This is a genomic window from Pseudomonas sp. EB271-G4-1 (assembly GCF_058791355.1).
The window spans coordinates 57,672-148,373 of the sequence record NZ_JBYTEO010000007.1; the positions used below are offsets into that span (position 1 = coordinate 57,672).

General features: G+C 59.2%; 70 protein-coding genes and 7 pseudogenes (1 of these 77 cut by a window edge). 46 read left to right on the forward strand and 31 right to left on the reverse strand.

Annotation, left to right across the window (positions count from 1 at the left end; genetic code table 11):
- Both AC3WWR_RS05560 and AC3WWR_RS05565 read left to right on the forward strand, forming a co-directional pair.
- Positions 1 to 36, forward strand: a pseudogene (locus AC3WWR_RS05560) (oxidoreductase); its annotated part reaches 336 nt to the left of the window's first position; the annotation flags it as partial.
- Position 37: 1 nt separating this feature from the next.
- A complete protein-coding gene (locus AC3WWR_RS05565) occupies positions 38 to 1,021 on the forward strand; it encodes an LLM class oxidoreductase (protein ID WP_020800177.1) in 984 nt (327 codons plus the stop codon).
- Positions 1,022 to 1,075: 54 nt separating this feature from the next.
- Here the strand turns inward: AC3WWR_RS05565 and AC3WWR_RS05570 are convergent, their stop codons facing one another.
- Together AC3WWR_RS05570 and AC3WWR_RS05575 are read right to left on the reverse strand one after the other, a co-directional pair.
- On the reverse strand, positions 1,076 to 1,384 hold the full coding sequence (locus AC3WWR_RS05570; protein WP_033040698.1) for a putative quinol monooxygenase: 309 nt from the start codon (positions 1,382 to 1,384) through the stop codon (positions 1,076 to 1,078).
- A 90-nt stretch (positions 1,385 to 1,474) separates the two neighbouring features.
- The gene (locus AC3WWR_RS05575; RefSeq protein WP_492598550.1) at positions 1,475 to 2,482 is read right to left on the reverse strand and encodes a zinc-binding alcohol dehydrogenase family protein; all 1,008 of its coding nucleotides are present in this window, start codon (positions 2,480 to 2,482) and stop codon (positions 1,475 to 1,477) included.
- A gap of 110 nt (positions 2,483 to 2,592) precedes the next feature.
- Between AC3WWR_RS05575 and AC3WWR_RS05580 the strand changes: the two genes are divergently transcribed.
- Complete coding sequence (locus tag AC3WWR_RS05580) at positions 2,593 to 3,483, forward strand: LysR family transcriptional regulator (protein ID WP_033040702.1); 891 nt, start codon at positions 2,593 to 2,595, stop codon at positions 3,481 to 3,483.
- 147 nt (positions 3,484 to 3,630) lie between these two features.
- Here AC3WWR_RS05580 and AC3WWR_RS05585 read toward each other — a convergent pair whose 3' ends face one another.
- The 8 genes from AC3WWR_RS05585 to AC3WWR_RS05620 form a co-directional block, all read right to left on the reverse strand.
- Entirely contained in the window at positions 3,631 to 4,452 is an 822-nt protein-coding gene (locus AC3WWR_RS05585) for a CmcJ/NvfI family oxidoreductase (protein ID WP_033040705.1), read from the reverse strand.
- Between the two features lie 261 nt (positions 4,453 to 4,713).
- Entirely contained in the window at positions 4,714 to 6,021 is a 1,308-nt protein-coding gene (locus AC3WWR_RS05590) for an OprD family porin (RefSeq protein ID WP_033040707.1), read from the reverse strand.
- A 599-nt stretch (positions 6,022 to 6,620) separates the two neighbouring features.
- Positions 6,621 to 7,028, reverse strand: a complete 408-nt coding sequence (locus AC3WWR_RS05595; RefSeq protein ID WP_432669311.1) for a sensor histidine kinase — start codon at positions 7,026 to 7,028, stop codon at positions 6,621 to 6,623.
- On the reverse strand, positions 6,988 to 7,647 hold the full coding sequence (locus AC3WWR_RS05600; protein ID WP_432669310.1) for a sensor histidine kinase: 660 nt from the start codon (positions 7,645 to 7,647) through the stop codon (positions 6,988 to 6,990). The genes AC3WWR_RS05595 and AC3WWR_RS05600 overlap by 41 nt, the downstream gene beginning before the upstream one ends.
- A 10-nt stretch (positions 7,648 to 7,657) precedes the next feature.
- Positions 7,658 to 9,118 (reverse strand): ATPase domain-containing protein, encoded by a 1,461-nt coding sequence (locus AC3WWR_RS05605; protein WP_492598551.1) that lies wholly within the window; start codon positions 9,116 to 9,118, stop codon positions 7,658 to 7,660.
- Positions 9,115 to 9,675 (reverse strand): hypothetical protein, encoded by a 561-nt coding sequence (locus tag AC3WWR_RS05610; protein ID WP_237749928.1) that lies wholly within the window; start codon positions 9,673 to 9,675, stop codon positions 9,115 to 9,117. Before AC3WWR_RS05610 ends, AC3WWR_RS05605 begins: the two co-directional genes overlap by 4 nt.
- 23 nt (positions 9,676 to 9,698) lie before the next feature.
- Entirely contained in the window at positions 9,699 to 9,932 is a 234-nt protein-coding gene (locus AC3WWR_RS05615) for a hypothetical protein (protein WP_020800166.1), read from the reverse strand.
- 90 nt (positions 9,933 to 10,022) lie between these two features.
- Positions 10,023 to 11,669, reverse strand: a complete 1,647-nt coding sequence (locus tag AC3WWR_RS05620) for a phosphoethanolamine transferase (protein ID WP_042955766.1) — start codon at positions 11,667 to 11,669, stop codon at positions 10,023 to 10,025.
- A 428-nt stretch (positions 11,670 to 12,097) separates the two neighbouring features.
- On the opposite strand from AC3WWR_RS05620, the pseudogene AC3WWR_RS05625 reads away from it, so the two are divergent.
- Positions 12,098 to 12,263 (forward strand): annotated as a pseudogene (locus AC3WWR_RS05625) (phenylacetate--CoA ligase); the annotation flags it as partial.
- A 59-nt stretch (positions 12,264 to 12,322) separates the two neighbouring features.
- Here the strand turns inward: AC3WWR_RS05625 and AC3WWR_RS05630 are convergent.
- Complete coding sequence (locus AC3WWR_RS05630) at positions 12,323 to 12,535, reverse strand: phage integrase family protein (RefSeq protein WP_020800164.1); 213 nt, start codon at positions 12,533 to 12,535, stop codon at positions 12,323 to 12,325.
- Between the two features lie 107 nt (positions 12,536 to 12,642).
- Between AC3WWR_RS05630 and AC3WWR_RS05635 the strand changes: the two are divergent.
- Positions 12,643 to 12,759 (forward strand): annotated as a pseudogene (locus AC3WWR_RS05635) (VOC family protein); the annotation flags it as partial.
- Positions 12,760 to 13,016: 257 nt separating this feature from the next.
- The gene (locus AC3WWR_RS05640; RefSeq protein WP_020800162.1) at positions 13,017 to 13,205 is read left to right on the forward strand and encodes a ribbon-helix-helix protein, CopG family; all 189 of its coding nucleotides are present in this window, start codon (positions 13,017 to 13,019) and stop codon (positions 13,203 to 13,205) included.
- 19 nt (positions 13,206 to 13,224) lie between these two features.
- Here AC3WWR_RS05640 and AC3WWR_RS05645 read toward each other — a convergent pair whose 3' ends face one another.
- Complete coding sequence (locus AC3WWR_RS05645; protein WP_432669309.1) at positions 13,225 to 14,886, reverse strand: SulP family inorganic anion transporter; 1,662 nt, start codon at positions 14,884 to 14,886, stop codon at positions 13,225 to 13,227.
- A 175-nt stretch (positions 14,887 to 15,061) separates the two neighbouring features.
- Between AC3WWR_RS05645 and AC3WWR_RS05650 the strand changes: the two genes are divergently transcribed.
- Together AC3WWR_RS05650 and AC3WWR_RS05655 are read left to right on the forward strand one after the other, a co-directional pair.
- Complete coding sequence (locus tag AC3WWR_RS05650; protein ID WP_033039294.1) at positions 15,062 to 15,292, forward strand: hypothetical protein; 231 nt, start codon at positions 15,062 to 15,064, stop codon at positions 15,290 to 15,292.
- A 925-nt stretch (positions 15,293 to 16,217) separates the two neighbouring features.
- Positions 16,218 to 17,275 (forward strand): annotated as a pseudogene (locus AC3WWR_RS05655) (diguanylate cyclase).
- Between the two features lie 295 nt (positions 17,276 to 17,570).
- Here the strand turns inward: AC3WWR_RS05655 and AC3WWR_RS05660 are convergent.
- The 6 genes and pseudogenes from AC3WWR_RS05660 to AC3WWR_RS05685 form a co-directional block, all read right to left on the reverse strand.
- On the reverse strand, positions 17,571 to 17,891 hold the full coding sequence (locus AC3WWR_RS05660; protein ID WP_141195528.1) for a DUF2513 domain-containing protein: 321 nt from the start codon (positions 17,889 to 17,891) through the stop codon (positions 17,571 to 17,573).
- A gap of 171 nt (positions 17,892 to 18,062) precedes the next feature.
- Positions 18,063 to 19,559: a DUF1254 domain-containing protein gene (locus AC3WWR_RS05665; RefSeq protein ID WP_020800158.1), complete on the reverse strand. Its 1,497-nt coding sequence runs from the start codon at positions 19,557 to 19,559 to the stop codon at positions 18,063 to 18,065.
- A gap of 334 nt (positions 19,560 to 19,893) precedes the next feature.
- Positions 19,894 to 21,102 (reverse strand): MFS transporter, encoded by a 1,209-nt coding sequence (locus AC3WWR_RS05670; RefSeq protein WP_492598552.1) that lies wholly within the window; start codon positions 21,100 to 21,102, stop codon positions 19,894 to 19,896.
- Between the two features lie 97 nt (positions 21,103 to 21,199).
- Positions 21,200 to 21,313, reverse strand: a pseudogene (locus AC3WWR_RS05675) (SCO family protein); the annotation flags it as partial.
- Positions 21,314 to 21,337: 24 nt separating this feature from the next.
- Positions 21,338 to 24,145: a multicopper oxidase domain-containing protein gene (locus tag AC3WWR_RS05680; protein WP_492598553.1), complete on the reverse strand. Its 2,808-nt coding sequence runs from the start codon at positions 24,143 to 24,145 to the stop codon at positions 21,338 to 21,340.
- Between the two features lie 748 nt (positions 24,146 to 24,893).
- Complete coding sequence (locus AC3WWR_RS05685; protein WP_492598554.1) at positions 24,894 to 35,789, reverse strand: peroxidase family protein; 10,896 nt, start codon at positions 35,787 to 35,789, stop codon at positions 24,894 to 24,896.
- A gap of 681 nt (positions 35,790 to 36,470) precedes the next feature.
- On the opposite strand from AC3WWR_RS05685, the gene AC3WWR_RS05690 reads away from it, so the two are divergent.
- The 5 genes and pseudogenes from AC3WWR_RS05690 to AC3WWR_RS05710 all read left to right on the forward strand — a co-directional run.
- The gene (locus AC3WWR_RS05690) at positions 36,471 to 38,207 is read left to right on the forward strand and encodes a type I secretion system permease/ATPase (protein ID WP_033042800.1); all 1,737 of its coding nucleotides are present in this window, start codon (positions 36,471 to 36,473) and stop codon (positions 38,205 to 38,207) included.
- Between the two features lie 6 nt (positions 38,208 to 38,213).
- The gene (locus AC3WWR_RS05695; protein WP_033042801.1) at positions 38,214 to 39,554 is read left to right on the forward strand and encodes an HlyD family type I secretion periplasmic adaptor subunit; all 1,341 of its coding nucleotides are present in this window, start codon (positions 38,214 to 38,216) and stop codon (positions 39,552 to 39,554) included.
- Position 39,555: 1 nt separating this feature from the next.
- A complete protein-coding gene (locus AC3WWR_RS05700; RefSeq protein WP_033042802.1) occupies positions 39,556 to 40,884 on the forward strand; it encodes a TolC family outer membrane protein in 1,329 nt (442 codons plus the stop codon).
- A 195-nt stretch (positions 40,885 to 41,079) separates the two neighbouring features.
- The gene (locus AC3WWR_RS05705; RefSeq protein ID WP_033042803.1) at positions 41,080 to 41,529 is read left to right on the forward strand and encodes a hypothetical protein; all 450 of its coding nucleotides are present in this window, start codon (positions 41,080 to 41,082) and stop codon (positions 41,527 to 41,529) included.
- Between the two features lie 77 nt (positions 41,530 to 41,606).
- Positions 41,607 to 41,891 (forward strand): annotated as a pseudogene (locus tag AC3WWR_RS05710) (arylsulfatase); the annotation flags it as partial.
- 63 nt (positions 41,892 to 41,954) lie between these two features.
- Here AC3WWR_RS05710 and AC3WWR_RS05715 read toward each other — a convergent pair.
- Both AC3WWR_RS05715 and AC3WWR_RS05720 read right to left on the reverse strand, forming a co-directional pair.
- Positions 41,955 to 42,767, reverse strand: a complete 813-nt coding sequence (locus AC3WWR_RS05715) for a hypothetical protein (protein ID WP_033042805.1) — start codon at positions 42,765 to 42,767, stop codon at positions 41,955 to 41,957.
- Positions 42,768 to 42,903: 136 nt separating this feature from the next.
- Positions 42,904 to 43,818 carry a LysR substrate-binding domain-containing protein gene (locus AC3WWR_RS05720; protein ID WP_033042806.1) on the reverse strand — a complete coding sequence of 305 codons (915 nt, stop codon included), beginning with the start codon at positions 43,816 to 43,818 and terminating at the stop codon, positions 42,904 to 42,906.
- 198 nt (positions 43,819 to 44,016) lie between these two features.
- Here AC3WWR_RS05720 and AC3WWR_RS05725 point away from each other — a divergent pair, with 198 nt between their 5' ends.
- From AC3WWR_RS05725 to AC3WWR_RS05745, 5 genes are all read left to right on the forward strand, one after another.
- Positions 44,017 to 44,766, forward strand: coding sequence for an SDR family NAD(P)-dependent oxidoreductase (locus AC3WWR_RS05725; protein WP_033042819.1), 750 nt, complete (start codon positions 44,017 to 44,019; stop codon positions 44,764 to 44,766).
- Between the two features lie 100 nt (positions 44,767 to 44,866).
- Positions 44,867 to 46,165, forward strand: a complete 1,299-nt coding sequence (locus AC3WWR_RS05730) for an MFS transporter (RefSeq protein ID WP_033042808.1) — start codon at positions 44,867 to 44,869, stop codon at positions 46,163 to 46,165.
- Between the two features lie 17 nt (positions 46,166 to 46,182).
- Complete coding sequence (locus tag AC3WWR_RS05735) at positions 46,183 to 47,031, forward strand: transketolase (RefSeq protein WP_033042810.1); 849 nt, start codon at positions 46,183 to 46,185, stop codon at positions 47,029 to 47,031.
- A complete protein-coding gene (locus tag AC3WWR_RS05740) occupies positions 47,028 to 48,050 on the forward strand; it encodes a transketolase family protein (protein ID WP_033042811.1) in 1,023 nt (340 codons plus the stop codon). The genes AC3WWR_RS05735 and AC3WWR_RS05740 overlap by 4 nt, the downstream gene beginning before the upstream one ends.
- Positions 48,051 to 48,111: 61 nt before the next feature.
- Entirely contained in the window at positions 48,112 to 48,348 is a 237-nt protein-coding gene (locus AC3WWR_RS05745; protein WP_225441889.1) for an alpha/beta hydrolase family protein, read from the forward strand.
- Between the two features lie 12 nt (positions 48,349 to 48,360).
- On the opposite strand, the gene AC3WWR_RS05750 is transcribed toward AC3WWR_RS05745, so the two are convergent.
- Positions 48,361 to 49,248 carry a LysR substrate-binding domain-containing protein gene (locus tag AC3WWR_RS05750; protein ID WP_237749993.1) on the reverse strand — a complete coding sequence of 296 codons (888 nt, stop codon included), beginning with the start codon at positions 49,246 to 49,248 and terminating at the stop codon, positions 48,361 to 48,363.
- A 137-nt stretch (positions 49,249 to 49,385) separates the two neighbouring features.
- Between AC3WWR_RS05750 and AC3WWR_RS05755 the strand changes: the two genes are divergently transcribed.
- Positions 49,386 to 50,330: a DMT family transporter gene (locus AC3WWR_RS05755; RefSeq protein ID WP_050511612.1), complete on the forward strand. Its 945-nt coding sequence runs from the start codon at positions 49,386 to 49,388 to the stop codon at positions 50,328 to 50,330.
- A gap of 83 nt (positions 50,331 to 50,413) precedes the next feature.
- On the opposite strand, the gene phnX (AC3WWR_RS05760) is transcribed toward AC3WWR_RS05755, so the two are convergent.
- The 4 genes from phnX (AC3WWR_RS05760) to psrA form a co-directional block, all read right to left on the reverse strand.
- A complete protein-coding gene (phnX, locus tag AC3WWR_RS05760; protein WP_454866512.1) occupies positions 50,414 to 51,241 on the reverse strand; it encodes a phosphonoacetaldehyde hydrolase in 828 nt (275 codons plus the stop codon).
- Between the two features lie 86 nt (positions 51,242 to 51,327).
- Positions 51,328 to 52,200 carry a LysR substrate-binding domain-containing protein gene (locus AC3WWR_RS05765; RefSeq protein ID WP_454866511.1) on the reverse strand — a complete coding sequence of 291 codons (873 nt, stop codon included), beginning with the start codon at positions 52,198 to 52,200 and terminating at the stop codon, positions 51,328 to 51,330.
- Between the two features lie 54 nt (positions 52,201 to 52,254).
- On the reverse strand, positions 52,255 to 53,550 hold the full coding sequence (locus tag AC3WWR_RS05770) for an MFS transporter (RefSeq protein ID WP_179054498.1): 1,296 nt from the start codon (positions 53,548 to 53,550) through the stop codon (positions 52,255 to 52,257).
- A gap of 183 nt (positions 53,551 to 53,733) precedes the next feature.
- Positions 53,734 to 54,825 (reverse strand): iron-containing alcohol dehydrogenase PsrA, encoded by a 1,092-nt coding sequence (psrA, locus tag AC3WWR_RS05775; RefSeq protein ID WP_492598555.1) that lies wholly within the window; start codon positions 54,823 to 54,825, stop codon positions 53,734 to 53,736.
- A 379-nt stretch (positions 54,826 to 55,204) separates the two neighbouring features.
- Between psrA and AC3WWR_RS05780 the strand changes: the two genes are divergently transcribed.
- The 6 genes from AC3WWR_RS05780 to AC3WWR_RS05805 are packed head-to-tail and all read left to right on the forward strand — an operon-like array spanning position 55,205 to position 60,169.
- On the forward strand, positions 55,205 to 55,627 hold the full coding sequence (locus tag AC3WWR_RS05780) for a nuclear transport factor 2 family protein (RefSeq protein ID WP_083348619.1): 423 nt from the start codon (positions 55,205 to 55,207) through the stop codon (positions 55,625 to 55,627).
- The gene (locus AC3WWR_RS05785) at positions 55,624 to 56,385 is read left to right on the forward strand and encodes an SDR family NAD(P)-dependent oxidoreductase (RefSeq protein ID WP_492598556.1); all 762 of its coding nucleotides are present in this window, start codon (positions 55,624 to 55,626) and stop codon (positions 56,383 to 56,385) included. The genes AC3WWR_RS05780 and AC3WWR_RS05785 overlap by 4 nt, the downstream gene beginning before the upstream one ends.
- Positions 56,382 to 57,629, forward strand: coding sequence for an NAD(P)/FAD-dependent oxidoreductase (locus AC3WWR_RS05790; RefSeq protein WP_020800147.1), 1,248 nt, complete (start codon positions 56,382 to 56,384; stop codon positions 57,627 to 57,629). The genes AC3WWR_RS05785 and AC3WWR_RS05790 overlap by 4 nt, the downstream gene beginning before the upstream one ends.
- On the forward strand, positions 57,626 to 58,417 hold the full coding sequence (locus AC3WWR_RS05795; protein ID WP_168757598.1) for a DUF1365 domain-containing protein: 792 nt from the start codon (positions 57,626 to 57,628) through the stop codon (positions 58,415 to 58,417). Before AC3WWR_RS05790 ends, AC3WWR_RS05795 begins: the two co-directional genes overlap by 4 nt.
- Positions 58,404 to 59,669, forward strand: coding sequence for an SAM-dependent methyltransferase (locus AC3WWR_RS05800; RefSeq protein ID WP_151141352.1), 1,266 nt, complete (start codon positions 58,404 to 58,406; stop codon positions 59,667 to 59,669). The genes AC3WWR_RS05795 and AC3WWR_RS05800 overlap by 14 nt, the downstream gene beginning before the upstream one ends.
- Before the next feature lie 2 nt (positions 59,670 to 59,671).
- Positions 59,672 to 60,169, forward strand: a complete 498-nt coding sequence (locus AC3WWR_RS05805; protein WP_151141350.1) for a DUF2878 domain-containing protein — start codon at positions 59,672 to 59,674, stop codon at positions 60,167 to 60,169.
- A 1-nt stretch (position 60,170) separates the two neighbouring features.
- Here the strand turns inward: AC3WWR_RS05805 and AC3WWR_RS05810 are convergent, their stop codons facing one another.
- The 3 genes from AC3WWR_RS05810 to AC3WWR_RS05820 form a co-directional block, all read right to left on the reverse strand.
- Positions 60,171 to 60,695: a DUF3833 domain-containing protein gene (locus tag AC3WWR_RS05810; protein WP_151141348.1), complete on the reverse strand. Its 525-nt coding sequence runs from the start codon at positions 60,693 to 60,695 to the stop codon at positions 60,171 to 60,173.
- A gap of 19 nt (positions 60,696 to 60,714) precedes the next feature.
- The gene (locus tag AC3WWR_RS05815; protein WP_033042024.1) at positions 60,715 to 61,260 is read right to left on the reverse strand and encodes a chalcone isomerase family protein; all 546 of its coding nucleotides are present in this window, start codon (positions 61,258 to 61,260) and stop codon (positions 60,715 to 60,717) included.
- A 132-nt stretch (positions 61,261 to 61,392) separates the two neighbouring features.
- The gene (locus tag AC3WWR_RS05820; protein ID WP_020800141.1) at positions 61,393 to 62,268 is read right to left on the reverse strand and encodes a LysR substrate-binding domain-containing protein; all 876 of its coding nucleotides are present in this window, start codon (positions 62,266 to 62,268) and stop codon (positions 61,393 to 61,395) included.
- Between the two features lie 134 nt (positions 62,269 to 62,402).
- Between AC3WWR_RS05820 and AC3WWR_RS05825 the strand changes: the two genes are divergently transcribed.
- From AC3WWR_RS05825 to AC3WWR_RS05875, 11 genes and pseudogenes are all read left to right on the forward strand, one after another.
- Positions 62,403 to 62,753: a RidA family protein gene (locus AC3WWR_RS05825; RefSeq protein ID WP_020800140.1), complete on the forward strand. Its 351-nt coding sequence runs from the start codon at positions 62,403 to 62,405 to the stop codon at positions 62,751 to 62,753.
- 46 nt (positions 62,754 to 62,799) lie between these two features.
- Positions 62,800 to 64,191: an FAD-dependent oxidoreductase gene (locus AC3WWR_RS05830; protein ID WP_083348611.1), complete on the forward strand. Its 1,392-nt coding sequence runs from the start codon at positions 62,800 to 62,802 to the stop codon at positions 64,189 to 64,191.
- A 261-nt stretch (positions 64,192 to 64,452) separates the two neighbouring features.
- Positions 64,453 to 65,619: a 2-aminoethylphosphonate--pyruvate transaminase gene (locus tag AC3WWR_RS05835; protein WP_454866503.1), complete on the forward strand. Its 1,167-nt coding sequence runs from the start codon at positions 64,453 to 64,455 to the stop codon at positions 65,617 to 65,619.
- 270 nt (positions 65,620 to 65,889) lie between these two features.
- On the forward strand, positions 65,890 to 67,233 hold the full coding sequence (locus AC3WWR_RS05840) for an MFS transporter (RefSeq protein WP_492598557.1): 1,344 nt from the start codon (positions 65,890 to 65,892) through the stop codon (positions 67,231 to 67,233).
- A gap of 39 nt (positions 67,234 to 67,272) precedes the next feature.
- On the forward strand, positions 67,273 to 68,100 hold the full coding sequence (phnX, locus tag AC3WWR_RS05845; RefSeq protein ID WP_033042030.1) for a phosphonoacetaldehyde hydrolase: 828 nt from the start codon (positions 67,273 to 67,275) through the stop codon (positions 68,098 to 68,100).
- Between the two features lie 73 nt (positions 68,101 to 68,173).
- A complete protein-coding gene (exaC, locus tag AC3WWR_RS05850; RefSeq protein WP_083348609.1) occupies positions 68,174 to 69,694 on the forward strand; it encodes an acetaldehyde dehydrogenase ExaC in 1,521 nt (506 codons plus the stop codon).
- Between the two features lie 169 nt (positions 69,695 to 69,863).
- A pseudogene (locus AC3WWR_RS05855) lies at positions 69,864 to 70,889 on the forward strand (HAMP domain-containing protein); the annotation flags it as partial.
- A gap of 102 nt (positions 70,890 to 70,991) precedes the next feature.
- A complete protein-coding gene (locus AC3WWR_RS05860; RefSeq protein WP_492598560.1) occupies positions 70,992 to 71,747 on the forward strand; it encodes a methyl-accepting chemotaxis protein in 756 nt (251 codons plus the stop codon).
- 58 nt (positions 71,748 to 71,805) lie between these two features.
- Complete coding sequence (gene acs, locus AC3WWR_RS05865) at positions 71,806 to 73,761, forward strand: acetate--CoA ligase (RefSeq protein ID WP_033040724.1); 1,956 nt, start codon at positions 71,806 to 71,808, stop codon at positions 73,759 to 73,761.
- Positions 73,762 to 73,976: 215 nt separating this feature from the next.
- A complete protein-coding gene (locus tag AC3WWR_RS05870) occupies positions 73,977 to 74,348 on the forward strand; it encodes a hypothetical protein (protein WP_033041586.1) in 372 nt (123 codons plus the stop codon).
- Positions 74,349 to 74,350: 2 nt separating this feature from the next.
- Entirely contained in the window at positions 74,351 to 74,542 is a 192-nt protein-coding gene (locus tag AC3WWR_RS05875; protein WP_020795357.1) for a DUF1289 domain-containing protein, read from the forward strand.
- A gap of 76 nt (positions 74,543 to 74,618) precedes the next feature.
- Here the strand turns inward: AC3WWR_RS05875 and AC3WWR_RS05880 are convergent, their stop codons facing one another.
- Positions 74,619 to 76,745: a TonB-dependent siderophore receptor gene (locus AC3WWR_RS05880; protein ID WP_492598558.1), complete on the reverse strand. Its 2,127-nt coding sequence runs from the start codon at positions 76,743 to 76,745 to the stop codon at positions 74,619 to 74,621.
- Between the two features lie 393 nt (positions 76,746 to 77,138).
- Between AC3WWR_RS05880 and AC3WWR_RS05885 the strand changes: the two genes are divergently transcribed.
- From AC3WWR_RS05885 to AC3WWR_RS05905, 5 genes are all read left to right on the forward strand, one after another.
- On the forward strand, positions 77,139 to 77,594 hold the full coding sequence (locus tag AC3WWR_RS05885; protein ID WP_492598559.1) for an eCIS core domain-containing protein: 456 nt from the start codon (positions 77,139 to 77,141) through the stop codon (positions 77,592 to 77,594).
- Between the two features lie 123 nt (positions 77,595 to 77,717).
- Positions 77,718 to 77,999, forward strand: a complete 282-nt coding sequence (locus AC3WWR_RS05890; protein WP_020795360.1) for a hypothetical protein — start codon at positions 77,718 to 77,720, stop codon at positions 77,997 to 77,999.
- Between the two features lie 368 nt (positions 78,000 to 78,367).
- Positions 78,368 to 79,702 carry an MFS transporter gene (locus AC3WWR_RS05895; protein WP_020795361.1) on the forward strand — a complete coding sequence of 445 codons (1,335 nt, stop codon included), beginning with the start codon at positions 78,368 to 78,370 and terminating at the stop codon, positions 79,700 to 79,702.
- A 69-nt stretch (positions 79,703 to 79,771) separates the two neighbouring features.
- Complete coding sequence (locus AC3WWR_RS05900) at positions 79,772 to 81,022, forward strand: OprD family porin (RefSeq protein WP_093935840.1); 1,251 nt, start codon at positions 79,772 to 79,774, stop codon at positions 81,020 to 81,022.
- 84 nt (positions 81,023 to 81,106) lie between these two features.
- Entirely contained in the window at positions 81,107 to 81,820 is a 714-nt protein-coding gene (locus AC3WWR_RS05905) for a GntR family transcriptional regulator (protein WP_008063900.1), read from the forward strand.
- A gap of 9 nt (positions 81,821 to 81,829) precedes the next feature.
- On the opposite strand, the gene AC3WWR_RS05910 is transcribed toward AC3WWR_RS05905, so the two are convergent.
- Together AC3WWR_RS05910 and AC3WWR_RS05915 are read right to left on the reverse strand one after the other, a co-directional pair.
- A complete protein-coding gene (locus tag AC3WWR_RS05910) occupies positions 81,830 to 82,780 on the reverse strand; it encodes a PDR/VanB family oxidoreductase (RefSeq protein WP_020795363.1) in 951 nt (316 codons plus the stop codon).
- Positions 82,781 to 82,868: 88 nt separating this feature from the next.
- Positions 82,869 to 83,927, reverse strand: a complete 1,059-nt coding sequence (locus tag AC3WWR_RS05915; RefSeq protein WP_083348605.1) for an aromatic ring-hydroxylating dioxygenase subunit alpha — start codon at positions 83,925 to 83,927, stop codon at positions 82,869 to 82,871.
- 245 nt (positions 83,928 to 84,172) lie between these two features.
- Here AC3WWR_RS05915 and AC3WWR_RS05920 point away from each other — a divergent pair, with 245 nt between their 5' ends.
- From AC3WWR_RS05920 to AC3WWR_RS05940, 5 genes are all read left to right on the forward strand, one after another.
- The gene (locus AC3WWR_RS05920) at positions 84,173 to 85,510 is read left to right on the forward strand and encodes an MFS transporter (protein ID WP_042955208.1); all 1,338 of its coding nucleotides are present in this window, start codon (positions 84,173 to 84,175) and stop codon (positions 85,508 to 85,510) included.
- Positions 85,511 to 86,063: 553 nt separating this feature from the next.
- Positions 86,064 to 86,993 (forward strand): pca operon transcription factor PcaQ, encoded by a 930-nt coding sequence (gene pcaQ, locus AC3WWR_RS05925; protein WP_020801258.1) that lies wholly within the window; start codon positions 86,064 to 86,066, stop codon positions 86,991 to 86,993.
- 122 nt (positions 86,994 to 87,115) lie between these two features.
- Complete coding sequence (gene pcaH, locus AC3WWR_RS05930) at positions 87,116 to 87,835, forward strand: protocatechuate 3,4-dioxygenase subunit beta (RefSeq protein WP_033043918.1); 720 nt, start codon at positions 87,116 to 87,118, stop codon at positions 87,833 to 87,835.
- Between the two features lie 12 nt (positions 87,836 to 87,847).
- A complete protein-coding gene (pcaG, locus tag AC3WWR_RS05935; protein ID WP_083348604.1) occupies positions 87,848 to 88,450 on the forward strand; it encodes a protocatechuate 3,4-dioxygenase subunit alpha in 603 nt (200 codons plus the stop codon).
- A gap of 255 nt (positions 88,451 to 88,705) precedes the next feature.
- On the forward strand, positions 88,706 to 90,499 hold the full coding sequence (locus tag AC3WWR_RS05940) for an alpha/beta fold hydrolase (protein ID WP_083348603.1): 1,794 nt from the start codon (positions 88,706 to 88,708) through the stop codon (positions 90,497 to 90,499).
- Positions 90,500 to 90,702 lie beyond the last annotated feature (203 nt).

A 90,702-nucleotide genomic window follows, 5' to 3' on the forward strand; every position in this document is an offset into this window, starting at 1 on the left:
GGGCGCTGTCCACGTTCTCCCATTGAGGAAGATTAGTATGTATCGGCCGAGCACGATTCCTTATCAGCAGCATCGAGGGTTCAGCCGAACCTTCACACAGGGTCATTTGAGCCTTGGATTGTTCTTTCCTTTGGAGGCCTTCGATGGGGACACTCCGAGCATGCTCAACCAGGTCGCACTGGCCAAACAAGCAGAGGCGCTGGGCTTCTGCGCGCTCTGGTTCCGCGACGTGCCGCTTCGGGACCCTGGTTTCGGCGATGTTGGCCAACTGTTCGACCCCTGGGTTTACCTGGGATATATGGCCGCTCATACGTCGGAGATAGCGCTTGGCACTGCCTCCATTGCCATCCCTCTACACCATCCTCTGCACACGGCCAAGGCGTCGGCCAGCGTCGATCAGTTGAGCGCAGGTCGCTTGATTCTGGGGGTAGCTTCCGGCGATCGCCCAGTGGAGTTTTCGGCTTTTGGCGTCGATCCCGAAAGACGCGGAGAAATCTTTCGAGAACACTACGAGGTGATTCGCCAAGCCCACAGCACCAGCTTTGAACCCATCCGCTGGAGCAGTGGTGAGATGCGCGGCGCAGACCTGATTCCGAAACCCACAACCCAAGTCATTCCAATGCTCGTGACCGGCAATAGTCGCCAGTCACTGGACTGGATCGCGCGCGAAAGCGTCGGATGGATCAACTATCCACGTATACCGAACATGCAGCGACTGATCGTGGAAGATTGGCGGCTGGAGGTCATGAAGCAATGTGGCTCCGTCTATAAGCCCTTCACTCAGTCGCTTTACATCGACCTCGATGAGAATCCGTCCACGCCACCCACTCGCATTCATTTGGGGTTCAAACTTGGACGCTACCATCTCCGGTTTTTGCTGGAGTCGCTTGAGGAAATCGGAGTGGACCACGTTATCCTGAATCTCAAATACGGAAAGCGCCCTGCTGCGCAAGTCATTGAGGAGCTGGGTACTCACATCGTTCCGCAATTCGGAGTACAGCCGCTTCCTGAAGAGAATTGATAGGCCGGCCGCTTCCTTGCCGGCCGAGGCGGTATGGTTCAACAGGTTGAAACATCAGGCTGATACCTGTTCAAGGAATATCAGTTGCAACGGCTCTTCGAGCAGGTCATCTGCCGTCGCGGCAAAGCGCTGAAAGTACGGCATCGAAAAATGCGCATCCAGCGCCGCCTGATCCCTGAAAGCCTCGCGCATGTAGAACGTGCCCTGCTCGTCACGCAGCTTGAACAACACATAGTCGAGATTGCCCGGCTCTGCGCGAGTCGGTTCGACCAGCGCCAGCAATTCTTGTTTCAATGCCTGTTCTTTGCCTGCCTTGGCCTTGAGCACGGCAATCGATACCAACACGTTACTGGACGTATTCACCGTCAACGCTCCAACAATAAAAAAATGGAAAGTGATGCCGCGGGCAGTTCAGCGGGCCCACAAGCGAGCCCGCCTGATGGATGAGTGAAATCAGAAACCTTCGAGAACGATCTTGCCCCGGGCCTTGCCGCTCTCGACCAGCGCATGGGCACGACGCATGTTTGCCGCATTGATCGCACCGAAGTGCTCGCCCACGGTGGTTTGCAGAACACCTTGGTCAATCAGAGCGCTGACCCGGTTGAGCAGGTGATGCTGGTTGATCATGTCCGGGGTTTCATACAGCGAGCGGGTGAACATCAGCTCCCAATGCAACGACAGCGACTTGCGCTTGAGTGGCATCACGTCGAGGCTTTCGGGATCGTCAATCACACCCAGACGCCCTTGCGGCTTGAGCACGTCGATCAGTTGTGCAAAGTGCTGTTCGGTGTGAGTCAGGCTGGCGACATAGTCGATCTGCGGCACGTCGAGCGCTTGCAACTGTGCGAGCAGTGGCTGGCTGTGATCGATCACGTGATGCGCCCCCAACTGCCGCACCCAATCAGCGGTTTCCTGGCGTGAGGCAGTTCCGATGACGGTCAGGCGGGTCAACTGTCGGGCCAGTTGCACCAGCATCGAACCGACGCCGCCAGCCGCTCCAGTGATCAACAGGCACTTGCCCTCCCCCGAACCCTCGACGACACCAAGCCGGTCAAACAACAATTCCCATGCAGTGATCGAGGTCAACGGCAACGCGGCCGCATCGGCTGCACTCAATGAACGAGGCTTGTGCCCGACGATCCGCTCATCGACCAAATGGAATTCGCTGTAGCTGCCGGTGCGGGCAATCGAGCCGGCATAGAACACTTCATCGCCCGGCTGAAACAGCGTCACTCCAGAGCCGACCTCGCGGACAATGCCTGTGGCATCCCAGCCGAGGATTTTCGGTTCTTTTGTGAAAGTTCCGGCGCGCATCTTGGTGTCGACCGGATTCACTGATACCGCGCGAACTTCAACCAGCAGATCCCGTGGGCCAGGCGTGGGCATCGGGAGGTTGATATCAATCAATGCTTGTGGATTGTCGATGGGCAAGGCGTGTTCGGTAAAGGTGATGGCTTTCATGGACACTCGCTGTCTGAAGGGTTGGTGCATTCACTTGCGGCCATCTTCGACTTCCCATGTACAAAGAAAAACAAGCAGAATGCGCCAACACTTTCACTGCAGGAGTGAAAATGATCCGCATCGATGATCTTGGTTTATTCATCCGCAGCGCCGCGCTGGGCAGTTTCACCGCAGCGGCGCTGGAGGTTGACTTGCTGCCTGGTCAGGTCGCGGCCGCCATCAAACGTCTGGAACGCGAACTGGACGTGCGACTGTTCGCCCGCACCACTCGCAGCCTGCGATTGACTGCCGAGGGCGAGCAATATCTGCCCACCGCCCACGCAGTGCTTGAAACCCTGAAGCAAGGCAAGGAAAACCTGCGCGGTGAGAACGCCACGCTGCGGGGCGTACTGCAAGTGACAGCGCCGTCCGATCTGGGGCGCAACATACTGCTGCCGTGGTTGACGCTGTTCCGCCGTCAGCATCCGGAATTGACGTTGCGTTTTTTCCTGTCGGACCAGATGGCCAATCTGTTTCGCGACCCGGTGGACGTGGCGATTCGATACGGCCCGAATGAAGACGCCAACTATGTGGCACTGCCGCTCGCACCGTGGAACCAGCGGGTGCTGGTTGCCTCGCCGGAGTATGTGCAACGCTGCGGTGCTCCCCAAACGCCGGATGACTTGAGCAAGCATCCCTGCCTGCTCTATTGGCAAAATGGCCGGGTCTACGACAAGTGGAACCTGGGCGGGCAAACCGTGCAGGTTTCAGGACCGTTGTTCAGCGACGACGCCGATGTCGTGCGGCGCTGGTCATTGGAGGGTGAAGGTATCGCCTACAAATCCTGGCTGGATGTCAGTGCAGATATCGCTGCAGAGCGTCTGCTTGTGCTGCTGCCGGATTATCCCGGGGAAGCTTCACCGTTGAGCCTGGTGTGCCCACATCGCAAGCAGATCAGCCCTGCGGTTTCGCAGCTTTATACGTGGTTGAGGGGCCAGTTTTCTGCTCTGGAGCGCAGTTGAACCGAATGACGGCGATTGATGCCAATCCGCAATCCCCCTGCACACCACCAAGGCCGTAACCAGTGTCGATCAGCTCAGTGATGGCCGCCTGTTACTCGGCGTGACGTGCGGTGAGGGTGGATCAGCAATCCGCCAGGTGGCAAAAACTTAATCAAAGAAGGCCAGGGTGCGAACTTCGATACTCTCGCGCGGTGGGGCTCCCGGCGGCGTATTTGGGTCCCGGAAGGCGGTATGGGGCGTGAAGCGGGCTCGGCCGTCGTGACGCGAGTCATACCCCTTGATCAGCAAGACTTCGTCACGGCGCATGTCCGGAAAATAGTACCAGCGCTGGTGCGGATTGTAGGCCAGGTGGTAGATCTCACCGATACGATCCGGATAGACCAAGTCGGTGGCCAGCAGGTCGTCGGGGTCGAGCGTCGAGGCGTCCAGCACGGCCAGCGGCGAGCGCTTGACGGGCCCACTCATCGGACGCCAGAGGTTGATCTGGGCCACCGGGACCGCTGCCAGTGTGACGGCCTGATCCCCGCCCAGCGCGTCGCGGATACGCTCAGGCCCCGAGCGCTCGGTGTAGTCATTATGCACACGGCTGGCTGGGCCGCGAATACCCCGTCGCTCGGCGTCGCTGCGCCTGGTGTGGTCGAAAATGACGACCCGGCTCGCGCCCGTCAACTCCATGATCAAGGCCTTGACCTCGTCATAGTAGACGCTTTCCACTGAGGTATCGTCGTAGAGGTCGTCAACCACCGTATCCCGCCGATGCAGTTCAAACCCCTGTTTGTCCAGAGAAAGGCTGTCTGCCAAGGGACGACCGTTGTGTATGGGGACCTCGCGCTCCTCCTGCTCAGCAAAGTAGTGCGGTTCACTATCACCAGTCAGAGCTTCGGTATGCACGTAGGGCTTTGCATCGTGCTTGACCAGGTAGGTAAGTGTCGTGATGACACTGGCGGGCATATCAGTTGTGCACTTCAAGTAACACCTCCCGGTCTGCTGACCGCATCCGGCGTGGTGTCCCCGTGGCGGCGCTGAAGCTTGCAAGTAGACTCTCGATCGTAAGCCTTCGAACGGACACTTTCAAATGCTCCCCGAGGTGCATGATCCCCGACCGCTAGAAATCTCTCACCTCGGCACCGACGACCAGCTTTTCCAGGACTGGAGCGTCGGACTCCAGGCCCGCGCCCAGGGCGCGAGTTCGTGGCGGCCGGGTCGTCCAGGTGACGAGGGGGACACTCGTTAGAGAAGCGGAATGCTATAGCTTACAAACACTCGATTCTGATCTACGTTACGAGCCGCTTCGCTGTTGGACTTGCCGTTACGCCAGCCGAATCCGACGCCTTTGAGCGCTCCGGACTGAAGGACGTAGTCCAGGCTAATGTCTCTTTCCCATTCCTTTTGGTTGTCGCCTGACGTCGTTTTAATATTATCGCCGGAGAGGTACATGACCGAGCCTTTCAGGCCAGGGACACCCAGAGCGGCGAAGTCGTAAGCGTACTGACCGAAAACTGTGCGCTCGCCTGCGCGGGCGAAACTTTGGATCAGGCGGTCTGTATACAGATACATGCTTGCTCCACCGGCGCCCTTGTCTACCAGGCTACCCTGACTGAGTTGAGTGAAGTTGCTGCCATCCGACACACTTTGGTACCCCGCAGTAATCGCGTGGCCACCCAGTGTGTAAATCAACGCGGCACTCCAGGTACGGTTGTCGATCTCTCCATCACCGTTTTTGGTGAAGCCACTCATTCTGTAGCCTGACGTACCGGCGCTATTTGCACCTGAGGAGTCAGTGTTGAAGTAGCGCAGGTCGGTTTTAAGGGACTGATTGTCCGAGAGCGCCAGGGTGTGAATTAATCCCAAAAAATGCTGTTTATAGTAGTTATCGAGGTTGGCGTAGTAGTACTGGGCTGTCAGATTCTTGGTGACGTTCCAATCGCCCCCGGCGAAGTCAAACTGATTGCTTTCACGCGTACCACCAGCAACGGCCAACCCCGTCTGATCGGTCGAACCCCGTCCTGTTGCATGTTCGATCCGACCTCCAGTCAAGGTCAGCCCCTTGAACTCGCTCGAAGTGATTTGACCGCCCTCGAAAGTTTGTGGAAGCACGCGCCCATCGTTGGCGACCAGAATTGGGAGTTTCGGAATCAAAGTGCCGTAGCGAAATTCAGTTTTCGACATTTTGACTTTGCCGGTCAGCCCCAGCCGGCTCCACTCGTCGACGGCACGGTTGTCACTGTCAGAAGGCATCATGGTGCTGCCGACATGCCGTCCTTTGCCGCTGTCCAGGGTAACCCCCAGCAACCCCAGGCCATCGACACCAAAACCAACTATTCCATCGGTATAGCCCGATTTGAAGTCCAACATGAAACCCTGCGCCCATTCTTCGGTTTTGGAAGGGGCGGCAATGCCATCGCGGTTGTCGTTATTGAAATAGAAGTTTCTCATTCCCAGGGTGGCTTTGCTATCACTTAGGAAGTCAGCATGCGCCTGGGCACTCAGGGTGACACTAAGAAACAACGAACTTGCAGCAATTTTTTTTCTGCTCACTTATATAGCGCTCCATTTGTTATTTTAAAGTAATAGAAGCAACGCAAAATCTTTCAGCTCAACGCAACGCATACAAGGGAACGGTATTAAATTAATTTAACCAGACCGATAAATGGCGCGCGATTTTATTATGCTGAACACTCATGGCACATTTAGATAAATGAGCCAGTGGCCTGAGCGATTAGTTCGTTAATCAAAAACAGCCAGAAACAGGCATTTAAACAATTTAAATGGATAAACGAATTGACGCCTGTCCAGGAGGGATCGCAGCGTCGTCGGCGTAGCAGTCAAGGCCGCGCAACAATGCGGTGTCCTCGACGCGGGTCTGACGGGCGCCGATAGGCCGATCTGGCTTTCGGTAGCAGATGGGAAACTAGTCATTTTTCCGCGGCTCTTGTTGTTATACAGCGCGATAGCGTTAGAGCCGAGTGTGTGAGAAAGGCACAGGAAGCGCCTTGCCTGGGGAGATGGAGTTCTGCGCTGGGGTCGGAAAATTTGCCCTAGCGTCTGATTTTCGAGGCTGGGCCCCGACAGCATTGCCGGTCAGGGATAGGTGGAGATCTCCAAATGCCAAACCTCCAGATGGCGTCAATAAGAAGTTAATGGTTGAGCAACGGTAATGTCACCACAAACTCGCTCCCCTCCCCATCTCCTGCACTGTGGCCAGTCACTGTGCCACCGTGAGCTTCGACCAACTCTCGCACCACCGTCAAACCAATGCCCAGGCCCGCCCCGTTAAACCCCACCGCGTGAACGTCCTGCACAAAGGGCTCAAAAACGAACGGCAATGCCTTGGCGGTAATCCCAATGCCGGTATCGCGGACGCTTATCTTCACCACGCCGTCCTCGGCGGTCACCGAAAGGCAGACGGTGCCGCCCGCCGGCGTGTATTTGGCGGCATTGCCCAGCAAATTGCCAAGAACTTGAATCAGCCGCAGAGGGTCACCCTTCACCATCAACGCGCATTCAGGCAGATCTGAGTTGAACTGCAACTGGTGAGAGATCATGACGGGTGTGCAGATGTCTTTCGGCTTCGTGGATGATCTGCGTCATATCGACAACGCTGCAATCGAGATGAAACTTGCCGGAGCTGGCGCGGGCGACGTCGAGCAGATCCTCCACCAATCGGGACATGTGCTGCACCTGACCTTCGATCAACTTCTGCATGCGCGGCAGCTCCTCACTGGGCACCCGCACCAGTCGACCGGCGATCATGCTGATGGGCGTCAGGGGATTGCGCAGCTCGTGGGCCACCATCGTCAGGACTTTGCGTTGCTGTTCCAGCGCCTGTTCAGCAGCTGCTTGCAAGTGTTGTGCGCTGAGCGCGGCGATCACCAACTGCTCGTTGGCTTCGCGCATTTCCAGGTACAGCCGCTGCTCTTGCTGTGTGCGTTCTGGTTTTTCTGCATCGGACTGTGCCAAAAGGATCGCCAGGACCAATTGCTGATTGGCCTCGATCAGTTGTTCGAGCTGCTGGTTATCGGCGAGCTGGGCGTTGGCGTCGTTCAGTTCCTTGTGCAAGGCCGCGAGCGCCGCGCGCGCCTCGACGGTTTTCTGGCCAAGCAGGAACAGCTCACGAGCGGCGTTGACCAGCGCCTGCTCGTTCTTGCCATTGGCCTCATTCATGATGGTTTATTCACCCGTGGTCTTTGCCCAAACGCCGCCTGGTAGGCCGTCCGCCGAGCAGGCCTTCCTGGTCAGACAACATTTCGCTAATCTGCAATCCGTTATCGTCAATCTGGTACAAGCGCAGCTCATCGGAATGAGCACTCGCTCGCACTTTGACGACGGCCATGATGCGCAACAGACGGCTCTCCACTTCAATATAGCGCTGGACTATGATGGCGTCGGTGAGAAACGCTGTTCCGTAAGGGCTGAAACGCAGGTCGGTATAGCGGTCTTCCAGTTCCGAGGTCATCAGCACGCTGACGCCGGCGCTCGTCAGGGCCGTGACCATTCGCGACAGGGATTCACGGAAATCTTCGCGGAACGTCGGTGCCAGCGCGAGTTCGAACCCCGACAATGAGTCGATGACCACGCGGGTCGCTTTCAATCGGGTAATTTCGCCCAACAACAAGTGCACGATTTCATCGATGGATAAATCAGGGGCGCGGCTGTCGACCAGGCCAACCTGACCGCTCCGAATCAGCGTTGCGAGGGTCGCGTTCTGCGAATGATTGGGCCGTTGCTCGAACACCGCGATCACACCGGTTTCGCCATTGCGCGCACCTTCGGCAAGGAAGGCGGCCGCCAGTATGCTCTTGCCCGAACCCGACGGCCCGGCCACCAACAACGAGTAACCCCGAGGCAGACCGCCTCCCAGCATCCTGTCGAGCTGCGGCACACCCATTTTCAGGCGCTGGAGCGGAAACTCCAGTGGCGCTTCAACAGGGTTGAAAGCAGCCGGCGCAAAGACCTTGATGCCCGAGGTGGCGATGCGGAAGGTGTGCAGCCCCGGCAAGGTTGGCTGGCCACGCATCTTCATGATTTCCATCTTGCGCACCATGGAGTTGCGCTGAACACTCTGGCGCAGCCAGATCAGGCCATCGGCCACGGTGAAAATCGGGTTGGTCTCGGTTTCGGTGAAGTACTCGCCAATCAGGAAGGTCGTCGCGTGCCAGGTGGTCATTAGCATGCCCAGTTGCTGAACGAACTGCGGCAGGTTGTTGTTGGGGTTGTTGCGGGTCTGGCTGGCCAGTACCACCGATCGGAAAGAGTCAACGAACACCAGCGCCGGTGAATGAATCTCTACCTCGTTGACGATCCGGCGCAACACTTCGTCCAGGTCCCCGGCCAGCGTGTCGTCAGCCAGGTTGATGTAGCGGATCGAGCGGTTGATCGCTTCGTTGTCAAAAAAGTCGAACTGCTGCTGATATCGCAGCATCTTCAGCGGCGGCTCTCCCAGCACTGTAAAGAACAACGCGGGGCGATCAGGCGTCGCCAGGGCAAACATCATTTGATGCGCCAGGGTGGTTTTGCCGCAGCCAGGCGGGCCGGCAATCAGGTTGAACGAAAACTCCGGCAAACCACCGCCCAGCACCTCGTCCAATCCTGGCACGCCGGTGGCCAGGCGGTTGATAGTCACTTTGGTGCTCATGGCGAGTTTTCCTGCGAGGGGGTGTCGCTCAAAGGAGGTTCCCACACGTCGCGAAGCAACCTTGCAGTAAGCGAGGGCCCGATAAGTGTGGTGAGTAATTCATAGAAGGTGATCAACATCACTTCACCGAAGAGCAACGCATCGGCTTCGCTTTGTTCAAGGAGGACCTGCTTGAGAGCATTCAAATCAAACGTAACCTGTGCACGATCATAGATACCGGCCAGGCGCGGATCCCGGGAGGTGCACAGTTGAAGGCTGCGCCGATAAAGCGCAGCCCCGCCTTGGTGACCAATGATGGGCGTGAGGGCGGCGTCCATACCCTGCAAGGTTGAAACAATCGCTCGCGCGATCGCTGCAATGTCAGCGTTGGCGCCAATCCGGTGCGCCAGAGAAGCTACAATCTGGCGGCTCTCTTCGCTTAGCGCGGACATGGCTAAATGGTTTCCGATGGACAGGGTTTGATGGTACACCCTATTGCTGACTATCGAGCGCTTATCAGACGCGGCATACCCATTGCCAGCACCGCCGCGTTGATCATGCCGCCAGTGCTTGTACATCGTTACACCAGCGATAGGGCACATCAGCCTTTGGCGTGCGCCCCGTATACGCAATGCTCATACCGAACGCCTGGGCTCGCAAAGCCACTGCTCTGCCAATCCTTTTCGTTGAGCAGCGAATACGAGTGGCAGTCGAAATGCTCGCGCAGGCGGATGTTGAAACTATCGGGCAAGCGCGACAGCAGTAGCAAAGTGGGTTTCATCGCGTGGTCACTCTCGGCAAGGTTCAAGGCACCAGCGGCATGGGCGTCCGCCATGCCGCCGCGACTGGAGAGGAAGGCTTACTCAAAAACGCAGGAAGTCAACCTGATGGATCAACGCCTTGCGCGTTGTTCAGCGAGGGCTATTTAATGGGTGTCAAAATCAAACGATGGAACATAGCCTGCGCCGAGCAGATGTGGACACTTCGACGACACAAAATCATCACTTAATAAATCATCCGGACTTTTATACCGACTCGTGAAAACCCCAGTGATATTTAAAAGAGTATGTGGCAAGGATGATATGCTGATTTTCTGACTCTCTCTTTCCCTCAGCTTTAAAAGCTTGAGCGATTGCTGGCTTGAAACATTATCGGACGCCCAGATAAATGCCGAAACCGGGAGGTCATATTTATTGCCAATTCCATGACCCAAGAGCCCTCGACTGTCATCCATCATGTTTTCACCATGATCCGATGAATAAAACAAGACAGATGGTTTTTTGCTTAACTTCAATTGATCAATAATTGCGCTTAATAGCCAGTCCGCATATAAAATACTGTTATCATATTCTGCGGTAATTTTGTCCTTGAAGCTGTTTGTTGACGGCTGGAATTTATCAAAATGTTCTGGGTATCGGCGTGAATACTCAAAATGACTACCCTTGACATGAATAAATATGGCTTTCTTTTCTGTATCGCTTTTTTTCAGTATTTTTTCATATTCTGAAATTAATGCTCCATCATAGCTTCTCTCGAAATATTGACGGTACTGTGCCTCTGCAGCTATTTGTGGAATTATTCCTCCAAAACTATCAACCTCCTGTACAGACAACCAATAGGTCATGTACCCGGCTGCGCGATATATACTCACCAATGATTTGGTTGATACAATGGATTCCCAATCCCATATAGGCTCAAGACTCAGCATTGAAGGAACCGCGAACGAGGTATATGGGGCTGTCGTGCAAATATTATTAAACTTGAAAATCCCCGCCTGCTTACCGAGATTTGGGGTTGTTTCCTTGTTATAACCGTAGAGGGACCAGTTGTGCGGCCGTGATGACTCACCGATCACAAAAACAATGGTTTCTATATTTGATTGATCCGACATGCTGGTTATTTTTACATCAGATTCTCGACGGCGCTTGATAAGTTTCTCCGTCCCCAAATACAAGTTTGCAGTAAGGGCCATTTGCGACAAATAACCTACTGGCGTGCTTTGATCTTTTGCAAGGAGATCCATGACTGCAGATTTCCCGAGAGAATTAAGTTTGACGGTTTTATAAAAATACGCCCCATACCCCACTAGCAAGGCGCTAACAACCAGAACAAAAATACCTTTGTTTTTATATAATTCGCGCTTATGCAGGCCTATTAATCCAGCCCCATAGCAAATAACAAAGATCACCAAAACGATACTGATGGACTGCCAATAGGTCGGTAAAAATTCGCTGGCTTCCTTATGGTTTGTCAAGCCAATAAACATATAGGCCGCTGTTAATTTCGAGTTGAAATTTAAAACCAAAAAGAGATCAACAGCTGCCAGCAAATAAAATGGCAGCAGAATGATGTGAACTTTGAATTGATTGGATGAAATAAATCTAATCGCCAAAAGCCACAACACCGACATGCCAAGGGTGTAAAAGACCAACAAATCAATTTTAGAGTATTGATAGTTTGTTAGCGTTCTAACAATCAACGGTGAAAGCAGATATGACCACAGTACTAAATTTGGCCATTCTGCTTTTAGTATTTTAGATGAGTAATCGATAATTTTGGCGGAGTTTTTCATTTGATAATTATTCTCGCAGGACACCCACATGCCTCCTCAGAGGGTAGCTCCAATTGGCGCGCTCGCTGTATCCTGTTAAAAATATTCTCTCCTTTGGCGACCAAACGTAGCGAGTCTCGGCTATTGCCAGCAAGCTTGTCGCGAAAAATCCAACTTGCAGAGCCCTCGAGGGCACGCTAACCCTCCAGGCGCCGCAAGGCTTGACACTGTTACCCCAGGCATTCTGGGGCAAATGAAGAAGCAGCCCGCGACCTACCTTGATGGCCGTTATACAATCAAGTTCGACGGCGTGCAGGGTTCGAACTGACGTTGCAATCTGTGCTTGCACAGCAATAGTGCCCAGGAAATCGGAGACAGCCCCTTATATAAATAATCAATCAGGCTTCTTATAAATTCGCTAATTTCGCTTGATTACATGAAAACGGCCACGTCAACACCAACTAAGTCGTTTGCGCTGGAGCCTCCGTCATGCCTTCGAAAACTTGCGCTTTATCGAAAGCGTTTCGCCGAAGCCGGTGCGCCCCCGACGACCTCGAATCCCTCGATGACCCGGCGAAATTTCCCTTTACGTGCAACAGCGATCTACGCGACAACTGTGCAGGAGCAACGTCTGGTCCCGCGCGCGCGCAACCGCATAGCCAACTGATCGGCAGTCAGTTACCCGCCCAGACCCTCGATGTACGCCTCTGCCGCTGTAACTGCAGCGCTTGCGCCTGCTTGATCGGTTGCGGACGCAGCGCCTGAATGCCACGCAAGACATCACGTACCCGCGACGCTTTGGTCGGGTCATCGAAGCCGCATTGCTGTTGCCACTGAGCCATAGCCGCCAGGTGCGTGCGCGGTGTTGCTGGACAATTGAGCGCCATAGGCCGCCAGGTAGCGCGCCGGCAGCACCCCCGCCCCACTCCGTTTCAAAGTGCTCGACCGCTTGCGCATGGCGCCGCTCGTACTGTCGCTGCGCGCCGCTGGCAGTGGCGGCGCCGACGAAGGTGCACCGGGTCCGCGAGGCTGGGCGCCTAACGCTTATGCGGCTTACGCGAGGGACCTGGACGGTAACAAGCTGGCCGCTTACTGCTTCAAGGCCGCGTAAGCCGCATTGGCGCTGCGCTTAAATAGGAACATGGTTACTTCGCGAGTTTGCCGGTGACCCTGTTCCACCTTTTGTGTAGCGGGCAGCCGGTTGAATCCACAGCCCGCGGGAGACGCTCATACCAGAGCGCCTTTTGAGCGGGCTTTCCAGTGTGTTAAGTCGAGGTACCGAACAACCCACCGCCGCAACAGTGACAGCACCGGACAAGGCAATTACAATTTGATTAACATCCAGCGACTTGAGCGATTGAATACCCCATGGAAAGCAAGACTGCGCGCCTCACTGTGCTCATTGATCCCGTCAAGAAAAAAGCTTTCGAGGACCTCTGTGCAGCACAAGACCTGACGTCTTCGCAGGTGGTCCGCCAACTGATTCGTGACTACCTGGACACTCACGGCGCCAGCTATTCGACCAAGAGCAAGCATGCCACCAGCACCAAGTCATAACTACGACGGACAGTAGTCTCTAGAGAGTCGGCGTACCCTCTACATGACTGACAGCTTCAGCCAACGCAGTGTTGAAGTCGGCGTGGTAATGCTCCAGACCAATTTCTTGCAGGATACCCACCCTATCGAGCTTGTTGAGCACCTTCGTGTTCGCTTCGCAGAGCTTCACCACGATATGCCGCTTGTGCAGCTGCTGAATAACCTCCTCCAACACTTGCAAGCCCGTGATATCCATAAACGGTACGCGCTTCAGACGGATAATCAGCAGGTTTGGGTCAGTGTGGGTCTGAGCTATCACACGCTCGAAGGTCTCGGCCGCAGCAAAAAACAATGGCCCTTCAATCGTATAAATCAAAAGCCCTGGCGGTAGGCGAGTATGGCCATTGGTCCTCAGCTCTTCTTCAAGCTCGTGCTCCACGACCTGCTGCACTTCCACCGATGAGGCCATGCGGCGCATGAAGTGCAGCATCGCAAGAATGACGCCGATATTCACGGCGATCACCAAGTCACTGAACACCGTGAGGCTGAAAGTGATGAGCAGGATGGATACGTCTGCGCGTGGGGCTCGTTGGACCATGCGTTTGAAGTGCTTCAACTCGCTCATGTTGTATGCGACCACGAATAGAATGGCAGCCAGGGCGCACAGTGGGATGTTTGAGGCTAGAGGTGCCAGGAACAGAACAATAAGCACCAAGGTGACCGCATGCGTAATGCCGGCCAGCGGGCTCGTGCCGCCGTTACGGATATTGGTTGCAGTACGGGCAATGGCCCCGGTAGCTGCAAAGCCGCCAAACAATGGTGTGACCAGGTTGGCGACCCCCTGACCGATCAGCTCCTGATTGGAATCGTGCTTGGTGCCCGCCATGCCATCGGCCACCATCGCGGACAGCAGCGATTCGATTGCTCCAAGCATGGCGATAGTGAACGCCGGACCAATCAAATCGATGACGCGGGACGGCGTGATTTCAGGCAGGCTCAACGCTGGCAAGCCTTGAGGTATACCACCGAATGCACTGCCAATCGTGGCTACCCCCTCGAAATGAAAGGTTGACTGTATTGCTGTAGCGACCGCCATTGCGACCAGCGGCCCAGGCACCCGTTTGAGACCGGGAATTCTGGACGCGGTGATGACCAGGAAAAGGCTAAGTAGCGCCAACAGGGTGGTGACCATGTGAAGATCTGGCAGGGCCTGTAGCAGATGCCAGAGCTTTTCATGGAAATGCTCTCCACTGATCGTCGGTAAACCGAAAAAGTCTTTCCACTGCCCGATCCAGATGATCACACCGATGCCCGCGGTGAATCCGACAATCACCGGGTCGGGGATAAACTTGATGATCGCACCGAGCCGTGCCATCCCCAGCAATAACAAGATGGCCCCCGCCATCATCGTGGCGATTTGCAGTCCGTCAACGCCATGCTTGGCCGTGACCCCCGCCAGAATCACGATGAACGCACCTGTCGGTCCGGCAATCTGCAAGCGGCTTCCCCCAAAGAGTGAAACCAGCAGACCACCGATGATTGCGGTGTAAATGCCTTGCTCAGGTTTGACGCCAGATGCAATGGCAAACGCCATTGCCAGAGGGAGCGCCACGACCCCGACGATCACGCCAGACACCATATTGCGAAGCCAGTGCCCTCGCCCCAACAACCCCGCCTTCCATGCCTCACCTATCGCAATCATGGCTAGCCCCTCAGTGGATGCATGTGCATAATATTAACATACAGTGATAATTCAAATGCCCTAGGTCCACTGCTTCGAGCGGCTGGAGATGTTTATAGTGAAAGCTCAGATGGAGCTGGGCGGGCATGCACTGCAAATAGAGAATTTTGAGAGCGCGCGTAGCGTGGTGACAGACATGAATCGTAAAACTGTGCAAACCAAACATGCCGAAGGCGTGACCTTCGACACCCATGTGATCGCAAACCCGACCAACCCCAAGGAGTGGATAGTGTTCTTCAAGAAGGACGCTGGCAGGAGTTATTTCTTGGTTGATGACAACGAGGAGGTCGAGTCTTTTGGGCATCTGGATGACTTGATCGCCGAGCTTCGAGACCTGGGCCTCAAGACCGCTGAAATCCACTTTTAACCCTTGGATCACGCCTTGGAGACATAATCATGTCAGTGATAGTTGACTGGGCACAGGCAGGTCGAACTAGACCCTGCATGGCTATTTGATACCGCGCTTGGCGGGTGGCATCCAGTCCGTTAGTGCCCAGCATGATCTCCCAAACATCATGACCAGACACAATTGTCGCCAAGCGTAAGCGGGCCGTGGCATGAGCTAAGGCCCGCTCGTACTGGGCGACGAGCGTAAGGCACCGTGCACACTGGCTAGACGGCGCGCTTTTTTCACTAGAGCTCGAATGTCGTAGCTGACCACTCGTTCGCCGTACTGTCACCTTGATATCTCAGACCAGGACGAGCGGGCCATTACTGCCCCTTCAGCCACACCGTCGGACCGACTAGGTGGCAGGGGAATCGCCCCTGCTTTCCTTAAAGCATCCGAGCGGCTGTTTAGACGTCTACCGGCCCTCGTGACAGGCAGAAAACGCCCGATATTGTTGAAAACGTCGGTCCTTCCAGACTGTCCGCATACTTACCGTTGAAAATGCCTTTTTTGCGCGCCGCCACGCTAAATCTGAGCCACGGAATCTTCTGCTCAAAGTAAAGACTTCAATCTCAAGTGCGTATTTTTTTGCTGTAAAAACCATGGCTGACTTTTTCAACAGAATCGGCCAAAAACGGCCTGTCAGATGTGCCTATGAAACCAGGACCGATTCAGAAGTCGCTCTGCTGGCGATTCAACATTATGATCGAATGGCCAGCGAGACTTGTACGATCGTGGCAGGCCGGGAGTCAGAGCGGTTTGCCTAAGCCTTGAGAGCGCTTGCAAGGCCGCTCTTCACCCTCGCGTTAATATTGAAGAATGTTTATGCGAATTATGCGATTAGCGGCGACCCTGCAGTAGACCATATCGATCGAGGGAGCGACCAATGAATGGTAATGGGATAATGGAAAATAAAATTGGCAAAGGACAGTCTTTTGCCAAACGAATCTACCTGCCACGCCTTATTGGCCTGGCGATTGGCATGCTCAGCGTACTGGCCGCCATTGCGCCGCTGGATCTGCCGGGATGGATATGGGTACTGTTGCTTTTCAACGGCTTGGTTTGGCCGCATCTGGCCTATCAATTGGCCATCCGTGCGAGTGAGCCGTATCAGGCGGAGCGGCGCAACTTACTCTACGACTCAGTGATGGGCGGGTTCTGGACCGCGACCATGCAGTTCAATCCCTTGCCTGCCGTTACCATCCTTTCGATGATGACGATGAACAACGTCGCTGCAGGCGGCCAGCGTTTGTTCGTGCATGGCGCGCTAGCCCAGGTTGTCGGAATTCTGCTTGCGATAACACTGTTCGGTCCGCAGGTGCAGCTTAATGTAACCGCCCTACAGATTTACGCCTGCTTGCCGATGCTGACGCTCTACCCGTTAGCGCTGGGCTGGGTCTGTTATCGCCTGGCCATAAGCTCGCCGACCACAAGCGCCGTCTTAGCGCCCTGAGCTGTACCGATAGTCTCACCGGCCTGTTCAATCATGGGGCGTGGAAGGATTTGCTTAACGTGCAGTTTTTCACCTGCCGGCAGGAGAGCTTCGAAACGGTGATCGCGATCATTGATGTCGATCACTTCAAACAAATCAACGACACTTACGGCCATCTCGTTGGCGACAGCGTGCTACGCCAGCTGAGCGCCGAACTTAAGAAAATCCTTCGCCAAGGTGACCTAGCCGGTCGCTGTGGTGGAGACGAGTTCTGTGTGATCCTGCCCAACAGCCCACTGAGCCAGGCCGGCGAAATTATGGAGCGATTGCGAAGGGCAATGGGCAACTACCGCAATGAGCAACTGCCTGAGCTGCGAGTCAGTCTGAGTATCGGCTTGGCATCGTGCAGCAGTGCAATGACCGACGCCGCAGACTGGCTCAACGAAGCCGACAAGGCGCTGTATGCGGCCAAGAACAGTGGGCGCGATAAGGTCCATTTCACCTCAGGCGACATCGTCAACGCACCTTGAATCACAGTGGATTCGCTAGCCCCGTTGTAAACCAATTTTTACAGCAACTAGATGGTTTCATCGTGGGCTATGCCCAGGGTGCAACCCAGATCATTTTTCGCAGGGGTAGCCAGCATGGAAGGCGAGCATCGTTAAAAAGCTACTGTCGATGGCGCGTGTGCCTGGATACGACTTCAGTAAGTCAACCACATTTCGTACTCGTTGGCCTATCTTGATATCCCACACTGGGAAGCAAAGTCACATGTGGTCCTGACGAGATACGCTTAAGCTTTTCATCTGAATGATAACGGGGTCTTTAAGTGACAAGCCGCGTGACTAAGCAACCAGCCGTTCTTCTGTCATCGAGATAATCGTGTCCAGCCCACGTCAAACGATAAAAAATATTGTCCGGAGTATCGTAGTGTTCTGAGTATTTCTTCACGAATCCAGCATCTTCGAGGATCTCCATCTGATACTCCAAGCTTCTTTGGAAATCTCCAAGATGCTCACTATCATCAGAGATGCCATAGTCGTGTTCAAGCTGATGCGTAATTTCCGAATATGAAGACCCAACGGATATCAGGCTGGATTCAATGCACGACAAAACTCCAAAAATCAGCGTGTTGTCTCGTTTCACATTGCACCCCACAGAAATTAACTACTTTGGTTCGATTCTATTCTTATCGAATTGCTTATAGAAACAAAAAATCCGGCTTGGCTCCTGAGTCTTAAGACCTGCGACGACCAACCCACTGTTGAAAAAAAATCGCCTCTGCGAACGGGATTTCTCCCGCTCGCTGGCGATCTGTCAGCTGGAGGTATCGACTGCACGCTTTTCGATTGCCGGGGGTGTCCAGAGGCCCTTCGTAATTGCATCATCCGGCCAATAAGCTCGCAGGAAGAGGGAGAAGTCCGCCCCTTTCGGTGCCGGTAGCCAATTACTTTCCTTGTCCGCGCCTGGCGACTCGGCCTGTACATAGAATGTCAGCGAGCCGTCAGCATTGGTCTTCAGATCCTGGTTTTTCGTGCCGAGCGAGTAACGGTTGAGCGGGTTGGGCACAAAAAAGTGCGCAGAGTCATACGCAGTGAGCGACCAGAAGCCCTTCACTGGCGGCAATTGTCCCTTCGCGAAGGTGACCGTGTAAGCAGTCGCACCATTGAGACGCATGCCGGCTGCATCGAGGTCTTGATAGAAGTACCGTGTCTCGTTGGGTGCATTCACCAGGATGTTCGACTTCGCCACGGCGGTGCGTGTGAAATAGTCGGTGCCAAAGTGTGCCCCATTGGTGATGGTGGACCAGTGATGGGGTAGCTCAATGCCCCAGTTGCGGAACTGTAGCAATGGGTCGATCAGTTCCCGATCGGCTTTTTCCGCCTCGTCGATCATCGCCTGCTTCAATTCCGGATTTTTCTGCGCAGCGGCGATCACGGCCAATACTTGCGCATAACGCGCCGCCTCTCCAGCCACCGCCGGTGCCAGGTCCAATACGGCCGGCAACTGATCGAAAAAGACGTCGGGACGCACCCAGCGGGTTTCGCCCCTGGCGTCATCGCGCTTCGGGAAGACCGGCAGCTTTCGCCAGTCCTGGCGTTTCATAGTGCCGTCGTATTCGGCGACTGGATAGACGTTGATGCCTTGGATGACCTCTTGCACCGCTTGCCTGTCCTGCGGCGTGTCATCTTGAAAAACGCGTGGGCCGACGAAGGCGGCATTGGATTGAGTCCGGATCACTCGGGTAATGCCCTTGGGCACCGTACCCTGCCAGTTCGGCCCCACGACCAGATAAAAACCGGGTTTGGTTCCGTACATTACGCCCAGGCCATTGATGCTTTCAGTGCGTAGATCGGAGAGTTGAATGACCCAGAATCGTTTGCCGAAGTCAGGTATCTGGATGACCACCGGGCTGTCATTGAGCGCCAGGTAACCAGCGCCGTAAACGACGTCCTGGTTGGGACAGGCGATGGAGCGCTGATCCGGCTTGATGTAATCGCTGAGCATGGTCAGGCGATTGTGGGGTGCGATTGGCAGCGTGCCGCCAATGAGCCCTTGCTCGGGAGCTTTGGCGTAAGCCAGGCGCCGATTGTACATGTTGACCATCGGCCAGGCCCAGAACCAGGCATCACGCGCCACCAGGCGAGCGTATGCTTCGGTAATACGGGTATTTTCGGCTGGTCCTGAAGGCAGTACCAGCGCTTGCGAGGGCACGGCTTCTGCCTGGGCGAGCACAACGGGTGCGGCGGTGCCGAGCAGCGCAGCCATTGCGATCGGCAGTATCTGTCCCAGTGCCCTGGAGGTTCCTGACATCTCTCTCTCCTTCGATTATCCAAGCGATCATCGATCGTCTTGTTGCGAATCAGGCTGCGCAATGCACCGACCTCACTCGATTACAACCGCTCAACGAAACGCAAGCCGGGTCGGTCTGTTGCATCACGGGTGCCTTTACCCGCTGTCGATGAGCAAACACTGTGCTCCCTGCTCCCTGGTTTCTCCCCCCCCAATTGGAGAGGGTCGTCGATTTCGAAGCAAAGGAAACCCGCTGCGGCCTCGGCTCTTTCGAAGTCATCCGACAAGAAAGACAAGGCAGGCAAGCCGGCGAAAAAGAAACAGTGACATCCGCTATCCGCCAGGGCGTTACGCCCTAGCTTGCTCGGCCCCTGCTGCGTTCAACAGCAATCAGCAAGAACAGGGCTGTCGCGGCCAACAATGCCCCCGCGAGGAACGTATTGACTGAGCCCATGCCTTGCCATATCGCACCCGCCAGAACGCTGGCGATCAGCATGCATACACCACTGACCAGATTGAAAATACCGAAGGCGGTTCCCTTCAGGTCCATGGGCGCGGTATCCGCTACCAGCGAGGCAAGAATGCCCTGGCTGAATCCCATATGAAGCCCCCACAACGCGACACCCAGCATCATCGTGATGATCGAACCGGATCCAGCGATCACCAGATCCGCCAGGATGAGTAATCCCATGCCCATGCACAGCAGCTTCGTACGGCTGATGCGATCAGACAGCCAGCCGGCGGGATAAGCGGACAACGCATAAAAAATGGCCATGACTACCATCACCAGCGGAACCCAGGCGACCGACAGGCCTGTCTGCTGCGCCCGTAAAACCAGGAACGCCTCGCTGAAACGGGCGAGTGTAAAGACGCCGCCAACAACGACGACCCACCAATAGCCACGGGAGAAGCCGGGAAGGACTCGCCAATGAATGGGAGATCGGAACGTTCGCTCCCTGGAGACAGGCGTGGGCTCCTTGACCCCCACGACGATGAGCGCCACCGCCACTATTGCCGGGATCACTGCAAACCACAGCACAAGCTGGATATCGGCAAGCCATATCATCAGCACGATGGCCATGGCAGGGCCAAGAACAGCGCCTACGGTGTCCATCGACTGGCGCAGCCCAAAACAGGCACCACGGATTGACGGCGGCGACACATCTGCAACCAGGGCATCTCGCGGTGCACCCCGGATGCCTTTGCCGATTCGATCCAGAAAGCGTGCGGTGAAGACTACTTCCACCGAATGTGCCAGGGGAAACAGTGGCTTGCTCAGTGCCGCTACGCCATACCCAAGCAGTAACAATCCTTTGCGCCGCCCCATGAAGTCACTGATCGCCCCGGAGAACACCTTGATGAGCATCGAGGTCGACTCGGCAACACCCTCGATCACCCCGACGGTCAATGCACTGGCCCCCAATGTAGTGACCATGAACACGGGCAGCAGACTGTGGACCAACTCCGACGATAGATCCATGAACAGGCTGACAAAGCCTAACGCCCAGATCGTGCGGGGAATGCCAGAGCGCTCAGCGCCGGTGCGCGGACTTTCGCTACTCATTTTTTCATCCTGTACTCATGGGTACGAAGGAAAGACTGAGAACGACAGTGTGCCACCGTTAGCCATGACCACCGAACTGACGATTACGCTAACGCAATCCCCAGGGCGTCGCCGACTCTTTCGGCGACAATGCTCCCTCATGGGCCAGCAGGCAGGTGACCAGCAGCAAAATCAGGTGGATGCCCAGGGCGCGGGAGCACGCCGCATACATTGTAAGGCCGGGCTCCCTCGCGGTTCATGGCTTGGCCACCGCTTGCGGGCCGTTGCCGTCGCCAGTGCGGAAGGTTGGCAGCGCGGCGGAGTTCACGTAGCGCACACCGTCCCAACTTGGCAGCGGTGTCGGCATCAGCTGGAATTGCCCGGGTTTCTCAACGTCCCAGCGCAACAGCATGGAGTTGTCCTCGTGCTGGGTGTTGTGACAGTGCTCCATGTAGGTCCCGGCGAACTCGCGAAAGCTGATCGCTATTTCTACGTTGTCCAGGCCGTCCTTTTCCGGGCCGATACGGTACACGTCCTTGCGTGCCCATTTTTCCCATTCCGGTGGCGCCTTGCCCCCGCGATTGAGGATGATCCCCTCCTCGAAGTGCACATGCACCGGGTGGCTCCAGCCTTCGCCGCCGAGCTTGATGTTCCAGACTTCCAGGGTGCCGAAACCGGTCGCACCGGCATCGGTGGGGCCACTGGCCAACTGAGCCGAGGCGCTCAAGCGCCGTGGATCCATCTGGAAGCCGAAGCCGCCATCGGTCTTGACCGTCCAGGGTGCTTCATCGGTGCCGTCGGAACGGCCGAAGGTGAAGGTGCGGTGACGGGCCTTGGCCAGCAGCGCCTTATCGGCAAGATTGTCGCGGTGAATCTTCAGCGGGATCATCACCAGGCCTTCAGCCTTACCGGGTTTGGCCGGTTCATAAGCGGCCGGGTCCATGGCCAGGTCCTGCCCGGTGTAGGCCTTGACGTTAAGTTGCAACACCTTGCCCACCGCCGGATCACCCTCCTCCCACTTCGGTCCCTTGCTGGTTTGCTTGAGGATCGCCCGGTATTTCTCGGACAACACGTCAGCCAGGGAGGCGGGTTCTTCCGGGCCCTTGCCGTCTTCATGCACCTGCAGGTTGACGAAGAACAGCTTGTCGCCCGGTTTGATCCCGTTTTTCGCGAAGTTGACGATGATGTCGAAACGCTCTGCGATGCCCAGGGTGGGCAGGATCGCGTTGTGGTTCTGTTTGTCGCCGTCGGCGTCGAGGTCCATGGTGCCGTCGAACGGCACGCTGTGTTCCATGATATTGCCGTCGTTGGCAATCATGTGGAACGGCACGCGGGCATAGGACACTCCTGACCCGACGGGCCCTGGGAACTCACCCGTGGTGCCCTTGATTTCACGCACCAGCGCCAGCTTGAAGTAACGCGACACCGAGCCATTGAGCATGCGCAAGCGATAGCTGCGGGCGCGCACATCCAGGGTCGGTTTCCACTTCCAGTTGACCAGCACCTGGTCACCGAGGAAGCCGGCAGTGTTGAAGGGGTTGAACCACAGTTGACCGTTCTTGTCCCACGCCTTGTCGGCAAACAGCAGGTTGACGTCGTAGTCGCGGTTACCCCAGGGCAAGGCGCTGCCACTGGGCAAACGCAGGTTGACGCCGTCGTTCACCGATTCATTGCCGCGGTCCAGGGCGCTGTAGTAGTTCATCATCGCCGCGTTGCCCTTGTAGACGTTCTGCGCGGTGAAATCGAGCATGTGGTCGTGGAACCAGTGGGTGCTCATGGTTTCGCGCCAGTCGCCGCGGATCTTGATCGTGCCGTTCTCGCACGTCTTGCGGCCCGGGCTCATGTCATTGGTCCACAGGGTCTCACCCGGCGAGCACGGAAACGCTGCACGCGGATCCTCGGCCTTGGTGTTGATGCTGTCGTAGCCGGCCAACTGGATCGGCCAGCGATAGTCGTAAAACTGCCCCGGGAAGAAAAACGCGTTGGCATAACCGTCGCTTTCCGCTGGCACGTGGCCGTTGTGTTCGTGGGTACTGATGGTGTGCAGGCCAAAGCCCATGTTCGCCGACGGGTCGATTGGCAAGCCGTTGTAATGGCGCATCAACACGGGCTGCCCGTAGCGCACCATCAGCAATTTGGGCGGCAAGGTGCCGTCGAAGGTCCACAGCGAGTTGTGTTTCTGCACTGGCATTTTCGGGTGAAACCGCGGTTCAGCGCCTTTGGAGGTACCCGCGGTCGCCGGCACGCCAGCCACATTGTAATAGAGGCCACCGGGGCCAAACTCGCCCATGGCATAGCGGTGCATCTGCCGACTATCACGCAAACCGGTATTCAACCGTGCACCGGTTTGCACGGTCTTGTAGGCGACCTGCGGGTAGAACTCGTTCCAGCGCTGGTGCGACCAGCCTTTTCCTGGCGGACGGCCTTCAGCCGACGAGCCGATTCGGCGGTTGAGGAAAAACTCAATCTGCTTCTGCCAAGGGTTACGGTCGACCACGTTCGAATACTGGCTGGGGTATGGCGTCAAGCCCGGTTGACGCAAGAACGCGTCGAGCGCTGCACTCGGCGGCGCGCTGCGTGCCACGCTGGTGGGATCCTGTTGCGGCAGCGGGCCGATGGTAGCCGGTGGAAAAGGCAACAGTGCAGCCGGGGTAGTAGGATCGAGTTTTTCCAGGCCGAATTCTTCGAACAGTACCAGTGGCTGAGTGAACGGCAGCGCACCGTACAGTGGGCTGGGCTTGCCGTTGGTGGGGTAGTTGAAACTGGTCTGCAGCGTTGGCGGCAGGATGTTTTCCACCCGCGTGGTGTCTTTGCTGCCCTTGACGCCTGCGGGTAAATCGAAGGTATCCATGTTGGCATCGGGCATGGTCAAAATGGCGTTCAGCGCGGCCGCTTTGTCAGTCGCTTCATCGTGATAGGCAGAGGGGTCCGTTGGCTGCGGCTGTCGCTCATCGTCGATGGGGCTGGCGCGCAAGTTCCCTGTGCTGAGTGTCATCGACAAAGCGATGCTTAGTGGCGTCAACAGGCCAGACCATTTGAAGGGATACCGCGCTTTTGTGTCCATCACCAGCCGCCTCGAATGTGTGAAGGGGGTAGTGGGGACAGTGCAAGGAGCCAGCCAGGCGCAACGACTTTATATAAACATTAAAACATTTAAAAACAACAACTTATAAACACAAATATGCAGCTATAGAAAAATCGACTGGGGATTGACACCCATTCCCGGGGAAAGTTCACACCCAATTCAGGGAGGCACCTTTACAACCTCACTCCAGCGGCGATTTACAGTACCCACATTCGGAGCAATTCCACATAAATGGGCAGTATTACCCACACCCGCCATCAACTTTTCAGCTGGAGAAATTGTCCACGCAATCAGGCCGCTTTCGCGCCGGGGTACAGCGGGTTGCCGGAGCTTTGGCATAGAGAATGCTCTGGACTCACTAACGGCTCCAGGGGCACTCGCAGACGTGCAATCAATGCCTGGATAACACACCTGCGCCGCAGATCAGCCGCCAGCCTGCGAGGGGTCACTACCATGCGGATCGATTCGATAATCCTCACGCTAGCACTCATGGTTTTCATTTTTTCGACAGGGGTCGCCTGGAGTCACATCTTCCTGTTCTGCAGTTAGGAATCAGGGAAAATCCTTCATCACCTTGACCGCCCATGACCCGGGAAGCTGAACTCTTCGAGGCCGGGTGCCCTTTTTTCCTCGCTTGACCAACGACCCGTTTTTTCAAAAGAAAAGGGAGGGCTTCCATGCCCTCCCCTGCGCTTTACACGCGTCTGCGAACGTACTGATCAGGACCTCAAGTGGCGAGAATGAAGTCTGCGGCCGTTATGGTTGTCGCATCGGCCACTCCGACCAGGCGGATGGATTCAGCGCCTGCGGAGCTGATCAAGGTATCCGCACCGACATCGGTGATGATGACGTTGCCGACAAAGGTCACAGCATTGACGCCGAACGAGGAAATATCGAGCCGATCCTGGCCTCCTGCCGCGTCGGCATCGAAGCCGATGATCTGATCGGCCCCGAAGCCCGCTGCGAACACGAAGATATCGTTGCCGCTGCTGGCAACCAGGGTGTCGTTGCCGGCACCACCTGTGACCCTGTTATTGCCAGTACCGCCATCGATAAAGTCATCACCGATCCCTCCCAACAAGGTGTCGTTAGCGTCACCACCGAACAGCGTGTCGTTGCCTGCTCCACCGTTCAAGACATCCACCCCGTTACCGCCGTTGAGGATGTCGTTGCCGCCATTACCATTGAGGGTGTCATTACCCACCCCGCCGTTGATGACGTTATCCAACCCGTTACCGTTGCCGACGAAGTTGCCGACTCCGGTGTAGGTCAGATTCTCGACCTCAGCGCCCAGCGTGTAGCTGGCCAGCGACGTCTGCACAGTGTCCGTACCGCCACCGGCGACCTCCACCACGACGTCTGCGGCTGTATCGACAACGTAGTTATCGTTGCCGGCGCCCCCCACCAACCGGTCGGCACCTGCACCGCCGTTGAGGGTGTCGTTGCCCACCCCGCCGGTGATGGTGTTGGCCAGCGCGTTACCGGTACCGGTGAAGTTTCCGGCTCCCGTATAGGTCAGGTTCTCGACGTTGGCGCCAAGCAGGTAGGTGGTCAGGCTGGTTTGCACCAGATCGGTACCAGCACCCAGCGCCTCGGTGACAAGGTCACCGACGTTGTCGACCACAAAGGTGTCGTTGCCGAGGCCGCCGCTCATGGCATCCGCGCCGAGCCCGCCGTTGAGGGTGTCGTTGCCGTCCTCGCCATTGAGGACGTCATTGTCGTCGCCGCCGTTGAGGATGTCGTTGCCAGTGCCGCCCAACAACTGGTCGATACCGGCGAGGCCATTGAGCGTATCGTTCCCGCCCAGGCCAAGTAGCACATCGTTAGCCGCGGTGCCGGTGAGGATGTTTGCCAAGGCATCGCCCTGCAGTACCACGCCTTGTGCCACAACCACCGCCGCCGTCGCCGCAGAAGTCACCGACTCCAGCGTGCCGAAGGCATCGGTGTAGCGCACGATCACCCGCAGTTGCAGATTGGCCTGCGCCGCACCAGGGGTGAAGGTCGCAGCAGTCGCGCCGTTGATGTCAGTGAAGGATGTGCCGACCCCTTGCTGCCACTGGAAGCTGAAGGTGCCCAGCCCGTCCGGATCGGCAATCCCACCCGTCAGCGCGGTCAGCACCTGCCCTTGATCCGGAGTCGTATCGCTGATCAGCAACGCGCCTGTCGGTGCATCGTTGACGTTGGCCACCGGCCCCAGGATGTTGGACGCAACGCTTTCGGCCGCACCGAAGTCATCCACATAACCGATCACCACGCGCACTGCCTGGCCGACCTGAGCCTGGCCAAGCGCGAACGTACTGGCGGTTGCGCCGACAATGTTGACGAAGCCGGTCCCGCTGTTCGCCTGCCATTGGTAGGTGAACTGCGGATTGCTCAGGCCATCGACGTCGATGATGCTCGCCGGATTGGCGGTCAACACCTGGTTCTGCGCTGCAAGCCCGGTGACGGTCGGCCCTTGGGTCGGTGCGTCGTTGACGTTGTCTACTGGCCCCAGGATGTTCGACGCAACGCTTTCGGCCACACCGAAGTTGTCCACGTAACCGATGACCACGCGTACTTCCTGGCCGACCTGGGCCTGGCCAAGCGCGAACGTGCTGGCGGTAGCACCGGCGATGTTGACGAAGCCGAGCCCGTCGTTCGCCTGCCACTGGTAGCTGAACTGCGTCGTGCTCACGCCATCGGCGTCGATGATGCTCGCCGGGTCAGCGGTCAACAGCTGGTTCTGTACTGCAAGCCCGGTTACGGTCGGCCCTTCGGTCGGCGTACTGTTCCCGGACGAATCGACGATCTCCAGCGTGCCCTTGGCATCCTGATACACCGCACGGACACGGATGTTCAGGCCCGCCACATCGTCCGTCACCCGGTAGGTGCTGCCGGTCGCCCGCGATGCCTCGCCAGCGGCGACAACGGTGATGTCTTCATAGATGCCCGAACCCGCGATGTTCTCGACCTGCCAGTAGTAAGCCACCGCCCCGGTAATCGCACCGGTCGGGTTGGCCACACTCTGGCTGTCCGCGTCCCGTACCGCCTGACCGCTGACGCGCAGCAACTGGCCGGCAACCGGCGTTTCGTCACGCAGGCCGGTGCCAGCATCGAGGATTGCCAGATGACCCGACGGGTCGCTGTTTTGCGCGGTGCCCACGCCGGACGACTGCGCCCCGTCAGCGAACTGCAGACGCTCGATACCCGTCAAGCGATCGACACCATCACGCCCCGCTACCGAGTCCGTCACAATGACCGTGTCGCCATCGATCTCGATTCCGTATTCCCCCAGGTTACCGGAGAAAAACGCGGTGTCGAAGCTGTCATCGCCACTCAGGATCTCCCGCACGATGACCAACTGGCCCGGGTTGTAAGTACCGTTCAGCATAAATGGCACCAAGGGTTCCATGCTGTCGAACGTAGCGATTTCCGCTCCAGTGCCATCGGCATTTGCCCGTACGCTGATGCGCACGTTCAGCCATTTGTCACCATCGATGATGTCGTCACCACCGCGACCTTCGATCAGGTCGCTGCCGCTGCCGCCGAGGATGATGTTGCCGCCGTCGAAGTACGTCGCCCCGTCTACCAGCAAGTCAGCCAGCCCGTTGATCAGGTTGATGTTGGTCAGCACACTGCCGGTTGCACCCGCAGTGGGCAGCGATGTGGCATCTTCGTTATCACCGCGCAGGAAGTCACCGTGCGAGGAACCCGACAAACCTTCCATGATGTCGAAACGCACCAGCGCTGAAGCACCCGAACCCGGCATCGATGGAACATCGAAGAAGCGTTCGGTGTAGTCGATGGTCACGCCTTGGGCGAGCCCCTTGAAGGTCGCCCAGTCATAGCCGGAGCCGCCGATATAGCGGTCACCCATGCCGAGACTGCCGACCATGATGTCGTCACCGCCTTCACCGTTGAACTTATCGTTCTCGTTACCGCCGATGAACACATCGTGACCGATCACCGGATCATTGCCAGCCGGGTCGAAGTTGTCGCCAGGTGCACCGTCCGACGTGCCCTTCTCGATCCAGTCGTCGCCTTCGTTGCCCATGTCCTGTTCGTTGGCTTTGCTGCCCAGGATGAAGTCGTTGCCTTGGCCACCAATGGCTTCGGAAGCGTCCTCGCCGGTCACGATGAAGTCATTGCCGAACCCGCCAATGATCAGGTTGACGCCGTTGCCGCCGTGCAACACGTCGTTGCCGTCGCCACCCTGGATGTTATCGTCGCCACCGGCGTCAGTGATGATGTCGTCGCCGGCGCCACCGCGCAGTTGGTCGTTGCCGTCACCACCTTCGATGCGGTCGTTGCCGCCGTCACCCCAGACCGTGTCGTCCCCTTCACTCGAGACGAGGATGTCTGCGCTGTTGGTGCCGCCCAGCACGATGTGCTCTGCACCGGTGTACTTGATGTAGTGAGTGTCCGGCCCGTCGGTCAGCGGGTTGTCGCGGAACACCACCTGCTCGCCGTTTTCGCCAAGCGGATCGGCATTGCCCAGGCCATCGTTGTACTGCTTGGTCTTGTCCACTTCCAGATAGAACCCGGGGTCCGAGAACACCAGGCCCGGCAAGTGCGTCGCCGAGGTGTTGGCCATGATCAACTTGGCGAACGAGTTGCTTTCCAGTTCGGCGTTCATCGACAGGCCAGAGGTACGTTCCAGGTAGTAGAAGCGGTCGCCGTCCTGGAGTTTTTCCATCTGGTTCTCGAACACGAAGTTGAAGGTCGAGCCGAGCATGCCGCCGAACGGGGTTTTCGCTTCGGCCAGGCCGCCGATCCACAGGTCGATCGCATCGACGCCCGTGATCGTCACCCCCTTCAGATCGTCAGCGGTCCCCTGCACCCCATCCTTGCCGGCGCGCGTCACGTTGGCCCAGGTACCGCTGCTGTTGAGGAAGTCCAGGCGGTCGGACGGCGCATCATCACCCCCCAATACCAGCGCCAAGGCTGCAGCGCGTTTGCCTTCCAGCGTGGTCGCCGCCAGGACGGTGCCATGGGTGCCATAGGCCGCGATGAAGTTGATCAGCGACTCCGGATGCTTGAGGTGCTGCACCAGGTCGACCCAACTGCTGTACGGCTTGAGTTGGGTATCACCGGTCTGGCTGTAGATGTCGCGGCGAATCGCGTTGAGCGAGGGAATCCCCACGTCGCGGCCACGGGCGATGTTGATCGCCGGCAGGTCCAGCGGCAGGCCGAGCAAGTTATTGCGCAGCGCCTCAGTGACGAACTCATCGATTTCGTTACCGGCCTGGCGCGTCACCCCACGCACGATCGCACTGGTCGCATCCTCTGGCGTCACCCCGCTGGCGGCATACGCCAACGGATTGAGGAACGCCGCGATCAAGCCCAGTTGCTGATCGGGATCAGCGCTGTTCGGATCGCCAATCACGTTGAAGTCGACGTCGTATCGATCGACCGTCTCGGTCAGCATCGAGTGGCCGAACCGGTAAACGGTGTGGGCGAACTCGGCGACGATCGAGGCATCGAGGTCGACGTCATAGACCTGGGTCGGCGCGAAGAACAGGTCGACCCTGGGCTGGATGGTGCGCGCAAACTCCTCGAACACCAGGTGCTGATACTGCATCTCGGTGCCGAACTTGGCAGCCTGGAACAGCCGTTCGCCATTCCACACCAGTGCATCGATCTCGGCCTGGGTGGCTGGCAACGCATCCACCGGAGTGAGCAACCACTCGTTGAGGAAGGCCACGTCAGCCGAATCGAGTACGGTGTCCTTGGTCTGCGCGACCAGCCGATTGTGCTCGGCGTGGAAGATCGCATGCACCGCGGTCAGGCCGATGTTCTCGTTGACCCGGCCGTCGCCGGCGATGTAGTGCGCATCCAGCAACTCGTTGTCGTAAGCCAGATTGGCCCCGGTCTGCGGATTGGATGGCACCACGTTGCCAATGTCGTCATCGACATCGGGAACCAGCACACCAGCGCTGAACACCGGCGCTGCATTGTGGGCAATGTCGGCGAGGAACTGGTGACCGGTGCGCACTGCATTGACCAGGCTGATAGGGGCTAGCGGATTGCCTTCGACGAGGACGTCATCAGCGGTGCCGCCAAGCCCGTCAGCCCCTTTCATCACGACCATCGGGAAGCCGTTCGGCCCCTTGATGAAATTGCCATAGGCGTCGGTCGCCAACAGCGGGCCGTTCTCGACGTCGGCATCGGTCAGGCGGATACCCAGGACATCGTTGGCTTGCGCCTTGACCACTTTCCAGGTCGCCATGCCACCGATTTCGGTGTCGTCAGCGGTACCGTACTTGCCATCCGCCCCCAGGTCACGGTTAGTGATCAGCCGGCCGGTCGCGATGGGGCCGTCTTCGGTCAGTACATACCCGCGCAGGAACACCTGGTGCGACGGATGCGAGCTGTAGGTCTGGTTCTGGTCCACGAACGGCGTGGTGGTGTTGGTGTGCTCATGGATGTCGTCGGCCGTGCCGAGAACGCCATCCGCCCCTGGCTGGTTGGTCGCGCGGGTCATCACCATGAAATTGGTGTTGCCGCCTGGCACGTACAGCGGATCATCCGGTTGCAGCGGGATGAAGACGGTGCCCGAGCCCCCCTTGGTGACCAGGTCCAACCCATGATCGAAGAATTGCCCGAAGAAGGTCATCCAGGCATTGAACGGCGCGGACAACCCCGCATCCGCCGCGGTGTTCTCGAACAGGTACACATCGTGGTCGTCGCCAGTACCGAACTGACCGTCCATGCCCGGGCTGGCGACAATCCGTACGCCATCCTTGAGTACGTCGTCGTTGCCATCCGCGCCGAAGTTGAGCACGCCGTCGGCACCCGGGTCGTAAGCCGTGGCATAGGCCGCCGGGTTGTTCGATGTCTGGTCGACGATCAGGTTGCTGATGGTGCGCGGCTGCGAGTCAATCACCAAGCCGCTGTTCTGCGCATAAGACGTTCCCGATTGCGCCGGATTGAAGACCGGATCGCTCACGCGCGGAAAGGTGTTATCGGCGGCACCAAACTCGGTGTTGTTGATGCCGTTGAGGTTCATCAGGTTATTGTTCGACCCGTCGACCGCACGCAGGCCCAACGGTGCGCGGATGTTCGGGATCAGCGAGAGGATGTCCTGCCCGGACGCGTCAGCCTCGGCAATCTTGATCTGATCAAGGATGAAATTGAGGTCGGAGCGCACCATGTGAAGGCCTTCGCCACCGGCCGTGGCATCGACGACAGGTACCTGTGCAGTCGGCACGACCGGCGCCCCGGCAACCACCGCGGCAGTTGGCTGCGAGAACACCACTTCAGTCGTGCCATGACCATCCTGGTAGATCGCCTTGACACGCAACGACAACCCGGCGAGGTCAGGCGAAACCTTGAAGGCGGTGCCATCGGCACTCTGGAACGCCAGGTCGCCGGCCGGCAACAGGATGATGTCCTCGAACACACCGCTCCCCGGATCCGCCTCGAACTGCCAGAAGTAGGACACCGAGGCGTTGTTGATAAACCCCTGGAGATTGCCCACCGAGACGTTGTTGGCATCGCGCACCCCGGCCATGCTGACACTCAGCGTGTCGCCCACCGTTATCGCGCCGCCGTTGCCATCGCTGAGGGTCGGTCTGCCAACCGGTTGAGCGTTGAGTCCTTGCACCAGCACTCGCTGGGTATCGGCAAACTGCAGGCGTTCAATATGCAGCAGCGTATCGGTGCCGTCGCGACCGGCTACGGTGTCTGTCACCGTCCAGACATCGTCCGCCAGATTGGCCGTGCCGCGGGTGTCCTGGGTCACCACATATTCAGACTGGACCCCGGAAAATATGGCGGTGTCGAAGGCCGACCCGCCCGTCGAGGTGCCGGGCAGGATTTCCCGCACGGCCTTGAGCTGCCCCGGGTTATAGGTGCGGTCGAGCATGAACGGGATCATATCGACCATGCTGTCGAAGCTGGCGATCTCGGGCCCGGTATGGTTGACGTCGTCGGCGCCATACACCGCAATTCTCACGTTGATCCATTTGTCGCCATCGATCAGATCATCGCCTCCGCGGCCTTCGATCAGGTCACTGCCATTGCCACCGAGGATGATGTTGCCCGTGGCAAAACCGGTGGTTGGCAAGCCGGCATCGGCCAGAAACTGCTCCAGGCCGCGAATCAACGCCACATTGGTCAGCGCACTGCCCGTGGTTCCACCGTGGTTGATGATGGTGTCCGCATCCACATCATCGCCTTTGAGCACGTCGGCAAATTTCGAACCGGACAAGCCTTCGACTTCGGCAAAACGGTCGAGAATCGAGGCCGGCGAGGCTCCGACCGGATTGAACACCCCGGCGTTTTGATTTGGCGCGTTACCGTGTGGCTGCGCCAGCGCGGCCAAGGACAGGTCAACGGTCACGCCGACCCTGTCATTCTTGTAGGTCACCCAGTCGAAACCGGACATGCCGTCCATCTTGTCCTGGGCATCGCTGCCGACAAAGATGTCATCGCCACCCTCGCCGATCATTTCGTCGAAGCCACCGCCACCGACAAAGATGTCGTTGCCGATCGTATCGTCAGTGAGCAACGGCGCGAAATTATCGCCAGGTGCACCGTCCTGGGTGCCCTTCTCGATCCAGTCGTCACCTTCGTTGCCGGTAGGTGGCAGATTGGTCTTGGCGCCAAGGATGAAATCGTCACCCTGGCCACCGAAGGTGGTGGTGATGTCTTCGGTGGTGACGATGAAGTCCTGGCCATCGCCCCCCAGGATCAGGTTGCCTCCAGCCAGCATGCTACCGGCGATGATCACATCGTTACCGGCGTTGCCTTCCAGGCGGTTGTCGCCGAACGAATCGGTGATGATGTCATCGCCCGCGCCGCCGAGTACCGCGTCATTGCCGGCACCGCCTTCGAGGCGATCGTTGCCGCCGTCGCCGTAAAGGGTGTCATCGCCTTCGCCGGAGATGATGATGTCATTGCCGGCGGCGCCACCCAGGACGACATGGTCTTCACCGGTGTACTGCAGATAGTTACTGTCCAGCCCTTCGGTGTCGGGATTGTCGCGGATCACCAGCGGCACGATTTCCACACCGTTGATCATGATGCCGCCAGTCGGATCGGCTTTGCCGTCCACGCCCAGGTTGGTGAACTGATTGGCCTGATTGACTTCGAGGGTGAACGTCGGCGTCAGGAACACGGTGTTCGACAGGTGGGTAACATCGCTGTTGAGCATGATCAGTTTGGCAAAGGAGTTGTTCTCAAGCTCAGTGCCGAAGTTCAGGCCTGCGACGCGCGACAGGTAGTAGAAGCGGTCGCCGTTCTGCAACGCCTCCATCTGGGTTTCAAAGACGAAGTTGAACGTCGAGCCGAGCATGCCGCCGAACGGCATCTTCTGCTCGGCGAGGCCACCGACCCAGAAGTCGATGTCGTCCACACCGGTGGTGGTGACGCCATTGACCATGGCGTAGATGCCCGTACTGTTAAGGAATGCCAGGCGATCGGCCAGATTGGCGGTAAAGGTACGCTCTTCGGCAGTACCGGCGTTGATCACCGCGCTGCCACCAAACACCAGGGCCGCGGCGACCGCACGCATTTCGACCAGCGTATCCACATCGGCCGCGATCAATGCGCTGTGGGTGCCGAAAGCGGCGATGAAGTTGACCAGGGATTCGGGGTGCTTGAGGTGGTCCGCAAAGTCAGACCAACTGATGTACGGCGTGAGTTGGCTGTCGCCGGTGGCTGCGTACATCTCACGGCGCGCTTCATTCAACGTGGGAATGCCAGTGTCGCGACCGCGCGCCAGGTTAAGGGCCGGCAAATCGAGCGGCAGGCCGAGCAGGTTGTTGCGCAACGCTTCGGTGACAAATTCGTCGATCTCGTTGCCCAGCTGGCGGGTCGCACCGCGAATGATCGCCCCTGCCGCTTCGTCCGATGTCGCTCCGCTGCCGGCGAACGCCAGCGGATTGAGGAAGGCCGCGATCAGCCCCATTTGCGAGTCCGGGTTGTTCGGGTCAGTGAGGAGCGGATTGAACTCAGGGTCGAAGCGATCGACGGTTTCGGTCAGCATCGAGTGACCGAAGCGGTACACCACGTGGGCGAACTCGGCGAGGATGGCCGGGTTGATCGAGGTGTCATAACCGTTGGGGGCAAGAAATTCGTCGACCTGCGGCTGAATGGTCCGCGCGAACTCCTCGAACACCAGGTGCTGATACTGCATCTCGGTACCGAACTTGGCGGCCTGGAACAGGCGTTCGCCGTCCCATACCAACGCTGCGATATCGGCTGGGGTCGTCGGTATCGCGGTCACATCGTCCGCCAGCCACTCATTGAGGAAAGCCAGGTCGCCGGCAGCAAGAATGGTGTCCTTGGATTGCTGGACCAGGCGGTTGTGCTCGGCGTGGAACACATGGTGCACAGCAGTCAGGCCGATGTTCTCGTTCACCCGGCCGTCGCCGGCAATGTAGTGGGCGTCGAGCAGTTCGTTGTCATAGGTCAGGTTGTTGCCGCCGGGGCCAACGTCCTGCGCATTGCCGATAGCGGTGTCGGCATCTGCCTGCAGCACCCCGCCAACAACGACCGGCGCGGCATTGTGGGCGATGTCGTCGAGGAAGGCATGCCCGGTGCTCACGGCATTGGCCAGGCTGATCGGCGCATCCCGATTGCCTTCGACCAGTTGCGTGACGTCATCAGCCGTCCCGCCGATACCGTCGGCACCGTTACTGACGCGCATCACCACCTGCGGCATGCCGCTCGGTCCGCGGATGAAGTTGCCATACGCATCGGTTGCCAGCAGCGGCACGCTGTGCACATCGGCATCGGTCAGGTTGATCCCGAGAATGTCGCGGGCCTGGGCCTTGACCACTGCCCAGGTCGCCATGCCGCCATTTTCGCCATTGCCATCATCGGCCGTGCCGAACTTGCCATCGGCGCCGAGATCACGGTTGGTAATCAAGCGGCCCGTTGCAATAGGGTTGCCTGCCGCGTTGAGGGCGTACTCACGCAGGAACACCTGATGCGAGGGGTGCGAGCTGTAGGTTTGGCTCTGGTCCACGAACGGCGAGGTGGTGTTGGTCTGGCCATCATCGGCAGTGCCGACGATTCCGTCCGCGCCAGCGGAATGCACTGCACGTGACAGCACCATGAAGTTGGTGGGGCTGCCCGGTACGAACAACGGATCGTCCGGCTGCAGCGGAACAAACACGAAGTCGGTACTGCTCTTGGTGACCAGGTCGAGGCCGTGGTCGAAGAACTGGCCAAAGAAGGTCATCCACGAGTTGAAGCCGGCGGTAAGGCCAGCATCAGGTGACACGTTGGGAATGAAAAACACTTCCTTGTCGTCGGCCGTGCCGAACACCCCATCCAGACCGGGGCTGATCACCGGGTCGGCGCCGCCATTCGCCGCCACCGCGGCCGGGTTGTTGGCGGTCTGGTCGACGATCAGGTTACTGATTATCCGTGGCTGCGGGTCGACCACATTCCCTGACGCGGCATAGGCCGCACGATACTGGGCATCAAGCAGGCGCAGGAAGGAATTGTCCGCAGCGCCAAACTCGCTTTGCCCGGCGACCAGGTTGTTGTAGCTGCCATCGACGGTGCGCAGGCCGAATGGCACTTGGCTGTTGGGCAGCAAATCACTGAGGCTGGCGCCGTCGGCGTGCGCCTCCGCGATGAAGATTTGCTTGAGTATGAATTCCAGGTCCGACTTGTTGAAATTGGCCATTTTTATTGTCCTCGATCTCTCTGGGGGAAAGGCACGGGACGAAACAATCCTCCCACGCCCAGTCAGTGCTGGCTTGCGAAGTTCGTTGGTTCAGTTGTAGGGCGAGAGCAGGCGTGGGTTAGGCAAAGCCGTCCCCCGGCGCCCGTGAAATGCGCGCCTGGAATTCGCGAAATGGATGGGTCGCTGAGCGATCAGGCAGAGCGATCCCGAGCTGTGGGTGGGCCATGAAACTGGGAAGTCGAAGTGAACTTCCTGAACAACTGCGTCACTGCGCAAAAGATCAAATGGATCGACATGTTTGCTCCCTCGGGAAAATCACCGCCTTGCAATGCCAAAATTCTGGCTGGCTTCCGGGGGGCGATCTTTGAACATGACTAAAGTTCCATAGCAAAAAACTGTCAATATTACGCCGCAAAAACAGACGACCGGCATTGGATCTGCCAACCTACTGTTATTAAAGGATATATAGAAAATCCTAAGCAATATTAGAGCGAAATGTTATTTAAAACTGTATCGCTAGAGAAACAAACGCCACCTACGCTGCTGCATGTGAATTTCGAAAGAACGACTGCTCAAGCCGACGAGTTACCTGGAGATCTACATCTATCTGATAGTCAATCACATTTACCGGTAGCGGGTGCGCCGCATGGTCAACCTGGCTTTTCGGTGGGGAGGACGCAAATGCACAAGCAGTCGAGCGCTCGCTCAGAACTGTCCGACGCGATATTTCGCCTGCGCCGCAGTTTTTACTCGCTGGCAGCGTTCAGTGGCGTTATCAACGTCATGATGTTGACGCCAGCGGTGTACATGCTGCAGGTCTACGATCGGGCCCTGGTCAGTCGCAATGTCACAACATTGACGATGTTGACCTTGCTGGTGATAGGGCTGTTCCTGCTGATGTCCACACTGGAAATGGTCCGCACCCGTGTACTGATCCGGGTCGGCAACTGCCTCGACATGGACCTCAACCGGCGCATCTTCACCGCTGCTTTCGAGCGTAACCTGAGCCGCGCTGGCGGCAATCCGGCCCAGGCCCTGCAGGATCTCTCGCAAGTTCGCCAGTTTCTCACCGGCAATGGCCTGTTCGCTTTCTTCGATGCGCCATGGACGCCGATCTACCTGCTGGTCGCCTATCTGATCCACCCGCTGCTCGGACTGATCACACTGATCGGCTCGCTGATTTTGGTGGGCCTGGCTTATCTCACCGAGAAGGCGACGCAAAAGCCACTGGCCGAAGCCAACCAGGCCGCCCTCTCCTCCGCCACTTACGCCAACAATAACCTGCGCAATGCCGAAGTCATCGAGGCCATGGGCATGCTGCCGTCGATCAGCAAACGCTGGTACCAAAGCCATTTGCGCATACTGGAAATGCAGACCCTGGCCTCCGACCGCGCCGCCCTCATCAGCAGCACCGGGCGCTTCGTGCGTATCACGTTGCAGTCGCTGATCCTCGGCGCCGGCGCGCTGCTGGCGATCGAAGGCAAGATCACCCCGGGGATGATGATTGCCTGTTCGATCCTCACCGGCCGCGCACTGGGCCCGGTGGAACAGGTTATCGGGTCATGGAAGCAACTGCTCGGTTGCCGTTCGGCCTGGGACCGGCTCAACGAGATGCTGCACGACTATCCGCGCCGACCACCGAGCATGCCATTACAGCGTCCGCTGGGCATGCTGGCGGTGGAGAATGTGTATGCCGGTGCCCCCGCCACCAACAACACAATCCTGCGCGGAGTGAGTTTCAGCCTTGCCCACGGCGAAAGCCTTGGCGTGATCGGCCCATCCGCCTCGGGCAAATCCACCCTCGCCCGCCTGCTGGTTGGCGTCTGGCCGGCGCAGGCCGGCAAAGTACGCCTGGATGGCGCGGACATATTCAGTTGGAACAAGGGGGAACTTGGCCCCTGGCTCGGCTACCTGCCACAGGACGTAGAGCTGTTCGAAGGCACCATCGCCGACAATATTGCGCGCTTTGGCGAAGTGGACAGCGACGCGGTCATTCGCGCTGCCAGGAGCACTGGCGTGCACGAGATGATCCTGCGCTTTGCCCAGGGTTATGACACTCGACTGGGCACCGATGGCAGCCCGCTGTCGGGTGGCCAGAAGCAACGCATCGCGTTGGCCCGCGCACTGTATGGCGAGCCCAACCTGATCGTGCTGGATGAGCCTAACGCCAACCTCGACGACGTCGGCGAAAAGGCCCTGGTCGATGCCCTGGCCGAACTCAAGGCCCGCGGTGCCACCGTCATTCTGATCTCCCACCGTCCCAACGTACTGTGCGCCGTCGACAAGGTACTGATGCTGCGTGACGGCGGCGTGCAGATGCTCGGCACGCGTGACGAAGTATTCGCAGCGCTGCGCAAGGCCAGTGTGATGCCTGCAGGCGCGCCGACCCCGCTGGCCTCCGTCAAAGCACGGGAGTGACCGATCATGCAGATGAGCCAACACACCGAGATGATTCAAGCCGATCCCAGGAGCGTGGTAGACCTGGACGTCGGTAAGCCCGCGCGCTGGGGCGTGTGGCTGGTGCTTGCCGGCTTCGGCGGCTTCCTCCTGTGGTCCTGGCTGGCGCCGCTGGATGCCGGCGTGGTGGCGACTGGCACGGTCAAAGTCACCAGCAACCGCAAAGCCGTGCAGCATTTGAGTGGCGGCACTGTGGAGGCCATTCTCGTTCGCGAAGGCGATGTGGTGACCAAGGGCCAGGAGCTGGTGCGCCTCGACTCGTTACGTGCCGCTGCCGAACAGGGTGCGGTTGGCGCCCAGTACATCGTCAGCAAGACGGTGGAAAACCGGCTGGAAGCGGAACGTGACGCGCGCAATGTGGTGATCTTCGATCCCGAACTGCTCAAGCGCTTCGGCAATGACCACCGCCTGGTAGCCGCCATGGACCTGCAACAGCGTCTACTGGACACCCGGCGTGCCGGCCTGGCGGGTGAAATCAGCATCCTGGAGGAAAACCTGGCGGCGTCGCAGGTGCAGCTCAAGGGCCTGCAGCAGGTCTATGGCGCCCGCACCTCGCAAATCAACTTCCTCAACCAGGAACTGCAAGGCACCCGAGTTCTGGCGGCCGAAGGCTATGTGCCGCGCAACCGCTTGCTTGAGCTGGAACGCAGCAACGCCGACCTTTCGGCCGGCCAGGCCGAGAACCTCAACAACATCGCTCGCGTGCGTAGCCAGGCTACCGAAATCAAGTTGCGCATCCTGCAGCGCCAGCACGATTACCTGAAGGAAGTCGAATCACAGCTGACTGAAACCGCCAAGGAAAATACCACCCTGGCCGACCGCTTGCGCGCGCTGGACTATGAAGTGACCCACACGGTGATACGGTCGCCCATCGACGGCATGGTCCAGTCCCTGAGCATTGCCACCGTCGGGGGAGTCATTCAGCCCGGCTTCAAGATCATGGAAATCGTTCCGGTCAACGAGCCGCTGCAGGTCGACGCAATGATTCCCGTGCAGGCCATCGACAAGATGGTCCCCGGCCTGCCCGTGGATATTGCCTTCCCGGCCTTCAACCATGCCCAGACGCCAAACATTCCCGGCCGCGTGAAGACCATCTCCGCCGACCGCCTGCTCGACGAGGAAAGCAAGCAACCGTTCTATCTGGCCCAGGTGGAAGTCACTCCCGATGGCATGAGGCTGCTTGGCAGCAATCACATTCGCCCCGGCATGCCCGCCAGCGTCACCATCAAGACCGGTGAGCGCAACTTGATGAGCTATCTGCTCAAACCGATGCTCGAACGCGTGGACAGCTCCTTTAAGGAACAATGAAATGGACCGTCATTGCATAGTCTTCTGCCTGCTGGGGCTGTCCCTGCCGGCCAGCGCCATGGACCTCAAACAAGCCTGGGATCTGTTGCAGTACCAAGGCCCCATCTACCGCGCCGCCGTGCATGAAAAAGCCGCCGGCGAGGAAAACCGCGCCATCGGCAAGGCCGGCCTGCTGCCGCAGGTCAATGCCTCGGCCTACGACAACAAGGTCAATGGCACCCAACGCCAGAACGGCCTCGACAGGGATCTGGACTACGACTCCAAGGGCGCCAACGTGCGCCTGCGCCAACCGCTGTTCAACAAACAGAAGATGGCCGAGTACCGCCAGGGCAAGCAGCGTGCCGACTACAGCGTCGCGGTGTTCGATGCCAAGAGTCAGGACGCCGCAGTGCGCTTGGCCGAGAGCTATTTCGACGTGCTCCTGGCAAGCGAAACCATCCTCCTGGCCAAATCCAAGCTGAACGCGTTCGAAGAGCAACTCGCCTCGGCGAAACGCCGCATGGAACTGGGTGCCGGCACCATCACCGACATCGACGAGTCGGTCGCTCGCCGCGATCTCGCCGAGGCTGAACTGATTGAAGCGCAGGACAACCTGGTCAATGCGCGCCGCAAGCTGGAAGAATATATAGGTGAACCCCCCGAATCGCTGACCACCCTGCAGCCGAATTTCGCTACACCGCCGCTGCTACCGAGCAATCTGCAGGACTGGCTGGTCAAAGCCCAGGCCGATAGCCCGCTGATCCATGCGCGCCGTCATAGCAGCGCCCTTGCCGAAGAAGAAGTGAAGCGCGCCAAGGCCGGCCACTGGCCCACACTGGATTTCGTCGCCGGCTATACCGCAGGCGATAGCCAATCAATCTCAGAGTTGAATCAACGCAACCGCTACAGTTCAATCGGGCTGGAAGTCAACTTCCCGTTGTACAGCGGTGGCGGCACCAGCGCTCTGGCACGCCAGGCCAGTGCCAATAGCTACAAGGCCATGGACGAGCTCGACGCCACGCGCCAGGAAGTCATCACCGGTACCACCCGCGAGTATCAAGGCGTACAGAGCGGCGCTCAGCGTATCCACGCACTGGAGAAGGCAGTGGCGTCAAACGAACGCTCACTGGCTTCGACGCGCAAGGGCTTCAAGGAAGGAGGCACCAGCACCAACTCGGACGTGCTCAATGCCGAAGAGCTGCTCTTCGTTGCGCGCCACGATCTGTTCGAAGCAAAACTGCGCTACTTGATGTCGCGCCTGCGCCTGGCCTCTTCGGTGGGTAGCCTGGGCGACGACGATATCGACCACATCAACAACTACCTGGGCCCGGAACTGTTAGTCACCAACTGACTTTCCCCTGCGAGCTGATGGAGTGATATCGACGGCAATCCGTTGATGAGCAACATCCCGCGGGCGCTTATCGGGAAATCCGTGGATGGGATTCAAGGACCCATAAGAAAAAGTTGCTCCTGAATGCAATGCGACGTTATTGAGCTATACCCAATAGTCCCACCACCGCACTTCTTCCATTATTGGAGGTTGGCAATGAAACCCTCTCTCCCCCTGTCCGCACTGTTGATCACCGCAACGCTCTTGGGCTGTTCCAGTTCATCAAACCCGTCAATGAATTTGCCCTTGGCAGCGACCCACCGCAACCCTGGTCATACGGCCACGACCACATTGACTGGCGAAGGCAATCAAACCAACTTTGATTTCTACATAACCGGCGTTCCAAACGGAACCATCTTGCCGCCGCGCCTCTACACCTTCATCAACAAGGGCAGTTGCCAGCAACCCGGGCCAGCCGCGTTCGCCATGAACGATAAGGTCAACACTGAACCCAACGCTGGCACCGGTGGATGGACCTTCTACAGGAGCGCGCCGATAACACTGCCAGACCTGCTCTCCGGCAAGTACTCGGTTGTCGTGCGTACATCACCCGAAGATGGCAGCGCCGATATTTTCTGCGGCGATATTGCGCACGCGACTCGATGAACCACCCGTAGTCATTTTCAGCCGGCTCACGTCGGATGTGGCGATTTTTCCAGCGTGTCCACGTGGGTGTTTATCTTGCGCACAAAAATGTGGTCACCGTGCCGCAGGTCTTTGACTCGTGGCAAGACCCGCAGGAACGCTATGACCTGTTCATGAACAACTTTACCGAGCGTATCTGGACGAGGGTGCCGATCACGGACGCAATCATCAAGCTGATGAAAACCTGCGCGGATTACCCACCGCGCAAACTGCAAAGCATGGGTTATGACGGGCCGATCGAACTGTCGCAATACCCGAAATTCCAGTACGTGCGTGACGTCCTGAAAAAAGAAGGCATCAACCTGCCGCAGCCAGCGGGTAACTGCACCGTCTTGGCGTTTGCAAGCCCGCCATGGATGCCTGAGGATGCATCGGTGGGGCTGGCATCACTTGGGAAACAACAGCGTATACGCCACCCGAAATCCCCAGCCTTGTGCGCCATCTTTCGGGCTGTCTGCCCAATACCGCGGGCCCACTTGCAAGCTCATGGGCTGATGACCCACTTTGAACAGCTGGGTGACGAAGAGGTTGATCGGCACCGACCATTCGCGGGTCTGCCAGTCATAGGTTGATTCGGTGTTAACGCCGAAGGTCGTATAGGTATGGGTGGTGTAGCTGAAGAACGGCTGCAGAAAGGTCTGGTTGATTTTTTCTTTATCGTCAGGCGGGCTGTTGTCCAGCGACCAGATGTGATTGGCCAGGATACCGCGGGTCCAGCCGTCGTTTTGTTTAAGGACGACCACGGTGGGGCCGGCCCCCCACTGTTCACCGCTCAATAGCTCATCGCTGCCGGTTGGCACCAGGATTACCGGTCCGGCCCCCCAGATCCAGCCGCTCGCGGTCGGATGCTTGGGTGAAAAAAAGAAACTCTGGGTCACATCGCCGACCCCGGACTTGTCCGCCTGCCCTCCCGGCACCAAACCGTGTTGATCGACGACTGGCAGGATGGTTCGGGAAATAAGGTTCCACTCGTCATTGAGGGTAAAAGGCAGCACCGGCTGGATGTTGGTGACGCTTTGGTAGCCCTCGCCAGTGGGCCCGAGTTTCTGGTTCCAGTTGTACTGGATGGGCACGCTGTAGAGCGCGGCCACCGGATTCAATGATTGCTTGGCCAGCTCCGCCTGGCTGTCGGCAGTTCGACCGATGTCGGGCCAAAGAATCGCCAGCGCCACGGGAATTAGGTGAAAGACTTTGCTCATCAGTAGCTCCTTCTCGATAGCGAGAATGTGCACTACCCCAGCGGTTGGACCGCCTCGATACGCAACGGCCCCGAATAGCTTAGTTCAGTTTCAAGTGGCCACGCTGACGAGTGACTGACGTGTCATGACATCGAAATCAGTAACTGAAGTCATGCCCCAACTCTTTCTGCATCCACTCCAGGAATTTTCTCACCCGAGGGAAGTTTGCATGGGCTCTGGGAAAAACCAGGTGGTGCGCGGTAATGGGTGCGCTCAATTGCGGCGCTACCTCGACCAAGGTTCCACGCGCCAGATAGTCCTGAGCCAACAGCGTGCTTTCCAGGGCAAAACCAAGCCCGTGGCTGGCTGCCTCCAGTGTCATGTAGGAACGGTCAAAGCTGAGCGTATAGGGTTTTTCGGGGCGTGCCAGGCCATGTTGGGCGAACAGTTGCGGCCACTTGATCAGCGTCGCCTCCGACAGGATCAGATTGCAGTCCAGCAAATCCGCCACCGCCCGGACGGGGCGTTTTTCCAGGAGTTTGGGCGACGCCATCACCGCGATTTTTTCATTGCGCACCGTACGCACTTCAAAACTTGGCCAGTTGGGCATGCCGTGGCGGATATCCAGGTCGATCTTGTCGCGACTGAAATGCAGTGATTCGTATGAGCACGAAAGGTTGAGCTGTATGTCGGGATGGCTCTGGCGAAATTGCTCGAGGCGCGGCATCAACCACAACAGGCCGAAACTGGGGGATGAGTGCAAGCGCAGGCAGTCAAGGCTGACATCGCTGGAGGCGCGTTCGGTGGCCACCGCCAGGCTGTGCAGAATGCCGGAAACCTCAGTGAGGTATTGCTCACCCACAGGCGTCAATGTCACCCCCCTGGCCGTTCGGAGGAACAGCTGCCGCCCGATCATCGCTTCCAGCTTGGCCAACTGATGACTGACGGCCGAGGGGGTCAGGTCAAGCAGTTCGGCGGCGCGGGCGACGTTGCCGAAGCGGGCCGTCTGTTCGAAGGCCTGAATGGCTTTCAGGGGTGGCAGGATAGGAGGTACATCGCCAGGTGAACTCATGATTATTGTTATTCCGCTGCAAGTGGCTTGGGCCGGGCGTGCAGCTATTCAAACATTGGAAGATATCGTTGGCGAGTGCTGAATTTTTTTCAGCACCCAGTGAAGTTTGCGTTATTGCTCAGCGCCTTTCTGGAGAACAAGCTGAGTCATCGGTTCTTCGTGGACCGACCCAACAAAAACAATCAGAGGTACTCTTCCATGCTTCTTCAAGGCAAAGTCGCGATCATCACCGGTGCAGCTTCCGCACGCGGCATCGGCCGTGCTACGGCGACCACTTTTGCGCAACAGGGCGCACGCGTGGTGATTCTCGATCTGGACGAATCCGCCGCTCGCGATGCCGCTGCCTCACTGGGCGAAGGTCATCTCGGTCTGGCTGCCAACGTCGCTGACGAATCCCAGGTGCAGCAGGCTGTCGCGAAAATCATCGAGCACTTCGGGCGCATCGACATCCTCGTCAACAACGCCGGCATCACCCAACCGCTCAAGACGCTCGATATCCGTCCTAGCGATTACGACAAGGTGCTGGACGTCAGCCTGCGCGGCACCCTGCTCATGTCGCAAGCCGTTATTCCGGTCATGCGCCAACAGACCTGCGGCAGTATTGTGTGCATGTCGTCGGTTTCGGCCCAGCGTGGAGGTGGCATCTTCGGTGGCCCCCATTACAGTGCGGCCAAGGCCGGTGTCCTGGGCCTGGGCAAAGCCATGGCACGGGAACTGGGGCCGGACAACATTCGCGTCAACTCCATCGCCCCTGGCTTGATTCACACCGACATCACCGGCGGCCTGATGCAGGACGATCGCCGCCACGCGATCATCGACGGCATTCCCTTGGGCCGACTCGGTGCCGCTCAGGATGTCGCCAACGCCGCCCTGTTCCTGGCCAGCGACCTATCATCCTACCTGACCGGCATCACGTTGGATGTGAACGGCGGCATGCTGATTCACTGAGTTCACCTGGGCGGGCCTGCGCGGCCCGTGCGGTTCTGGATCGATGACGCAGCCTGGCCTGATGGCCTGGCGGTCAATAAAAACAAGAGATCAGACCATCATGACGACCCTGTCGCTCGAAGCGGTTTCGACCGTGCGTTCCAACGCTTACCGTAAAACGGCCTGGCGCCTGATGCCTTTCCTGATGCTGTGCTACCTGTGCGCCTACCTTGATCGCGTCAACGTCGGCTTTGCCAAGCTGCAGATGATGAACGACCTGGCGCTCAGCGAAGCGGTCTACGGACTGGGCGCCGGCATGTTCTTCATCGGTTACTTCCTCTGTGAAGTGCCCAGCAACATCATCCTGCACAAGGTCGGGGCGCGGGTCTGGATCGCGCGCATCATGATCACCTGGGGCATCGTTTCTGCGTTGTTCGCCTTCGTTGAAACCGCCTGGCAATTCTATGCCCTGCGCTTCCTGCTGGGCATCGCCGAAGCCGGCCTGGCGCCGGGCTTGTTGCTCTATCTGACCTACTGGTTTCCCTCCTACCGACGTGCGCGCATGACCGTGTTGTGGTTCATCGCCATTCCGCTGTCAGGGATGGTCGGTGGCCCGCTCTCCGGCTGGATCATGAACCACTTCGCCGGGATGCATGGCTGGGCCGGCTGGCAGTGGATGTTTGTCCTGGAAGCCGTGCCGACCGTCCTTATTGGCCTGCTGGTACTGAGCTACCTCAAGGACGGCGTGCATCAGGCCAGCTGGCTGGATGATGACGAGAAAGCACTGATCAGCCGCGAACTGGCCGAGGACGACCAGCAGAAAGTCACCCATGCCTCGGTGGGTGAGTTCATCCGCGACCGTCGCCTGTGGTTGCTGGCCGGGATTTACTTCTGCGTGGTCATGGGCCAGTACGCCATCACCTTCTGGCTGCCGACCCTGGTGCGTAATGCGGGGGTTTCCAATCCATTGCATATCGGCTTCCTGAGCAGCCTGCCCTACCTCTGCGCAATTGCGGCCATGCTGTATGCCGGACGCAGTGGTGACAAACATCGTGAACGTCGCTGGCACCTCATCGTACCGATGATCGCCGGTGCCATCGGGTTGAGCCTGGCCGCACTGATGGGTGGAAATGTACTGCTCTCGATTCTCAGTCTGTGCCTGGCCGCTTCCGGAATCCTGTCCGCGACGTCGATGTTCTGGATGCTACCCACCACGTTGCTCGGAGGCGTGTCCGCCGCCGCGGGCATCGCCGCGGTCAACAGCTTCGCCAACCTCGCCGGCTTCTGTTCGCCTTACCTGATTGGCTGGGTCACCACTCAGACCGGCTCCAGCGCCATCGGCATGTACCTGATCACTGGCGTACTGCTGTTCGGGGCCACATTGGTGCTGCGCATCCCCGCCGCCTCGGTCAATCGTTGATTCATTGGAGTTTCACCATGACTGCTCATCCTGCATTCACGTCATCCACGACGCTGGCGCAACGCGCCCACAACATTCGCCGCCATGCCTTGCGCATGGGTCAGGTCCAGGGCCAAGGCTACGTCGGCCAGGCCCTCGGCGCCGCCGACCTGCTAGCCGTCTCCTACTTCCACGCCCTGAGCTTCCGGCCCGAAGACCCGGAATGGGAAGCCCGCGATCGCTTCTACCTGTCGATCGGTCACTACGCCATTGCGCTGTACGCCGCCTTGATCGAAGCCGAGATCATCCCGCTGGACGAACTGGAAACCTACGGCGCCGATGACAGCCGCCTGCCGATGTCGGGCATGGCCGCCTACACCCCGGGAATGGAGATCACCGGTGGATCGCTCGGCCAGGGCCTGGGTATCGCCGTCGGTGCCTGTCTGGGCCTCAAGCGCAAAGGCTCCACAGCCTTCGTCTACAACCTGCTGTCGGACGGCGAACTGAATGAAGGCTCGACCTGGGAAGCGGTGATGTCGGCGTCGCACTGGAAGCTCGACAACCTGATCGCCATTGTCGACGTCAACAACCAGCAGGCCGACGGCTACTCCAGTGAAATCCTTTCGTTCGAACCCATCGTCGATCGTTGGCAGGCGTTTGGCTGGTTCACCCAGCGCGTCGATGGCAATGATCTGGAGGCACTGGTCACGGCCTTCGATGCCGCGCGCAACCACCCTGGCGCGCAACCTCGGGTGATCATCTGCGACACCAGAATGGGCAAAGGCGTGCCTTTCCTCGAAACCCGGGAAAAGACTCACTTCATCCGCGTGGAAGAACACGAATGGGATCTGGCACTGAGCAACCTTGAAGAAGGAAACAACCAATGAGCACCGCAGCCAACACTCCGACTTCCACGGCTACGCCTGCCAAGAAGCGCCTGACGACTTCTGCGATGATCGCCTCGATTGCCTCGGAGGGCCAAGCCACCAGATCAGCGCCGTTTGGTCATGCATTGGCCGCCCTGGCGGATCAGCGTTCGGACATCGTCGGGCTGTCCGCCGACCTGTCCAAGTACACCGACCTGCACATCTTCGCCAAGGCACATCCCGACCGGTTCTATCAGATGGGCATGGCCGAACAATTACTGATGAGCGCGGCTGCCGGTATGGCCCGCGAAGGCTTCGTGCCGTTCGCCACCACCTACGCGGTGTTCGCTTCGCGCCGTGCCTATGACTTCATCTGCATGGCCATTGCCGAGGAAAACCTCAACGTCAAGATTGTCTGCGGCCTGCCCGGCCTCACCACCGGCTACGGCCCAAGCCACCAGGCCACGGACGACCTGGCCATCTTCCGCGCCATGCCCAACCTGATGATCGTCGACCCGTGCGACGCCCTGGAAATCGAACAGGCCGTACCCGCCATCGCCGCGCATCAAGGGCCGGTCTACATGCGCCTGTTGCGCGGCAATGTGCCGTTGGTGCTGGACGAGTACGGCTACACGTTCGAGATCGGCAAAGCCAAGACCCTGCGCACCGGTAACGATGTGCTGGTCATCTCCACCGGCTTGATGACGATGCGCGCACTGGAAGCGGCCAAGGAGCTGCAGGCGGACGGCGTCGATGTCGCTGTGCTGCATGTGCCGACGATCAAACCATTGGATGAGCAAACCATTCTTGCCGAAGCCAGAAAGCCCGGTCGCCTTGTCGTGACTGCAGAAAACAGCTCCATTATCGGTGGGCTCGGCGAGGCCGTTGCCGGGGTGCTGCTGCGCAACGGGGTGACGCCCACCTTCAGGCAGATCGCCTTGCCCGACGCGTTCCTCGATGCCGGCGCCTTGCCGACGCTGCATGATCGCTACGGTATTTCGACTCAAGCCGTTTGTACTCAAATCAAAGCCTGGCTTTGACAGCGAGGACCCGGCACCTGGAAACAGGTGCCATTGAGCTCGATGCGAAGGGAGGGGAACCTTGAAGCCACATGAACTGCTTGATCCAGACTTCCACAGCTTCCTGAACCCTGGCACGGACCCATGGTCGCTCGATACGCTGCCGACCATCCGGAGATTGTCGCGCGCAGGCGTCGCTGTAGAGCTTCACGTCTATCCGGGTGCCCCGCATATGTTCGACCAGAATCCAGGACGCATCATTGCGCAATCCCATCTCGATATCCTTCGTTCACTGAAAGAATTCTTCAAGGTGCCTTGAGCCGTACCTTGCTCAGTCGCCCAGCGAGCCAAGGAGCCACTGGCGAAAAATCTCGGCAGAGGCAGAGCGCTTGCGATGCTTGAGCGACACCAGGAATTCGCCATTGCCGGTCACACATTCGAACGGCGTAACCCGCTGCAATTCGCCCTTGGCCAGCGCCTCATCCGCCATGAACGTCCATGCAAGGCCAATACCCATGCCTTGCTGGACGGCACGATAGGCCAATGTCAACTGGTTGAAGACCGGGGCTTTGTCCCGCGCCACGTAGTCGATGCCAAAGTGGCCGAACCACTGGCGCCAGTCCAGGCATTGCCAGGCGCAGGTGTCGATCTGCACCAGGTTGGCTTGCGCCAAGTGTTCCAGCGTCTTGATTCCCGAGACATCCAGTGAAGGATGCGCCACGGCATAGACGATTTCCGGCAGCAGGAAATCGCTGTCCAGCGAGGGCCATTGGCCAGAACCGTAGAGAATGCCCACGTCGAAATCATTGAGGCTGGCCTCGTCGAACTCGTTGATCGCGTGAACGTGCACGGCGATGTCGGGGTACGCCTTGTTGAATTCGATCAACTTGGGAAACAACCAGAACTGGGCCAGGGCATGGGTCGCCAGCACCGAGACGGCGTTGGACTGATGGACATTGCGAATACGCGTGACGCTCTGGTACATCGTGGCGAGCAGCATGTTGACCGTCATCAGAAGCTCCTCGCCTGCGCCGGTCAACGCGACACCCCGTGGCTTGCGCTCGAACAGCGCCACGCCCATGCCGTCCTCGAGCTGGCGCATCTGTTTGCTCACGGCGCTCTGGGTCAGGAACAGTTCGCCAGCGGCACCGGTGAAGCTTTTGTGCCGTCCCACGGCCTCGAACGTGATCAGGGTCTCCAGTGGGGGCAAGGTACGCAAATAACGGTTGATGAGGATTCTCCTGGCTGACGACTGCGACCCGACATTCCCCTGCGGAATGGGTGGCCGAATATTTATCGCAGGTGGCGCTTATATACCATGGCTAGAATGCCGCTAAACAGCCTGTCAGAGCCGAGATGATGAACAGTGGGATCGTATTTGCGATATTGGCAGGCGCCATCTGGGGTGGGGTGATTATCGGCCCTTCGTTGCTGCCCGAATTCAATGCCGTGCTGATCAGCAGTGTGCGGTTTTCCCTCTATGGGCTGATCTCGCTTCTGCTGGCTTTGCCAATTGCATCAAGCCTGCTCGCCCGATTGACGCGCAACGATGTGTTTATGCTGTTGCGTTTGTCATTGACTGGCAACGTCCTGAACTACGCCCTGTTGGGTGCTTCCGTACAACTGAGCGGGGTGACGGCGGCCGCCCTGATTAATGGCATGATGCCGGTTGCCATTACCTTCCTGGGGCGTGGTGATCCAGGGTCCCTGCCCCTGTCAAAGCTCAAGCTGCCTTTGTTGCTGGTATTCCTGGGCATCGTATCGGTGAGCCTGGAACACTCAGGCGCGCCGGCGGCGAGTACTTCGCTGTCTTCCCGTTTACTCGGCCTGGCCTGTGGCTTCAGCGCTGTCGTCTGCTGGTCGTGGTACGCCACCCACAATGCCCGCTATCTCAAGCAGAGCCATTTCAACAGCAGCGAATGGTCGACGCTGGTGGGCATCGTGACGGGTATCGTGGCGGTCGTGTTCGGCATCGCCGCCTTGATGTTATTCCCGAACCTGGTCCCCGCTCAGGTTGAAAGCAGTCGCTGGATGGCTTTGCTGTGGGTCTGCCTGTTCCTGGCACTGTGTGGTTCGTGGCTTGCCAATGGGCTATGGAATGCCTGCTCGCGTCGAATGGCCACGTCGCTGAGCGGCCAGATGATCGTGTTCGAAACGCTGTTTGCCTGTGTCTACGGTTTTCTGTTCAGCCAGCGGGTGCCTGGCCTGATGGAAGTGATCTCGATCGTGTTGCTGGTGGGGGGTGTGGTCTGGGCGGCGAAGCGTCACCGCGTGGTCCCGGTGAAACATGCCGAGCCGTAGCCGCTGCTGGCGAATCCCACAGACGCTACCCGCCTGCCCTGTTGCGCCAAAACAGGCCGGTAGCGATAACACTCAAAAAACCATCAGCAGCATTGAGGTACCTCGCCGCGCGCAAGGCGAGCGTTGATGTCTTCAATGACCGCCGGCAAATCGACGATGGTGTCGATCAGGTAGTGCGGGCGCGAACCTTCGAACATCCGGGTAATGCGTGATCGCGCTTCGCTCAGTTCTTCGGCTGACAGGTTTTTGTATTGGTCATAGGTCAGGCCCAATGCATTGCCGGAGCAGGTCAGCGCCACCGTCCACATGCCCGCGCTTCGGCCTTCGAGAATGCCCGGCCAGGTGTCATCGACTTTGACGCAAGCGGCAACGTCACTGACCCCCAGGGCAATGACGTTGGCCAGCGCTTGCGCCGGGTGCGGGCGTCCGTTGGGCACTTCGTCGGTGGCCACTACGTGGTCGGTGACATAGCCGTTCTGGCGCGCCAGCTCCACGACTTTTTCCATGACCACCCCCGGGTAGCCGGAGCAGGAGCCGATTTTCAGGCCCTTGTCGCGCAGGCCGTTGATGGTCTCGAGTGCACCGGGAATCAACGCCGAATGCAGGGCGATTTTCTCGATCTGCAGCGGCATGAAACGCTCGTAGAGTGCGGTGACATCATCGTCGGTTGGCAACCGGCCGAACACGGCGTGGTAGCGCGCGGCGATCTGCGGCTCGTTGCACAGCGTGCGGATGTGGTCCCACTTGCCCATGCCCATCGGCCCGCGGGCTTCTTGCAGGGACACCGCGACGCCAAACTCGGCAAAGGCCTCGACGAAAATCTGCGTCGGTGCGAAGGAACCGAAATCCACGACAGTGCCCGCCCAGTCCAGAACCACGGCTTGCAATTGGGAAGGTTGTTGGTAATGCATGGTGAGTCTCCATTTTTGGCTAAGGGATGCCCGTCCCTCCTGTCGCCGGGAGGTAAGGTTATTGAGGCTTGATACGGATCAGGCGATCAGGTGGCCGGGATCGGACTGGAATCGAACAGCTCGGCGATCATCGGCCGGTTTCTGCGAATACCCAGGCAACACAGGTGGTAATCAATGAAAAACGGATGATCGACAAAGGTAATGGGCTTTGTTCCCGGCGTTTCGGCGTATTCGACAGCCGATACGAAACCAATGCCGATTCCCTTGGCGATGGCGTGAACGATGGCTTCGCGGCTGTTCAATTGCATGACGCAGTTCAGGTCGACATCGAGGCGATCGCAGCACTCCTCCACCAGTTGGCGAGTGCGGGAGCTTTTTTCCCGAAGGACCCACTTCTCGTCGCTGATCTGTTCAACGTGCACCGCCTTCTGCGCAGCCCAGGGGTGATCGTCGCGCACGACGGCAATGATGGGATAACGCCGATAGAGCTGCGTATCAAAACGCTTGTCGAATTCGGACAGCGCCAGGATGGCCACGTCGATGTCGAAATTGAACAGGCGGTTCAGGGTCTCTTTTTCCGGCGAGAATGATGTTTCCAACTCAATGTCCGGATGCCGCTGCATCAACTCGTACGTCAGGTTCATTGCAATGGGCGGCGAGACGGCACCCAGGCGCAACATCCCGGTTTTACGTTGCTTGAAACTCTGTAGAAGTTGCACGGCTTCGTCCTCTTGGCCAAAAAGCCCCTGGGTGATGGCATACAGTTTGTGTCCCGCCGAGCTCATTTCCACGATGCGTCCGCGTCGATGAAAGAGCTCCACGGAAAACTTCTTTTCCAGCGCCGTGACCTGCTCACTGACTGTCGGTTGCCCAACGCTCAGGTACTCGGCGGCCAGGGTGAAACTGCCGGTCTTGGCCACCGCATGAAAGGAACGCAGCCACTTGTGGTACTGATACATGAAAAGATCCTGTTCCCGGGCCGCGGCCCTGATTCATACCGGTGTAAACAGCTATCAACGCCTGATGAACAAGGCGACCGCTGCGCTGCACAGGCAGGCAGACGTGACCACGATGAAGATCAACGACGTGTTGCCGGTACTGTCGAGCATACTGCCGATCAGCGGTTCCGCCAGGCCTGCGAAAAGGTAGGAGGAGAAGTTCATGATGCCGGTCGCGGTGCCCGCGCGCTTGGCGCCGACCAGGTCCGGGCACAGTGCCCAGAAACTCGACGCAGGACCATAGACAAAGAACCCGCAGAGAAACAACGCCACGAGGCCGACGGCACTGTGAGGCGCAAGGCTCCACATCCACAGGCTGGTGCCTGCGCCGAGGAACATGTAGAGCATGATCGCCAGGTAGCGTTTTGAACCGAACAGTTTGTCCGAGATCCAGCCATTGCTGAGCGCACCGATGGCCATGCCCACCGGCAAGGCAACCGTGATCCACTTGGGATCGATCAGGCTGTCGCCGCTTTTCCAGTCGGCGCCCAGAAAGTGCACCGGCACCCAGACGATAAGACCGTAGCGAGCGGCATTCTGGAACCCCAGGGAGATTGCAGCGATGATCAAGCGGTAGTTTTTCAGCACCGCTTTGTAGCGCTGCGCCGAGGTTTCGAGTTCGCCGTGGGCGACTTCGTGATTCTTGTCATCGGCATTGGCCACACCGGTATCGGCAAGCGGCTCGAAGCCCATGTCCTGCGGTCGCTCTCGCGCCACCAGGTAAAACACGATGCCCCCTGCCAGCATCAGCAAAACCGGCAGGCGGAAGATCCAGCGCCACTCCAGTTGCAGCACTTCAAGCACAACGATTGAGGTCACGTAGGACAGGACAGAGGCGCAACCGGCAGCGAATACGTAAAAACCATAGACTTTGCCCCGCTCGCCGGTACTCCACCAATTGGAGATCAGCCGACTGCCTGGCGCCCAGCCTAATGCCTGAAAGTAACCGTTGATGCCCCAGGGTAAAATGAGCGCGGCGAAGCTACCGGCGAAGCTGGTGATCCAATTGGCTGCACACGACAACACGGCACCGGCCGTCATGATGCGGCGCCCACCGAACTTGTCGGCAAGATTGCCATTGATTGCCTGGCCGATGGCATACGCCCACAACATGGCAGCCGATGCCCAGCCAAGATGTTCCTTGGTAAAACCGAACTCTGCCTGGATGCCCGGGATGGCGAAACCGAACGTTTGTCGACCGGTGTAGAAAAACAGGTAGCAGAACATCGCCGCCAACAGCATGCGCCATTGCGCGACTCGGAACGAGGACGTGGAGACTGCCAGACTCGGTAAAGCTTGGGCACGATTCATGATCTTTTCCTTATTATTGTTCGTACCCTCCAGGCGAATCGGAGGGCGCACCTTTGTAGGAGCGAGCATGCTCGCGATGAGTCTGAGAGCGCCGCGGGGTGTCAGGTTGCCAGCGTTATCGTTAACGACCATCGTCGGAACGCCGCCCGGAGCATGCTCGCTCCTACAGGGGGGGGGCACGTGTCAGGCGGCGTGTGCACCGATGAAGTTCTTGCCTCGTGCGCCCTGCAGTGCGAACTCGATCATCTCCCGGGCTTCCTCTTGCGTAACGCCGTAGTCGGCAAACTCGGTCTTTACATCGAGGCTGTGGAGGAAATTGCGCAGCTGTGCCTGCGCTTCGTCGAGGTCTTTGCCGAACACCCGTTTCAAGACCCTGTCGCGCGCTTCGTCACGTCCCCAAGCAAGGCCCAGGACCAAGGGCAAGGTGAAGGAGCAGGCGATGCCATGGGGCAGGCCGTGGCGCAGCGTCATTTGGTAGGAAATCGAGTGGGCCAACGCCGTCTTGGTATTGGAAAAGGCCAGCCCGGCCTTGAGCGCGGCCAGTGCCATGCGTGAACGCAGTTCCTTGCTGCCCAGGTCATGCCGCAACAGCGGCAGGCACTCAAGAATGTCTTCGATCGCGGAGATCGCGAAGGTGTCCGAAACCGGATTGGCGTTGATGTTCCAGATGGACTCCAGCGCATGAGACAACGCGTCCAGACCGGTTGAAACCGTGACACCCGCTGGAACAGTGAGCATCAGACCGGGATCGACGATCGCCACTTTGGGCCAGGTGCAATCCAGGTGCAGCGAGTATTTTTTCTGTCCTTCGGTATCCCAGATTGTCGCCCATGGGGTGACCTCACTGCCGGTGCCTGCCGTGGTGGGAACCGCAATCAGCGCTTTGCTGTGGGCTGGAACAAAGGGCTTGCCCGTTGCCAGCAAGGCGACCAGTTCATCGAAGCGACCCGACTGCGTCCCCACGATCAATGCCTTGGCCGTATCGATGGCGCTGCCTCCGCCAACGGCGATGACCGTCTGACAATCGCCCGCTTCCTGCCAGAAGCGCTCATAGGTGCCACGCAATTGAGCGACATCGGGATTGGGCTGGACATCTTCGACGATGTATATCAGCCGCTCGCCGAGCAAATCCTGAATGCGATCGACCAGTCCCAACCCACGCGCTTCGGGAAAGATCACCAGGGCAACTTTTTGGTTTTCGGTGATCGAGGCAAGTTCTACGAGGCTGTTGTAGCCCAGGCGAGTATCAACAGGATTATGGAATCGGGCGATCATGGCGGTCCTCTACTTGTTGTTGTAAGACGTGGCGCCATACTCACGGCCCGAGGTTAACCGCACAAATCGATAATTCGCAGGTGTGCATAGGCTCAGCCGATACCAGCGATCAGCGTTGCCAGCGGGGACCTGACGCGCTCATGGATTGACGAAAATCGCTCCCCTTCCCCTCCAACTCCCCCCTGGCTGCGCCTGATCGATCATGACCAACAGGGAATGCGCAGGACCCCACTGACTCGCCATCCTCAGAAAAGTTGTACAAAAAAGTTGACTTGTACAGGCAACGTCCTATTCTTCAAATAACTATACAAACCTCATGCGCCTGTACAAGAAAAAGAGGCCGGGGAAATTCCATGCCTGCTTGCAATGGAGACACGACGTGGCTGATTTCTTGCGATGTTTCGCCAGCGAATTTGCAGCGCTGGACGGCAGCAATCTGCACAACCTCAAGCATCTGTACAGTCACGACGTACGCTTCAGTGATCCGCTCCATGAGATCCAGGGCCTGACAGCGCTGGAAGAATATTTTACTGAGCTGTATGCCAACGTCAGTGAGCTGGGTTTCACCTTCCACGGCTATGACCAGGTGCAAGACGGCGCCGGTTATCTACGCTGGACCCTGCATTATCGCCACCCCCGCTTGAGCCATGGCCAACTCATAGAGGTGGTGGGCTGTTCGTACCTGCTTTGGCACAAGAAGGTGTATCAGCATTGCGACTACTTTGATGCAGGCGCTCTGCTCTATGAGCACTTGCCTCTAATGGGAACCGCGATTGGCTGGCTAAAGGGGCGATTGGCATGAAACGCATCTGGCTCACTGGAGCCAGTAGCGGCATTGGTGCCGCCCTGGCAGAAATTTTATTGACCCAAGGCCATTTCCTGGCCGTCAGCGCACGCAATGCAAAGGCCCTGGAAACATTACACAGGGGTCATCCGCAGCAGGTACTTCTGCTGCCGGGCGACCTGACCGATCCACGCCAGGTTCAAGCCATGGGCGAGCGAATCGGGCAAGTCTGGGGCCATCTGGATCAGGTCATCCTCAACGCTGGAACCTGCGAGTATGTGGACGCCGGCGTCTTTGAAGCCGACATGATTGAACGCGTGATGCGGGCCAATCTGTTTTCCGCCGCCTACTGCGTGGAAGCCGCCCTACCACTGTTGCGCAAGGCTCAGCGGCCGCATCTGGTGGCCGTGTGCAGTTCGGTGACCTACCTGCCGTTACCGCGCGCCGAAGCGTATGGCGCCTCAAAGGCGGCAATGCGCTACCTGTTTCGGTCCTTACGCATCGACCTGGCTCACGAAGGAATCGACGTCACGCTCGTCAGCCCGGGCTTCGTCGATACGCCACTCACGCAAAAAAACGATTTCCCGATGCCGATGCGTTGGCCGGTCGGCAAAGCTGCCGCCTACATCGCCACCCGCCTGGAAAAACGCCCCCTGGACATTGCATTTCCCTGGCCATTCATTGCCGCTCTGCGCGCATTAGCGTTATTGCCCCAACGCCTGCAACTGACGCTGGGCAGACGCATGGCGCGTCCGGTCACAGAAGAGTCTTCATGAAAATAGCCATCATCGGCAGCGGTATTTCCGGCCTGACCTGCGCCTACCTGCTCAACCGCAAACACGACATCACTGTGTTCGAAGCCAGTGACTGGATCGGTGGCCATAGCCATACGGTCGACGTTGAAGTAAAGGGCGAACGCCATGCCATCGATACGGGTTTTATCGTCTTCAACGACTGGACCTATCCCAACTTCATCCGTCTGCTGGATCAACTCGGCGTGGCTTCGCAACCCACCGAGATGAGCTTTTCGGTCCAGGACCCGCACACCGGCATTGAATACAACGGCGGCAACCTCAACCAAGTGTTTGCCCAGCGAAGCAATCTGCTTTCACCTGGCTTCTGGGGCATGTTGCGCGAGATCTTGCGTTTCAACCGCCAAGCCCCACGTGATCTGGAAGAACAGCGCATCACTGCCGACACCACGCTGGGCGCCTACCTGCGGGAAAACGGCTACGGCCAGCGTTTTATCGAACATTACATCGTCCCTATGGGGTCGGCGATCTGGTCGATGTCACTGGGCGACATGCAGCGTTTTCCGCTGCAGTTCTTCGTACGCTTTTGTAAAAATCACGGCCTCTTGTCCGTCACCCACCGGCCGCAATGGCGTGTGGTCAGCGGCGGTTCGCGCCGTTACGTAACGGCGTTGAGTGCCGGTTTTGTCGAGCGTATCCACCTTAACTGCCCGGTGTATCGCGTGGAACGTGACCTGGGCGGCGTCACCCTGCACTGTGCGACAGGAAGCAAGCGTTTTGACAACGTTGTGTTCGCCTGTCACAGCGACCAGGCGCTACGCCTGTTGGCCGCTCCCAGCCGAGCCGAGCGAGAGATACTCGGTGCACTGCATTACGCCGAAAACGATGTGGTGCTGCACAGCGACACCCGCCTGCTGCCCAACCGTCGCCGAGCATGGGCGAGCTGGAACTACCGCCTCGGCGGCTCAGCCCAGCACCTGGCAGCTGTTACCTACAACATGAATATCCTCCAGGGGCTTTCGAGCGACACCACCTTTTGCGTCAGCCTGAACCAGACCGCAGCCATCGACCCCGGCAAAATCCTCGACCGCTTCCGCTACGCCCATCCGCAATACAGCCAGGCAGGCATGACCGCACAAGCGCGTTGGCAAGAATTACAGGGGCCCCAGTTCAGCTACTACTGCGGCGCCTACTGGGCCAACGGTTTCCACGAGGACGGCGTGGTAAGCGCCTTGCGCGTGGCGAGCGCTTTCGGAGAAAAACTGTGAACAGTGCACTGTACCGCGGCTGGGTCAGCCACCGACGGCTGCTGCCGCGCACCCATGGGTTTCGCTACCGCATGGGTATGCTCTACCTCGATCTGGCGGAACAATCGCAGGTGCTGGCCTTATCCTGGTTCGCCGGACATTCGCGCTGGGCCGCCTTCGCCTTCCGCGAAACTGACTACCTGCCGCTTGCAACGCGCCAGGGTATGAGCCTGAGCGATGCAGTGCGCCAGCGCGTGGAACAGGCCCTTGGTCACGCGCCGCAGGGACGCATCTGTCTGCTCACCCAGCCCCGTAGCTGGGGGCTGTCCTTTAATCCGGTCAGCCTGTTTTACTGCTTCGAATCCGACGGCAGCCTGGCCGCCATTCTCTGCGAAGTCAGCAATACCCCTTGGCGAGAGCGTTACCACTATGTGCTGCCGACCCATGCAACCGGTGAGTCATGCCACAGGGTCGCCAAGAGCTTTCACGTCTCGCCCTTCCTGCCTCGTGACCTGGAGTACCGCATGCGGTTTTCCGCTCCCGGCCAAACGCTGCACGTGAACATGCAGGATTGGCAGGGTGAGCAAAAAATATTTGAAGCCGGCCTGGGTCTGGAGCGCGTCGAACTGACGCGCCAAAGCCTGCATCGCCACCTTCTGGACTTTCCCTGGATGACCGCCAAGACCCTGCTCGGCATTTACTCGCAGGCTCTGCGCCTGCTGCTCAAGCGTCTGCCCCTGGTTTCCCATCAACCCGCCGCCGGTGAATACCGCACCGCAAACCTGGAGTCTCGCCATGACGAATCCTAGCCTGACCCCAATGACGTGTGGCTCTGCTGCCAACGGGATAGGCGCCCGTGTATTGAAAAAAGGCGTCTTGCATCAACTGGCGCACCTGCGCCACGGACATTTGGTCATCATCGTCGACGGTGAGCCACTGAGCTTCGGCCAGCCTGGCGCGGCACCGCATGGCGAGATAGAAGTGCATAATGCGGCGCTCTGGCCAATGGTGGCGGTGAATGGCTCAATTGGCGCCGGCGAGGCCTATATCCACGGTTACTGGAGCAGCCCCGACCTGACGGCCGTGATTCGCGTATTCGTTGCCAACCTCGACGTACTGGATGGAATGGAGCGCGGCCTGGCACGTCTACGCCGTCCCCTGGCAAAAGCGTTGCACTGGCTCAACCGCAACACACGCCAAGGCTCGCAACGCAACATTTCTGCGCATTACGACCTGGGCAACGCGTTGTTTGAACACCTGCTGGACCCCAGCATGATGTATTCGGCAGCCATGTTCCGGTCCAGCAGCGATAGCCTTGAACAAGCTCAAATGTACAAGCTGGAGCGCATCTGCCAAAAGCTCGATCTCAAACCCAGCGACCACCTGCTGGAAATCGGCACAGGTTGGGGCGGCATGGCCATTTATGCGGCCACCCGATACGGCTGCAAGGTCACCACCACCACGCTGTCGCGTGAGCAGTTTGCCTACACCCAGCGCCTGATCGAAGAGCAGTGCCTGCAAGGCCGCATCACCCTGTTGCTGCAGGACTACCGTGACCTGACGGGTCAATACGACAAGCTGGTGTCGATCGAGATGATCGAGGCCGTCGGCCACCGCTTCCTGCCCACTTACTTCAAACAGTGCGCGCACCTGCTCAAGGAACACGGGCTTATGCTATTGCAGGCCATCACCATTCGAGACCAGCGCTACGAGCAGGCGAAAAAAACCGTCGACTTCATCCAGCGCTACATCTTCCCGGGTGGCGCCTTGCCTTCGGTGAGCACCATGCTGCACACCATCAGTCGCGACACCGACCTGAACCTTCATCACATGGAGGACTTCGGGCTTCACTACGCACGCACCCTTCGCCTGTGGCACGAGAACCTGCGACGCAGCCGGCACAACCTGGAAGCGTTAGGCTATGACGAGGCGTTTTTCCGCCTGTGGGAGTTTTACCTGTGCTACTGCGAGGGCGGCTTCCTGGAACGAAGCATCGGCACCGCGCACCTTTTACTCGCCAAACCCGGGGCACGGCCGCAGCCTTTCGGCCTGGAGGCGTGAACGTGCGAGGCCGGTTGTTGCTCAACGCAGGACTGTTCCAGATCGGCTGGTTCGCCTGTGTGCTGGGTGCGCAACGGCCGTGGCTGTTGCTGCTGGCAATGACCTGCCTGGCGATACACCTGCTATGGATTGCAAACACCCCTGATGAGTGGCGTTATCTGTTGAAGGTGTCAGCCTGCGGCTGGGTCCTGGACAGTGCTCTATTGCATCTCGGGGTATTCCAGTTTCCCGGTGCCACACTCATTTTGCCGCCCTGGCTGGCAATCCTCTGGCTACTTTTCGCCAGTACTTTGCGTCACAGCCTGAGCTGGACAAAGCGCCCTTGGTGGATAGGCAGCCTGCTAGGGGCTATTGGCGGGCCTCTCTCTTACTGGGGAGGTGCCAGGTTGGCTGATGTTGGTCTGCCGCTGGGTACCTGGCCCAGCATTCTCATACTCGCTTTGATTTGGGCGATGTTGATGCCGGCATTGCACTGGCTGGCCGGACAGCCTGCTCGTTGACTCAAGATTGCTTGCGGAAGAACAAGGTGATCTGGCCAACCTCCACGTCGAACTTGGACATGTACGAGCGATTGATCAGGGTGTTCTCGTCCATCAAGTACATCCAGTCGTCCAGATGAACCTCATACTCCTTGCCGTCCACCGGCAACCTCAGCACATATCGCCAGCGCAATGCATTACCTGCCACCTCACCCTGCGCCTCGCCCACCACGTCGCCAGCGGTTCCACGCCATTGGCCAAGTCCGGCCGGGGTGAGCGTCCACAAGCGTTTCTGCCGAGTACCGTCGCTGTACGTAAATGACTCGTCGAGGATCAGCCGGTTACCTTCAGAGTGGCCATTGATCTCTACGTGGAAGCGTTTGGTGACCTCGCCTGAACGCTTTTGAAAGATTCCCCAGGCTTCAACCCGCCCCTCGAAAAATTCGCGCAAATCAAGCTTGGGGGTTTCCTGACTGTAGGTCTGCACATCCACCCGACTACAACTTGCAAGGCCGATGCACAGCAGCAATAGCCATATCCTCAGCATGCATATCTCCTCGATGTTTTCAGGGTTTGGCGATGCCCAGCAATTGGTCGCGCAGTTGCGGGTCGCGGGTTCGGGGGTCAAGCCAGATGGAGAAAAAGGCTTCGGCGAACGCCTCGTCCTTCACCACATGCCGCAGATTCTCGCCGACGTAAAAACGTGCGCCCTCTGCAGGCACATAGACGCCTGTGATGCGGTCACCGGCGCGCACATCGACAAAGGCCTTGAGCATCTCCCGCTCCCAACGGGCCATCAATTGCGAATTCGGCGGGGTGCGCGACAGGCGGCGGATTTCCTTGATGCTGGCCTCGACCAGATCCTCGCGACTGATCGCGCGTCGGTAGGTCAGCTCCAGCGCAAAAGGCACATCCGCGCCTGGCAGATCACCGGCAAGCAGGCGTGGGCTCCACAATTGCGCGCTGTAGATGGAAAAACCGAATATTCGCATCTCGCCGCCCCCTATCCGACGAGCATCGGGCAGGGCCTCGCGCCAATCAGCCAACAGTCCTGGGCTCTGGAGCATCAGAACAAGACAGACAACGTGGCGGATAAAGCGGTCTGTCTGCATATCGTGCAAAGGCCTCGATAAGACTCAAGGGACGCCTTTAAAAGCTATACCAAATTTTTATTTTGTACAGCTAATAACCTCTACGGTCAGCAATGAAAGGCGGTATCTGACGAGCTCAAGCCCTCACGGATATCACGCCCCTGCCATCTCCCTGACAATGTCAAAGAACGTCGTCAGGATGCGCCGGGAACTCTGCGCTCGCAGGCAAACCAGGGTCTCGGTAAAACGTTGCTGGCAATCGACGATCGGCAAGCCGCGAATCCGCGAATCCGCACCGAGTTCGGCCGCCGAAACAACGCCGACGCCCATACCGATGGCGACGGCCTCACGGGCCGCTTCACGCCCCTCCACCTCGATGGCCTTGCGAATGCGCAAGCCCGCGGTTGCCATCTCCTCCTCCAGGGACAGTCGCGTCACCGAGCCCTGCTCGCGCAATACCAGGGGCGTGTTGTCCAGGTCGGCGAGGCAGATGGAAGTTCGTTGTGCCCAGGGATGGTCATGGGCGACGAAGGCGAGCATCGGATCGCTGCGCAGGGGCAGCTTGAGCAGTCGGTCATCTTCGATATTGCGCCCCAGCAGGGCGATGTCTGCCTGGTGGCCGAACAGCCGCTGCAGGACCTCATCGGTATTGGCCGTTTCCACTTTCACATCCACGCCCGGGTATCGAGCACAGAAGCGCGCGACGTAAGGCAGCACATGCACGGGCGCGTCCACGGCAAGGTTCAGGGTCCCTGTCGACAGGGTGCGGTAGTCCATCAACATGTCGTGGGCATCGACACTGATATCGAACAGGCGCTGGGTCAGCCCGAACAAGCGCTCGCCCACCTCCGTCAGGCGCACCAGGCGTTTATCCCGGAAAAACACCATCACACCGTAGTACTCCTCAAGCTTGCGCACCTGGTCGGACACCGCTGGCTGGGACAGGCAGAGCTGTTCGGCCGCGCGCGTGAAACTGCCATTGATTGCCACGGCGTGGAAAGCCTTGAGCTGGGTATGGGAGATCGTCATGGGGGCCTACCTATAGTTTCAACTTATTCATGCATACGATAAATCGATTTTATTTATGAACAATGAACTGCAAGGATGGATTTCGCAAATGCCTTGGCCAACGGGCCGCTGCTTGGATCAATCAGGAATGCCTAATGGAAATCGAACGTTTCGCCACGATAAAACGCCGTTCGGACATGGTCCGGCATGACAACGTCCTCTACATCGGGGGCCAGGTTGCCACGGACCTCAGTGGCAATATCGAGGCACAGACCCACGAGGTTCTCTGCGCTATCGAGCAGCTGTTGCTCAGTGTCGGCAGCGACCGTACGCGGGTGCTTTCGGTGCGCATCCTGCTGGCTCACCGCGAGGACTATGAAGGGCTCAACAGGGTCTGGGACGAATTTTTCCCCGAAGGCCATGCCCCCGCACGCGCTTGTACCCTGGCCAACCTGATCGACCCCGGTTGGCGCGTGGAAATGATCGTGGTCGCCGCCTGCGGCTGATTGCGTCCTGAATGCCACCCCGCAACCTTTCGAACGGAGACTCCCCATGCGCCCCTTCTGGCTCGACCAGGCCCTGAAAAGCCAATCCGATACGCCCTGCCCACCATTGCGCCAGGACACCCACGCCGACGTCTGCATCGTCGGCGGTGGTTACACCGGCCTGTGGACCGCCATCATGCTCAAGGAACAGAACCCCGAACTGGACGTTGTCATCGTCGAAGCGGACATCTGCGGTGCCGGCGCCAGTGGACGCAACGGCGGTTGTGCGCTGTCCTGGTCGGCCAAGTTCTTCACCCTGGAGCGATTGTTCGGAGTCGAAGAGGCTGTGCGCCTGGTCAAGGAATCGGAGCAGAGCATCTACGCCATCGGCGCCTTCTGCAAAAAATACGCGGTGGACGCCGACTACCGCCTCGATGGCACGCTCTACACCGCGACCAACCGCGCCCAGGTCGGTTCGACGGACGGGGTGATCGCGGCGCTGGAGCGCAATGGCATCAACTCCTTTACCAAACGCGCACTCCCTGAGGTGCAACGCATGTCGGGCTCAACCCGTCACGTCGAAGGCTGGTTTTCACCGGCGGCGGCGAGTGTGCAACCGGGCAAGCTGGTGCGTGGCCTGCGCCGGGTTGCGCTCGACCTGGGCGTGCGGATCCACGAGGGTTCGCCAATGACCGGCCTCGAACACGGGCTGCCGGCCACCGTCAACACGCCGGGCGGGAAAGTCGTGGCCAAGCGCGTAGTCATGGCCATCAACGCCTGGATGGCCCGTGCCTTTCCAGAGTTTTCGCGCTCGGTGGCCATCGTCTCCAGCGACATGATCATTACCGAACCGCGCCCCGACCTGCTGGAACGAATCGGCCTGACCAGCGGGGTCACCGTACTCGACTCGCGCATCTTCGTGCACTACTACCACAACACCCCGGACGGCCGGATCATGCTCGGCAAAGGTGGCAATACCTTCGCCTACGGCGGTCGCATCCTGCCAGTATTCGACCAGCCTTCGCCCTACAAGGGCTTGTTGCGCAAGACCCTGGCCGAGTTCTTCCCGGACTTTGCCGATGTCGGCATTGCCGCCACGTGGAACGGCCCGTCCGATCGCTCCGTCACCGGGCTGCCGTTCTTCGGCCGAATGGGCGCAAGCGGCAACGTGTTTTATGGCTTCGGCTATTCCGGCAGCGGCGTCGGTCCCTGTCATATGGGTGGGCAAATCCTTTCATCGCTGGTGTTGGGGCAGGACAACCCCTGGACACGCTCGCCGCTGGTGCAAGGACCGCTCGGCCTGTTTCCGCCAGAGCCGATCCGCTACCTGGGCTCGCTGATGGTGCGCAACGCCATTCGCCGCAAAGAGCACGCCGAGGACCGCAACCTGCGCCCCCGTCGACTGGACGTGCGCCTGGCGAAGTTCGCCGCGGCGGCGGGCAAGTCGGACAAGGCATAGCGCAGCGTCAGGTCTGCGATATTTGTTTGGGTGATCAACCCTGCCTGGCGCTTGCCAGGCGGGGTTTCCTGGTTTCAACCGTTCAATTGAGCCGCGAGCGAAGATTTGCGGCGTGCCGATATCGATCAATGCGCCCAGTTTCCACTTATAAGCCCAGCTTGTTTGTGACATGTGATAAATCGATTTCAGTTATTTTTCCGCAGATGTTTTGATCAGCACATGCATCACTCCCCTACAAGAACAACACCGCCGGAGAAGATCATGACCAAAGCTGAATTCCCGACCACACAGGCGCTGGCTACACCAGTCTTGGGTGAACCCTACCTGCTGACCCCAGGGCCATTGACCACGTCCAAGGCCACCAAGGAAGCCATGCTGCGCGACTGGGGCTCATGGGACGTTTCCTTCAATCAAGTCACGGCCGAGGTTCGCCAGAGCCTGCTGAGCATGGCCGGCGTCGCGGACGACAGCTTCGCCTGCGTGCCGTTGCAAGGCAGCGGCAGCTACTCGGTGGAAGCCGCATTGGCCACGGCCATCCCCCGTGACGGTAAAGCGCTGGTGCTGATGAATGGCGCCTACGGCCAACGCGCCACCAAGACCCTGGAGTACCTCGGTCGCGCCTTCATCACCCTGGACAAAGGCGACTACTTGCCGCCGCAGCCCGAGGAAGTCGACGCCCTGCTCAAGGACAATCCGGACGTCACCAACGTCTTCATCGTCCATTGCGAAACCAGCTCCGGCATTCTCAATCCGCTGCGCGAAATCGCCGATGTGGTGAAGGCCCATGGCAAGAGCCTGATCATCGATGCCATGAGTTCCTTCGGCGCCGTGCCGTTGACGGTCAAAGACATCACGTTCGACGTGGTGGTGTCTTCTGCCAACAAATGCATCGAGGGCATTCCGGGGTTCGGCTTCGTCATCATCCGCCGCTCCGTGCTGGAGGCCGCCAAAGGCCGCGCCAACTCCCTGAGCCTGGATCTGTACGAGCAGTGGGTATACATGGAGCGCACCGGGCAATGGCGTTTCACCCCTCCGACCCACAGCGTCGTGGCTTTTCATAAAGCGCTGGAGCAACACACTGCCGAAGGCGGCGTGCATGGCCGACTGGCCCGCTACACACGCAATCGCGACGTACTGGTCGCCGGCATGCGCAAGCTTGGCTTCAAAACGTTGCTGGAAGACCGTTGGCTGTCGCCGATCATCACCACGTTTTTCAGTCCGGAACATCCGAACTTTGAGTTCAAGCGCTTCTACGATGAACTCAAGGCCCGCCAGTTCATCATCTACCCCGGCAAACTGACCGTCGCCGAGAGTTTCCGCATCGGCTGTATCGGCCAGATCGACGAATACATCGTCCATCAATTGCTCCGCGCCATCGCCGACAGTCTTGTGGCGATGAACGTCGACATGCATCTACCGGCAGGCTGACCGCCCCTTTAAAGGTCTTTGTCAATTCGAGCACAGGTGCAATGGGTAGCACCTTTGGACAGGGATCTTTTTTTAAACATGGATTCGCTGACTGATCGCCAGGCAGAGCCGGGCAGCCGTCAGCGATCGCGTCAATTTAATGCTTAAAGCCTGATGCCATCTCACGGCCATCTGATCGATGCCGTGTGCGTGGACAGTCTTTCTGTACCGAAAACAAAAACAAAACTCATTATTTGCGCTGTCTGGCACCACATACGGGATCAGAACACCATGAACAAGAACGCTACAAGTCCTCTCGCCACTGGCTGGAAATCGCTCCAGCGTTGGCGCGTGCAAGTTTTCCTCATCACCTGGGTGGCCTATGCCGCCTTCTACTTCACCCGCAAGGCGTTTTCCGTTGCCAAGCTGGGTATTGGCGAAGACCCGGACTTCATGCTCGAAAAGACCATGATGGCCAATCTCGACGCCCTCTACCTGACCGCGTATGCCGTGGGGCAGTTTCTGTGGGGCAACTTCTCCGACCGCTTCGGCCCCAGGGTCGTGGTCCTGAGCGGGCTCGTTATTTCGGCGCTGGCAGCGCTGCTGATGGGTACTTACGCGACCCTGCCGATTTTCGCTTCCTGCATGCTGGTCCAGGGCCTCGCCCAGTCCACCGGTTGGTCGGGGCTGTGCAAGAACGTCGGCAGTTTCTTCAGCACCAGCGAACGCGGCCGCGTGCTGGGTTTCTGGAGCACCTCCTACGCCTTCGGTGGCCTGGTCGCCACGCCGTTTGCCGGCTGGTGGGCCTACAACCACTACCACGACTGGCGCCTCGCGTTTATCAGCAGCGCCGTGGTGGTCCTGGTGGTGGCGGTGTTGTTCTTCTTCCTGCAACGCAACAAGCCGGAAGACGTCGGCCTGCCGCCGGTGGAGATCGAAATCGAGCCCGTCAGCAACGTCGTGGTACCGCGTGAAAGCATGTGGGCCGGCTTGCGCACCGTGATGAAAAATCGGACCGTGCTGGTGCTCGGCCTCGCCTACTTCATGCTCAAGCCAGCGCGCTACGCCATCCTCCTGTGGGGGCCGGTGATCATCTACGAGCGCATGCCCGAGATCGGCAAGGTGGCCTCAGCCATCGTTCCCACCTCGTTTGAACTGGCCGGTTTGATCGGACCGATCCTCATCGGTATCGCCTCGGACAAGTATTTCGGCGCCCGTCGTATTCCCGTCTGTGTCCTAAGCCTGGTGATCCTGACTGCCTGTCTTGCGCTGTTCGTTCCCGCCATGCAAAGCGGCAGCCTCTACATCGTGGTCGGCCTGCTGTTCATGATGGGCCTGTCTCTTTACGGGCCGGACTCGATGCTCAGCGGCTCGGCGGCGATCGACTTCGGCAGCAAGGACGGCGCGGCCTCCGCCGCAGGCTTCGTCAATGGCTGTGGCTCGGTCGGTGCCGTGCTCGGTGGCTTGCTGCCGGGTTACTTCGACACCATCACCGTGTTCCTGGTGTTCACCGGCGCTGCACTCCTGGCCAGCCTGATGCTGGTGCCCTTCTGGAACAGCCGCCCGAAAACCGTGGAAAGCCCGGTGCTGTCCTCGACGCCGGTGCAGCCGGTCGTACTTGGCACCAACTCCTGAACCCGAACCCATCTATCAATTATCACTGGAGCAATCATCATGAATTACCAACAACCTTCTCAGTTGCAAGCCGTGGTTCTGGACTGGGCCGGCACCGTCGTTGATTTCGGTTCTTTCGCACCGACGCAGATTTTCGTCGAGGCCTTTGCCGAGTTCGGCGTCGCGGTGTCCCTGCAAGAAGCCCGCGGGCCGATGGGCATGGGCAAGTGGGACCACATCCGCACGCTGTGCAACGAGCCACAGATTGCCGACCGCTACCACGCTGTCTACGGCCGCCTGCCAACCGACGATGATGTGACCGCACTCTACGAGCGTTTCATGCCGCTGCAGATCGAGAAAATCGCCCTGCACTCGGCGTTGATTCCCGGTGCGCTCGAGACCATCAACGGCCTGCGCGACAAGGGCTTGAAAATCGGCTCCTGCTCCGGCTATCCGGCCGTGGTCATGGAGAAGGTCGTGGAACTGGCGCGCAAGAACGGCTATGTCACCGACCACGTGGTGGCGACCGACGAAGTGCCCAATGGCCGCCCGCACCCGGCGCAAGCCTTGGCCAACGTCATTGCCCTGGGCATCAGCGACGTCGCCGCTTGCGTGAAGGTCGATGACACCTGGCCGGGCATTCTCGAAGGCCGAAGCGCGGGCATGTGGACGGTGGCGCTGACCTGCTCCGGCAACGCACTGGGCCTGACCTATGACCAATTCAAGGATTTGTCCCTGGAGGCATTGGCCGAGGAACGCGCGCGCATCGTCAAGATGTTCGAAGGCTCGCGCCCTCACTACCTGATCGACACCATCGTTGATTTGCCGGCGGTCATTGAAGACATCAATGCACGCCTGGCACGTGGGGAAACCCCTCAGGGCTCCTGACCCTGTCGGCTTGCGCAATTGACAGTGGCCGTCCCAAGGACGGCCACATCCAAAAAAACAAGAGAACGCCACCATGAACTACGCCCATCCTGGCACCCCCGGTGCCATCGTTTCCTTCAAGTCCCGTTACGGCAATTACATCGGCGGCGAGTTCGTCGCACCGGTCAAGGGTCAGTACTTCACCACGACCTCGCCCGTGAATGGCCAACCGATTGCCGAATTCCCGCGCTCCACGGCTGAAGACATCGATAAAGCCCTGGACGCCGCCCACGCGGCCGCCGATGCCTGGGGCAAGACGTCGGTGCAGGACCGCTCTTTAGCGCTGCTGAAAATCGCCGACCGCATCGAACAGAACCTGGAACTGCTGGCCGTCACCGAAACCTGGGACAACGGCAAAGCCGTGCGCGAAACCCTCAATGCCGACATCCCGCTGGCCGTGGACCACTTCCGCTACTACGCCGGTTGCATCCGCGCCCAGGAAGGCAGCTCGGCCGAAATAAACGAACATACCGCGGCGTATCACTTCCATGAACCCCTGGGCGTGGTCGGGCAGATCATCCCGTGGAACTTCCCGATCCTGATGGCCGCCTGGAAACTCGCCCCGGCCCTGGCCGCCGGTAACTGCGTGGTGCTCAAGCCTGCCGAACAAACCCCGCTGGGCATCACCGTGCTGGTCGAGCTGATCGGCGACCTGCTGCCGCCCGGTGTGCTGAACATCGTGCAGGGCTTCGGCAAAGAAGCCGGCGAAGCCCTGGCCACCAGCAAGCGCATCGCCAAGATCGCCTTCACTGGCTCGACCCCGGTCGGCTCGCACATCATGAAATGCGCGGCCGAGAACATCATTCCGTCCACCGTGGAGCTGGGCGGCAAGTCGCCGAACATCTTCTTCGAAGACATCATGCAGGCCGAACCGTCCTTCATCGAGAAGGCTGCCGAAGGCCTGGTGCTGGCGTTCTTCAACCAGGGCGAAGTCTGCACCTGCCCTTCCCGCGCCCTGGTGCAGGAATCGATCTACGACGACTTCATGAAAGAGGTGATGAAAAAAGTCCTGTCGATCAAACGTGGCGACCCGCTGGACACCGACACCATGGTCGGCGCCCAGGCGTCCGAGCAGCAATTCGACAAGATCCTGTCCTACCTGGAAATCGCCAAGGGCGAAGGCGCCGAGCTGCTGACCGGCGGCAAGGTGGAAAAACTCGAGGGCAACCTGGCGAGCGGCTATTACATCCAGCCGACGCTGCTCAAGGGCACCAACAAGATGCGCGTGTTCCAGGAAGAAATCTTTGGCCCGGTGGTGAGCATCACCACCTTCAAGGACGAAGCCGAAGCCCTGGCCATCGCCAACGACACCGAGTTCGGCCTGGGGGCCGGCCTGTGGACCCGCGACATCAACCGCGCCTATCGCATGGGCCGGGCGATCAAGGCGGGTCGCGTGTGGACCAACTGCTACCACCTGTACCCGGCGCATGCCGCGTTCGGTGGCTACAAGAAGTCCGGCGTCGGCCGTGAAACCCACAAGATGATGCTCGACCACTATCAGCAGACCAAGAACCTGCTGGTGAGCTACGACATCAATCCGCTGGGCTTCTTCTGATTTCGCACTAACAACCACCACCTTGTAGGAGCGAGCATGCTCGCGAAAAACCTGAGCACGCCACGGGGTGCCAGACTAATCGCGTCATCGTTGACGACCATCGTCGGAACGCCGCCCGGAGCATGCTCGCTCCTACAAGGATCACGCCGTATCTGCAGGTGAATCCCCGATGAAAATCCGTTACAAGGTGAGCCTTGTGGCTGCTGCTGTGCTGTTGGTGACGACCAGCCTCCTGTCACTGGTTCAGGTAGGGCAGATACGAACGATTTTGCGTCATCAGGTCGAGGCCAGTATTTTTGAATCGAGCAACGCCGTGGCACGCCAGATCGAGAACTGGCTGAACGGCAAACTTCATCTGATGGACCTGGCCGCCCAGGCGATCGACAGTCAGTACAGCGCGCAAGCGCCCCAGAGGATCATCGACTCAGCCATTTTGAAAGACGAATTCAAGCTGGTATTCGGCGCCCTCGAGTCCGACGGCAAACCCATCAAGAACGCTTCACCCTGGAATCCAAAACCCGACTATGACGGTCGCACCCGCCCTTGGTACGCGACGGGTAAAGCAGGCAGCCAAGCGGTCTTGACCGAACCCTACAAGGACTCCACCACCGGCGAAATCCTGATCTCGGCGGTGGCCCGGATCAGCGACGCGGGTCAACCGCTCGGGGTATTCGGTGGTGACATCCGCCTGACCACCGTGGCCGATGCCATCAACACCCTGGATTTCGGCGGCGCCGGTTATGCGTTCCTGCTGAGTAAAAGTGGCAACATCATTTCTCACCCGGACGCCGGGCTGAATGGTCAACCCTACAGCCAGCTTTTCGCCGGTAGCGCCCTGCCGCTGACCAGTCAACTTCAAGAAACCAGCGGCAGTGGAAAGTCGCTCCTGGTGTCCTTCATTCCGCTCACCGATCTCAAGGGCATGGATTGGTACATCGGTGTGGTGCTGGACCAGGACATCGTCATGGCCGCAGCCCGCATCCTCAGCTGGCGAGCCGTGATCGGTACTGGCCTGGGTGTGCTGCTCAGCCTGTTGGTCCTGGGCTTGCTGGTCCGGCGACTACTCTGGCCGCTGGATCGGCTCAAGGCGTCACTGGCAGACATCAACCGCGGAGACGGTGACCTCACCCACCAACTACCCGTGTCTGGCAATGATGAAATTGCGCAGGTCTCCAGGGAGTTCAACCAGTTCCTGCAAAACCTCAAATCGCTGATTGGCGATGTGAAAAACAGCGCTCGACATGTCCGCGAGAGCACCACCACAACGTCGTCTGAAGCGGACCAGGCCGCCAGTCGCGTGCAAATTCAGCTGCAGGAACTGGATCAACTCGCCACCGCCATGACCGAGATGGCCTCGACCGCCGAGGACGTGGCGCGCAATGCCCAAGCGGCTGCCGAGGCGGCCATCGTTGCCACCGGGCAAACCGCAGACGGTGTCGCCCTGGTGTCCAGGTCAACAGGGGCTATCAAGCGTTTGGCCGAGGAGATGGACGACACCGGTCAGGCCATCAATGAATTGTCCACGCTCAGTCAAGGCATCGAATCGATTGTCGCGGTCATCACCAGCATCGCCGATCAAACCAACCTTCTCGCGCTCAATGCGGCCATCGAGGCGGCACGTGCTGGCGAATCGGGACGCGGGTTCGCCGTGGTTGCCGATGAGGTGCGCTCCCTGGCGTCGCGTACCCAGCAATCCACCCAGGAAATACGCCAGATGATCGACCAACTGCAGATGGGGGTGAAACACGCCCAGGTGCGCATGCAGCAAAGCCGCGACACCGCCAGCAAGACCGCCCTGGATGCCAACGCGGCGAATGAAACCCTTGAGCGCATCCGTGAAGCCATTTACCGCATCAATGACATGAACCTGCAAATCGCCGCGGCGGCTGAAGAACAGAGCGCCACGACCGAGGAAATCAATCGCAATACGTCCAACATCCGCGACATCAGCCTCGAAGTCACCGGCAGTGCCGCCAAGCAGGTCCGCCAGTGTTCCGTGATGGGGGAACAGGTAGGCGAGCAGCACAGACTGCTCAGCCGCTTCAGGATTTGAAGTGCGCAGCAACACAATTTCAGATCACAAAAACAACTATTCCACCGAGGTAAGAAAGATGAGTGCGGCTTCCCTGTATCCCGTTCGTCCCGAGGTTCTGGCCAACACCCTGACCGACGAGGCGACCTACAAGGCCATGTACCAGCAGTCAGTCGTCAACCCGGACGGCTTCTGGCGCGAGCAAGCCAAGCGCCTCGACTGGATCAAGCCTTTCACCACGGTGAAGCAGACGTCCTTCGACGATCACCATGTCGACATCAAGTGGTTCGCCGACGGCACCCTCAACGTTTCCTACAACTGCCTCGATCGTCACCTGGCCGAACGCGGTGACCAGGTCGCGATCATCTGGGAAGGCGATGACCCTTCCGAAAGCCGCAAAATCACCTACCGCGAACTGCACGAACAAGTCTGCAAGTTCGCCAACGCCCTGCGTGGCCAGGACGTGCACCGCGGCGACGTGGTGACTATCTACATGCCGATGATCCCCGAAGCCGTGGTCGCCATGCTGGCCTGCACCCGGATCGGCGCGATTCACTCGGTGGTGTTCGGCGGTTTCTCGCCGGAGGCCCTGGCCGGTCGCATCATCGACTGCAAATCCAAGGTGGTGATCACCGCCGACGAAGGCATCCGTGCCGGCAAGAAAATCCCGCTCAAGGCCAACGTCGACGACGCCCTGACCAACCCGGAAACCAGCAGCATCCAGAAAGTCATCGTGTGCCAGCGCACCGGTGGCGACATCAAGTGGAACCAGCACCGCGACATCTGGTACGAAGACCTGATGAAAGTGGCGGGCACCGTGTGCGCGCCGAAAGAGATGGGCGCCGAGGAAGCGCTGTTCATCCTCTACACCTCCGGCTCCACCGGCAAGCCCAAGGGCGTGCAGCACACCACCGGCGGCTACCTGTTGTACGCGGCCATGACCCACGAGCGCGTGTTCGACTACCGCCCGGGTGAAATCTACTGGTGCACCGCCGACGTCGGCTGGGTCACCGGCCACACCTACATTGTCTACGGCCCGCTGGCCAACGGCGCGACCACCTTGTTGTTCGAAGGCGTGCCGAACTACCCGGACATCACCCGGGTGGCGAAGATCGTCGACAAGCATAAGGTCAACATCCTCTACACCGCGCCGACCGCGATCCGCGCGATGATGGCGGCGGGCACGGCCGCCGTCGAAGGCGCCGATGGCAGCAGCCTGCGCCTGTTGGGTTCGGTGGGTGAGCCGATCAACCCCGAGGCCTGGGACTGGTATTACAAGAACGTCGGCCAATCCCGTTGCCCGATCGTCGACACCTGGTGGCAGACCGAGACCGGCGCCACCCTGATGAGCCCGCTGCCCGGCGCCCATGCCTTGAAGCCGGGGTCCGCGGCGCGGCCGTTCTTCGGCGTGGTGCCGGCGCTGGTGGACAACCTGGGCAACATCATCGAGGGCGAGGCCGAAGGCAACCTGGTGATTCTCGATTCGTGGCCAGGCCAGGCGCGTACGCTGTATGGCGATCACGACCGTTTCGTCGACACTTACTTCAAGACCTTCCGTGGCATGTACTTCACCGGTGACGGCGCCCGTCGCGATGCCGATGGTTACTACTGGATCACCGGCCGCGTCGACGACGTGCTCAACGTGTCCGGCCACCGCATGGGCACCGCCGAGATCGAAAGCGCGATGGTCGCCCACCCGAAAGTCGCCGAAGCGGCGGTGGTCGGTGTACCGCACGACATCAAGGGCCAGGGCATCTATGTCTACGTCACCCTCAACGCTGGCGAAGAGACCAGCGAGCAATTGCGCCTGGAACTGAAGAACTGGGTGCGCAAGGAGATCGGCCCGATTGCTTCGCCGGATGTGATCCAGTGGGCGCCGGGGCTGCCGAAGACCCGCTCGGGCAAGATCATGCGGCGCATCCTGCGCAAGATTGCGACCGCTGAATACGATGGCCTGGGCGATATCTCCACCCTGGCCGATCCGGGGGTGGTGCAGCATTTGATTGATACGCACAAGACGATGAATGTGGCTTAGTAGCCTTCAGCTTCATCTAAGCCCCATCAGGTGTTGAGCCTGGTGGGGCTTTTTGTTGCCTGACAGTTTTGTTTCGGTAGTGTTGGTCTCTTCGCGAGCAGGCTCGCTCCCACAGGGGATTAGTGGTGATCAAAAAACTGTGGGAGCGAGCCTGCTCGCGATGGCGTTCTGTCAGACACCACAGAACACATTTTTTATCTCCAAAGGAGCCCCCCATGCCCATGGGCAAACGTGAACTTGCACGGCTCGAGCGCCGTTTGATCACAACGCTGACCGATGCCTGCGAAACAGCAAAATCCGAGATCAAAGGCTTTACCTGGCTCACCCATACGGCTGACTTGAACGCCCTTGCCCAAACGCTGAGGGTGACCTGGGTGTTCGAAACGCTGGCCGACAAAAAACTCGCAGAGGTTAGCTCGAAAGCGCGGATTCTTGAGCTGACGGCCATCGCACTGCACGAGGCCAATATCGATCTGGAGCCTTCAGCGCGCATTGTCCGATTCGACTCTGAGGAGGAGTGCCAACTCAGCCATGGTGGCGATTGGCAGAAACGCCTGGCACGATCAGACGTGACCAGGGGGCATTGAAGATGGCCAAGGATATCGACAATCCCTGCATTTCCGTGTGCCAGTTGAGCGGCGACCTGTGCGTGAGCTGCGGGCGTAGCAAGGAAGACATCAGGAAGTGGAAACGCATGAAGCGGCCGGAAAAAATGGCCGCCGTGCAAAGGGCGAATGTCCGTTTGAAAGGGCTGAAGAAGACCCAAGGCAAGAAGCCTTGACCCCGCTCACTCACCCGCCCTGCAACGCGGCGGGCGAGTGAACGTGCTACATCCCACCGAGCTACATCACATCAAGCTATAAGGTGTAGGAAATACCGACCTGAACCGTCCTCGGCGCACCCGGGTAGGCATAGACGTTACCAAAGGCACCTTCTTCATAATCCCGGTCGAACAGGTTCTTCACATCGAGATTGAGCCTGACCTGGTCGTTAATCTTGTAGAAGCCGAGCAGATCGACGACGGTGTAACTACCCATCGAAAACGCTGTATTCGCCGTTTGCCCCGCACGCTCATCGACGTACTTGAGCCCGGTGCCAAGCCCCAGCCCCCTCAGCGCGCCCTCCTGGAACTCGTAGACGTTGAGCAGGCTGAAGCTGTTCTTGGGAATGTTCATCAACCGGGTGCCCGACTCGATCACGTTGTCCTGGGTAACCTCGGCGTCGACATAGGCATAGCCGCCAATCACCCGCCATTCAGGGGTGACATTGCCAGCCACGTTCAGGTCAAAGCCACGGCTGCGCACTTCGCCGGCCGCCACACTGAAGGTCGAGTCTACGGGGTCGGTGGTCAGGACATTGCGTTTTTCAATCTGGTAGATCGCCGCGTCCACACTCAGCTGGCGATCCAGCGCTTCCCACTTGATGCCCATCTCATAGGACTTGCCCTTCTCCGGGTCAAAACCACCCCCCTCGCGGCTGGCCCCGCTATTGGGCTTGAATGAGCGCGCGGTATTGGCATACACCGCCACGGTGTCGGTCAGGTCATACAGCACGCCGAGACGCGGCGTCACCGCGTTATCGCTCGCTTCCCAGCTCCTGCCACCCGGCACGAAGGTTTCGTAGTCATGCTCGAAGCGCTCGAAACGGGCGCCCGCCAGGACTTTCAAGCGCTCGGTCAACGCCACCTGATCCTGGACGAAGGCGGCGTAGGTCTTGAGGTTTTCCTTGTCGTCGGTCGGCGTACGGGTCAGGGCCGGGCGAGGCTGGCCATACACCGGGTCGAAGATATCGATCGGGTAGGCACTCACTGCACCGCTGGAGCGCTGGATGATCGACTGGTAGTCGTAATCCTCGTATTCGACGCCAGTCAGCAAGGTGTGATCGAAACCGAGCGCGGTGAAATGCCCGGTGAGATTGAGTTGGGTGTCCTTGTCTGTCCACTCAAGCTTGCGGTAGTTGAAGTTGCGCCCCAGGGTGCGTCCATCGGCCGCCACGCCATTGGCTTCAACGGCATTGCCCTGCAAGGTGCCATCGAGCCACTGGAAGCCACCGCCCAATGTCCAGTCGTCATTCAGGAAGTGCTCGAAACGCAACTGGGCCATGTTGTTGTCGTTGTGCAACTTGCCAACGTCTTTTTCACCGAAAAAAGTGTCGCGTGACGCGGTGCCAATCTGATTCGGATAGCGCGTCAGGCCGCGATCCAGCGGGTGATTGTTGCGCATGAAATCGCCTTCGAAGATCACCTTGGTGTCATCGTTGGCCTGCCACGAAATAACCGGCGTCACGCCATAGCGTTCGGTTTCCACGTGATCGCGGAAGGTGTCACCGCCCTCGCCCACCACGTTCAGGCGATAGGCCAGGCGACCCTCTTCGTCGAGCGGGCCCGAGGCATCCAGGGTGCCACGCTTCATTCCCTGATCATCGAGCTGGCTGCCCAGCGTGACGGTGCGTTCGGCCAGCGGTTGCTTGGAGACCACGTTGAACGTACCGCCGGGATCGCCCCGGCCGTAAAGCGTGGTCGCCGGGCCGCGCAATACCTCAAGCCGCTCGATGGTGTTCGCATCCGGCATATTCGGGTAACCACGGTTGATCGGGAAGCCGTTGCGATAGAACTCACCGGTGGTAAAGCCACGCACGGTGAAGGTGGTCAGCCCCTGGCCACCGAAATTGTTGGCCCGTCCCACGCCGCCGGCGTAATCGAGCGCATCCTGCAACCTTGTGGCACTGATGTCCTCGACGACATCCTTGGTCACTACGCTGATGGACTGAGGGGTTTCGTGGATCGCCGTGTCGGTACGGGTTGCGCTGGCAGAGCGGGTTGCGCGATAGCCGTCCACTGGCCCCGTGGCGGTTTCAAGGTCCGCGGTGCCAACGATGTCGGTCGCTTGCAACTCCAGGCCGGTTGCAGCGGTTGTCGCTGGCTCAGCCCAGGTGGAAGTGGAAAACGCCTGGAGCACACAGATAGACAGCAGGGTACGACGCATCTAGGAAGCCTTGAGAGAATAGCCAAATGGGACGGCATACTTGCCAATAATTTCGCGGCGCATGGTATACCGTATCAATAGCTTTTGATAGGCGTTCTCATTCGTATTTTTGCGGGCAATGGTACGAAAAAACCGTGGATCAAGGGAATCGAACGCAGTAACAACGGTCGAATTCGTGGCAGGACAGCATGCTCCTGCCCAAATAACTGCCTGCGGGAGTCCCCATTGTCAGCCGTCTTTCTACGTCAAGCCTTGCGCCTGGCGATTCCACTCTTGTGCGTTGGCACTTCGTCTACGGCTCTCGCCTGCCCGCAAGGTCAGTACCAGGTGTGTGTGGTTGCCTGTTTTTGTGCTCCAGGTTCCAAGGAGGACAGCGGGGAGCTCTTCGAAAACATGAACCAGATAGCGGCCGCAGGATTACAGAGCTGGATCGTTCAATCGCGCAACACCGCGGCAACCGGCGATGTTCAAACCATCCCGCTGAATATTCGCGCCCAGCTTGAACCCTACTACGACATACAGGTGCTCGACTCGGCCCGCTACAAGATCGGCGATGACGAAGAGCTCAATGCCGCGAACACCATGCTGCAGAACCCCGATGTCAATGCCGTCACCCTTGTCGACATCATCGTCTTTCGCAGTCAGGACGATGCACTGAACAACGTCGCGTTATGGGCCCATGAGTTGAAGCACGTGCAGCAATACCAGCAATGGGGCGTCGGCGAATTTGCCACTCGCTACACCCGTGACTACAACGCCGTCGAGGCACCTGCCTACGAGATTCAAACCCAGGTAGCGAAGGCGCTGAGAGCCAGCGTAGCCTCCCCAGAGCTTCCTCGAAATCCGTGAGTCAAAGCGACCGCTACCAAAGCTGGCAGTGGATGGAGCGATGGAAAATGACAGCTAAGCTTCTTCTACTGTGGGGCCGTCTATTCAACCCAAGCCCTTCACCACAGCCTCGGAGAGGAGCCAATGAAACGCATCGTCATGCTCATCGCGATCTCTTTGCTTACCACTGCTTGCCAGAGCGATAACGGCGTCACCCGACTCGACAATTGCGTCTGCTATAAAACAGTCGAGGGACAGAAAACCCAGGCATCACCCATGGACTGGCAAGACACCGAAAAGGTGCGGGAACAATTCTCCCATTGCATTTGCCGAGCCTGGGTTGACCTGGAGAAGGCCGATGATCCCAATCAGTTTTTCGGGCCTGAGACGCAAATAAGAACGGAAATGAAGTCGCAGGAGAAATAGCTGTTGTGGCCGGACATGCTCTGCAACCGACAGCTTCGCATCCGCCATCAATGGATCCCTTAATAAAAACCAATGAAGATGACCGATAATCGAACAGTTTATAAATCATATTAACTCATTGATTTTTATGTGATTTATTCAAAAAATAAAAACATCTCGATAAAAATCCAGTCAAACCCACTTTTCAATGGATCCATATCTTGATTGACTGGCACTGCACGGTGTCAGGTACAGCGCCTGCCCGCTCATAAAAATAACAAGGGTGTCGGGATGAATGACTTCTCAATCGGGCTCAAGCTTCGGCTTGCACCCACCAACGCGTGCCTTTCTCGCTTTGCCTTTACCCAGCCTCTTCTCGAGGGGCAGCCATGAGTGTCGATCTCAAGAGCGTGGTAGATGAACGTCCCATGGCTCACTTCCAATGGTTGGCCGTGGGCATCTGTATTGTCCTGAACATGATCGATGGGTTCGACGTGCTGGTGATGGCCTTCACGGCCTCTTCCGTGTCCGCCGAATGGGCGTTGAACGGCGCGCAGATCGGGCTGTTGTTGAGTGCCGGACTGTTTGGCATGGCAGCAGGTTCTCTGTTCATCGCGCCATGGGCTGATCGCTATGGTCGCCGGCCACTGATTCTGCTGTGCCTGCTGCTCTCGGGGGCTGGCATGCTGCTGTCGGCCCTGAGCCAGACGCCGCTGCAACTGGCGCTGTTGCGTGGGCTGACCGGCCTGGGTATCGGCGGGATCCTGGCCAGCAGCAACGTGATTGCCAGTGAATACGCCAACAAGCGCTGGCGCGGGCTGGCGGTGAGCCTGCAATCGACCGGGTATGCCTTGGGTGCGACCTTGGGCGGGCTGTTGTCGGTGTGGTTGCTGACGCACTTTGGCTGGCGTTCGGTGTTCCTGTTCGGGGGCGCCGTGACCCTGGCGGTGATTCCCCTGGTGCTGCTGTACTTGCCAGAATCGCTGGACTTCCTGATTGCCCGCCGTCCGGCAAACGCGTTGGTGCGCATCAACCGACTGGCCGCTCGCCTCGGCCAGCCAGCACTGAACGAACTACCTGTCGCCCTCTCTGCGCCGATTTCAGGCAGAGGGCGCCTTGCGCAGTTGCTCTCGCCTGATTCACGGCGCACCACCCTGCTGATCTGGTTGCTGTTCTTCCTGGTGATGTTCGGCTTCTACTTCGTGATGAGCTGGACGCCGAAGCTGCTGGTCTCGGCAGGTCTATCGGCACAACAAGGCATCAGCGGCGGCGTGCTGTTGAGCGTCGGCGGCATCTTCGGCGCCGCGCTGATTGGCGGCCTGGCCTCGCGCTGGCGGCTGACCCGGGTGCTGTCGCTGTTCATGCTGATCACCGCAGGGCTGTTGGTGCTGTTCGTCGGCTCCGCTTCATCGGTATCAATGGCACTCGGCCTGGGCCTGTTGATCGGGCTGTTCTCCAACGGTTGCGTGGCAGGTTTGTACGCACTGTCACCGATTGTCTACGACGCTTCGGTGCGAACCACAGGGGTCGGTTGGGGCATCGGTATCGGCCGCATCGGCGCCATCCTTTCGCCGACTGTGGCCGGCCTGTTGCTCGACAGCGGTTGGCAGCCACTGCACCTGTATGGGGTGTTTGCCGTGGTGTTCGTGATGGCCGCCGTCGTGTTGCTGCAACTGCGACCCAAGGTCCAGGCACAACCGGGCAGCGCACTCAGCCAGGCCTGAGCCGATACAAAAAAGAGGTAGCGAGGCCCCGCCCTCGCTGCCGACTACACCTCCAGGAAAACAACAATAATGACTTACCTTTCTCTCCCTCCCCGGGCTCTGCTCGGCGGTGCAATGGCGCTTGCCCTTTTACCTCCGGCACAAGCCGAGAGCGGCGGCTTTTTCGAAGACTCCAAGACCAGCCTGACGCTGCGAAACTACTACTTCAATCGTGACTTCAACGATCCCGGCGCCAGCAAGAGCAAGATCGAAGAATGGGCCCAGGGCGCGATCCTCAAGTTCAGTTCCGGCTACACCCCTGGCGTTATCGGCTTTGGCCTGGACGGTATCGCGATGCTTGGCGTCAAGCTCGACAGCGGCCCTCAGCGCAGCGGTTCGGAGCTGCTGCCGGTGCACGACGATGGTCACTCCGCCGACAACTACGGGCGCGCCGGGGTGGCGGCAAAGATGCGTTTGTCCGAGACGGAGCTGATGCTCGGGGAACTGATGCCCGACGTTCCGCTACTGCGCTACGATGACGGTCGCCTGCTGCCACAGACCTTCCAGGGCAGCATGCTGGTGTCCCGCGAGCTCCCTGGCCTGAACCTGCAGGCAGGTCGATACACCGCCGTGAGCCTGCGCAATTCGTCGAACATGCAGGACCTTTCAGCCTGGGCGGCGCCTACCGTCATGTCGGACGGTTTCAACTATGCCGGCGCCGAATACCGCTTCAACGAACAACAGACCCTGATCGGCGCCTGGCATTCGCAACTCGAAGACATCTACCAGCAAAGCTACCTGAACCTGCTGCATAAGCAGAAGTTCGGCGACTGGACCCTCGGCGCGAACCTGGGCTATTTCGTCGACAAGGATGACGGCAGCGCCCTGATCGGTAACGTGCAAAGCCATACCGCCTACGGGCTGTTCTCGGCCAACCTGGGTGGCCATACCCTGTACCTGGGGCTGCAAAAGGTCAGCGGCGATACCGCCTGGATGTCCGTGTATGGCAGTAGCGGCCGCACCCTGGGCAATGACATGTTCAATGGCAACTTCAGTAACGCCGATGAGCGTTCCTGGCAGGCTCGCTATGACTACAACTTCGCCGCCGTCGGCCTCCCCGGCCTATTGCTCATGACCCGCTACGGCCACGGCGAGAACGCCACCACCAAGGCCGGCAGCAACGGCAAGGAATGGGAACGTGACACCGAGGTCAGCTACACCCTGCAAAGTGGCCCACTGAAAAACCTCAGCGTGCGGGTCAACAACGCCACCAACCGTCGCAGTTTCAACAGCGATTTCGATCAGACCCGCGTGATCGTCAGCTACCCACTGTCCCTCTGACCCTCCCCCCAGGGGCGCTTGTCGCCCCTGCATCCGTCCCCTCCTTGCGTTACTATGGCGAACCAACCTCTGGAAGTCGCCTGCATGAGCAAACCGGGTCAAATGGTGCTGGTCGCACTGCGCAAAATGATCGCTTCGGGCGAACTGGCAGCCGGCGAACGGCTGATGGAGATTCCGACGGCGGAACGTTTCGGCGTCTCGCGGATGCCGGTGCGCATGGCCTTCGTGACCCTTGAACAGGAAGGCTTGCTGGTGCGCCATGGCGGTCGGGGCTATCAGGTACGCTCGGTCAGTGCCGACGATATCGCCGGTGCCGTGGAGGTGCGCGGGGTGCTGGAGGGCCTGGCGGCGCGCCAGAGCGCCGAACGCGGCTTGAGCGAACAGGCGCAGGCGGCGCTGCGTGAATGCCTGGTGCAAGGCGATGCACTGTTCGACAAAGGCTACGTGACAGAAGAAGACCTTGAGGCGTTCCATGACCTCAACATGCGTTTTCACCAGGTCATCGTCGAAAGCAGCGCCAACCCGGCCATTGCCGAAGCCCTGGCGCGCAACGACCATCGCCCCTTCGCTTCAGTGTCGGCGCTGGCGATCGATCGTGAAGACATGGCGCGCGAATACCGGCGCTTCAACTTTGCGCACATGCAACACCACTCGGTGTTCGACGCGCTGGTCAGCCGCCAGGGCGCACGCGCTGAAGCCATCATGCGTGAACACGCCAATGCGACGCTGCGTTACGCCGAGGTCTTCGGCGCAATCAGCCATGGCGAGCGGGTGAAGGTGATCTCGCGAGGCGAATGATCGGCTCGCTTAGAGATCCAGCACCAACAGTGCTGAGCGGGCCCTCGAACAGCAGGGCGTGAACTGATCATTGGCCGCCTGCTCTTCCTCGGTCAGGAACAGGTCGCGGTGATCGGGCACCCCTTCGAGCACACGGGTCAGGCAGGTTCCGCAGATACCCTGCTCACAGGAAAGCGCAATCTCGACACCGTGACTCTCCAGCACCTGGACCACCGTCTTGTCCGCCGGAATGTCAAACACCTGCCCGCTACTGCCCAGCTTGACCTGGAATGCCCCATCGGCAGCGGTGTCCACCGGCGCTGCGGCGAAGTATTCACGGTGCAATTGCCCCTCGCTCCAGCCCTGGCCCCTGGCGCTGTCGAGCACATGCTGCATGAAACCTGAAGGGCCGCACACATACAGGTGCACGTCAGGCCCCGGATTGGCCAGCACCCTGGCGGCGTCCAGGCGCGAATCGGCCTGTTCATCGAAATGCAGGTGCACGCGATCGGCAAAGGAAGCGCCTTTGAGTCGCTCGACAAAAGCCGCACGCTCACTGGAACGCGCACAGTAATGCAACTCGAAATCGGCGCCGCTGTGGGCCAGTTCCTCGGCCATGCACAGAATCGGGGTGATGCCGATGCCACCTGCGAACAACAGGCTGCGCCGCCCCTCGACGACCAGCGGAAACAGGTTGCGCGGTTCACTGATGAGCAGCCGATCGCCACTGTTGATTTGCTCGTGCAGGCTCTGGGAACCACCGCGCGAGCCGGCGTCCTTGAGCACGCCGATCAGGTAGCGATGGCGCTCTTGCGGGTGATTGCACAGTGAGTACTGGCGAATCAATCCGCCGGGCAGGTGCACGTCGATATGGGCCCCGGCACTGAAGCCGGGCAATGCCCCGCCTTGCGCGCAGGCCAACTCGTAGCTGCAGATATCCAGGGCTTCGTTGTTGCGGGATGTCACGACGACTTCAATCATGGCGCACCTTCAAGGCCGGCCACCGCAGTGGCCGCGAACAGGATCTATGGGGGTGGACTGGCGTAGCGCCCAAGGGCGCTGCCCTTGGCTATTTGACCGCGGCAATCAGCTCGGCAGCCGGCGCTCGCTCACGGGCAATGAGGCGTTCCAGCACGCGCCGGGATTGCACGCCACCGGCATCGATATTGAGCTTGAGCAAGTTGCGCTCGGGATTGGCCAGCAGGTTTTTCTGCTGCTGTTCGAGCATGTCGAGGTCTTCGCTGAAAATCTTCCCCTGGCCCTCGCGGATGGTGGCGGTGAGGGCTTCGTCGTGGGGATTGAAATTGCGCGCCATGCCCCAGAAGTACCAGATCGACGTCTCGGTTTCCGGCGTAATGAAGTCGACCACGATGCTCGCGGCCTTGTGTTGCGGCTCGGCGTCGTAACCGCCCTTGCCGGCGTGGGCCACGCCGACCTCGATCAGGACATGACTGGGTGGTGTGAAGCGGCAGATCTGCCAACGGTCTACCGGCACGTCGTCGGCCAGGTTATTGCCACGCAGGGCCATGCGCCAGAACGGCGGCGCCATGATGTTTTCCATGTGCCGCGCAGTGACCACCTCGTCACCCTGGACGGTGGTGACCGGCGCCGCTTCATCAATCTCTTTCTGGCCGATGCTCGAGGCGTGCACGTAGGTTTCGTGGGTGAGGTCCATCAGGTTGTCGATCATCAGGCGATAGTCGCAATTGATGTGGAACAGCCCACCGCCGTAGGCCCACTCATCGCTGACCGCCCACTCCAGATGATGGATCAACGCAGGATCAGCCTTGTCCTGCTCCCCGGGCCAGACCCAGATGAAACCGTAACGCTCTTGCACCGCGTAAGTCTTGTTGCACGGAAAGCCGCGTACGCGCTGGCCTGGCATTTCGACGGTCTTGCCGTCACAGCCCATCACCAGTCCGTGGTAGCCACAGACCAGGTTGCCATTTTCGACATAACCCAGCGAAAGAGGCGCACCACGATGGGGGCAAAAATCCTCGATGGCAGCAACGCGCCCTTCATGGCCGCGATAGAAGACGATTTTCTCACCGCATATTTGCCGCCCCAGGGGCTTGGAAGCAATCTCGTCGGGGGTGCAGGCGACGTACCAGGTGTTTTTCGGATACATAGGGTTCTCCGGGACAGGCTTGTTTTTATGGATCCATTGAATCGAATAAAACCGACAACAGTCAAGCTTTTTACAGATAAATGCAGATTAATGGATCCATTGAGACCATGCAGTGATGCCCAACCTTTCGAACACTTGATGCGGGCGAAGTCGGTACTGACTACGTGGATGACACTTTTGAAGTGAACAGCTTTAGCGCCTGCCTCGATAATCGATAGCTTACTGACGAACTGTCGAGGTCAAGCATGACGAGCACAACAACGGAACAAGTCAGCCCGAAAACACTGAGAAGAGTGATCGTGGCTGCCGGCATCGGCAATTTCGTGGAATGGTTCGACTTCGCCGTCTACGGCTTCCTGGCCACGACCATCGCCCAGCAGTTTTTCCCCAGCGGCGATGCCAGTGCCGCGCTGCTCAAGACCTTTGCGGTATTCGCCGTGGCGTTTGCGTTCCGGCCCCTTGGGGGGATTTTCTTCGGCATGCTGGGAGACCGGATCGGGCGCAAGCGCACCCTGGCGATGACGATTCTGCTGATGGCCGGTGCGACGACCTTGATCGGTGTATTGCCCACTTATGCCGCCATCGGGGTTACGGCGCCGATCCTTCTTTCGCTGATCCGTTGTGCCCAGGGTTTCTCCGCCGGCGGGGAATACGCAGGTGCCTGTGCTTACCTGATGGAGCATGCGCCGAGTGATAAACGCGCCTGGTACGGCAGCTTCATTCCGGTGTCGACATTTTCCGCCTTCGCCGCCGCCGCCGTGGTGGCCTACGCGCTCGAGGCATCGTTATCGGCTGAAGCAATGGGCAGTTGGGGCTGGCGCCTGCCGTTCCTGATTGCCGCACCGCTGGGCCTGGTGGGTCTTTACCTGCGCTGGAAGCTCGATGAAACACCGGCATTCCAGGCGGTGACCCAGGAACATGCGGTCGCCCATTCCCCACTCAAGGACACCTTGCGCAACCATGGCGCGGCCATCTGCTGCCTGGGCGCCTTCGTGTCGCTCACGGCGCTGTCGTTCTATATGTTCACCACCTACTTTGCGACCTACCTGCAGGTCGCGGGGGGCCTGAGTCGCGCAACGGCGTTGCTGGTGTCGTTGATTGCCTTGCTGTTCGCAGCGGCAATCTGCCCGTTGGCCGGACTGTATTCGGACCGGGTCGGGCGCCGGATGACGGTGATGACGGCGTGCGCCTTGTTGATCGTGGCCGTGTATCCATCGTTCCTGATGGCCAGCTCCGGCTCGTTCGCAGCGTCGGTCGCAGGCGTCATGCTCCTGGCCGTTGGCGCGGTGTTGTGTGGCGTGGTCACCGCGGCCTTGCTCTCGGAAACCTTCCCGACCCGAACTCGATACACCGCCTCGGCCATCACGTACAACATGGCGTATACGATTTTCGGCGGGACGGCCCCGTTGGTGGCGACGTGGCTGATCAGCACCACCGGCAGCAACCTGTCGCCGGCGTTTTACCTGATCGCGATTGCCTTGCTGGCGTTGGCAGGCGGGCTCGCGTTGCCGGAGACGTCACGGATCTCCCTGCATGATGTGCAGGCGGAGGGGAAAGGTGCAGGTGTGCGGGCTGTGGCCTGATCGCAGATATGCCCCCGATCCAATTGTAGGAGCGAGCCTGCTCGCGATGAACGTCCTGACAACGTGCTCATCCAGACAGGGCGCGTTATCGTTGACGTCCATCGCGAGCAAGCTTCGCTCCTACAGGGGGAATGTGTTCGCTTGAAGTCAGGTCGGCTTTAAGGCCGCCTCGCTTTGGCTTTAGATTTTGGGTGCCCCGTTAACCACGATGGCCGAACGCAGGCATTGCGCAGTGGGTAAACCGGCAGGACGCCGGTTTAGCCGCGCTGGGCCAGGGACGGCCCAGCGCGGCGACCTCTGTAGGAGCGAGCATGCTCCGGGCGGCGTTCCGACGAAAAACTTGAGAGCACCACGGGGTGTCAGGCTTCCCGAGTCATCGTTGACCTTCATCGCGAGCATGCTCGCTCCTACAAGGGACTCGCCGTAAGGGCGAAACCATAAGCCGCCGTTACCGCAGCAATGGATATGCCCCCCAAAAAATGGCCGGGACAACCACACAACCACTGCAAATCCAACAATAATAGAGGCCAAACCACCAAGGCAGAGCCCCCTTTTGAACATCGATAACCGAATCAAATTCCGGCATCTGCTGTGTTTTCTCGAGGTGGCACGCCAGGGCAGCCTGGCACGTGCCTGCGACAAATTGGCGATCAGCCAGCCAGCGCTTTCCAAAACCTTGAAGGAACTGGAAACCCTGCTCGATGCCAGGCTGTTTGAACGGGGTAAAAAGGGCTCGACGCTGACCGAAGCCGGCGTGGCCTTCCTGCGATACGCAGGGCCGAGCGTGCAAGCGCTGCGCGACGGGGTCAACAGTTTGCGCTCGGGCGTGCATGAGCCCATTACCGTGCAGCTCGGCGTGCTATCCACGGTCGAAAGCCTGTTGGTACCGGAGGTAGTCTGCCGCCTGCACGACCGTCACCCGGCGTTGGTGGTCAGTGTCGTGACTGGCCCAAGTGCCTATTTGCTGTCCCGACTGCGGGTCGGTGAGCTGGACCTGGTGGTGGGCCGGATGACCGATAGCCCACTGATACAAGGGCTCGCGTTCGAGCACTTGTACAGCGAATCCATGACCCTGGTGGTCCGCAGCGGCCACCCGGTGCTCAACGATCCGTCGGGACAGAAAAACCTCGAAGACTATCCGCTGGTATTGCCGTCGGCGGGGACGACGATCCGCAAGTTCGCCGACAGCCTGTTCGTCCAGCACGGGATCACACCATCGCGCCAACGCCTGGAAACCTTGTCGGTGGCCCTGAGTCGGCGCTACGTGCTGTGCAGCCAGGCTATCTGGGTCGCCCCTCTCGACGCTGTCAGACAGGATTTGCGACAGGGTGAGTTGGTCGAGCTGGACCTTGGAATGCGTGAGCCGGGTGGCTCCGTCGGGCTGTGCACCAATCCCGCGTTACCGGTATCACCGGCGGCGCAGTGGTGCGTGGAGGCATTGCGCGAGGTCGGCCAGGAGTATCGCGAAGGTCAGTATCCATAACCATCTGGATATGCATAAGGTCGATTTTTTCAATTTTGCGCTGGGACGTACAAGAGGACACTGGGCCACCAGTCGCTGCCAACGCAGTGCCTCCGTCCCACCATAACAATAGGAAAAACGACATGTCTGATGCGCACGACAGCCGTTTCGTCATTCGTGACCGTAATTGGCATCCCAAGGCCCTGACGCCTGACTACAAGACCTCGATCCTGCGCTCCCCTCGCCAGGCATTGGTGAGCATCCCCCAGTCTTTATCCGAAACCAGCGGCCCGGATTTTTCCCATCTGCAAATGGGTCGGCACGATAACGACCTGCTGTTGAATTTCAATCACGGCGGCCTGCCCATCGGCGAACGCATCATCGTCGCGGGCCGGGTTTGCGATCAATACGGCAAGCCGATCCCCCACACCCTGGTGGAGATGTGGCAAGCCAATGCCGGTGGTCGTTACCGGCACAAGAAAGACAGTTACCTGGCCCCCCTCGACCCCAATTTCGGCGGCGTTGGCCGTGCGTTGACCGACCGCGATGGCAACTACAGTTTCCGCACCGTCAAGCCCGGCCCCTACCCATGGCGCAACGGCCCCAACGATTGGCGTCCTGCGCATATCCATGTCTCCATCAGTGGCCCCTCGATTGCCACGCGCCTGATTACCCAGCTGTATTTCGAAGGTGATCCGCTCATCCCGATGTGCCCGATCGTCAAGTCGATCGCCAACCCGGACGCGGTGCAGAGCTTGATCGCCCGCCTGGACATGGGCATGGCCAATCCCATGGATTGCCTGGCTTATCGTTTTGACATCGTCCTGCGCGGCCAGCGCAAGACCCACTTCGAAAACTGCTGAGGAGGCCTGCGAATGCCCGTTCAACTTCTGCCTGAAACCCCGTCGCAAACCGCCGGGCCTTATGTGCATATCGGCCTGGCGCTAGAGGCCGCCGGCAACGCGCCGCGTGAGCAGGAAATCTGGAACGAGATGGCCAGGCCTGGCGCGCCAGGCGAGCATATTCTAGTGGTGGGCCACGTGTATGACGGTAATGGCCACTTGATTCGCGACGCCTTCCTGGAGTGCTGGCAAGCCAACCACGACGGCGTCTACGACAGCGCTTTCGACCTGGAGAAAGCCTTCAATTGTTTTGGCCGTACCGCGACCACCGATGCCGGTGAATGGACGATCAAGACCGTCAAGCCCGGCAGGCTGAAAAACGCCTCGGGCGTTACCATGGCGGCGCATATCAACGTTGCGTTGTTTGCCCGGGGCATCAACATTCACCTGCAGACCCGCCTGTATTTCGACGACGAGCCCGAGGCGAATGCCGTGGATCCGGTGTTAAACCTGATCGAACAGCCCCATCGGCGCGAATCCCTGGTCGCCAGGCGCTGCACCGTGGATGGCAAGCTGGCGTACCGCTTCGACATTCATCTTCAAGGCGAAGCGGAAACGGTGTTCTTCGACTTCTGACGCGGCGTGGGCAGACACCAAGCTGCCCACACTCCTGAAATGAGTGCCGGCGCGCTTCAAGCGCGCTGGGTCAAACCCGCTTTCAATTCCGCTATGCATGCCTGCAGGCGCTCATGTTCAACTCATCGGCCTGCGCTCCCCGTGTCATGAAATGAAAATTCGCTGTCGTGCAATGCGAGGTGGTCGCCCCCTGCTACACCCTAGAGTCGGAGCAAAATAACAACCGGGTCAGCACCCGGATACAAGAGAGCCGACATGAGCAGATCCACCCGAACGAGCGAGTCCGTAACTCCAACCCAGCGCCCCCCAGCAACCGGCCGAAAGCGCCGCGTTCGCAAGGAGGGTGATCCCGCTGGCGACACCCAGCAACAAGAGCTGATCGGCACGGCTTCCAACCAGACCCTGGCGGCCAATCCGCTGGTCAGCGTGCGCGCGGCGGACCTGGCCAGCTCGGCCGGTTACCTGCTCAAGGCCGTCGGCTTGTCGCCGCTCAAGGCTGGCGCTCATCTGGGTGGCTACCTGAAGGAGCTGCGCGGCATCGTTGGCGGTCACTCCAGCATCGCGCCGAATCCCAAGGACAAGCGCTTTGCCGATCCAGCCTGGCAATCCAACGCCTTCCTGCGCGCGCTGCTGCAGAGCTACCTGGCCGGCCAAAGTGAACTGACCCGCTTCATCGAATCCACCGACCTTGCCCCGCTGGAAAAGAGCCGAGCCCGGTTCGTCGCAGAACTGCTGGCCGATGCCGTGGCACCGAGCAACTCGCCGCTGACCAATCCGGCGGCACTGCGCAAGCTGGTGGACACCGGGGGCATGAGCCTGGCCAGGGGCATCCGCCAGTTCGGCGATGACATGCTGAACAACCGTGGGCTCCCAAAACAGGTCGACAGCTCGCCGTTTACGGTTGGCGAAAACATCGCCACGGCCAAGGGCCAAGTGGTGTTTCGCAACGAGATGTTCGAGCTGCTGCAGTTCGCCCCCACCACCGAAAATGTCCATGCCCGCCCCTTGGTGATGTCGCCGCCGCAGATCAACAAGTACTACGCCATCGACCTGTCGCCGGAGAAAAGCCTGATCAAGTGGATCCAGGACAGCGGCGTGACACTCTTCGTCATCAGCTGGCGCAACCCCACCCGCGAGCACCGCGACTGGGGCTTGGCCGAGTACGCGCTGTGCCTCGACCAGGCGGTGGACGTGGCACGCCAGATCACCGGCAGCCCGGACGTCAACATGTGGGGCTCCTGCTCGGGCGGCATCACCCTGGCGGCTTACCTGGGCTGGCTGGCGGCCCGTGGCGAAGGCCACAAGGTGGCCAACACCAGCTGGGCCGTGTGCGTACTGGACATGCCTTCGGCACTGGACGACACCACCCTGGGGTTGTTCACCACCCCGTCGGCCCTGCGCGCGGCCAAGGCCAGCTCCCGGCGCAAGGGCGTACTGAGCGGCCAGGGCATGGCCCGCATGTTCGCCTGGATGCGGCCCAACGACTTGATCTGGAACTACTGGGTCAACAACTACCTGCTGGGCAACAAGCCGCCGGCCTTCGACATCCTGGCCTGGAACAACGACACCACGCGACTACCCGCCCAACTGCACGCGGACTACCTCGACCTGGTCCAGCAGAACCCCTACAGCAACCCGGGCTCCCTGGAGATTGCCGGCGAGTCGATCGACATGACCCAAGTGAAGGTCGGCGCCTATGTGATCGGCGGCACCACCGACCACATCACACCCTGGCAGGGCTGCTACGGCACCGCCCGACTGTTTGGCGAGGACGCCACCTACGTACTGTCCAACGCCGGCCACCTGCAAAGCCTGGTGAACCCGCCGGGCAACCCGAAGTCGTTCTACTACGCCGCACCGGCCGCCGCCGAGACCCCGGAAACCTGGCTGCAAAACGCGGGCGAGCGCCAGCAAGGCAGCTGGTGGCCGCATTGGCGCGAATGGATCGGCCAGCGCTCAGGCGAAAGCCGGCCGGCGCCGAAGAAACTTGGCTCGCGCAAATACCCGCCCCTCTGCCCCGCACCTGGCACCTATGTCATGGAGCGTTGATTACGCGCGGCGCCTGGATGAACGCGTTGCCCGGACATTTTTCGCGAGCAGGCTCGCCCACAGGGGATCAGGTACAGCCGTGGAGCAGGTCGGCTTTAAGGCCGCCTCGCTTTGGTTTTTGATCTGAGGCGCCCCATTAACCACGATGGCCGAACGCAGGCATTGCGCAGTGGGGAAACCGGCAGGACGCCGGTTTAGCCGCG

What these genes read in the sequence shown, in the direction of transcription:
- AC3WWR_RS05680 (WP_492598553.1), bottom strand. Translation starts at nt 24,145, where the DNA reads ATGGACACAAAAGCGCGGTATCCCTTCAAATGGTCTGGCCTGTTGACG.
- AC3WWR_RS05820 (WP_020800141.1), bottom strand. Translation starts at nt 62,268, where the DNA reads ATGACGATCTCCCATACCCAGCTCAAGGCTTTCCACGCCGTGGCAATC.
- AC3WWR_RS05600 (WP_432669310.1), bottom strand. Translation starts at nt 7,647, where the DNA reads ATGAATGAGGCCAATGGCAAGAACGAGCAGGCGCTGGTCAACGCCGCT.
- exaC (WP_083348609.1), top strand. Translation starts at nt 68,174, where the DNA reads ATGAACTACGCCCATCCTGGCACCCCCGGTGCCATCGTTTCCTTCAAG.
- AC3WWR_RS05650 (WP_033039294.1), top strand. Translation starts at nt 15,062, where the DNA reads ATGAATCGTAAAACTGTGCAAACCAAACATGCCGAAGGCGTGACCTTC.
- AC3WWR_RS05645 (WP_432669309.1), bottom strand. Translation starts at nt 14,886, where the DNA reads ATGATTGCGATAGGTGAGGCATGGAAGGCGGGGTTGTTGGGGCGAGGG.
- AC3WWR_RS05940 (WP_083348603.1), top strand. Translation starts at nt 88,706, where the DNA reads ATGAGCAGATCCACCCGAACGAGCGAGTCCGTAACTCCAACCCAGCGC.
- AC3WWR_RS05755 (WP_050511612.1), top strand. Translation starts at nt 49,386, where the DNA reads ATGATGAACAGTGGGATCGTATTTGCGATATTGGCAGGCGCCATCTGG.
- AC3WWR_RS05715 (WP_033042805.1), bottom strand. Translation starts at nt 42,767, where the DNA reads ATGAGCAAAGTCTTTCACCTAATTCCCGTGGCGCTGGCGATTCTTTGG.
- AC3WWR_RS05880 (WP_492598558.1), bottom strand. Translation starts at nt 76,745, where the DNA reads ATGCGTCGTACCCTGCTGTCTATCTGTGTGCTCCAGGCGTTTTCCACT.
- AC3WWR_RS05700 (WP_033042802.1), top strand. Translation starts at nt 39,556, where the DNA reads ATGGACCGTCATTGCATAGTCTTCTGCCTGCTGGGGCTGTCCCTGCCG.
- AC3WWR_RS05690 (WP_033042800.1), top strand. Translation starts at nt 36,471, where the DNA reads ATGCACAAGCAGTCGAGCGCTCGCTCAGAACTGTCCGACGCGATATTT.
- AC3WWR_RS05565 (WP_020800177.1), top strand. Translation starts at nt 38, where the DNA reads ATGTATCGGCCGAGCACGATTCCTTATCAGCAGCATCGAGGGTTCAGC.
- AC3WWR_RS05730 (WP_033042808.1), top strand. Translation starts at nt 44,867, where the DNA reads ATGACGACCCTGTCGCTCGAAGCGGTTTCGACCGTGCGTTCCAACGCT.
- AC3WWR_RS05920 (WP_042955208.1), top strand. Translation starts at nt 84,173, where the DNA reads ATGACGAGCACAACAACGGAACAAGTCAGCCCGAAAACACTGAGAAGA.
- AC3WWR_RS05725 (WP_033042819.1), top strand. Translation starts at nt 44,017, where the DNA reads ATGCTTCTTCAAGGCAAAGTCGCGATCATCACCGGTGCAGCTTCCGCA.
- AC3WWR_RS05670 (WP_492598552.1), bottom strand. Translation starts at nt 21,102, where the DNA reads ATGAGTAGCGAAAGTCCGCGCACCGGCGCTGAGCGCTCTGGCATTCCC.
- AC3WWR_RS05830 (WP_083348611.1), top strand. Translation starts at nt 62,800, where the DNA reads ATGCGCCCCTTCTGGCTCGACCAGGCCCTGAAAAGCCAATCCGATACG.
- phnX (WP_454866512.1), bottom strand. Translation starts at nt 51,241, where the DNA reads ATGCATTACCAACAACCTTCCCAATTGCAAGCCGTGGTTCTGGACTGG.
- psrA (WP_492598555.1), bottom strand. Translation starts at nt 54,825, where the DNA reads ATGATCGCCCGATTCCATAATCCTGTTGATACTCGCCTGGGCTACAAC.
- AC3WWR_RS05785 (WP_492598556.1), top strand. Translation starts at nt 55,624, where the DNA reads ATGAAACGCATCTGGCTCACTGGAGCCAGTAGCGGCATTGGTGCCGCC.
- AC3WWR_RS05895 (WP_020795361.1), top strand. Translation starts at nt 78,368, where the DNA reads ATGAGTGTCGATCTCAAGAGCGTGGTAGATGAACGTCCCATGGCTCAC.
- AC3WWR_RS05575 (WP_492598550.1), bottom strand. Translation starts at nt 2,482, where the DNA reads ATGAAAGCCATCACCTTTACCGAACACGCCTTGCCCATCGACAATCCA.
- AC3WWR_RS05620 (WP_042955766.1), bottom strand. Translation starts at nt 11,669, where the DNA reads ATGAAAAACTCCGCCAAAATTATCGATTACTCATCTAAAATACTAAAA.
- AC3WWR_RS05885 (WP_492598559.1), top strand. Translation starts at nt 77,139, where the DNA reads ATGAACCAGATAGCGGCCGCAGGATTACAGAGCTGGATCGTTCAATCG.
- AC3WWR_RS05735 (WP_033042810.1), top strand. Translation starts at nt 46,183, where the DNA reads ATGACTGCTCATCCTGCATTCACGTCATCCACGACGCTGGCGCAACGC.
- AC3WWR_RS05875 (WP_020795357.1), top strand. Translation starts at nt 74,351, where the DNA reads ATGGCCAAGGATATCGACAATCCCTGCATTTCCGTGTGCCAGTTGAGC.
- AC3WWR_RS05835 (WP_454866503.1), top strand. Translation starts at nt 64,453, where the DNA reads ATGACCAAAGCTGAATTCCCGACCACACAGGCGCTGGCTACACCAGTC.
- AC3WWR_RS05640 (WP_020800162.1), top strand. Translation starts at nt 13,017, where the DNA reads ATGGAAAGCAAGACTGCGCGCCTCACTGTGCTCATTGATCCCGTCAAG.
- pcaG (WP_083348604.1), top strand. Translation starts at nt 87,848, where the DNA reads ATGCCCGTTCAACTTCTGCCTGAAACCCCGTCGCAAACCGCCGGGCCT.
- AC3WWR_RS05605 (WP_492598551.1), bottom strand. Translation starts at nt 9,118, where the DNA reads ATGAGCACCAAAGTGACTATCAACCGCCTGGCCACCGGCGTGCCAGGA.
- AC3WWR_RS05815 (WP_033042024.1), bottom strand. Translation starts at nt 61,260, where the DNA reads ATGCAGACAGACCGCTTTATCCGCCACGTTGTCTGTCTTGTTCTGATG.
- AC3WWR_RS05665 (WP_020800158.1), bottom strand. Translation starts at nt 19,559, where the DNA reads ATGTCAGGAACCTCCAGGGCACTGGGACAGATACTGCCGATCGCAATG.
- AC3WWR_RS05840 (WP_492598557.1), top strand. Translation starts at nt 65,890, where the DNA reads ATGAACAAGAACGCTACAAGTCCTCTCGCCACTGGCTGGAAATCGCTC.
- AC3WWR_RS05890 (WP_020795360.1), top strand. Translation starts at nt 77,718, where the DNA reads ATGAAACGCATCGTCATGCTCATCGCGATCTCTTTGCTTACCACTGCT.
- AC3WWR_RS05765 (WP_454866511.1), bottom strand. Translation starts at nt 52,200, where the DNA reads ATGTATCAGTACCACAAGTGGCTGCGTTCCTTTCATGCGGTGGCCAAG.
- AC3WWR_RS05580 (WP_033040702.1), top strand. Translation starts at nt 2,593, where the DNA reads ATGATCCGCATCGATGATCTTGGTTTATTCATCCGCAGCGCCGCGCTG.
- AC3WWR_RS05695 (WP_033042801.1), top strand. Translation starts at nt 38,214, where the DNA reads ATGCAGATGAGCCAACACACCGAGATGATTCAAGCCGATCCCAGGAGC.
- AC3WWR_RS05870 (WP_033041586.1), top strand. Translation starts at nt 73,977, where the DNA reads ATGCCCATGGGCAAACGTGAACTTGCACGGCTCGAGCGCCGTTTGATC.
- acs (WP_033040724.1), top strand. Translation starts at nt 71,806, where the DNA reads ATGAGTGCGGCTTCCCTGTATCCCGTTCGTCCCGAGGTTCTGGCCAAC.
- AC3WWR_RS05740 (WP_033042811.1), top strand. Translation starts at nt 47,028, where the DNA reads ATGAGCACCGCAGCCAACACTCCGACTTCCACGGCTACGCCTGCCAAG.
- AC3WWR_RS05915 (WP_083348605.1), bottom strand. Translation starts at nt 83,927, where the DNA reads ATGTATCCGAAAAACACCTGGTACGTCGCCTGCACCCCCGACGAGATT.
- AC3WWR_RS05825 (WP_020800140.1), top strand. Translation starts at nt 62,403, where the DNA reads ATGGAAATCGAACGTTTCGCCACGATAAAACGCCGTTCGGACATGGTC.
- AC3WWR_RS05790 (WP_020800147.1), top strand. Translation starts at nt 56,382, where the DNA reads ATGAAAATAGCCATCATCGGCAGCGGTATTTCCGGCCTGACCTGCGCC.
- AC3WWR_RS05705 (WP_033042803.1), top strand. Translation starts at nt 41,080, where the DNA reads ATGAAACCCTCTCTCCCCCTGTCCGCACTGTTGATCACCGCAACGCTC.
- AC3WWR_RS05610 (WP_237749928.1), bottom strand. Translation starts at nt 9,675, where the DNA reads ATGTACAAGCACTGGCGGCATGATCAACGCGGCGGTGCTGGCAATGGG.
- AC3WWR_RS05910 (WP_020795363.1), bottom strand. Translation starts at nt 82,780, where the DNA reads ATGATTGAAGTCGTCGTGACATCCCGCAACAACGAAGCCCTGGATATC.
- AC3WWR_RS05810 (WP_151141348.1), bottom strand. Translation starts at nt 60,695, where the DNA reads ATGCTGAGGATATGGCTATTGCTGCTGTGCATCGGCCTTGCAAGTTGT.
- AC3WWR_RS05770 (WP_179054498.1), bottom strand. Translation starts at nt 53,550, where the DNA reads ATGAATCGTGCCCAAGCTTTACCGAGTCTGGCAGTCTCCACGTCCTCG.
- AC3WWR_RS05900 (WP_093935840.1), top strand. Translation starts at nt 79,772, where the DNA reads ATGACTTACCTTTCTCTCCCTCCCCGGGCTCTGCTCGGCGGTGCAATG.
- AC3WWR_RS05615 (WP_020800166.1), bottom strand. Translation starts at nt 9,932, where the DNA reads ATGGCGGACGCCCATGCCGCTGGTGCCTTGAACCTTGCCGAGAGTGAC.
- AC3WWR_RS05685 (WP_492598554.1), bottom strand. Translation starts at nt 35,789, where the DNA reads ATGGCCAATTTCAACAAGTCGGACCTGGAATTCATACTCAAGCAAATC.
- AC3WWR_RS05630 (WP_020800164.1), bottom strand. Translation starts at nt 12,535, where the DNA reads ATGGCGCTCAATTGTCCAGCAACACCGCGCACGCACCTGGCGGCTATG.
- AC3WWR_RS05595 (WP_432669311.1), bottom strand. Translation starts at nt 7,028, where the DNA reads ATGATCTCTCACCAGTTGCAGTTCAACTCAGATCTGCCTGAATGCGCG.
- AC3WWR_RS05720 (WP_033042806.1), bottom strand. Translation starts at nt 43,818, where the DNA reads ATGAGTTCACCTGGCGATGTACCTCCTATCCTGCCACCCCTGAAAGCC.
- AC3WWR_RS05800 (WP_151141352.1), top strand. Translation starts at nt 58,404, where the DNA reads ATGACGAATCCTAGCCTGACCCCAATGACGTGTGGCTCTGCTGCCAAC.
- AC3WWR_RS05905 (WP_008063900.1), top strand. Translation starts at nt 81,107, where the DNA reads ATGAGCAAACCGGGTCAAATGGTGCTGGTCGCACTGCGCAAAATGATC.
- pcaH (WP_033043918.1), top strand. Translation starts at nt 87,116, where the DNA reads ATGTCTGATGCGCACGACAGCCGTTTCGTCATTCGTGACCGTAATTGG.
- phnX (WP_033042030.1), top strand. Translation starts at nt 67,273, where the DNA reads ATGAATTACCAACAACCTTCTCAGTTGCAAGCCGTGGTTCTGGACTGG.